Genomic DNA, 113,077 nt, shown 5'->3' on the forward strand with positions numbered 1-113,077 from the left:
GGGGAAAACTTGTTGTTCTTGCTCATGACTCCATTCTCTCAAGAATTGAAGCCTCCTCAAAACCCGGTTCGATTCACGGGGCGGTGCGGCCGCCTCCCTAAGCGTAGCAAGCGTGGTCGCGCCTCTTATGGGATTACCGTTATCACTGGGCAGCACAAGCCGACTGGGTTTGATGTCCTCACACTAAGAAATACCGGGCGCTCATGTGCAATGGCGCTGGCATGTGCCATCCTCGTTGTCGAAGCCTCACCCGCGAATAATCTTGCATACGAACAGATCCAGAAGTAGGCATAGACAGCGGAAGCACCCCGTGATGGTAAAGACCAGGTGGGTGATATCCCAAAACGATAGAGTTCGTTGGACGCCTCTGCTGCCAAGGCCCGAGGTTGAGGGACGCGTTCGTGGCCAACTCGGCAGACTTTGGCGATTCGCTAGCCTGAGGTACTGATCCTGGCAAGCCATGCGGCGCACAATCGGCGAAGGCTCCAAACGGCGCGTCGTCTCATGGATGAGCCTGAGCCGCAGGCTGGTCAGCCCATACTTCAGTTAGCCCAGATCCCTGGCATCTGCGGCTAGCTTGGTCGACACATTGAATACTAACTTCCAAGCGAGGGAAAACTCGACGAATGTTTTGTGCCCATTGCGTTAGGCATTGACCGAACTACTACATAAATAAGGAATAAATACATAAATAAAGGTTATTGATTACCATAAAAATAATTAGTTATTATTTATCAATTAAAGCCGATAGACTGATCTGCCGACCCCAAATAGGCCCCAAAAAAGGCAACACGAGGATAAGCATGGACGTTATCGGAAACAGAACACTTCGGGATCTTTTGCAAGTGCAGGCGGCCTGTTATGGCGACAAAATCTTTCTTGTGCATGAGACAGCGCAGGAAGAAATAACAGAATTCAGTTATCGCGAAATTTGTCGTAAAGCATTCGAAATAGCCACATATCTTGAATCCAAAGGGCTAAAAAAGGGAGACAAAGTATTTGTCTTCTTACGTAATACACCCAATTTCATTGCGACATGGTTCGGAATTGTCTCAGCTGGACTGGTGATGGTCCCAGGTAATATTTATCTGACCGAATCAGAAATTGAATATCAGATTCAGCATAGTGATCCAAGTTTAATTGTTACGGAAGGTAATTTCCTCGAGGTTATTAAAAAATCCATTAATTCCAAGAAAATAGAAATAACTCTTGAGAATGATATTGTCGCAGAGAGCGAAGGGATTACCCAAGATTCTCCTCTTCCGAGCATCACATCCGACGATTTAGCGCAGGTGCTCTACACTTCTGGCACATCAGCCCGCCCAAAAGGGGTAATGCTTACTCACGCTAATTTTATCTGGTCCGCTATTTCAAGTGCGCTTCATTCAAACTTTACCCCAAATGATCGAATATTCAACAATAAGCCTTTATTTCACGCTAATTGTCAGGATTCAGTAGTTTCAGGACTGTTTTCAGGGGCAACCGTTATTATTGGTGAACGCTACAGTGCGAGCCGATATATGACTCAATTAGTAAGGCATAAAGCGACAGTATGCAGTTTGTCCGGCATGCTGTGCCGCACTCTATTAAATCAGCCTGCTTCTGCACTGGATACTTCTCACAGTATCCGATTTGCAGGATATGCGATCAATATCTCCGAAGACGAAATTCAGCGATTTCAAGAGCGGTTCAATATAAAGCTCAGAAATAGCTATGGCCAATCCGAAAGTATGTTGTATGTCACGTTTGAGTCGCTAACCGGCCCTTCCACTTATCCTTCGATCGGGCGCCCTGCTATAGGACGAGATGTCTTTATCGTCGACGAAAATGCCCTACCTCTTTCAGCTAATCAAACGGGCGAAATCGTGGTTAGCGGAATCAGAGGGCGCACTCTCATGCTGGGATATCTTAACGACGAAACTGCAACCAAAGAAACATTAAAAAATGGATGGCTCCATACCGGCGACCTAGGCTATTTTGATGAGGCTGGTAATTTGTTTTTCTTCGGAAGAAAAAAAGAGATTATTAAACGATCTGGCGAAAACATATCAGCAGCCGAAGTTGAAGAAGCGCTGATGATGCATCCTTCCGTTCGTGATGTCGCAGTGATCGGCATACCGGATCCCGTAAGAGATCAGGCGGTAATGGCTTGTATTGTAACGCGGAATGATACGTCTATAACGCAGGCGGATATAACAGAGCACTGCCAAAAATATTTAGCATATTTCAAGGTGCCTACCTATATTAAGTTTTTTGATGAGCTGCCAAGAAACGCAAGCGGAAAGGTATTGAAGCGGGAACTGATCGAGAGGTCAAAAAATGGATGATTCAATAATCAACGAATGGCAAGATCGTTTGGTAGGCCATGTAAAAAGTTTTTATTTAGGTGTGATCGACCCATTGTGGTCCCAGCGTTACGCAATCGCGGTTGATGATCTTGATCCAGTGTATTTTGATGACGATGCAGCGGCACGGGCTGGGCTCAAGGGCGTGATTGCGCCTCCAAACTATATTGCTACTCTTCGAGCCGCACCCGGCGCAGGGCCTAGCGAAGTTGATCTATTAGAAGACGGCACATCTCCTGACGGAAGGCCTGCTATTCCAGGTCTTCAGATAATGGGAGGAGGGCAATCGATTGAATTTCTTGAACCCGTATACTGCGGTGAAAAGATATGGGGGGACAAAAAAATAAAATCAATAACCTCTCGTGAAAGCAAGAGTGGAAAATTGATAATTATTGAGGAAGAGATTATCTACAAGGATGAGTCGTCCGTTACTAAAATAGTTCTTATCAATAAATCGCTGTATCGGATAGTAGAGGGCTTCAATGGAAACGCCGAATGAATGCCTCCCGTGGAGGTTTGAGAATATAGAAGTCGGAATGCAGTTACCGACTTTGATAAAAAAACCTACAACAACCATGTTATTCAGATTTAGTGCTGTTACATGGAATACACATAGAATTCATTACGACCAAGCTTATGCTCGGAAGGAAAAACATCCCGACGTGCTGGTGCAAGCAACCATGCATGGTGCTTTTATGCTCCAAATGCTCAAGCGCTGCGTCGGTCATGCAGGAAAGATTAAGCATTTTGAGTACTCAAATAGGGGTCGGGCCGTTCCCGGAGATTTCTTGTATTGCGGTGGATCAGTAACACATATTCATAAGAATAGTAGGGAAATAATCTGTGCGATCAAGGAAACTAATCAAGATGGGCAAATAGTTACATTGGGTAATGCAGTGCTATTTTTTTCTGATACACCAAATCCATTATCAAAGGAAAATTCATGAACTTTGATGTCCCTAGCGAATACGAACCATTATTAGAGTTAGTTAGAAAGTTTCGTGATCGCGAACTCATGCCTATCGAGAAGGAGTTTCTCCTTCGAGGCGAGCTGGATATAGATGTTAGACAAGCACTCGAACTAAAAGCAAAAAAGTTGGGCTTATGGGCTCTTGAGGTTCCTGAGCAGGATGGTGGCAACGGTCTAGGTCTGCTTGCATGTGCGCTAATGAATGCTGAGATAGCGCAGTGTGCCATTCCTTTTGCTTTTCCTGGGTCCCCTGAGCCTCTTCTAAATTTTGCGACCGATCAGCAGCGGGAAAAATATTATTTTCCGGTAATTAAAGGTGAAAAAAGAGGCGTATATGCCTTCACCGAGCCTGATGCTGGCTCAGACGTTCAAGGAATCAAAACCCGAGCAGTCAAGGATGGTGACGGCTGGGTGTTGAACGGTACAAAAATATACATCACGGATGCTCATCGCGCCGACTATTGTTTTGTATTTGCGGTAACAGACCCGGGTAAAGGAGCAAGAGGAGGAATTAGCTGTTTTATTGTCGATTACGATGCTCCTGGTTTCACATTAGGTAGACGTATTCGGACTATGGGTGACGACCGTGATCCTTACGAGCTTATATTTAACGATTGCAGAGTGCCTGAAGAAAATCTCTTGGGACCATTGGGATGTGCATTCAGTCTTGGGGATGACCAGTTAACACATGGGCGAGTCATTTTGGCTTCAGTATGTTTAGGTTTAGCTGAGAGAAGCATTCGCTATGCAACTGAATGGGCTAAACAGCGTAAAACCTTTGGCAAATCAATAAGCGAATATCAAGCAATTCAATGGTATTTGGCTGACTCAATTGTTGAACTTGAGGCTGCCAAGCTCTTAGTTTACAAGGCTGCAGCAATGTACGACGCAGGTCAAAAAATAAGAACTGAAGCGCATATGGCCAAGCTATATGCAACAGAAATGGCACAACGAGTGACCGACCGCTGTCTACAGGTTTTAGGGGGTTTAGGCTACACGCTTGAAACGCCAATTCAAAGCATGTATCGGCATGTGCGCGTTAAACGTATCGGGCACGGAACCACAGAGATCAATCGACTGATGATTTCTCGTGCTATTTTTAAATAATAAATTTAATGTATAAATTTTTCATTTTAAATTGGAGACATTAATGACTGTAATTATTAAGAAGGTAGTCTTGGTTATTATAGGGGCATTTCTTATAAGCGGTACCGTATCTGCAGAAGGGAATGATAGTTACCCGAATCGCCCAATTCGTGTTGTTGTTCCGTATGCCCCTGGGGGCGGAGCGGATTCATTTGCTCGGCTTGCCGCCCCAGAGCTTGCAAAGGCGCTAAAGACTACCGTTATTGTTGAAAACAGAGCTGGTGGAAATACAGCAATCGGGGCGCAAACCGTCGCCAAAGCAAAACCGGATGGGTACACCGTGCTCTTCACCACCGATACATCTACTGTTGCTAACGCGGTGTTGTATAAAAACCTTGCATACAACCCCGACGAACTAACACCGGTGGGTACGTTGAATGAGGTCGGTCTTGGATTAGTTGTTCGTAGTGATCTTCCCGTCAACTCATTTCGCGAACTAGTTAAGTACGTGCAAAATAATAAAAATTTGAACTTTGGCTACGGATCGTACGGTGTGGGAAGTCAGGCACATATGATGGGCGAGGCTTTTAATAAGTTATTCAATACCGATGTTGTCCATGTTCCTTATCAAGGGGCCGCGCCTGCAGTGGCGGATGTTATCGGCGGTCAGGTGTTATTCACGTTTCCAACATTAATAACCGCGGCTGGTAATGTGAAGGCGGGAAAGTTGAAATTCTTGGCAGTAACGGGCGACAAAAGAATGCCCAGCCAACCTGACGTCCCTACCCTTAAGGAACTTGGTTACGAAAAAATGTCTGTCGGTGCATGGTACGGCTATTATGTGCCAAAAGATACACCTGACGATATTGTGAATGTCTTTAACAAGGCTATTTCAACTATTTTGAATGATCCTGCGTTTGTTCAGGAATTGGTGAATCGTGGCGCGGTGCCAATGGTTTCAACACCTCAAGAAATGCAACGACTGATTGATGAGAGTCGTATTTTCACGAGAGATTTAGTCGAACTCACGAAAATTAAATTGAACTAAAGGCATTTCCGTGAATATTGAAAGCAACAACATAAAGCTTGGCACCGACCTGAAAGAAGGGATGACAGGAGCCCAAGCTGTGGCTCGTGTCATCTCTGACATGGAACACCCGGTCGTCTTTGGCATGCCAGGCGGCTACACGGTTCAGATCTTTGATTCACTGTATCCATATCGCGACAAAGTACAGGTCAATCTGGTCCGCCAAGAATCGATCGCTACGGTGATGGCCGAGGCGAGAGGACGGCTCACCAACCAGCCGGCATTAGTGATTGGGCAAGGAGCTTGGATTTTAGGCAACGCTGGAATTGGTATTATGGAGGCGCACTTGGGTGCGTCTCCGATGGTCATACTGGCTGACACCACTGATGGCGGCACTTTTTCGCATCTTGGTCCCTACCAAGCCGGTGGGGGAGGGTACGGTGCCTACGATCTCACTGCAGCGTTGAGGGCCATTACAAAGCAGGTATTTGTAGCTACCAATCCGACGCAAGCCATGCAAATGACGCAACTGGCAATCAAACACTCGATTACTGGCGAACCGGGGCCGGTTGCTGTCATATTTAACGGGCCAGCCCTGTACAAACGTATAGATGCTACCCGTGAACCACCGGTGTACCCAAATGCTTGGTATGGAACGCCTGAGGAGGCCATTGCACCGCAAAGTGCTATCGATAAAGCAGTAGCCTTGATTCGAAGCGCACGCGCGCCGATTATTATTTCCGGTAACGGAGTGCGGCTGGGCAAAGCGCAGAAAACGCTACAATATTTTGCCGAGAAATTGAATGTACCAGTCGCTACGACACCAGCTGGAAAAGGTACATATCCCGAGAACTCCCAGTTGGCGGTAGGCCTGACCGGAGCGTTCGGGCACGACACGGCTAATAATGCGCTACCGCTTGCGGATGTCATTATTGCTGTAGGTACAAAACTCGGGGCATCAGACACCGCGAACCAGCATCGGGATCTTATCGATCCAACGCGCCAGAAAATCGTTCAGATCGATGTTGAGTCTTTGAATCTATCATGGACATTACCGATAGCGGTCCCTGTGCTTGGTGATGCCACCAATGTATTGAAACGTATCGAGGCTGCGCTTAGCCCTCTTAACTTCGATGGCGTCGCTCGAGTTCAGGCCTTGCGTGAACAGTATCCATATTTCGATGATGTATCGCTCGATCGCCGAGGTGATTTCAGCGGCAGGGATGCTGCTTCTATATTGAGTGCGACACTGCCTGATAACGGGATCGTCACCTGCGATGCAGGTGAAAATCGTTTGTTCGTTTTGAGAGAGTTTCAAACTAAGCAAGATGGGGATATTCTTCAACCCAATGGCGGCGGCGGCATGGGCTACGCAGTACCTGCAGCCATGGCGGCCGCCTACCACTTCAAGACCAGACCTGTTGTAGCTGTTTGCGGAGATGGCGGAATCTCCATGAGTCTGCACAGTCTCTTGAGCGCAATTGAGCTCAGGCTGAAATTAACAGTGCTGGTTCTGGATAACAATGTTCTGGGTTGGATATACAGTTGCCAGCGTGACCGGATCATTGCCTCCGAGATGCAGCCTTTTGATTTTGTGTCGATTGCCAAAGCCATGGGATGTTATGCCGAAAAAGCGTCGTCCCGCGCGGAGCTGAAGGAGGCACTGAGCCGCGCTTTCGACTATCAGGGAGTCAGTTTGGTCGTTGCCAATATTTCAAGGACTGACCGTTACCAGGACGTCATGTCATCGCTGCATAAGTACGATATCTACTCAGTGCCTAAGAGCTCTTGACAGTGTGTCAGGGTACTCTGGCTGAAGCGTTCAATAAAAAGGATTGCCATCTACCTGGCATTCCTTTTTTTATGCTAACGTGGGTATCAGGCCGTCTGGGGTCTAAGCACACTTCGCCCCGACTCCAATACGTTGGTAATTAACCAATCAAGCGCTGGATTATCCCGATCTTTGTGCGAAACAACAAAAAAATTCAATTCAGAGTCTTCCACACAATCTGACAATGCGGTAAAAGAGCCGTCGCGCAACCTTTCAGAGATCATGATTTCGGGTAATTGAGCGATACCGCCGCCGTTTTCAACAATGGCTATTAATGATACCAAATGATTGCATGTATTAAAATGTTCAAGAGTCACGCCATTTTGACGCAACACGTGCTGAGCAGCGGCGGCGTATTCCGAAGGCTTGGAAATTGTCCAAAGAAGTAAAGTATTAAAAAAATCGCTTAGCGACCAAGACGCATAGGCAGGGTCCTTCAGTACGGAAGATGAAATCACCCATTGCATTTTGGTCATACCGACTGGCTGCGTTAAGAAGCGGCCGTGCTCTACAGGCCCTGCAACAATAGCAACATCTAAAGCTCCTTGGCGCAACTTTCGTTTGAGCTGGTACGCAAGATCCAGCTCAATTTCATACGAGATACGAGGCATTTTATTTCTGAAGTCCTTGAACAAATGGGCAAACCAACTCATGGTGATTTCACCCATACCAACTCTCAGTGTTCCAGAAGCTTGTAGGGTATCTTGCTCAGGCGAGTCGATCATGAATGCACTTTCAACGGCCGTGAGCAAAGGCTCTACTCGTTCCACAAAGCGGCGTGCAGCTGGAGTCAACTTCAGATTGCGCCCGCTTTTCTCAAACAGCGGGACACCCAGGGATGTTTCTAGCTCACGCATACGAGCCGATACGGCAGGCTGAGATGTAAAAAGCTTCTCGGCAGCTGCCCTGAACGTCCCTGTTCTTGCAACCCAGACTAGTGTCTCTGCGTTCAGCAAATTTTTTTGCCTAGTCACTCTTCAACCTCTCGTCCGATATAGACTCGTCAAATCCTCGCATTGTTCATGTGGGCCATGTTATCAAGAAAGGATGGATTGTCGACATGCGAAAACAAATTAGCGGATCACGCCGGGCAGGCTAAACACAGTAGGGTGGTTGCAGTGCTGCCAATCTTTGACACGATGAGATCCATTGCCGCCTACAATCGCCGGCATTCCCGCGATTCTCCTAAACCGGCAGCACTGCGCGCTCCCGCACTTCAGGGGGAAATGTGTTGCTTTTATTTATGGCCCCGCCAATCAAGGATTGGAGCATCTTCAAAATCCGGCAGTATTCAATGTGAGCGATTGATTGGGAGGTAAAGATTATATTGGGGGCGAGTATGCGGTTATTTCCAAAAAGTATTGGCAAAGCGCTTACGCAAATTAAAAAAGCACTTACGCCAACCCCGTGGAGTTGGTGTAAGTGCTTGAAAACGTTGGTGCCGGAGAGAAGATTCGAACTTCCGACCTTCGCATTACGAATGCGCTGCTCTACCAGCTGAGCTACACCGGCCCGGTGTCACGTTGCCGGCAGGCCCGGCGTCGGTGAAGTCCGCTATTATACATGGTTTTGCCAAGGCTGCCAGCGGCCGGGCTGTAAGCGCGGCTTGGCCCAGGCCGCTTGCAGAGTCGGCAATTGTCATGTTGCCGTCGGTGGCTATACGAGGATCGCCCCTGGTCGCCGATGCGGGCTTGGGGGGCGCTGCGTGATTTGTGTCTCAGTTAGAGGCCTGGATATTGGCTTTGTCGATGACGGTGCGCCATTTGCCTACCTCGGCGTCTATCGCCGCGCGGGCTTGCGCTGGTGCTTCGTAGCCCACCACCACGCCTTGGTTCAGCAACGCTTCCTGCACCGCCTTGCTCTGCAGGCTTTTCTGCACTGCGTCAGTCAGCAGCTTAATGCGGTCCGCTGGGGTGCCGGCGGGGGCCAGCAGGCCGAACATAGACGTTACTTCAAAGTCATCCAGCCCGGCTTCTTTGGCAGTGGGCACATCGGGGAGTGTGGGTGCGCGGCTGGCGGACGTGACTGCCAAGGCTTTGATGGCACCCGACTTAATGAAGGCCTGTGCGGCTGGCACGGTATCGATCATGGTGTTGACCTGGCCGCCGACCAGATCCGTCATGGCGGGGCCGCTGCCGCGATAGGGCACCGATATCATTTTTACGTTTGCGGTGAGGCCGAACAGGGCGCTGGCCATATGCTGGGGCGACCCGGTGCCCGCCGAGGCGATGGTGTAGCCATCGGGGTTCTTGTGGGAGGCGGTGATCAGTTCGGTCAGCGTGGACACCTTGACGGATGGGTGAGTGACAAACACCAAAGGTACCCGGCCGACAATGGCAACAGGGTCGAAATCCTTGCCCAGGTTATAGGTGACGTTCTTGGCGTACAGGTTCTGGTAGATCGAGTGGCTGGTGAGCGCGCCCAGCAACAGGGTGTAGCCATCCGGCTTTGCGCGTGCGACTTCGGCGGCGCCGATGCTGCCGGATGCGCCGCTGCGGTTATCGATGACAACCGAGGTGCCGAGCGTTTCGCCCAATGCTTTGCCGACGACGCGGCCAATGACGTCTGTTGCGCCGCCTGGTGGATAGGGCACGATCAGCTTGATGGGCTGATCGGGGTAATTGGCATGAGCGGCCATGCCGGTCAGGGCCAGGCCGGCGGCCAGGCAGGTAGTCAAGGCGTGCTTCAGTATCACGGAACGTCTCCTCTTGGGTATTCATGCAGCGGTGCCAATTAACGTCTTGCATAAGCAAGGTGCTTGCAGGCATGGCTGTGTTTGATCAATAATATTATTAATAATCTGATCGGCAATGTAGCAAAATGACTCGAAAAGCACAACCTCCGCAATCCAGCGACCCAACCCAGGGCTTTCGCAAGGGGCTCACCAATTATGGGGACACGGGCTTTTCGCTGTTCCTGCGCAAGGCCTTTATCAAAGGTGCTGGTTATACGGATGACGCGCTGGATCGCCCGGTTATCGGCATCGTCAACACCGGTAGCGCCTATAACCCCTGCCACGGCAATGCGCCGCAACTGATCGAGGCGGTCAAGCGCGGTGTTCTGATGGCGGGCGGCCTGCCCATGGACTTTCCCACTATCTCTGTCCATGAAAGTTTTTCCCATCCGACCAGCATGTACCTGCGCAATCTGATGTCCATCGACACAGAAGAAATGGTGCGCGCGCAACCCATGGACGGTGTAGTGCTGATCGGTGGCTGCGACAAGACTGTGCCGGCCCAGCTCATGGGCGCGGCGTCGGCGGGCGTGCCAGCCATCCAGCTCGTCACGGGCTCAATGCTTACCGGTTCGCATCGCGGTGTACGCGTGGGTGCGTGCACTGATTGCCGGCGCTATTGGGGTAGTTATCGCGCGGCAGAGATCGATGATCAGGAGATCGCCGACGTCAACAACCAGTTGGTGGCCAGTGTGGGCACCTGCTCAGTGATGGGTACGGCCAGCACCATGGCGTGCATGACAGAAGCATTGGGCATGATGGTGAGTGGCGGTGCCGCGCCACCCGCTGTGACAGCCGACCGCGCCCGTATTGCGGAGATGACGGGCGCCACTGCTGTGCGCATCGCACGTTCCGGCCTGACACCCGACCTAGTCATGACGCAGAAAGCATTCGAGAATGCCCTGCGCGTGCTGTTGGCCATAGGCGGATCGACTAACGGCATCATTCACCTGACGGCAATCGCCGGGCGCCTGGGCTTTAGCGTGGACCTCGCACGGGTCGATGCACTGAGCCGCGAGACGCCTGTGCTGATCGACCTGAAGCCTTCGGGTCAGTTCTACATGGAAGACTTCCACAAGGCGGGCGGCGTGCCGGCCCTGTTGCGAGAACTGCGTCCGCTGCTGCACCTGGATGCGATGACGATATCGGGCCAGACGCTGGGCGAAGTGCTGGGCGCGATGCCCGCGCCGTTCCCGCAATCGGTCATCCGCCCGTCCTCGGACCCCATTTATCCGCAAGGCGGCATCGCCGTGCTGTCGGGCAATCTGGCGCCCGATTGCGCCATCATCAAACAGTCTGCCGCGCGCGCGGATTTGATGGAGCATGAGGGGCGGGCGGTGGTGTTTGAAGACGCTGAGGATATGGCGCGCCGCATCGACAGCGATGAACTGGATGTGCGGCCCGAGGATGTGCTGGTGCTCAAGAATATCGGCCCCACTGGCGCGCCTGGCATGCCCGAGGCGGGGTATATTCCCATCCCCAGAAAACTGGCGCGCCAGGGCGTGAAGGATATGCTGCGGATTTCCGATGGCCGGATGAGCGGCACGGCTGCCGGCACCATTGTGCTGCACGTGGCGCCCGAAGCTGCCATTGGCGGCCCGCTGGCGGTGGTGCGCAACGGCGACCGCATACGCCTGAGCGTAAAAGGGCGCACGCTGCAATTACTGGTGCCCGACGAGGAAATTGCAGCACGGCTGGCGACGCAGGCTATCAGCCGGCCCACCGCCGAACGAGGCTATCGCAAGTTGTATCTGGATTCCGTCACCCAGGCGGGGCAAGGGGTGGATTTCGACTTCCTGATGCCGCAAACTAATAAAGGTATTGTTCCCGGGCCTCGCTGACTTTGCCGTATGAATGCTCCAGACCACCATATATCAGGCGCGCCAACCCTGGCCGCTATTGTCGGAGAGCTCGAAGAGGACATTGTCCTGGGTTTTCTGCATCCCAAAGAAAGATTGGTCGAAGACGACCTGATGCAGCGCTTCGGTGTGAAGCGGCACGTCATACGCGCAGCGCTGGCCGAACTGGTGAAGCTAGGCATTGTCGAACATCGCAAGAACGTAGGCGCGGTTGTGCGGTCCTACAACTACAAGGAAGTCGCCGATCTGTACGAGATGCGCGACTTGCTCGAAGGCGAGGCTGCCCGTCGGATGGCCTGCCCCGCGGATCCAGACGACGTTGGGCGTTTGCGCGCGTTGCAGGCCGCGCATGATGCGGCGGTGCAGGCAGGCGATCCGCGCAGGATCTTCAAGACCAACATGGCCTTTCATGCGGCGCTGTTTGCGCTTTGCCCCAACACAGTGCTGGCTGCGGCGATCCGCTACCATTACACGCAAACGCACGCCATACGGTATGCCTCGGCCACGTCGCCGCAGGCGCAGCAGCGCTCACGCCAAGAGCATCACGGCATTATCGACGCCCTTGCACAGGGCGATCGCAAAACGCTGGTGCGCCTGTGCCGCGAGCACATCCGCCCCGCACGCGACGAATATCTATCGATGAACCGGCATTATCTCGGTTAATGGTGCGTCGGGGCAGGTGTGTGCTTGCGTGCGTTCCTCGCGTCGTGGCGTTCGCCGTGCACGCGTGCTGGCAAAGGCAGATGGGCGAACGGTACGCGGGTGAACGGCAGATGTTCATTTCAAGTTTGATTGTTTCTTCAGGGTAGAAAACCATGTCTCAGAAAAAAATCCTCGGCGCGCCCTCCGCGTCGCGCGCGGTGGTGGTCGGTGGCGGCACCATGGGTGCCGATGTGGCGGTGGTACTGCTGCGCGCCAATTGTCCGGTCAGTGTGGTCGAGCCGCGCACCGAGGCGCACGAAGCTATCCGTGCGCGTGTGGGCGCCAACCTCGCCGAGATCGGCTGTACGGGCAATGCCGGTCTGCTCACGTTGGCAGCAAGCGTCGAGGATGTGGACTGGAACCAGATTGATCTGATGATTGAATGCATCCCCGAGCGCTTGGATCTGAAGCAGGCACTGTTTGCGCGGCTGGCTGAACTGGCGCCCGAGTCTGTCCTGCTGGCCAGCAACAGCTCCAGCTTCCCCATCAGTGCCATTGCTCAAGGCCTGCCCACGCGTGCGCGCATGCTGGGCCTTCATTTTTTCATGCCTGCGCACATCGTGCCGCTGGCCGAGGTTGTTCTTGGCCCCGACACCGATGCAGACCAGGCCGAGAGTGTGGCGGCGTTCATGCGCCGCTGCGGCTCGGTGCCCATCATCGTGCGCAAGGATGTTCCCGGGTTCGTAGGCAATCGCCTGCAGCATGCGCTGGCGCGCGAAGCCTTCAGTATGATCGAGGCGGGTATCGTATCGCCCGAAGACATCGACAACGCGGTGCGCTTCGGCTTTGGCTTCCGCTATCTGGCGGCGGGTCCAGTCATGCAGAAAGAGCACGCGGGGCTGGACGTCCACGCCGCCGCAGCAGCAACAATCTATCCCTCGCTGTCTAATGTGGCACAACCGCCCGAGGTGCTGGCCAGCAAGCCCAAGGAAGGCAAGCTGGGCATGAAGACCGGGCAGGGGTTCTATCCCTGGACGCCTGAAACTATCGCAGCGGAACGCAAGCGTTACGATGAGGCGCTGCGAGCGGGCTTGAAGATTCTCGCTGCCGATCTGCCCGAGATTCAGCCCTGATTGGGCATGGGCTTGCGCCAACCCAGGCTTGGGGTGGCGATTAAGCCGGGCCTGGGCGTGGGTTGGCAGAGGGCTCGAATGGGTTCGGGTCTACGCTCGCGCTGGGAGCGGTTTCCCGACTGCGGTTGGGAAGCGGCCGCTGGCGCAACGTGTCCGCGTCATGCCGCCACTGGCGCAACGGCGCCCGGCATGGGTACTATGTGGCCCATGATGCGTATTCTTGCCAATGAGCCGCGCCTGCCGACGGCCGGGAGAGCCTGATGGGAACCATTGCTACCTTGATGCTGCTGGCAGCCCTGCTGCCTTATTGCGCCGCCGTTGCTGCCAAAGCCGGCGGCAAGTCATACGATAATGACGACCCACGCGCGTGGCTGGCCCGTCAGGCTGGCTGGCGTGCGCGTGCCAACGCGGCACAAGCCAACCTGTTCGAAGGCCTGCCGTTCTTTTACGGGGCGGTGTTGTTTGCCCTGTACGGGCAGGCCGTGCGCGGTACTCTGGTCGGCCTGATGGCAGCCTGGGTTGTTGTGCGCATTCTGTATATCGTCATTTATGTGGCGGGCTACGGCAGCCTGCGCACGGCCGTATGGGGCGTGGCGCTGGTGCTCAATATTGCCATCCTGTTCAGCCCGCAACTGTTCGGGCTTGCCTGAACCAGGCCTTTTTGGGCGGCCCGGCGGGGCATTTGCACGCTGCATATCTGTCGAACACTGCCAGCAGCGCTTTCTGTTGCCTGGCGCTGTGATGCAAGGCAAGCGTGTACAGAATCCACGGTGGGATGCGGGCTCAGGATGCCCGCTGTTGACGGTCAGATATCCATTTCCTTGAAGACTTCGCTGGCTACACGGAAGGCATCGATTGCCGCCGGCACGCCGCAGTAGATGCCCGCCTGTAGAAATACCTCTTTGATCTCGTCCTTGGTCAGGCCGTTATTGATGGCGCCGCGCACATGCAGTTTCAGTTCATGAGGTCGGTTCAGGGCAGTGATCATCGCCAAGTTGAGAAAAGAGCGTGTCTTGCGGTCCAGCCCGGGACGATTCCAGATGTCGCCCCAACAGTACTGGGTGACCAATTCCTGCATATCGATGTTGAAGTCGGTTGCGTTCTGGATCGAGGCATCGACGTATTCCGCACCCAGGACAGCGCGGCGTGTGGCCAAGCCTTGGTCGAAGAGGGCGGGGTTCTTGGGGGCGTACTCGCGTGTCATGAGAAGCTTCTCCAGGCGTTGTCGAGATAAGAAACGGATTGGATGTGGAAGACGCCGGCAGCGAGATCGCCGGCGCGATGCCGCGGCGGCTGTTCAACCGCGAGCGACGCAGACAGGGTAGCAGAATCATGCGTGCGGCACGTTCGCAATTTAACCCCGAACGTGCTGCAGGCGATGCGGCTGCTTACCATTCCCCGCCTGAACGGCGAGGTTTGCTACGCGCAGGCTCAGGCCGGTTGTGGCCGGCGCAGGCTTGCAGCCCCCCATGCCAGGCCGATGACGGCGGCGGTAAGTGAGGCGAGCAGTACGCCCAGCTTGGCGGCCCCCAGCAGGTTCTCATCTGCGAAGGCCAGCGTCGCGATGAAAATCGACATGGTGAACCCGATACCCGCCAGCAGGCCCACCAAAGCAAGGCCACGCCACGACATACCGTCGGGCAGCGAAGACCACCCCATGCGAACCGCGAGCCAGCTCGCTGCCAATATGCCGATGGGCTTGCCCGCAACCAGGGCCGCCACGACACCGAGCATAACGTGTAGCGAACCGTCACTCCCAAGGTCGATGCCGTCGAGCGTGACGCCGGCATTGGCCAACGCAAAAAGCGGCATGACGCCATAGGCGACCCAAGGATGCAGGGCGATCTGGACACGCGAAACCGGTGGCAGCAGTTCGCGTTGCGCGCGGCGCAGTTGCTTGATTGGGCCTATCAATTGCTGGGGGGCGAGCCGCTGCGTGCTGGATTGTTCGGCGAGCGTGCCTACGGCGCGAGTGGCGATGTCCAGCGGATGAAACAGACTGCGCGTGGCCACCACGGGCGTCATCAACCCGAGCACCACGCCGGCTAGCGTGGGATGGGCGCCTGTTTGCAGCAGGCCGGCCCACAGCACCATCCCCGGAACTATATACGCATACGCCGAGCCGACGCCCATTTGTTGCAGCGATAGCACCATGACGATGCCGAGTGCGGCGACGATCAGCCCGGAGTAGTCCAGGCCGCCAGAATAGAACAGCGCAATGATGAGCACCGCGGCGATGTCGTCGATAATGGCCAGCGCCAGTAGAAAGATGCGAACAGTGCTGGGTATGCGCCGACCCAGCAGTGCGAGCACCCCCACGGCAAAGGCGATATCGGTGGCGGTGGGCACTGCCCAGCCCTGGCTCTGCATGGGCGCGCCGCCATTGAGCATAAGATAGATGAGCGCCGGCGCGACGACGCCGCCCAGCGCCGCGATAAAGGGTAATGCGGCCAGCTTCAAACTCGAGAGGGCGCCCTCGTGGATCTCGCGCCGGATCTCCATGCCGACTACCAGGAAGAACACCGTCATCAAGGCATCGTTGATCCAGAAATGCAGTGAGCGCGAAAAGACGACATCGCCCAAGCCGATGGATAAGGGCGTGTGCCACAGATGATGATAAGAGTCGGAGAGGGGGGAGTTGGCCCAGAGTAGGGCGACGGCGGCGGCCAGCAACAGTACGATGCCGCTGACTGCCTCGATGTGCAAGAAGCGTTCGAGGGTTGAGAATGCCTGTTCAGCCAGTTGCTGTGCGCGCGGCAGCGATTGCCGTGAGGGGTTGCCTTGCATGGTCGTGCGTGCTCCGCGAGGCGGCCCGACCTTCGCTTGTACCTGCCCTGGGCTGCACCATGCAGCTGACACCCGGCGCCATTCTACATGGGGGCGCGCAGGTGATCAAACTCGCGCGCTGCGCGGAGCGTGCAGCCCCGGCAGGCTATGCGAGTATGCACATTACTCGGTAGGCTGGTGCTCGCGCGGTGGGTCGCCAGCGCTGATCCGGGCCGCGGCGTTGTATTCGCGCTGAGGCGAGTTTGGGACGGAGTTGCCCTGCTGGTGCATCTGAATTGCCGACGGGAACAGATCCCAGCAGGCCATAAACAGCGCCGCAAACAGCGGGCCGATAACGAAACCGTTGAGCCCGAATACTGCCAGGCCTCCCAGCGTGGAAATCAGGACGATGTAATCGGGCAGCTTGGTATCTTTGCCAACCAGTAGCGGGCGCAGGATGTTGTCGACGAGACCGATGACTAATACACCGAACAGGATTAGCGTTACGCCTTCCCAGATGTCTCCGGTGACCAGAGAATAGATAGCTACGGGCAGCCAGATGAGCGCTGCGCCTACGGCCGGCAGCAGCGATAGAAACGTCATGACCACGCCCCACAGCAGCGCGCCTTGGATGCCCAGCGCCCAGAAGATCAGGCCGCCCAGTATGCCCTGCGTGATCGCGACCGCGATGTTGCCTTTGACGGTTGCACGCACGACCGTGGTGAACTTGCGGAACAAATGGTGTTGATGCGATTCGCTAAGCGGGATGAGCCGTTTGCTGTGTCGCGTCAGTTCGACACCGTCACGCAGCAGAAAGAACAGCAGATACAGCATGATGGCGCCGCTGACCAGGAACTGGAATGTGTTCTGGCCGATGTTCACGGCTTGCGAAGCCACGAAACGACTGGCTTGCAATGCGCCTTGTGCGAGTTTTTCGCGCAACCCGAAGGGGTTGTCGATGCCCAGGCGTGCCATCCACTCATGCGCCCAAGGCGGCAGCGCTGCCGTGATCTGCTCAAGATACCTGCCGAAGTTGACTTCGCCGGACTCGATGCGCTTGTAGATACCCACCCCTTCTTGAGCCAGCGAGGTGAAGATCAGAATCGTCGGCAGGATGACCATCAGGATGATGAACAGCAGCGTAACCAGCGCCGCAAGATTAGGCCGGCCGTGAAAAGCGGCCAGAAGCTTCTTGTTGAGCGGGTGGAAGATCACCGCCAGGATGGCGCCCCAGAAAATCGCACCGTAATAGGGCAGCAGCACCCAGATGAAGGCGATAGATACCGCCGTCAGCAGCAGCAGAAAGCTGCGAAAAAAAAGACTGGACTGATTCATCCTGCGTCCATGTTGGATAGGCTAGGCCGGACAGCCAATTCTATGCGAAAACCACGACGGTACGCTGCCCGTTTTAAAGATCTCTGCATGCGTAGCTGCAATAGATTCAGGCAGCAAACAGAACAGCGCGGTACCGCGGCGGCGGCGAAAAATACCTGGCTTGCGCACAAATAAATTTTTATGCTATAGTTTCGCTTCTCTGGTCCCCGATAGCTCAGTCGGTAGAGCGACGGACTGTTAATCCGCAGGTCCCTGGTTCGAGCCCAGGTCGGGGAGCCACAGAACACATTAAAGCAAGCAAGCCAATTCTTCGGGATTGGCTTTTTTGCTTTCCGGGCCTACAGGTGGGATGCTTGAAGTTGGTAGAGGCTGTGTGCCAGCCGGGTATGAGCCGCATGGCGCGTGCATGCTGCTGCACGGCCGTGAAGCGGTTTTTTGTCGGCTTGGCGCCCCGCGCCGAGATAGAAGTATCGGAACAGGCTGACAGGAGAAGAAAATGAAGCGCGTTGTTGCCGTCTCTTTAGTCGCGTTTGTGGCGGGGTGCACTGCATCGCATCCTGATTTGCCCACGCAGTCAGGTGTCGATCTCAATAAGTATGTAGGCAGGTGGTATGAGCAAGCGCGTTTGCCCAACCGCTTTCAAGAAGAATGCGCTGGTGACGTGCGAGCCGATTACGAGTTGCAGCCCGACAACACCATCGGCGTCACCAATCAATGCCGTGCAAAAGATGGCAGCACGAAAGTAGCAGAGGGCGAAGGAAGGCTGTCAACGTCTGTCGATCCGCGTGACCCCGCGAAACTGGAAGTCAGATTCGCGCCCAAGTGGACTTCCTGGCTGCCTATGGTTTGGGGTGATTACTGGATCATGAGGCTGCAGGGTGACTACCAGTACTCACTGGTCGGAACACCTGATCGTAACTATCTTTGGGTGCTTTCCCGTGATCAGGAAGCTGACGAGTCTGCGGTCACCGACCTGCTGGACTATGCGGGCACCCTTGGTTTTCCAGTCACGCAGGTGATCCGATCGGGCAACTGAAGTAAATTTCGATGATGAACACCAAAGCGCTGGTTTTATTTTCCGGTGGTCAAGACTCCACGACCTGCCTTGCGTGGGCGCTGGATCGCTACACGCACGTCGAAACCATTGGCTTCGACTACGGCCAGCGCCATGCCATCGAGCTTGATTGCAGGCAAACCGTGCTGTCGCGCTTGCGCCAGCGGTTCCCGGCCTGGGGCGCGCGGCTCGGCGACGACCACATGCTCGATCTTTCCATACTAGGGCAAATCAGCGAAACCTCGCTCACGCGCGAGAAAGCCATTGCTTTTCGCGAAAACGGCCTGCCGGATACCTTTGTACCGGGCCGCAACCTGCTGTTCTTTACGCTTGCGGCTACGATTGCCTACCGGCGCGGCTTGCAGGTGCTTGTGGGCGGTATGTGCGAAACCGACTATTCAGGCTACCCTGATTGCCGCGACAACACCCTGAAAGCGACACAGGTGGCGCTGAGCTTGGGCCTGGATGCGCCCATGGTGGTCGAGACGCCGCTGATGTGGCTGGACAAGCGCGAGACCTGGCAGTTGGCCAGCGATCTGGGCGGCCAGGCATTGGTAGAGCTGATCCGGCACGATACCCATACCTGCTATCTGGGCGAGCGCAGCCAGCTGCACGACTGGGGTTACGGCTGCGGCGAGTGCCCGGCATGCGCGCTGCGCCGCAAGGGCTACGAACAGTACGTTTCCGCCGGCGGTTTGCCGGGCGGGGCTGGCACCTAGAGGCCGAGCAGGTCTTTCATGTCGTCGGCGTGCTCTTCCTCGACCGCCATGATCTCGACCAGCATCTGTCGGGTTGTGGGGTCGCTATCGCCGATACGCTCGATCATCTGGCGATACGACTCGATCGCAACACGTTCGGCGATCAGGTTGGCCCGGATCATGTCTTTGGTGTCCGTGCAGTCGTCATATTCGGCATGGCTGCGGGCTGTCAAGGTCGATGGGTTGAAATCAGGCATGCCATTTAATTGCACAATTCGCTCCGCGATTCGGCTGGCATGCGCTTCTTCTTGTTGGGCATGTTCCAGGAACTCTGCCTTGACAGACTCATTGTTCAGCCCGCTCGCCGTGTAATAGTGGCGCCGGTAGCGCATCACACAGACCAATTCCGTCGCCAGTGCATCGTTAAGCATGCCGACGATTTCTTTTCGATTTCCTTTGTAGCCGGAGGCAATGGCCCCTTCCTCCAGATTGCGTGCGGCCTCGCGGATGGCCTTGACATCAATGGGGCCGTGCCCGGCCCCGGTACTGGATTTTATGCTCATGGTGTTCCTTGTCTGGTATTGAACAGGCGGGCAGCCGATGCTGCGCGGTTGCCCTTGCCCCTTGCAAGCAAGTGACGTGCCACGCCCTCAGTGTGCGCCCGCGCTTGCGTCCGGGCCGGCCGTTCGCTTGTGCGAAGCCGGGCGGCAGATCCAGATGAGGCCGATCATTACCAAAAACAGAATGCCTGAGGCGTAGAAAATATCCAATGCCGACAGCGTATAGGCCTGCTGGTTGACCAGTCGGTCAAGCAACATGGAAATCTCGTTCAGGCCCATGCCGCGCTGCTGCAGTTGGGCCGACATGGCGTCAAAGGCGGGTTCGCCGGGCCGCGCCAGTTCGGCCAACTGGGCGTGGTGCAGGCTCGCGCGGTTGTCCCACAGCGTCGTGGTGATCGAGGTGCCGAACGCGCCGAATAATAGCCGTACAAAGTTGGACAGCCCCGCGGCTGCCGGGATGCGATGCGGATCCAGGCCCGACAGCGTGACTGTGGTCAGCGGGATGAAAAAGGTTGCCATTGCGGCGCCCTGGATGAAGGTCGGCAGCATGATGGTGTAGATGTCTACATCGGTGCTGAACCGCGCCCGCATAAAGCTGATCAGTGAGAACACCAGGAAAGCGAAAGTGGCGATATATCGCGGATCGTGCTTGGCCAGCAGCTTGCCCACGATGGGGGAAATGATGATGGCCAGTATGCCCACCGGCGCCGATGCGATGCCGGCGTCGGTGGCTGTATAGCCGAGGGTGTTTTGCATCCACAGAGGCAGCAGCACCACGGTGCCGAAGAACACCCCGTATCCCACGGATATCGTGACCACGCCGGCGCTGAAGTTTCGATATTTGAACAGCGTCAGATCCACGATTGGATGGTCGGCCGTCAATTCCCAGATAATGAAGAACACGAAGGCGATCACCGCCACGATGCCCATGATGACGATTTCATTACTGGCGAACCAGTCCAGCTCCTTGCCCTTGTCCAACATCAACTGTAGTGCACCGACCCACAGGACCAGCAGCCCCAGGCCAACGAGGTCAATTGGCAGACGGGCGCGCGTGGACTCGCGGTCCTTGTATACCTGCCAGGTTGCCCAGCCGGCCAGCAACCCGACCGGCACATTGATGTAGAAAATCCACGGCCAGCTGTAGTTGTCGGAAATCCAGCCGCCCAGCAGCGGGCCCGCCACCGGCCCGACCAGGATCGTCATTGACCATAGCGCGAGCGCCATCCCGGCTTTCTCTTTGGGGTAGGAGGCCAACATCAGGGATTGCGAAAGTGGAATCATAGGCCCCGCGACCGCGCCCTGCAGGACGCGGAAGGCCACCAAAGACTCAAGCGACCACGAAAACCCGCACAGCCACGACGACACGACGAACAGCAGGACCGACAACACAAACAGCCGTACTTGGCCGAAGCGCTGCGTGAGCCATCCGGTGAGCGGGACCGTGATGGCGTTAGCCACCGCAAACGAGGTGATGACCCATGTGCCCTGTGTGGCACTGACGCCCAAGTCGCCCGCGATCGTTGGAATGGACACGTTGGCGATCGACGAATCCAGCACATTCATGAAGACGGCCGCCGACAGGGCGACGGTGCCAATGGTGCGGGCGCGCCCCTCCAGCGGGGGGTAGTGTGCTGGCGCGGGGCGTTGGTCGCTGCTGTCGAGCGGATCGGTATCGGCCATGATTAGTACGCGGCGTTTTCCCGGATGATCCGGGCGATTTCGGTGTCGACCTTGGCGTCCGCGTCGCTGAACACGCTGGTGCTCAGGTGCGACTTAGCGCCTTCGGCAACTTTACGCACGTTCTCCGCTGTCGGCTCACTTAGGTCCACCTTTACGTGCATGGAAAGGCCGACGCGAAGCGGATGCTCGGCCAGTTCCTTGGCGTCCAGCAGGATGCGCACCGGCACGCGCTGCACCACTTTGATCCAGTTGCCACTGGCGTTCTGTGCCGGCAGTAGCGCAAACGCTGCACCACTTCCCGCCGCAAGGCCCTGCACATAGCCGTGGTACACAATCTTTCCACCATACAGGTCAGCCGTCAGTGTGGCCGACTGCCCGGGCTTCATCTCGCGTAATTGGCCTTCCTTGAAGTTGGCCTCTACCCATAAATGATTCAGCGGCACGATGGTCATCAGCGGCATTCCCGGCGCTACATGCTGGCCGACCTGTACTGCGCGCTGGGCCACCATGCCATCCACCGGCGCCGGGATGCTGGCGCGACTCGCCGCCAGCCATGCTTGGCGGAGTTTGTCGGCGGCCAGCTGTACATCAGGGTGCGCGGCAACAGTCGTATTGGCGGTTAACGCCAGATTGGTGTCACGCCGTGCGCGGGCCACCGCCAGCGCGGCTTCAGCCTGCGCCAGTCCAGAGCGCGCCGCTTTGACGGCAGTCTGTGCATGGAGGATTTCCTCGCCACTCACACCGCCCGAGCGGGCAAGCGCCTGGCGGCGCTTGAGATCGCTCTGTGCTTTTTCCAGCTCAGCGCGGGCACGTTCGATATCTGCTGTGCGCACGCCGATGTCGGCTTCCAGTGCCTGGTTCTGCACGAAAATCGTACGCGTCTGGCGTACTGCCTGGCCCAGGGCGGCGCGAGCCTGCTCCAAGGCGATGCGGGTGTCGCTGGGATCTAATTTGATAAGCGGTGTGCCCCGGCTCACGGTGTCCGTTTCATCGGCGGTAATAGCCACGACGGTGCCTGGGATCTGCGAAGTGACTTGCACCAGGTTGCCGTGCACATAGGCATTGTCCGTGTCTTCGTAATGAGAGGCGAACAGCATCCACCAGACGCTGTAAATGATGCCGGCGGCGATAAAGAACAGAGTGGCAGCGATCAGCAGCGTTTTGCGGAGATTGGCCGGTTTGGTTGCGGTACTCATGGATATCTCTTCGTGATTCAATGCGTCGCGGGTTCGACGTAACCGCCGCCTAGAGCAGTGGCCAGTTGTGCGTCAAGGATATAAGCGCGGGCGCGCAAGTCGGTATCCAGCAGTGCCTGCTTCTGGACCTCGTTCTGCGCCAGCAGCACTTGGATGAAGTTGCCCAGGCCAGACTTGTAGCGGTCGACAGCCAGCCCATACGCCGACGTGATGGCCTGCAAACTGGCGCTTTGGTCCACAGCCTGCTGGCGCAATGCCTGGATGGATGCTGTCGCGTCGGCGACTTCGCGGACGGCGCCCAGCAGCGTCTGGTTGTAGTCCGTGATGGCCAACTCGCGGTCCGCGCGACGACTGTCCAACTGGGCGTTCAGCGCGCCTCCGTGAAAGAGGGGGAGTGTGATCACGGGGCCGACACCGTAGGTTTTGCTCGCGCCCTCGATCAGATTGGACAACCCCAGAGACATGAAGCCCGCGAACGCAGCCAGGTTGACGTTGGGATAGAAATCAGCCTTGGCGGCGGAAACCTGGCTGTCGGCGGCCGTCGCCCGTTCGCGGGCGGCCACGATATCGGGCCGCCGCGCGAGCAAGGCCAACGGCAGCAACGCCGGTGTACCGGAAGGTGGAGAGGCAAGCTTGACCGCCTGGATGCTTGCGCCGCGCTGTGGCCCGGCGCCTGTCAGCGCGGCGAGTTGATTGCGCAGCAGCGTGGCATTGGTGGCGGCTTGGCTCAACTGCACGCGTGCCGCCGAGACGGCAGCGGCAGCCTGTTTGACTTCGATCTGCGTATCCAGACCGGCGCGGGCGCGCTGGCGGGTGATGTCGAGTACATCCTGCTGCTGCGAGACGATGCGGCCCAGAACATCTTGCTGCGCCAAGGCATTCTGCAGATTGTAATAACTTTGGATCACCCCATAGACCAGGGTGTTGCGGGCGAGTTGTGCATCGGCCTGTGCGGCGGCAGCCGACGACACCGCTGCTGCGTAGTGGGCGCGGTTGCGGCCCCACAAGTCTAAGTCGAAGCTCAGGTCCACGCGCAGATTGGCTTCGGTTTGCATGGATCCGCCAAATGGCGGCGGGTAGATGTAATTGCTGGAGAAGCGTTGGCGGGTAGCGGAGAAACTGGCATTTGCTTGGGGCAACTGCACTGCCCGCGCCCCGCGCACGGTGGCATTGGCGGCGTCGACGCGTGCGCGGGCGGCATCCATGGAGGGATGGCCGGCCAGTGCTTCGTCGATCAACTGCCCCAGTTGGGTGTCGCCGTAGCGGTGCCACCACCGTTCGGCAGGCCATTGTATGGTGCTGTCCTGTAGGCCTAGGCGAGCGGCCTCCAGTTGTGCGGTGCCCGCCGGTCCAGGCGATATGGCCGCGCACCCCGACAAGGTGGCGGCCAGAAGAAGGGGAAGGATGGCTTTCATGTCTATCACTTGGCGATATGGCTGCGTAAGCGTAGCTGACAGTTGGCTGAATAAAGCTGCCTAGTACGTTACTGCCTAGGCAGTGATTATAAAAGCGAGCGTTTTTTCTATGCAAGCAAGTAATCGTTCAGGCCGGGCAATCCGCTGGATCGCCACCCGGTGCGGTGCCGCATGGCTCCAGCGGCATGCCGCCATTGGTCAGCATGCGTTGGATCAGGCCGACAAGGGTGTCGACCTCTTCGTGGCTAAAACCTTGCAGATGCGTGTTCAAGGTATCAGCAACCACGGGCAGGATGTGTTCTGCAACCGCATTGCCGGCGTCGGTGAGTTCCACGCGTACAACACGCCGGTCGTCGGGGCAGCGTTGACGGCGGATGAAATGCTTGGCTTCCAGGCGGTCAAGTGCTCGTGTCATGGCGCCGGTATCGATGTGCGTGCTGCGGGAAAGCTCCGCAGGCGTATTGATGTTGCGGTAGCGGATCAGGACGAGCGGGCGCCATTGCACCGCTGTAAGGCCCAGCGGCGCCATACGCTGGTCCATCATCCGGGTAAGCGAGGAGTGCAGCTGCTTGATGAGATAGCCGAGGTTTGCCGGCGGTGCAAGCGCCGCCGCGGTGCCTACGTAGACCGTGGATACCGGTGGTTGCCGCGTGGGCGGTGCATCGGCCGCCGTACCGCTGCGGGCGGATGCCTGCGTGCCTGTGGCGGGCTTGCGCCGGCGGGGCTTGACTGCGCCAGGGCGTGCGGGTGATGTGCGCGAATCGCTCATGACGCCAATTTTACCGTCAATGTCGGTGAGTTTTCTGCATCCACAGTTACTGATCATGCAAACACTTAGCGCCCGGCCCGGTGTTCGGGCAAAATGCAGACATTGCCGCCTCAGGTGCGCGGCCAGTCAAACCAATGTCCATGAAAGATTCGACGTCCGGCGTGACGCCATCCCCCGAGTCGCCAGCCTCCTCCATATCCGCAGGCAGTTCGCCCGCCGCTCATTCGTCCGCTGCCAACATCTTTTGGATGGGATACGCGCTGGCTGGCCTGGGTGCCGTCCTGTTTTCCGCGAAGGCGATCGTCGTCAAGCTCACGTACCGTTATGGTGTCGATGCGCTCACCATCATTGGCTTTCGCATGATGTTGTCGTTGCCGTTCTATGCCGCGATCGCGTGGTACCAGGCGCGACAGGCCAGGCAGGGCCTTCTGCCTGTGCTCACGCGCCGCGAACGCTTGCAGATCGTGTTCCTGGGTTTTATTGGATATTACCTGTCCAGTTTTCTGGATTTCCTTGGCCTGCAATACATTTCCGCGGGCTTGGAACGCTTAATCCTCTTTCTGTCGCCTACCTTTGTCCTGCTGCTGTCTGCCATTCTGCTTAAACGAGCCATTCTTCCCTCTCAGTGGCTGGCACTGGGGCTGTCGTATCTCGGGGTGGTCTTCGTCTTTTTGCAGGATCTCTCCTTCAGCGGAGGGGGCGTCATGATCGGGTCCGCCTTCGTGCTTGGCTCCGCATTTTCTTACGCCTGTTATCTGATCGGCTCGGGCGAACTCATCAAGCGCGTTGGCGCGACGCGCCTGGCGGCATACGCCATGTCGGTGTCGGCGCTCATCGCGATGGCGCACTTTCTGGTTGTACATGGGCTGCAGGGCCTCGCACAACCTTTACCGGTTTATGAATTGTCCTTGCTTCACGCAGTGGTCAACACCGTGTTGCCGACCTTTATGATCATGTGGGCGGTGGCACGCATCGGCGCGCCGCTCACGGCTCAGCTTGGTTTGCTGGGGCCGGTATCGGTGTTGTTTCTGGCTGCATGGATGCTGGGCGAACCTATCACCAGCCTGCAACTGCTGGGAACGGCGTTTACATTGGTCGGTGCTGTGGCGCTGGGCCGGCTGCGCAACAAGCCGCGGGGGTAGAGGGGCTTAATCGCCCTCCAGGTTGCCAAGCAGGCTTTCAAGAAAGGCTTCGATCAGGGCACCGCGATACCGTGATTTATGCAGCACCAACGACAAGCGCCGGCGCAAGTCCAGGTAAGGAGTGTCCAGAATCTGCAGGCGGCCAGCAGCCACTGAATCCCGGGCGGCCGCGCGCGGTAGGCAGGCAATGCCCAGGCCGGCAATGACGGCCTGTTTGATCGCTTCGACCTGACCAAGTTCCAGCACGATCACGCCCTGAGGCAGCGAGGCCAGCGCCCGTTCCGCCTGGGTGCGCATGGCGGAGCCGCTTTCCCGCAGAATCCACTGCGCACCCTCGAAGTGGCTGGGCTTGAGCGTCGCCCGGCGGGCAAGTGGGTGCGCGGGCGATGCACACACAACAAGCTCATCGTCGCGCCAGGCAAATGTTTCGAGTTGAGGATGGTTGACCGGCCCCTCGATGCAGCCTACATCCAGATTGTGTTCGATCAGCCCCGCAGCGATGCGTGCGGTATTTTCGACGCTGACATGGAGCGAGACCTGCGGATGGCGCGCAATGAAGGGGCCGAGAAGCTCGCCCACCATATAGTTGCCGACCGTATTGCTGGCGCCCACGCGTAGTTCGCCGGTCAAAGCCTGCGGCCCGTGTTGCGAGCGACGCTGCAGTTCGTTGATGCGCTCGATGATTTCCTGCGCCAGCGGCAGCGCTTCTTTGCCGCGCGGGCTCAAGTGCAGGCGGCCGCGTTCGCGGTCGAACAATTGGCCGCCCAATTGCCGCTCGAGCTCGGCCAGTGCCATGCTGACTGCAGGCTGGGTGACAAACAAACGGTCGGCAGCGCCCTTTACGCTCCCGGCGGCGGCGATGGCGACAAAGACCTCGAGTTGGCGGATACTGATTCCAAGCATCAATAAATCTTATACGACAATTAAATATTAGTGAATTTATTTATATTCTATGGCTCCCTAAAATTACTTCCAGTAATTAATTAAATTGAAACAAAAGGGGGTAGGTGATGGCCAATCAGGGTTCAACCGCTCATTCATTGCTTCCCGGCACCAAAACCGGTACTCATGCCAAGCGGGCGCGGCATCATGCGGCGCCGCGTTCTCCTTCGCCGCTATATGGTTTGGCACTGGCCGTCGCCGTGGGTATCGTAGCAATGGGGTTGGGCAAATGGATGCCCTTGATCGGCGGGCCTGTATTCGGCATCCTGATCGGCATGGCCTTGCGCAATACCGTCGGGGTGGGGCCGGTTTTCGCCCCGGGGCTGAAATTTGCCTCCAAGCAAGTGCTGCAATGGTCCATTATTGCGCTGGGCTTCGGCCTGAGCATCCAGCAGGTGGCGCGCACTGGCCTGGAGTCTCTCTGGGTCACACTGATCACCATGATGGCCGCATTTGTATCGGCTTGGCTGCTTGGCCGCTGGTTGGGTGTGGCCTCACGCCTGAAAACGCTGATCGGTGTTGGCACGGCGATCTGTGGCGGCTCCGCCATTGCGGCGGTCACCCCCATTATCAAGCCCGATGATCACGAAACCGCTTTCGCGATTTCTACTATTTTTATCTTCAATATTGTTGCGGTGCTGACCTTCCCGGCGCTGGGCCACATACTTGGCATGTCGGATGCGGGCTTTGGCTTATGGGCGGGTACTGCGATCAACGACACGTCGTCTGTCGTGGCGGCAGGCTATAGCTACAGCGTGGCGGCAGGCGATGCAGCAACCATCGTCAAACTGACACGCGCCACCCTGATCATCCCGGTGTGTCTGGTGCTGGCTGTGGTTGTGGCGTGGCGCGAGAAAAAGCAGGGCGCGCAAGGCTTCAGCCTTGCTCGCATCTTCCCCTGGTTCATCTTGTGGTTTCTGGTGGCTTCGGCGCTGCGCTCCACGGGGCTGATCCCGGAAGCCCTCAACAGCAGCCTGCACCTGCTGGCCCAGTTCCTGATAGTGGTGGCCCTTACCGCCATCGGCCTGTCGTCCGACCTGCGCCGCATGGCCACGGCTGGCGCTCGCCCGGTATTGCTGGGTCTGGGCGTGTGGCTGTCGGTGGCTGGAAGCAGCCTGGTCGTGCAGATGCTAATGGGCAATTGGTAGGGCACAATGCCGCGCGCCGACGGCGTTCGGCAAGAGGGCGCACCGAAGGCGGCCATTGACGGCCGCCTGGCGCCGCCTCCTGCGGGCATCATGCGAACCAGGACGCGGGGCTGTGGCTCAGGGCGATGCCTACGATATATACAAAGATGGCAATAGCGAACAGCGCCGCGATGGCGCGCGTCATGGGTGTGCGGCCGCGCTTGATGGCGACTGTACCCACGCCGATGTAGACCAGCACGCCGATGATCTTAGCCAGGATCCAGGGCTGCTCCGGCCCCAATATGGCGGCTAGCGTTACACCCGCCACCAGTAGCACCGTGTCGACGATATGTGGCAGGATCTTCACCAGGCGGGCCTGTAGAAGGCCCGATGATGTGATGGACCAATACGCGCGGATCACAAATAGAAGAATGCTCAGCCCTGCGGCTGTCATGTGGATATGCTTGATCAGTAGATAGTTCATGGGATGTGTTGCGGTTTGCGGAAAAGATCAAAAACAGGCGGTGACAGTGTACGCCGTCTTGTGTGCCACAGCACATCACGGTGATAATCGTTCGTGGTTATCCTTGCCAATTGCACACAACCGTATCCACAACACCTGAAGCGAGACATACATGCCGTACGTTACTATTTCCGCCAGCCAGCACCTCCCTGTCGACGTCAAAAAACAGTTGTTGCAGCGAGCCAGCGATGCTGTGGTCGAAAGCATTGGCGCGCCGTTATCTTCCGTGCGCGTCATGTTCCATAACCTGCCCGAAGAGGCATACCTCAACGCGGGCAAATTCGGCACCGATGCCTGCATGTTCGAGGTCGACCTGATCGAAGGGCGCACCGAAGCCCAGAAAGACGCCCTGATTGCCGCACTCAGCAGGGCTGGCAGCGATGTTACCGGTTTGCCCGAAACCGAGGTGCGGGTCCGCCTGACCGATTTCCCCAAATCCAATATGGGCATCGCCGGCGGCATCAGCGCACGCGCGGCGGGTCGCTGATCGTACGCGCGGCGGCGACCGTCGCGCTGATTTCACACTGCCAGGGAGCATCACATGGAGGCAATTGACAACATCGACAACGTGCAGGCGCTGGGCCTGGATCAGGCTCAGGCCGTCGTCGATTTTTGGTCGGAGGCTGGCCCCAAGGCATGGTTTAGCAAAGACCAAGGCTTTGACGCCGAATTCCGCAGCCGCTTTTTAACGCAGCACTGGCTGGCTGCACGCCGGGCGCTCGATGGCTGGGCCGGCAGCCCCAGTGGCGCACTGGCGCTGGTGCTGTTGCTCGATCAATTCCCCCGCAATGCCTTTCGCGATACGCCGCACATGTTCGCCACCGACGGGCTGGCCCGCCATTATGCGCGGGCGGCAATCGCCGCCGGCTATCCTGAACGCGTTGATCCCGCTCTCGCCCTGTTTTTCTGTGTGCCCTTCATTCATGCGGAGTCGTTGTCAGACCAGCGCTATGGCGTCGAACTCTATCGCCGCTACAGCCCCGAAAACCTGCGTTTTGCCACTGAACACTGCCAGATCATCGAGCGCTTCGGGCGTTTCCCGCATCGCAACCTCTTGATGGGGCGGATCACCACCGCAGACGAACGCGCCTTTCTGGATGGCGGCGGCTTTTCCGGCTAAAGCTCAAGCGCTGCTGGCCGCGTTTTACCTGCTTCATTTCCCGCTGTAATAAAAAAACGCCGCACGTGCGGCGTTTTGTCCTGCCCGGCGCGCCACCTGTTGGGGCGCGTCGGTCTTGGGGATTGCTTTATTCGGCGGCGGCGGTGGCACCGTAGCCGACGGCGGCGCTGCGGCCTTTGCGCAGGATGACACCCTGCACAACCTGCCAGAACACCGAGAAGCAGCCGACGATGAACACGATATCACCAAAGGTGCGCACCCAGCGCAGGGTATGCAGTAGGGGCTGCTGCATGAACTCTTCGCTGCGGGCGTACCAGGTGCCCTCTGTCACGCTGGCCATGAACTGCAGGATACCGATAGGCAGCAGGCTGGTGGCGATCATCAGAACCAGGCCGATGTTCATTGCCCAGAAGCCGGTACGCATGAGTTTTTCGTTGAACTGGAAGCCCGGAACGATGTAGCGCAGAACCAGCAGGGTGAAGCCGATGGCCAGGAAGCCATAGACCCCGAACAGTGCGGCGTGTGCGTGCACAGGTGTAGTGTTCAGGCCCTGGATGTAGTACAGCGAGATCGGCGGGTTGACCATGAAGCCGAATACACCGGCGCCCAGCATGTTCCAGAACGCCACCGCGACAAAGCACATGAGCGGCCACTTGACGGCTTCCATCCATGGGGCGCGATGCTTCAGGCGCCAGTTTTCCCAGGCTTCGTGGCCCAGCACGATCAGGGGCACGACTTCAAGCGCGCTGAAGCTTGCGCCAATGGCCATGACGGGGGTGGTGGTGCCTGCAAAATACAGGTGGTGCAGCGTACCGGGAACACCGCCCAGCATGAAGAGCGAGGCCGAAGCCAGGCTGGCGATGGTTGCGCCGCGCTTGGAGACCAGACCCATCGACGAGAAGATGAAGGCCAAGGCCGTAGTGGCGAATACTTCGAAGAAGCCTTCGACCCACAGGTGAACCACCCACCAACGCCAGTATTCCATGATGGTGATGTGAGTGCGCTCGCCGTAGAACAAACCAGTACCGTAGAACAGGCCAATGGCGATGGTCGATGCAGCCAGCAGAGCGAGCAGGTTCTTGTCGCCTTCCTTCTTGAAGGCGGGCAGCATACCGCGCAGCATCAGCACCAGCCAGAAAGCCAGGCCCAGGAACTTCACGATCTGCCAGATGCGGCCCAGTTCCAGGTATTCATACCCTTGGTGGCCAAGCCAGAAGTTCAGCGATGCGGGCATGATGTGTTTGATGGCCAGGAAGTTGCCGACATAGGAGCCGACGACCAGCACCACCAGCGCCCAGAAGAGCACGTCCACACCGAGTTTTTGGTATTTAGGATCCTTGCCGCCATTGATAATGGGAGCGAGATACAGGCCTGCGGCCAGGAAGCCCGTGGCGATCCAGAACAGTGCCGTCTGCAGGTGCCACGTACGCGTCAGCGAGTAGGGGAACCATTGCGACACGTCGATGCCGTAGAACGTTTGACCTTCGACGGTATAGTGCGCAGTAAACCCGCCCAGCAGCACCTGGAACATCAACAGTGCCACGACCAGGAACAGGTACTTGCCCAACGAGCGCTGTGACGGCGTGAGGCCGACCAGCGTCAGCGGATCGCGGGCAGGCACCTCGGGTTCGGGGTGGTCCTTGTGCAGGAAGGCCCATCCCCATACCAGGAAGGCGATGCCGGCCAGCAGCACGACCACACTCACGATGGACCATACAACGTTGGCGGTGGACGGGTGGTTGTCCACCAGCGGCTCATGCGGCCAGTTATTGGTATACGTGACCGAAGAATTGGGGCGCTCAGTGGTCGCGGCCCAGGCAGTCCAGAAGTAAAAATTGGCCAAGTCCTGACGACGCTCCAGGCTAGGCAGCGTGCCTTCCTTCATGGCGAAGTTGGCGCGCGTTTTGCGGAAGTCAGGATTGTCGCCGTACAACTCGATGTAATACGAGCCTGTATCGGCGATCGCTTGTGCCCGCCGATCGCTTACAGTGACGACGCCGGTGGCCGGGTCGAGTGTGTTGAGGCGGTATTCATCGCGCAGTGCGGACTTGAGCGTGGCTTGCGCGCTGGCGTCCAGATCGGCGAACGACGCAGCGCCTTTTTCTTTGGCGCCCAGCTCGAGCCAAGCCAGCGCTTCGCGGTGCAGCCAGTCTGCGGTCCAGTCGGGCGCCTGGTAGGCGCCGTGGCCGAAAAGCGAGCCAACCTGCATGCCGCCTGTGCTTTGCCAAGCGGTCTGGCCGTCCAGAATGTCAGTCTGCGTCATCAGGACCTTGCCTGACTGAGTGACGACTTTTTGAGGGATGGGTGGCACTTGGCGGTAGATCTCGACCCCGCTCCATCCCAATATGCCAAATGTAATTGCCAGTACAACCAGCAATAGCCACCATAACTTCTTATATTCACGCATTATGCGCTCCTTCTGATGCAACTGAATCAAGCGAAAACAGCACGTCGTTCTCGAGTTGGATATGCCGGGTCAGCGCTTCGCTGAACTGGCGTAGTTTTTCGTAAAGCGTTTCCCAGGTGGAGCAGGCGCCTTCAGGCACGACCATGCCCTGCGTCAGGCGCGACAACAGGGCCAGCACTTCCTCGTGCTGGGTGTGCTCGTAGCGCATAACGGATACCGGGGCGCGCGCCTGAAGCGTCAAGCCCTGCGCCAGCATCGGGAACAGAACCCGTTCCTCTTTGGTCATATGGCTTTCCAGCTCCTGGTGAAAGGATTCCAGCTCGTCTGCGAGCCCAGAAGGACAGCCGGGCTTGCCCGCATGCACGAGCTCAACCCGCCGGGCAAGCTGCACCAGCTCGGGCAATTGCGCCCGGTGCGGCATGTGGTAAGTTGCGACGATAAAATCAATCAGGTCCGTTGCCGGTACCCGCCGCCAGTCCACATCGCCGGGCTGGCTGGTTAATACGGTGTCCATGGGCTTCTCCATCTGGAACGCGAGGTGACATCCGCGTTAAAGCAATGTTCGTGCCAATTCAAAAGCCCTTGTTTTTACATGGGGTAATCCAGTACGGGTATTTTTTACCATTCATGAATATGGTTATTTGTACCGTACTAAGGGTAAAATAAACCCATGGAACAAATCCTTCTTGCCGATCTTGTCAATGACCTTCCCAACGCTGTCAGGCTGCAACGCGCCGTACACGTGATGCGCGAGCAGTTTCAGTGCGATGCTGTGGGTTTGCTTGCGCTCGAAGGCGACAGCCTGCGGGTGGTGGCCGCATCGGGGTTGGCGCACGAGGCCATGGGACGTCGTTTCGTGGTTGCCCAGCATCCGCGCTTTGCCACCATTCTTTCGCGCCGCGAGCCTACCTGGTTCGATCCGGCCAGTATGTTGCCTGATCCCTACGATGGCCTGCTGGATGACAAAAAGGGCGAGCCCCTGCCGGTGCACGATTGCGTTGGCATGAGCCTCTATACAGAAGGGCGCTTGTGGGGTGCCATTACCATGGATGCCCTGCGCATGGGTACTTTCGACGCAGCCGCCCGGGCGCGCTTGCATCGTCAGGCGCTGGTGCTGGAGGCCGCCATCCGTATTACCGCGCTCGAGCGTGAAAATCGCAATCTTCGCCAGTTGGGCAGTACGCCCAGTGGCGAGCAGCTCATCGTCGACCAGAGTGAAATCCTGGGCTCCAGCTCCGCGATCGAACGCCTGCTGCACGAGCTGGACGTGGTGGCAGATTCTGATCTGCCGGTGCTGCTGCTGGGCGAAACAGGCGTGGGTAAAGAATTATTCGCCCGTCGGTTGCACCGGCGTTCCCGGCGCAGCGGCAAGCCCATGGTGCACGTCAATTGCGCGGCGCTGCCCGAGTCCTTGGCTGAAAGCGAGTTATTCGGGCATGTCAAAGGTGCATTCTCGGGTGCTACCAATGATCGCGCCGGCCGCTTCGAAGCCGCCAAAGGCGGCACGCTGTTTCTGGATGAGGTCGGCGAGCTCCCGCTCAGCATTCAGGCCAAGTTGCTGCGCGCGCTGCAAAATGGCGAAATCCAGCGCCTGGGTGCCGACAACATCATAAAGACTGACGTGCGCATCATCGCCGCCACCAACCGCGATCTCAAGCAGAACACGCTCGACGGTCACTTCCGCGCCGATCTTTACCACCGTCTGTCGGTCTATCCAGTGCCTATTCCGCCGCTGCGCGAGCGCGGCCGCGACATCCTGCTGCTAGCCGGCCACTTTCTCGAATTCAACCGCGCGCGCTTGGGGCTGCGCGGGCTGCGCCTGTCTTATTCAGCCGAAAAGGCGCTTATGGGTTATGCGTGGCCGGGCAATGTGCGCGAACTTGAACACGTTATCAGCCGGGCGGCGCTCAAGATCCTTAGTCGTGGCGGGTCGCGCGACCAAATCCTCACCCTGGGCCCCGAACTGCTAGACCTCGATGTTGCGTTGCGGCCGGGCGATCCAGGTGGCGTTTTGCTTTCGGCTCCGCACGATGCCGCTCTACAGGGTGAGTGGTCCGGCTCCCCGGGGCTGCCGGTATCCGAGCCTCCGTCCGCAACTCCCGTGCTGCCCGGCGACGACGATCTCTATGCCGTTGAGCCTTTCTATGGCAATGCATTTGAGGGTACTGAAGCCGCTTTTGCGCCCGCCTTTGGCGGTGTGGTTTCGGAGCCCCCGGCACCCGTGTCACTGCGCGCCGCCACCGACGAGTTCCAGAGGGCCGCGGTGCGACGGGCGCTGGCCAAGGAAAATGGCAACTGGGCTGCCGCCGCGCGGCAGCTCGATCTGGACGCCAGCAATCTACATAAATTGGCACGCAAACTAGGCTTGAAGTAGGTGTTTTCCAGCAGCACTTTTTTCTTGACATGAATCAGTGCCAGCCTTTACATTACCCCAGATCAAGGGGAGTAGCTTTCTCACCGCCGCATCGTCATTACGGTACGCCTGTTTCATCATCGGGCGCCCGGTGCGCGGGCAGCATGCCACTATGCTGCAAGCAAGACCTTGCCAATCAAAGGGCAAGGTGCGTTCTCCGCCAGCAGAACAGGCCTTGTCCTTCCGGACCAGGCCTTTTCCTTTTCTGGTCCTCATTCCATACATTACGAATTGCCATGAGGATTACACATGATTGAATTTTTGCAGACCATGAGCTGGGCGGCGGTGTTTCAGATCATCCTGATCGACATCCTGCTTGGTGGCGACAACGCGGTCGTGATCGCGCTGGCCTGCCGCAACCTCGAACCACGTAAGCGCATGCAGGGCATTCTGTGGGGTACCGCCGGCGCGATCGGCCTGCGGGTAGCGCTGATCGCTTTTGCCCTGACCTTGCTCGGCATCCCATTCCTGAAAGTGGTGGGTGGCCTGCTACTGGTGTGGATCGGCGTCAAGCTCCTGGTGCCTGAGGATGATGCACATGGCAAGATCCAGAGCAGTGCGTCGATATTTGCCGCGGTCAAGACCATTATCGTGGCCGACTTTGTCATGAGTCTGGACAACGTGATCGCGATTGCAGGCGCTGCTCAGAATGCGGATCCTGCGCATCAACTGGGCCTGGTTATCTTCGGCCTGGTCGTGAGTGTACCCATCATCATCTGGGGCAGCACGCTGGTACTCAAGCTGATCGACCGCTTCCCCATGGCCGTTACCTTCGGCGCAGGCCTGTTGGGCTGGATTGCCGGTGGCATGCTGGTGACTGATGTGTTTGTGGTCGAGAAGTTCGGTGAGCCCACCACAACGGTGAAAATTGGTGCTGAAATCATCGGTGCTTTGGTAGTCATCGGCCTGGGTCGCTTGATTGCAAGCCGCAAGGCTAGCAACGCCCGCGCCGAGGTGGAGTCGCAGTCGGCCTGAAAAGCAGGCTGACGGCCGAGGCGGTGCCTGCGGGCACGCGCCGGCCCTCGCCCCAAGGCAGTGCAGCCCGTGTGCGCTTTGGCGGCCTAGTCCACAGAAAACGCCTGACGGCGCGACCGCGCTCATGTTACTGAGCACGGGCGCGCCGTTTTTTCTATGTGCCTGTTAGCGGCGTGAGCTGCAGGCGATGGCTGCCGCAATGATGGCTGCCAGCCCCAATGCCAAGCCGGCCGCTTGCCATGGATGGCCGCGCACATATTCTTCGGTGCAGTCATAGCCACGATGCATGGCCTGGCTGGCGCTTGCCCGCCAGTCGTCGATGCCGTCGCGGGCGGCATCCAGTTGCTGCTTGAGACGGTGGCGGGCCTGCTGAACCTCCGCGCCGCTGTATGACGCAGTAGTGTGCAGCAGGTCTTCCGATGTGGCGATCAGCTTCTGAATGTCGCGGCCCATGCGCCGGCGATGCCGCTCGGCGAGGTACCTGTCGCTGAAAAGAGTAGCCATGCGAACTCCCGGTTTGTTGCGATAAACGTGCCCGCCGTTCACAGCAAGTGGCGTGCCCGCCACACCAACGCCGGGCCGATCGCTGGCGGTGTGTGCATGAGATTATAATCAAATCTGCATGACATTACCCTTTGGTGCTGGGATGATCGCGTTTCTGGAAGCAAAGCGGGCCGGTTTGCTGGCTCGCAAGCATTGGCCGGCCAATATCGTTGCCGGCATTATTGTGGGTGTGGTGGCGCTGCCGCTGGCCATGGCCTTTGCCATTGCCTCGGGCGTCAAGCCCGAACAGGGCTTGTACACCGCCATTGTCGCCGGTATTGCAGTGTCGCTGTTCGGCGGTAGTCGTGTGCAAATTGCGGGCCCAACCGGCGCGTTTATCGTAATTCTCGCCGACATCGTCGCCCGCCATGGCGTCGACGGCTTGCAGGTCGCCACACTGATGGCAGGTGTCATTCTGCTGCTGTTCGGCTTGGCGCGGCTCGGCGCGGTTATCCGCTTCATCCCCCTGCCGGTCATCGCAGGGTTTACAGCCGGCATTGGCATCATCATCTGGGTGGGGCAGTGGCAGTCTTTTTTTGGTCTGCCGGCCGTGCAGGGCGAGCACTTCCATCAGAAGCTCTGGGGGCTGCTGCAGGCACTGCCGCAACTGGATCCGGTCACTACGCTGATCGGTGTGGTGTCGCTGCTGCTGGTCATCTTTACGTCCAAGGTGCCGCGTTTCGCGCGTGTGCCTGGGCCACTCGTGGCGCTGGTTGTCATGACGGCAATCCAGGCCGCATTCGGCTTCGAAAGCGTAGCTACCATCGGCTCAATGTTTGGCGAGATTCCTCGCGGCCTACCCAGCCTTGAACTCCCTGCCATCACGCTCACGCGCTTGGTCGAACTTATCGGGCCGGCTTTCGCGATCGCCATGCTTGGGGCCATCGAGTCGCTGCTGTCGGCCATCGTGGCAGATGGCATGGCGGATACTCGCCACCACTCCAACCAAGAGCTCATCGGCCAGGGCATCGCCAATATTCTGTCACCCCTGTTCGGCGGCATCGCTGCCACGGGTGCCATTGCCCGCACGGCCACCAATATCCGCAATGGCGGCAGCAGCCCGCTGGCCGGCATTGTCCACGGCGTTACGCTTATCCTTGTGTTGCTGTTGCTGGCGCCGCTGGCTGCCAGTGTGCCGCTCGCCACGCTGGCAGCCATTCTCTTCGTGGTGGCTTGGAACATGAGCCAGGTGCGCCAGGTCGCGCGTCTGGCCAGGCGCGCACCCCGCGCCGACGCGCTGATCATGTTGATCACGCTCACGCTTACCGTATTCACCGACCTGGTCGTTGCAGTGAATATCGGCGTGGTGCTTGCCATGCTGCATTTTCTGCGCCGCATGGCCGAAAGCGTGGTGGTGCACCGTGAAGACGGCAACAGCGACGACGAGCCAGGCAGCCTGCCCAAGGGCGTGCTGGTCTATACCGTAGAGGGGCCGTTTTTCTTTGCGGCGGCCGACGCCTTCCAGCGCGCGCTGGGCGACACGCACACCGATCCCGAAAAGGTCGTTATCAGGCTGTCCCGCGTGCCCTTCATCGACGCTACCGGCCTGCAGGCGCTGGAATCCGTGGTGGCCGACCTACAGGGCCGCGGGGTGCGGGTCATGCTGGTCGAGGCCAACCCCCGCGTGCTTGGCAAACTGCGGCGTATGGGTTTGCTCGACAAACTCGGGCCGGGCGCGGTACTGGAGCGCCTTGAGGATGCGCTGGCGTCAGGCTGAGCCCGTGGCTTGTCGCAGTACATCGTCAGCGATCGTCCTTGGGCGATCTTTCGATCAAAGAGAGCTTACCCGTGATCATCCGTCTGGTGTCGTCCCTCAGCGATCGTCGGAGACGTCCCTCAGTTATTGTTTGACTTGAGCTTTGGGTTTTGCACTGGCGCTGTGGGTGCATAGCTGACGTCGTGTTCGTTCAGGTAGTCGCGTATCAACTGCCGAACCACTTGCGAAGGCGTGATGTCTTGGCTGGCGCACAGGCGCTCGAACGCTTTTTTCTTGCGCGGATCAATGAGCACGGTGAGCCGTGCGGTCTTGCTTTCCATGTTGAAGTAGGGCGTGAAAGGGCGCTGTATATGACAATTTGATTATAATCGAATTGGTATTTGTTGCCATACATCGCCCCTATGCCTGCGTGCGACGCAAAGTTAGGCGCTAGGTACAGCGCAGGTTTGGCGCTAGGCACGAGCCAGGCGTGCCGACAGGTATGGCGATCGATGCGGCGTCGGTGCTTCAGGCCGTGTGGCCGGGTGTGGCCGCGCGTAGTTCGCGTCTGAGAGCAGCTTTCAGTTCAGCCAGAAACTCTGCGCCGTTGGGGTCGCCGACAGCCAGGCTCAGCAATGATGCGGCCCGTACGGGCTCGTAACGCCGCTCGCTGCCCAGCTCGGCTTCGAAATCATTGGCCAGGCTGGTCACCCCGGCGATATCCACATCCGCCAGCACGAGCGCATGCACCAGTACGACCTGTCGTGGCGGAGGGCCAGGCAAGCGCCGCCACAGTTGTGCCGTCCCCGCCACCTTGCGCAGTGCGTCGTCGTTGTTGCCAACAGCCAGGTTGAAGCGGCCGTCGCAAAACGACCCCGTCACCGCCGCTGGATGGCTGTCGATGCCAAAGGGCAGCAGTGCCTTGCGGATAATTTCGCACAACAGTAGATAGGCATAATCGGAATGATCCAGCGGCTTGCCCGGCACAGCATAGGCCAGGCTCACGTTAATGACCCCGGGGCCCTGCGGCACGATCCCGCCGCCTGATAGCCGGACAGTGACCGGCCAGCCGCGTGCTGCCGCATGCGCGCAGGCGGTGTTAAAGGCCTCGAAACGGCGATAGGTGCGAGGCACCACCAGGCCCTGGGGCGCTTCCCACACTGCGGCGCAAGGGCCATGCGCCGCAGTTAGCTCAATGAGATGCTCATCCGCACGCGGGCCCGGCGCTGTGTCCGTGCGAGTGGAAATCAGTGTGAAAGACATGAGAGGCGAAGTGTTTGATCTTGGCGTGTTCCGGCCCGGCCCCTGGCACCGCTCATGACGCGGCCCGGCGGCGCCGGCCCGCGGTGTTGACTTGCGCGTGCCAGCCGAGCGACGTGTTCGCTTAAAGTTGCCGCGGCACGAACTCTTCGTCCGACATAAGAAAGTACCGTACTGCATCGATCAGACCCAGCACCACTGCCAGCGGCACGAAAAAGTAGAAGATGACGAGGTAGATGATGCCGGCGCCGATCTGGCCCAGGTAGAAACGATGCGCACCCAGCCAACCCAGAAACACCGCCAGCACGATAGCGATCTTGCGCTGGCTATGCGGGCGCTTGATTTCACTACCCTTGTTTTTGATGATCCACCAGGTAATGGGGAGGGTGAGGAGCAGCGCAAGGATTACCTTGCCGGTATGACTGGAAACATACCGTTCGATCGCGTAATAGATATCGGCAAAGTTGTGGATGACCACGCCGAAAAGCCGCTCGATCCAGTAAAACGCCTCGGAGGCAATGGCCTCGCCAAAGGTGAGCGCAACAAGGATGACGATGAAAATAGCAATTGCCAGGATGATACGTTGCAGCATGGCGGACCGAACCTTTCCAGAGCTAAAAGCGTAGTGTAATGAGGAATGCGTCCGGCTGCCTGTACAGGAGGACGAGGTATGGGGCCTTGGCGATTTCAGGCTGTTTCAATGGCGGCCAGGTGGCGTTTATCAGTAACCGACTCAGGCCTGCCCCAGCCGCCACAGTGAGGTGACCTCGGCGCGGCGCGCTGCATACAAGGGATCCTTTTCATCCATTGCTTTGGCATGACGTGGCCGGGTGTCCAGCCTATCGAGTACACGCAGGCCGGCGGCGGCGATTGCCTCCAAAAGGAAGCTGGCTTCGCGCAGGCCCAGGTGTTCGGCCAGATCCGACATGATCAGCCAGCCTTCGCCGTCGTCGTCGAGGTGGCCCGGCAGGCCTCGCAGGTAACCCAGCAGCATCCGGCTGCCCGGGTCGTACAGCGCCTGTTCGATGGAGGTTGTGGGACGGGCCGGCAACCAGGGTGGATTGCAGACGATCAGGGGGCTTCGGCCGAGCGGGAACAGGTCGGCTTTGAGCAGAGTGATGCGTGTCTGCAAGCCCAGGTGCGCGATGTTATCGGCGGCGCACGCCAGGGCACGCTGGTCTTGGTCGGTTGCGATCACGCGCTCTATGCCGCGTGAGGCCAAAATGGCAGCCAGTACGCCGCTGCCGGTGCCTACGTCAAATGCCAAGCTGCGATTGGCGGGCAGGGGCGCCTGCGCGACAAGATCGAGGTATTCGCCCCGGTTGGGTGAGAACACCCCGTAATGGACATGGATGCGGCCCGCAAGGCCGGGTACCTGTACGCCTTGCCGACGCCACTCCCAGGCGCCGATATAACCAAGCAGGGCGCGCAGCGGCAGCAACACCGGGCCGCCCGCAGAGCCCAGCGCGGCCTGAACTGCCGCATCAATGTCAGGCGCACGCCGCAGATGAAGCACCCAAGCCGTTGCGCTCCGCGCATTGCTCGCCTTTGTGCGGCTGACTTGCGCACCGCTTGCGTGCGGATCATTTTCTTGCGCGCCACTTGCTTCTGTTTGATTTATGTATGGCTCAGCTGCCTGCGGCGTCAGCTCGACCAGCAGGCGATTGAGCAATTGCGCACGCTGCGATTGCAATAGGCGATGGCGGTTGAATGCGTCCACCCCTGCCGTTTCAACGTCGACGGCTTGGCGCTGACGTGTTCGCCGCTGGCGTTCATCGATGCGGCGACCCAAGGCCTGCAGCAGCTGCCGGGCGTTGTGATAATCGCCGCGCCATAGCAGTGCCGTGCCTTGTGTTGCCTCGCGGAATGCGGCGTCGGCGGGAGTGTTGTCGTCCATCACGAGGATACGGCGCGGCGCCGCGCCGTATTCATTTAGCCAGCCTGCAGTCCGGGCCGCTCCGCCTTCCGTCCAGTTTGCCTGAGTCATTCCGCCTATACCCGCTGAATTGCCTTCCGCCCGGCTTGCCCGGCTCATTCCGCGCACGCCTGGCGCACCGCATGCGCCCATTCATCCATCAGAGCCTGGGCTCGGGCGGGCGACAATTGGGGCTCGAAACGGTGTTCGACTTTCCAGTGGGCCGACAGTTCCTCTTTGTTTTGATAGACGCCGCTGGACAGCCCCGCCAGATAGGCAGCGCCAAGCGCCGTGGTTTCAACCATGGTAGGCCGTAGCACGGGTATGCCGAGAAGATCGGCCTGGAACTGCATCAGAAGATCGTTGACGCAGGCGCCGCCGTCCACCCGTAGTTCGGCCAGTGGCGCACCACCGGCGGCCACCGCATCGCGGCTCATGGCCTGCAGCAGCGCGGCGCTCTGGTAGGCGATGCTGTCGAGTGCGGCGCGTGCGATGTGCGCCATGGATGAGCCGCGCGTGAGGCCAGTGATGGTGCCGCGCGCATCGGGTCGCCAATAGGGTGCGCCCAGGCCGGTGAAGGCCGGCACCACCATAACGCCGCCCGCATCCGGCACGGTACGCGCCAGTGCTTCGACATCGCTGCTCTTGTCGAATGCGCGCAGCCCGTCACGTAGCCATTGCACGACTGCGCCGGCCACAAAAACGCTGCCTTCCATGGCGTACTCTGGTGTTGGTCCGATCTGCGCCGCACTGGTGGTGACCAGGCCGTTTTCAGATATCTGGAAGCGATTGCCGGTGTGCATCAGCATGAAGCAGCCAGTGCCGTAAGTATTCTTGGCCATGCCTTCGCTGAAGCAGGCTTGCCCGAACAGTGCCGCCTGCTGATCGCCGGCCACGCCGCAGACAGGGACCTCGCCGCCCAGCAGGCTGGCGTCGATCACGCCGAACTCAGCCGCCGAAGGCAACACTTCGGGCATCAAGGCGGACGGGATGCCCAGCAGATGCATGAGCTCGTCGTCCCATTGGTTGGTGTGGATGTTGAACAGCATCGTGCGCGAGGCGTTGCTGACGTCGGTAACATGCCGCCGGCCTCGTGTAAGCTGCCAGATCAACCAAGTGTCGATCGTGCCAAAAGCCAAGTCGCCGCGTTCCGCCTGCTCGCGAGCCCCGGGCACATGATCGAGTATCCATTTGAGCTTGGTGGCCGAAAAATAAGCATCAATGCGCAAGCCGGTTTTTTCGAGGATCAGACGTTCGTGGCCCTGAGCGCGCAAGGCGGCGCAGGTGTCTTCGGCACGCCTGTCTTGCCACACAATGGCATTGCACACGGGTTGGCCGGAGGCGCGATGCCACACCACCGTGGTTTCACGCTGGTTGGTGATGCCTGCGGCGCGGATGTCGGCCGCGCGCAGGCCGGCCTTGGCCAATGCCTGCTGGGCCGTGTCGCATTGGGTTTGCCAGATTTCGGCGGGGCTGTGTTCCACCCATCCAGGTTGCGGAAAGTGCTGGGTAAATTCCTTCTGTGCCAGCGTGACGATATTGCCTTGCCGGTCAAAGATGATGGCGCGGCTGCTGGAAGTACCCTGGTCGAGCGCAAGTAGATAAGTCATAGTGGCATGGGGGGAAGGAACACGAGAGGAAGTTTACGGGGCGGGGCGGGGCGCCACAAGCCCGAGTCACCGCAGCCGGAGGATACGGCTGCCGAGGGCCCGCTAAAGCGATGGACGCCGCCGAACGGGTCTGTACTGCTTTACACTTAGTGTGCCGCGAACACTATCGGCCTACATGCGCTATGACGACACCTCTATCTCCCAAGGCTGGCGACCGTGCCAGCCTGTTTACCGCACTGGCTGGTCTGGGCCAGGTCGACTTGGTTGTGATTGGTGGCGGCGCCACCGGCTTGGGGGTAGCGCTCGATGCTACATTGCGCGGCCTCTCCGTGGTGTTGCTGGAATCCTGCGATTTCGCCAAGGGTACCTCCTCGCGGGCCACCAAGCTTGTGCACGGCGGTGTCCGCTACCTGGCCCAGGGCAATATCGGCCTGGTTCGCGAGGCGCTGCACGAACGTGCCACCTTGCTGCGCAATGCACCCCATCTGGCGCGTCCGCTGCCGTTCGTCATGCCCAGTTATCACTGTTGGGAAACGCCATTCTATGGGGTGGGCCTTAAGGTATACGATGCGCTCGCCGGCAGCGCAGGGCTCGGCACCACTCGGTTTCTGAGCGCTGCGCAGGCCCGCCAACAGATTCCTGGTATTTGCAGTCAGGGCCTGAAGGGCGGTGTCTTGTACTGGGACGGCCAGTTCGATGACGCCCGCCTGGCGCTGGCGCTGGCCCGCACTGCCGCCGCCCAGGGCGCGCTGCTGATCAACTATTGCCCTGTCATAGGGTTGTTCCATGAGCAGGGCAGGCTTGTCGGCGTGCAATGCCGTGATGTGGAAACAGGCCGTGAATATCGTGTCGATGCACACTGCGTCGTCAATGCTACAGGTGTCTGGGTTGACGAAGTGCGCCAGATGGACGGTGCCGCCACTGATGTCCAGGTTCAGCCCATGGTTGCTCCCAGCCAGGGCGTGCATCTAGTTGTGGATCGCGAATTCTTCCCCGGCGACCATGCTTTGCTCGTGCCGCGCACGCGCGATGGCCGTGTCCTGTTTGCCGTGCCGTGGCTGGGCAAGGTAATACTCGGCACAACCGATACCCCACGCCACGACCTCGCCCGAGAGCCTCTGCCGTATGCCCATGAGATCAACTTTATCCTGGGCGAGGCTGCCAGATATCTTAGCCGGCCCCCGTCTCGGCGCGACGTTCGCAGCGTGTGGGTGGGGTTGCGGCCTCTGGTGCGTCCCACGGGCGACGAAGCTGGCGCAACCCGCAAAATCAGTCGCGAGCATACTGTATTGATCGGCACCAGCGGGTTGGTCACGGTGACGGGCGGTAAATGGACGACCTATCGGGCCATGGCGGAAGACGTACTGGAGCGCTGCGCGGAAGCGGGCCTGCTCGGTCCGCTGGCGCCATCGCGCACGGCGGTCTACCCGCTTGTGGGCGCACCGCAAGATGGCGGAGCGCGCAAATCAATGGCCGAGCCGCCGGGGCTGTCTTCTTACGGTACCGAGGCTGAGTTGCTGCGCGGCATACAGGGGGCGGATACCGAGTTGGCGCTAGGCCTCACCGAAGCCATGGTGCGTTTCGCGGCGCGCTACGAATACGCGCGCTGCGTCGAAGACGTACTCGCCCGTCGCGCCCGTATTCTGTTTCTGGACGCCCAATTGGCCACGGCGGTTGCACCGCGCGTGGCGGAAATATTGCGCGAAGAGCTCGCGATTGATCCGGGGCTCGATGCGTTTTTGCACCTGTCTCGGCAATATAGCCAGTTACCCGAATGAGCGCGGAAGCGCGTTTGTCGCCGTCTGTACGCTACAACGCGGGGGGCTGCGCCTGGCGCGAAAATAATGCACTATAGGGCGCTGCGCATCGCCTGCGCATCGCCTGCGCATTCGCTGCCCGCGGTTCCCCGCCTGAAAACACCTTTCATTGGGTGAACACCGTGCGCGCAGAATCAAATCTGCGGGAGAAATACGGGCTGTCGAGCGAATCCAGCCGTACTCGGCCGCCCGAAGATGGCGCGTTGACGAACTTGCCGTTCCCAACATAAATACCTACATGCGAATTCGGGCGCCCCAGGGTATTGAAAAACACAAAGTCACCCGCCTTGAGGGCGCTGCGCGAAACCGGCCGGCTGATACCGGCGATGTCTGACGATTGGCGCGGTAGTTGCGTGCTCGCGGCAGTATTGAATACATAATTGACCAAGCCGCTGCAATCAAAACCGCTTTCGGGGTTGTTGCCGCCATATCGGTAGGGCGTATCCACCAGGCTCATCGCCGTCAGCGCAACGTTATCTCGCTCGGCCGGGTTGACGGCAATATGGCGAGCAGGATGACGGGTATGCTTTGTCGGCCCCGCACATGCGGCCAAGAGAGCCAGTAGGGCAATGCCTAGATACAACCTCGGGCGTGTTAGCGTCATATTTGTTCCCACCTCATGCGTCCACTCTGTGGATTCTTGATTGCGCCGTCGCTCTTGTGCGAGTGTGGTGCGGAGCTGCCCAATACGTGCATCCTGCGGATCCCTGGCGCCAGTTCATGTGTAACTGTAGATTCTTGACTTGTAAATATCAAGTTACATGTTGTTGTTTATTCTCTGCATTTTGGGCATTCATTTTACAAATACACGCAAAAAAAAATTCAAGTGACAATTGTCATATAACTTTTTAACAAAGTTTGATACTATTTTTCCGCGAAACTGGCCAAACATCCTAGGCCAAATGGCGTAGTCCAACTTAGGCAATCGTAACAAAATTTTGTAATTAGACCCGGCTGCGATACAAAAGCCTCGAACAAGGCCTGATGTTTCGATAGTGTTACGAATTATTTTCTTTGCCGCCGTTTGTTGCACAGCGCTATTTGCTGCCCACAGCATCTTTTTAGGAGAAATTGAAATGCCTGAAGCGGGTAACTCGCTTTTGAATGATATTCGCGAAGTCAATCTTTCATACATGATGCTGGCTCAACGCCTGCTGCGCGAAAACTTCGCCGCCGGCATATTCCGGCTGGGCCTCGATGCGGACGTCGGCACCGTCCTTATGAATCTCTCGCCGGCCCAGTTGGTCAAGCTGTGCAGCTCCAACTCGTTGGTCTGCAAGTTCCGCTTGAACGACTATGAGCTTCTTTCATCGCTCACGCAAGACGTGTTGGGCGGGATACTGCAGCAGGCGCACTCGACCATCCTGCTCGCGCAGCGCGGTACGGTGGAAGCGGGCTGACGGGCATATCGACATGGCTACCAAAAGCGTATCCCGCGAGGCCGAGGAAATCGGCCTGGCCTCGCAAATGATCAGGCTTGGCGCCCGCCTGCAGGTGCTTCAGGCCGAAACCAGCTTGAGCTATGATCGGCTGGCGCGCTTGTATCGCGAGTTGCGCGGCTGCTCCCCACCTAAGGGCATGCTGCCTTTTTCTGTAGATTGGTTCATGACGTGGCTGCCCAACATTCACGCCAGCATGTTCTACAGCATCTACCGCTATCTCGAATCCCATATGCCTATCAGCAAAGCGGTGGCGTTGGTCGAGGCCTATCGTTTGTATCTAGAGCAATCGTCGGTAGGGCGCCCCGAAGGCGCCGACGACGAACCTGTCCTCAGCTTTACCCGCGCCTGGATGCTGGTGCGGTTCTTCGACAGCGGCATGCTGCAGCTTTCGCGCTGCTCGCGTTGCACGGGGGGGTTTGTCGCGCACGCCCATGATCCTGAAAACGGTTTCGTGTGCGCCATCTGCAAACCACCACCGCGCGCCGGTAAAACGCGTGCGCGTCTTGCCGCAGGATCTCCCAAAGAAACCCTCCGCAATGCGCGCAAGCGCGCGGGTGGTGCGCCGGCCCTGGCTTCCTGAAGCGTTACTGTTTTGTTTTCGACACGGCTCCCGCCGCAAGCGGGGGCCGTGCTTTTCTCTGTGCTTCGCGCGCTGCGCGCGCCCCGTGGCAGCGCAGGGATTTAGCCATGAAATACCCCGTTGTCGCGAGGATATCGCTGGCGCGAAAACGGCGATCATATAGACCATCTTCGCTCTAGAGGCTCGGCCGTGTTTATTTTTCTGGGTTTTTTTATTGTCGTCATCTCGGTGTTCGGCAGTTTTGTCGCGCTGGGAGGCCACCTAGGTGCGCTTTATCAGCCTTTTGAGTTCGTGCTCATTGGCGGCGCCGCGCTGGGTGCGTATCTGGCTGCCAGCAGCGGCAAGTCGGTGGCCCTGCTGTTCAAAGCGCTGCCGGGCGCGGTGCGCCGCAGCCCATACGACAAAGACCTATACATGGAGCTCATGGCTTTGCTGTACATGCTGTTGGGCAAAGCGCGCCGTGACGGCCTGATGTCGATCGAAAAAGATATTGAACAGCCCGATGAAAGCCCGATCTTCGAGGCCTATCCACGTATCCGTGATGACCGTGCCCTAATGGACTTCATCACTGATTATCTGCGCTTGATCGTCAGCGGCAACATGAGTTCGCTCGAGATCGAGACGCTGATGGATCAGGATATCGAAACGCAGCACAATGAACGTCAAGTCCCTGTCCATGCGCTGCGCGCGGTGGCTGATGCGCTTCCTGCGTTCGGCATTGTGGCAGCCGTGCTGGGTGTCATCAAGGCGCTCGCATCGGTGGATGCGCCGCCCGTGGTGTTGGCCGACCTCATTTCCAAGGCCATGGTCGGCACTTTCCTGGGCATCCTCATCGCATATGGTTTTGTCGCACCGCTGGCGTCCGCGCTCGAGCGGCGCGCCAATGCGTCGGACAAGGTGCTGGAATGCATCAAGGTCACGCTGTTGGCAAGCATGAACGGCTATCCGCCACAGCTTGCCGTGGAGTTCGGGCGCAAGGTGCTCTACTCGCACGCGCGGCCCACGTTTGTCGAACTCGAAGAGCACGTGCGCCAGACGCGCATCTCGGCCAGCAAGGTCTAGCGCGCCACCATGAAGAACCCGCAGCATCGCATCGTGATCCGGCGCAAGCGCGTCGCGCCGGTCCAGCAACACGGAGGCGCCTGGAAAATCGCCTATGCCGACTTCATGACGGCCATGATGGCGTTTTTTCTGGTCATGTGGCTATTGGCGCTCATCCCTCAGAAAGACTTGCAAGAGATCGCCGAATACTTTCGCATGCCGCTAATGACGGCCATTAAGGGCGGCCCCCACGTCGACAATGCGCGCAACGTCATTCCGGGGGGCGAGCCCAGCGTCGTGCCGAATATCCAGCCCATGCCTCCCAAGCCATCCCGCAATGTCGAAGATGCGGCCGACCGCGCCGATACCCTGCGCCTTGAGGATCTGAAATCCCAGCTGGAGAGCCTGATCAGGGTCGACCCCGTGCTCAAGGAGTTCCGCCCGCAGTTGCTGCTCGACATGACGCCCGATGGGCTGCGCGTGCAGATCATCGACAGACAGAACCGCCCCATGTTCAGCACGGGCAGCGCACACGTGCAGCCGTACATGCGCGACATCCTGCGGCGCCTGGGCCCATTGTTCAATGAAATGCCCAACAGCATCAGTGTTTCGGGCCATACCGATTCGACGCAATATGCCAAGGGTGAGCGCGCCTACTCTAATTGGGAGCTTTCGGCTGATCGGGCCAATGCCGCGCGGCAGGAGCTCGTGGCTGGTGGCATGTCCGAGCCCCGCATCAAACAGGTGCTTGGGCTTTCGTCCACAGTAAGCCTGATTAAAGACGATCCGCAAGCTGCCGTTAACCGACGCATAAGTATTGTTGTATTGAATCGGCGCGCCGAAAGGCGGATCGACGCACAGAATAACGCAGGAACCTCCGACATCGATCTGGAGACGCTCATGCAGTCGTCCGATTCGTCGGATGTTTCCGGCGCGACCGGCAATCCACAGCCATAAGGATGCAAGCATGAGCACTGGTGTTGATCTAAGCCAGTTCTTCGAAACTTTTTTCGATGAAGCCGACGAGCTATTGGTCGATATGGAGCAGCAATTGCTCGGGCTGGATCTGAGCGATCCGGACATCGATCAATTGAACGCGATCTTTCGCGCCGCGCATTCCATCAAGGGTGGTGCGGGAACTTTCGGCTGCTTTGGCGTGCTTGCCGATACGACACACATACTGGAGAACCTACTAGACATGGTGCGGCGCGGCGAAATGCCACTCAGCACTGAAATGATCGACCTGTTTTTGGAAACCAAGGACGTGCTCACCGAACAAGTTCTCGCCTATCGCAACGAGCAGGATCCCGACGTCGATGCGTACCAGCGCATCTGCGCGCAACTCAAGGCATTGGCGCTCGAATATCAGGGCGGGGCGGTGCCTGCGGCACAAGCCGCAGCCCCGGCCAAGCCCGTCGCCGAGCCGGCGCCGACACGGGCCGAGCCAGCCGAGTCCGCTGCACCGGACGATCCTGCACCCGCGCTGCACACGACGACTACCGGGTTGCCCTTGTGCGTGCGCCTGTCTCAACTGAGCGACAAGGATGCGGACGCACTGGCCGACGAGATGGCGCTGTTGGGCACGATCCTGCATCGCTTGCGCGAGCGCGACAAGTTGACGCTGTGGCTGGACAGCACAGCCAGCGCCGACGACGTGGCGGCTGTATGCTGCTTTATCATCAATGCCGAGCAGATTGCTGTCACGCACGAGGCCTTGCCGTCTGGTTTGGAACAAGTAGCGTCCGCTGCGGGCGCCCCGGCCCAGCCTGCAGCTGCGCACGGCGCGGCGTCCATGACGGAGCCGGCCAGCGAAGCGCGGGGGGCACCTTCCGCGGCCTCCGCGGATACGGAGCTGTCAGCCACACAGGCAGCTGTGCCCGCCGCCGAGATGCAGGCGCCTGCGGCCAAGGTCGCATCCCGCGCCGCCGCGCAGCACTCATCGGGCGGCACCACACTGCGTGTTGGGGTTGAAAAGGTCGATCAGATTATCAATCTCGTCGGCGAACTCGTTATCACGCAAGCCATGCTCAATCAAACGGCGTCCACCTTGGATCCGGTGCTGCATGACCGCCTGCTCAATGGCATCGAGCAACTCGAACGCAATGCCCGCGATCTTCAGGAAGCCGTCATGTCCATCCGCATGGTGCCGATGGATTACGTATTCAGCCGTTTTCCGCGTGTGGTGCGTGAAGCCGCGTCGCGGATGGGCAAGGAGATCCGGCTCACGACGCGCGGCGCGGCAACCGAGCTGGACAAGAGCTTGATCGAGCGCATTATCGATCCGCTTACTCACCTGGTGCGCAACAGCATCGACCATGGCATCGAGCCGCCCGAGAAACGGTTGGCAGCGGGTAAAAGCATCGAAGGGCATTTGACGCTGTCGGCACAGCATAGCGGCGGGCAAATCATCATAGAGGTGTCTGACGACGGCGGCGGCCTGAGCCGCGAGCGCATACTCAAGAAAGCAATTGCCCAGGGCATGTCGGTGTCAGACAGCACGCCCGACGATGAACTGTGGCAGCTTATTTTCGCACCGGGATTCTCCACGGCCGAGAAGGTAACCGACATATCAGGCCGCGGCGTGGGCATGGATGTGGTTCGCCGCAACATCCAAGGCATGGGTGGGCATATCCAGCTCACGTCGCGCGCGGGGCAGGGTACGACGACGCGTATCATCCTGCCCCTGACGCTTGCGATCCTGGACGGTATGTCTGTGAGTGTGGGCAACGAAACCTTCATTCTGCCATTGGGCCATGTCACAGAGTCCATCCAGCCTTCGCCTGACCAGATTCGCAAGATTTCCGAGACGGAAAAAGTGCTGTTCGTTCGCGGCGAGTACTTGCCCCTGGTGCCCCTGCACGAAGTGTTCTCGGTCGATGGCGCTGAGCCCGACGTCACACGATCGATCGCCGTCATTCTGCAAGCCGAGGAATCGCGCTTCGCTCTGCAGGTGGACCACCTCATTGGCCAGCACCAGGTGGTGGTCAAGAATCTCGAAGCCAACTACCGCAAGATACCGGGCGTCTCGGCGGCCACCATCCTGGGGGATGGCAGCGTTGCGCTGATTGTCGACGTCTTTGCGTTGATGCGGTTCTCGCGCGACAAAGCCGCCCTTTAATTTACGACATTCGGAGAAAAACATGCTCAACACTCTGGAAACCGGAGTCGGCCAGGTCGATACCGCCGGCCAGGAGTTTCTGGTCTTTACGTTGGCCACGCAGGAATACGGCATCGATATCCTCAAGGTTCAGGAAATCCGCGGCTACGACAGCCAGACGGTGACCCGGATTGCCAATGTGCCGTCCTTCATCAAGGGTGTCACGAACTTGCGCGGCGTGATCGTTCCGATCGTGGATATGCGCATCAAGTTCGATCTGGAATCGGTCGAATACAACCACCAGACGGTTGTTGTCATCCTTAACCTCGAGTCGCGTGTGGTTGGCATTGTGGTTGACGGCGTATCGGATGTCCTGATGCTCCAGCCTGGCCAGATCAGCGCTGCCCCCCAGTTTGGCACGGCATTTTCCACCGAGTATCTGACGGGTATCGGCACACTGGATGAGCGCATGCTGATTCTGGTCGATATCGAGAAGCTGATGACCAGCGACGAAATGGCGTTGGTCGATACCGCAATCGTGTAAGACGTGGCGGCGCGCGGCGCACCCGCGTGCGGTCATCAATGAGGTCGGGCGCCGCACTCCGCGGGCGCCTCCAGCAACAAGGCGTTTGTCGCACATGATCAAGCAATCGCTGTTCGCGAACCTGAAAGTACGCACCAGTCTGATTCTGGTGCTTGTTTTTTTCCTTCTCATGCTCATTGCGGGCGCGGCACTCGGCATATTGTCGCTGCGCGAGAACCAGAAGTCGTTCGACCGCGTGGTCAGCGCACAGCAGGCCGACGCCCAATTGCAAGGCGCGGTAGACATGTACAAGAACGCACATGTGATGCTGGGCCGGGCCGTCGCCAGCTATATCGTTAATAGCGATCAGCAAAACTACCTGGTGGCGCAACAGTTCGGCGGTGCCACCGATGCAGTGTTGAGCCAGGACACACTCGACAGCATTGCTGCAGCGGGCAGGTTCTTCGATGAGTCGCGCGGGCGCTTCAAGGCATACCAGGCCGCTGTGGGTGCGCTGGCTGATCCGGATGGCCGCTATCGGAGCGTGACGCAGCGCTACGAAACTCTGATGGACAAGGGTGTTGCGCCGCTGATCGAAAGCGCCAGGAACGGCAAGATCGCTGAGTTGCATGCTCGTCTGACCAGTACGGTAAGCCAGCTTGAAAGCGATTTCTATGTGGCACTGGAGAATCTGCAAGCCTATCAGTTGGCGAGGATCGATACGCTAGGCAAGGAGCAGGATGCTGCCTTCACGCTCGTGGTGCGTATGGTGGCCGCCGCCATGGTGGTGTGCATACTCATTGCCATGGCCAGCTATGGGTTTCTCAATCGCGTGGTGCTGCGGCCGCTGCGCCGCGCGGGCGAGCACTTCGACCGTATTGCCGGTGGCGACCTGACCGGCCGTATCACGCTGCGTGGCCGCAACGAAATCGGTGCGTTGTTCGAGAGCCTGCGCCATATGCAAGAAGGCCTGACGCACACGGTAAGCACGGTTCGCGCTGGTGTGGAAGAGATCACGCTGGGCTCGCGCGAGATCTTCATGGGCAACACGGATCTGAGCAGCCGCACCGAGCAGCAGGCGGCTTCGTTGCAGGAAACCGCGGCGAGCATGGAGCAGTTGTCCAGCACGGTGCGCCAGAACACCGATAACGCGAATCAGGCCGATGTGCTGGCCAAGAGCGCGTCTGAGGTTGCCGGACGGGGCGGTCGCGCGGTGTCGGAGGTGGTGCAGACCATGAACGAGATCTCGACCAGCTCAGGCAAGATGGCCGAGATTGTTGGGGTGATCGATGGCATTGCCTTCCAGACCAATATTTTGGCGCTGAACGCGGCGGTGGAAGCGGCGCGGGCCGGCGAGCAGGGCAAGGGTTTTGCGGTGGTGGCGGGCGAGGTTCGCTCGCTTGCCCAGCGCAGCGCGCAGGCGGCCAAGGAGATCAAGGTGCTGATCGAGGAGTCGCAGTTGAAGGTGCAGGCGGGCGCGCGCCAGGCGGGCGAAGCGGGCGAGATCATGCGCGAGGTGGTGGGTTCGGTCCAAGGGGTGACCACGATCATGGCCGAGATATCCTCGGCATCGCGCGAGCAGTCCGAAGGGATCGAGCAAGTGAATCAGGCGGTGGCCGAGATGGATGGCGTGGTGCAGCAGAACGCATCGCTGGTGGAAGAGGCGGCTGCGGCGGCCGGGTCGCTGCAGGAGCAGGCGACGCGCCTGAGCGATGCGGTGGCGGTGTTCAAGATTGGCCCCGGAGAGGTGATCGACATGCATGAGAAACTACAACAGTCAGATGCGGCCGTAATCGCACAGGGCAATCGCACGTCCGGCGTTCCCCTCGCCGTAGAACCGTTGCTGGGTGCATGAACGTGCGGATGGCCGATTCCTTTCTGTTTGCCGTTCAGTCGGGCCCCGAGGCGCAGCCGGGTGATTTCGGCCGCGCAGCGCGATTGCTGCGCCAGCGCGTGGGCATCATACTGGCCGATCACAAGCGCGAGATGGTCGAGCGCAAGCTGGGCATGCGCGCCAAGGCGCTGGGGATGAGCAGCATCTCCGCCTATCTGGATTGCCTGGAGTCCAACGCCGATGACGCAGAGTGGGAAGGCTTCATCAATGGCTTCACGATCAACCATACGGCGTTTTTCCGCGAACAGCATCACTTCGAACTCTTGGCCGAGCATGCCCGTAGCCGCCCGCGACCGCTGTCGGTATGGTGCTGTGCAAGCTCCACGGGCGAAGAGGCCTATTCGATTGCCATGACCTTGCAAGACATCTGTGGCGGCCGACAGGGCAGCTTCAACTTGCTGGCCACTGATATTGACACACAGGCGCTGGTGACGGCGCGGCGCGGCGTATACAGCCTGGATCGAGTTTCCAGTGTGCCACAGGCCTTTCTGCGCACGTATTTTCAGCGCGGCATACGCCGCGAAGCAGGGCGCGTACGCGTTTCGTCAACCTTGCGCGAGGCAGTGCAGTTCGAACACCTGAACCTGTTGTCGCGTGACTGGCCCGCAGGGCCGTTTGACGCGGTTTTTTGCCGCAATACCATGATCTATTTTGACAAGCCCACGCAAACACGCCTGCTCGAGCGTTTTGCCGGCGTGCTCAAGCCGGGTGGTCTGCTGTTTGTGGGCCATTCCGAGAATTTCACTTATCTGACCAAAGCGCTGCGGTTACGCGGGCAAACGGTGTATGAGGTGGCCCGATGAGCCAGCTTCACTCTCCGCCTGAGAATGGGGCGGGCCCGCGCAAGATCAAGGTATTGTGTGTAGACGACTCCGCGCTTGTACGGGGCATCATGGCACAGATCATCAACGACCAGCCCGACATGGAGGTCGTGGCGGTGGCGCCCGATCCTCTGGTGGCGCGTGAGCTGATCAAGCAGCACAATCCGGACGTGCTGACGCTAGATGTTGAGATGCCACGCATGGACGGCCTCGATTTTCTGGAGCGCCTCATGCGATTGCGCCCGATGCCGGTGCTGATGATCTCTTCGCTGACCGAACGCGGTTCGGAGGTCACGCTGCGCGCGCTCGAGCTGGGCGCTGTCGACTTCATCACCAAGCCCCGGCTGGGTCTGCGTGATGGTTTGCTCGAATACAGTGAGCTGATTGCCGAGAAAATCCGAGGCGCTGCGCTGGCGCGTCCGCGCGCCAGAGAGGCGGTGGCCAGCCCCGGCAAGCGGCTGGTGCGCCCGTTCTCCACAACCGAAAAGCTCGTGCTGATCGGCTCGTCCACAGGCGGCACCGAGGCGATCAGGCAGGTACTGGAACCCTTGCCAGCGAACAGCCCGGCGATTCTTATCACTCAGCATATGCCTGCCGGGTTCACCCGCTCATTTGTGCAGCGGCTGGACAATCTGTGCGCGGTACAGGTGCACGAGGCGGAGGATGGCCAGCGCGTGCTGCCGGGCCACGTCTACCTGGCGCCTGGAGGCGCGGCGCACATGAAGCTTGCACGGTCGGGCGCAAACTATGTGGTGCGGCTCGACTATAGCGAGCCCGTTAATCGCCATCGTCCGTCTGTTGATGTGCTGTTTCATTCGGCCGCACAAGTGGCCGGCGCCAATGCCGTCGGCGTGATTCTCACGGGCATGGGCAAGGATGGTGCCCAAGGGCTGTTGGCGATGAAGCAGGCAGGCGCTGTCACGATGGCGCAGGATGAGGCAAGCTGTGTGGTGTTTGGCATGCCGCGTGAGGCGCTGCATATCGGTGCGGCGGATACTGCGGTGCCATTGGCCGACATCAGTCGCCGCATACTGGCCGCTTGTGGCGCATACGGGCACAGGGTTTGAATATCGCCAGCGGGTCTCGGAACGGTAGAGTCCGCACCGCGCTGTCAAAGCTATCTTGATTTGGAGAGTAAACAATTGGTACAGAAGACGATAAAGATTCTGGTGGTCGATGACTTCCCGACCATGCGCAGAATTGTCAAGAACCTGTTGAAGGATCTGGGTTTCGAGAATGTCGACGAAGCGGAAGACGGTGCGCAGGGTCTCGAGAAGCTGCGCAATGGCAATTTCGACTTTGTGGTATCAGACTGGAATATGCCCAACATGGATGGGCTTGAGATGCTCAAGCACATCCGTGCCGATCCAGCACTCAAGGCGCTGCCAGTGCTGATGGTCACCGCCGAGGCCAAGAAGGAGAACATCATCGCGGCAGCCCAGGCCGGTGCCAACGGTTATGTGGTCAAGCCCTTCACAGCAGCGACGCTGGAAGAGAAGCTGAACAAGATCTTCGAGAAGCTTGGTGGTTGAGGAGAGCACGATGGAAGCCACCGGAAACCAAACGATGAAGGTAGATGATGCGGTGCCAACCGATCTGATACACCGTATTGCGTCGCTGACGCACATGCTGCGTCAAAGCATGCGTGACCTCGGGCTGGATCATGCCATCAAGGAAGCAGCGCATGCCATTCCAGATGCGCGCGAGCGCCTGCGCTATGTCGCCACCATGACTGAGCAGGCCGCTAACCGGGTGTTGAACGCCGCCGAAGCCGCCCAGCCGTTACAAGAGCAGCTTCGCGGCGACGCCAAGGCGCTGGACGCCCGCTGGCAGGCCTGGTTCGACCATCCAGTGGAACTGAATCAAGCGCGCGAGCTGGTGGATGACACGCGCGGCCTGCTCAAGCAGGTGCCCGCCACAGCCCAGGAAACCCAGGGCCTGCTCATGGACATCATCATGGCGCAGGACTTCCAGGATCTCACCGGCCAGGTCATCACACGTATGCTGGGTGTCATCACCGCGATCGAAGAAGAGTTGGTCCAAGTGCTGATCGACAATGTGCCTCACGAGCGCCGCGAAGAAGCGCAATCGCTGCTGAACGGCCCGGTGGTCAATGCAGACGGCAAGCCCGATGTGGTGACCAGCCAGGATCAGGTGGACGACCTGCTGGCCAGCCTGGGCTTCTGATTTGCAGCCTACCCGCACACCGGGAGCAGTGCAGCCCGGCGCTGCACTATGCAGTATCCGAAATGACGGGTCTTATCGGCCTTGATCCGTCATTATCCTGCCTGCATGTTTGACTAGAATTCTGGCATATCGATGGAAATTCTCTCCATTCCGTCCATCCCCAGACTTCCGGCATTGCATGGCAGAGGACAGCGACCTCGAAAAAACCGAACCCGCATCACCCCGGCGCTTGGAAAAAGCGCGTGAAGAAGGGCAGGTTGCGCGTTCGCGCGAACTCAATACATTCCTGCTGCTTGCCGCTGGTACGGCGATGCTTTGGCTGGGCGGTGGGCAGTTGTATCAAGGGCTGACCAGTGTTTTGCGCGGCAGCATGTGGTTCGATCCGAGTGTGGGCCGCGATGCGAATGTAATGCTTGTGCTGGCCGCAGGTGCTGCTTTCAATGGCTTCAAGCTGCTCGCGCCATTGTTCGGCGTGCTGGTGGTGGTCGCCATACTTGCTTCCGTCGCTTTAGGGGGCTTTCTATTCTCGCCCAAGGCTCTGGAGCCCAAGTTTGAGCGTCTGAACCCGATCAAAGGTGTGGCACGCCTGTTTTCGGGGCAGACCATGATGGAGTTGGCCAAGACGCTTGTCAAGGCCGCGGTTATCGGCACCATCGCGGCGCTGGTCGTTGCCTATTACCGCGACAGCATGATCGCGCTGATGCACGCGGCGCCCGCGCAGGCGCTCACAGCGGGCATCCGCATCGTCGCCCTCTGCTGTGCCCTTATTGTGGCGGCGCTTTTCCTTATCGTGGCCATCGACGCGCCATGGCAGCTCTTCAGCCTGCACAAGAAGCTGCGCATGTCGCGCGAAGACGTGCGGCAGGAACACAAGGAAAGCGAAGGCGATCCACAGCTCAAGGGGCGCATACGCCAGCAGCAGCGTGCCATGGCGCGCCGGCGCATGATGTCCGATGTGCCCAAGGCCGACATCATAGTCACCAACCCCACGCATTATGCGGTGGCGCTGTCCTATAAGGATGGCGAGGGTAGTGCACCGCGTGTCGTGGCCAAAGGCACCGGCTTGGTTGCCGCGCGTGTGCGCGAAGTCGGCCAAGCTCATCACGTACCTATCCTCAGTGCGCCGCCGTTGGCGCGCGCGCTTTATCACAATGTTGAGCTTGGGCACGAGATCCCGGCAGCGCTCTACGCCGCGGTGGCAGAGGTGCTGGCATGGGTGTTTCAGCTTCGCGCATGGCGCGCGGGTGCGGGCGCCGAACCTCGCCAGCCCGGGCGCCTTGCCGTGCCGCCCGACATGGACCCGGCCAACAAGGCGAACAAGGCAATCAAGGCAACTGAACTTTCATGAACAATCTTCTCGTCCTGCTGCGCAACAATGGCGGGGCTCAGGCGCGCCTGCTCGCCGGCCCGGTGCTGATCATGATGGTCATGGCCATGATGATTCTGCCGCTGCCGCCGTTCATCCTCGACTTGTTGTTCACCTTCAATATCTCCTTGTCGGTGATGATTCTGCTGGTGGCCATGTTCACAAAAAAGCCGCTGGATTTCGCCGCCTTCCCGGCCGTGCTGTTGTTCGCTACGTTGCTGCGCCTGGCTCTTAACGTGGCGTCCACCCGCGTCGTGCTGCTGCATGGCCATAAGGGGCCGGACGCCGCGGGCAAGGTGATCGAGGCTTTCGGCCATTTTCTGGTAGGCGGTAATTTTGCTGTCGGTATCGTGGTCTTTGTCATCCTCATCATCATCAACTTCATGGTGATCACTAAGGGTGCAGGCCGTATTGCCGAGGTGGGCGCGCGTTTCACGCTGGATGCTATGCCAGGCAAGCAGATGGCTATCGATGCCGACCTTAACGCCGGGCTTATCGGCGAAGATGAGGCGCGCCGTCGCCGCACCGAAGTGGGCCAGGAGGCGGAGTTCTACGGCTCGATGGACGGTGCCAGCAAGTTTGTGCGTGGCGATGCCGTGGCCGGCCTGCTGATCATGGTGGTCAACGTTGCGGGTGGGCTGATTATCGGTGTGGCACAGCATGATCTGGGATTTGCCGAGGCGGGGCGGGTTTACACGCTGTTGACGATTGGTGACGGCCTGGTGGCGCAGATCCCTGCACTGGTGATTTCCACCGCTGCTGGCGTGGTCGTGTCGCGCGTGGCCACGGAGCAGGACGTCGGCCAACAGATGGTTACCCAACTGTTCAGCAATCCCGCTGTGCTCTACATCACTGCGGGCATCATGGCGCTGATGGGGTTGATCCCCAATATGCCTCATGTCGCCTTCTTGTTGCTGGCCGCTGTCATGGCTGGCTGTGGCTGGAGTGTAAGCAAGCGCCAGCAGGCCGCCGCGCAGCAGAAGGCCGATGAGCCCGTACGCGCACAGGCGGTGGCAGATGCCGCGGCGGCCGAAGCAAGTTGGGACGATGTGGCGCTGGTCGATCCCCTCGGGCTCGAAGTAGGCTATCGCCTCATCTCGCTGGTGGATCACGCGCAGAATGGCGAGTTGCTGCATCGCATCCGAAGCCTTCGCAAGAAGTTCGCACAGGATGTCGGCTTCCTGCCGCCGGTGGTACACATCCGCGACAATCTCGAACTCAAGCCCAACGACTACCGCATCATGTTATCTGGTGTAGAGATCGGTCATGGCACGGCAACGCCGGGCCAATGGCTGGCGATCGATCCGGGCGGTGTATCCATGCAGCTGCCGGGCACGCCCACCACAGATCCGGCCTTCGGTCTGCCGGCGGTATGGATAGACGTCAGCCTGCGCGAACAGGCGCAGATTGCCGGCTACACCGTAGTGGACGCGAGTACGGTGATCGCCACCCATCTCAACCATCTCATGCATCTGCACGGCGCGCGTCTGCTGGGGCGCCAGGAGGTGCAGCAATTGGTCGAGCACATTGGTCGTGAAGCGCCCAAGCTGGTCGAAGATCTGGTGCCCAAGACGATCACGCTTACGCAACTGCAAAAACTGCTGCGCGGCCTGCTGGCCGAGGATGTACCCATCCGAGACGTGCGCACAATCATTGAAACTGTGTCCGAACATGCGCCACGCCTTGCCGCGCAAGATCCGTCCGGTGCGGGGCCCGACAGCGGCGAACTGCTTGCGCAGGTGCGTGTGGCACTTGGCCGCGCCATTTCGCAGCATTGGTTCCCCGGCGATGGGGAAATGCGCGTGATCGGTCTGGATGCACGCCTCGAGCGCGTACTGACTCAGGCTCTTACCGCGACCGGTGCACTGGAGCCTGGTTTGGCCGAAAGTGTGCTGCAGGAAGTCCAACGCGCCATAGCGGTGCAAGACGCCAATGGAGATCCAACCGTGCTGGTGACGCCCGCCATTCTGCGTCCGTCGCTGGCGCGCTTCCTGCGGCACAGCTTTCCGCAGTTGGGTGTGCTTTCCAGTGCCGAGATTCCTGAAGACCGGATATTTAAAGTAACCGCTGTGATTGGTGGAGGCCAGGCATGAACATGAGTCGGTTCTTTGGCGCGACCAATCGCGAGGCGATGCGCCAGGTCAGGCTGGCGTTGGGGCCCGACGCCATGATTGTGTCTAACCGCCGCGTGAACGGCGGTGTCGAGATCATTGCTGCTGACCACGAGTACGCAGCCGCTGATGCGGAACAGGCCGTCGAGGTCCAACCCGGCAATGAAGTGCTGGGTGCTATCGACGCTATGCGCGACGCACTTGAAAACCGCATGGAAGATATGCTTTGGGGCGGTCAACTGCGCGAGAGCCCGACCGCGGCCGCCCTTTTTCAGCGCCTGCTTGAGTCGGGCTTCAGCACGGCATTGTTGCGCGCCATGCTGACGCGCCTGCCACGCCAATTATCCGATCGCGACGGCCTGCAGTGGGCCCGCGCCGAGCTGGTCGCGCATCTGCCGGTTGCCGATGAACAGGCATTCTGGCTCCCTGGCCAGGTGATTGCCTTGGTTGGCCCTACCGGCGTGGGCAAGACAACCACGCTGGCCAAGTTGGCGGCCCGGCACGTCCGCCGCCCCGGTGGCGGCAGCCTGGTGCTGATCACTACGGATACCTACCGTATCGGCGCGCACGAGCAGTTGCTGATCTACGGCCGTAAGCTGGGCCTGCCCGTGCACGTGGCGCGCAATGCTGATGACCTGGCGCGCGTACTGGGCAGCCTCGGTCCGCAGCACACCGTTCTGATCGACAATATGGGCGTGAGCCAGCGCGATGGCAGGGTGGCGGATCAGGCGGGCATGCTGGCCGGCGCAGGCCGTCCGGTGGACAGGCTGCTGGTACTCAATGCCGCCAGCCAGGGCGATACCTTGGATGACGTGGCGCGTGCTTATTCGCATGCTGGCGGCTCGCCGCTGAAGGGTTGCATCATCTCCAAGTCGGACGAGGCCATGCGGCTGGGCAGCGTGCTCGACACAGCCATCCGTTACCGCCTGCCTATCCATTACGTATCCAACGGCCAGCGGGTGCCTGAAGACTTGGTGCTGCCGGGCGCCGCATCGCTGATAGACCAGGCGCTTGCTGCGCGGCGTCAGTCGCGCCCGCTGTATGCACCGACTCAGGCCGATCTTGCCGCATTGCTGACGCTGAATGCAGCGCCGCAGATTCGTGAACAAGCGCGCCAGACAGCCCAGCAGCGCGAACGCCGGCTGGCCCCGATATTGGCGCTTGCCGCCGGTGGCGCAGCCGCGCCAAGCATTGACGCCGCACAGGCGGCCTGCCGTTGGGTCGACGAGGATACTGCCACTGCCGCCGCATGGCAGGCATGGTCCGGCAGGGCTCATACGTCAGGCGCCGGCGGAGTGCGCGAAGGGTTGCTCGAGGCATTGGGTGCCGCACAGGACGCGGGCCGTATCGATCATGACACGGCCGCAGGCCTTTACGCTGCATGGGGCAATGGTGGCGGCGCCAGCGCGCCGGATACTGCGGATGCCGGCGCGTTCATCATTGCGCACGGTCACGCCAAATGGATGGAGCAGGCCGATCACGGCGGACGCCTGGCCACCGCAATGGTATTTGATTGGCAGGCCGCGCCCCTGGCCAGCGCCGGGCAATGTCTGGCCCGCTCCGACGGCTGGGTGGCGTCCTGGGGGGATGCCGCCAGCGGCGCACTCGATCCGGCGGCGCTATTGGCGGTTCAGGTTGGCGGGTTGGGGGCTGTTCCGCAATTGCGTAATGCACTGCATGTGCTCGACGCTGGCAGCCAATCGCTGCTTCGTTCGATTGATGCGCTGGGCGTGCGGTGGCTGGGGCTGGTCACACCCACGACACCTGTGTATCACGAAGGTTGTGCGACAACTGTGCGTGCTGTGGCCCGGACGCTGGCCTACCGGCCTGCCGATGCCGCTCCCGCGCTTTCCATGGATGCGGGCGAGCCCCAACGCAGGGCTTGGATTGGCGTGGCCGATGTTGCGTTGTGCGCGCGCGGGCGGCCAGCGCTGCCCTTGCGGCTTGTCTGTGTGCGGATGACGCGCGCGGATGACGGGCAGGAAACGGGTATCGTGTATGGCCTGGCTCCTGAAGCGGCCTTGATGGGTGTGCTACCTGGGCAATGTGCGGCGGCATTGCTCTCGGGCGTGCGGGGCCGGCAGATTGCCCGCGTTGCAGGCCAGTTCGGCGAGCATTGCCGTGGTTGGTCGCAGGTTGGCGAGCGGGGTATGGATATGTTGGCGCGCACGCTGCTGGCCGCGCAAATGAGCGCTGCGGCCTGGCGCTTGCACAACTGCGCACAGGCGCAGCCCGCCAGGGAAATGCTGGCGGCGCTGCCGGGCCCAAAAAATAGCGTTGCACACCGCATTGCGCGGCTTTTTGCCTTGAAGGAAACATTGGAGGCTTAGGCGGCCGCGGCACGCGCGCGGCGACGCGGAAAGCCCCTAAGCACGATGCGCAAGAAACGGATGGGGAGCGTCAGCCTGCGCGCACATTGGCCAGCGTGCTGGCGGCGCCCCGTTTGCTGCGGCCTTGGGCGTCGTAGAGGTTGCCGGCACCAACCAGGTGTTGGAGTTCATTCAGTGCCAGCCTGTTGTGAGCAAGGTAGGCGGAGATGGTAATGCCGTTGGCGGTGTTCAGCGCGCTGGCGCGCTGCGCCAGCGACAGCAGGTGCTCTACCGGTGCGGCAAGCTCGGCGTGTTTGCGAGCGGCATGCTGCAGGGCGTTGTCGCTGTTCGTAAAGCCCGCCTGGTAAAGCAGTTTGCCGCGCAGGGTGTCGGCTGCTGCAAGCTGGTCCGCATAGCCGTTCTTGCGTGCGGTGACGCTCTCCAGTGCATCGATCGCACCATGCGCTTCAAGCAACCCCTGCTCTTCTTCGAGTACGGCGATAAAACCCTCTATCAGGCGGGTTTCGTGTTCGATGCAGGTATGAAGACGGGCGAGGATGTCGGACATGAGCGTGTGCGTGATTCGAAGCGGGCTGGACGAGGCACCGGCGCCAGAGCCAGCCGCTTGCCTTATTTGAGCAGATCGCGGACGCTGGCGAGCAGGCCGTCGGCAATGCGGGAGGCGTCGATCTTGAGTTGGCCTGACGCGATAGCGTCGCGCAACTGGGCCACACGGGCTTGATCGATATCGTGGGCACCGTCTTGCAGAGCCGCCAACTGACGGGCGGCCGGGCTGAGGGCAACGTCTTTTCTGGCGCCCGAGGCCGTACCCTGCGACAGTGCTGCCGTGGCATCAAGCCGCTGGCTGGAGACGCCGTGTGCCGGGCTGTTCAGGGGCGAAGAGGTGATTTTCACGGTGTTCTCCGGGGGCATGAATGCCACGTTGCGGCATCTTGCGGGGTGTCTGGGAATGCGTTCTGGATTCTATAACGGCAGTGGCTGGGAAATGTTTAACCCGCTTGGGGCTACATCATGATGCGCACAGTATGTGCGTCGACCACCATGCCACTAATCACCTCGCCCGATCTAGCCTTCACCTGTATATAAGACCCCGGCGGCCCGCTTTCGAGAGCCTGGCCTTCGCCAGTGGCAATAAACCCACTGCCTCGCACCTCGGTGCGCACAATTTGACCGCGGGAGACGGTGTCGGGATTGCGCAGCGTGCGTGTTTTGATGGGGGTGCCCGCGGTGATGCGTTGCGCGGCCACATAGCCGACCGCTTGGGCGGGGTCTAGCACCGTGTCGCGGGGAAGGCGCAGAATATCGCCTTCGCGCACACCCAGGTCGTTTGCCGACAGGGGTTCGCCGGGCTGCAGCGTGCGCTGTGCGACAAAGTACTTGCCCTGGACGCTGACATTGGCCTGGACGTAGCTTGTCCAGGGCTGTGGTCCCGCGCAGCGTATCTTGACTGTCATGCGCGGACGCAGGGAGTGGCCGTTGGGTATGCTGGGTTGCAGCGCATTGCAGCGCGGCAGGCGCTCTACGCGGGGCTTTTGTACGGTGACATCGACCTTGCCAGGGTCGCCGCCGACCTGCGCGCGCAGGAACTGTTCAACCTGGGCGGCGACTTCGCTGGCATCCTGGGTAGCAGGCTCGGCGGCAGGGCTCGCCATTCCCACATGCAGGGGCGCGGCGGCGAGAAGCAATGTGAATAGGCGAGGTCTGATCATGAGGCCATTCTATAGAAGCGGCGGTGCGGGCAATCCAAGAACTGGGCGCGTATTGACGCCTTGTTTCCAGGTTTATTGAAGCACTCGCGCCTTTACCATGCTTGCTATTCGTGGCGCGCCTCGTGTGCGCTGAACCTACAGCTTTGCACACGCCACCGCGTGGCGGGAAATCCGGGCGGACAGCATGATAGATCGTATCGGCGAAGACCTCAATTTCTACAAACAGGCCATCAGCCTGCGGCAAAAGCGCCAAGAAGTGCTGGCCGCCAACATAGCCAATGCAGACACCCCCAACTACAAGGCGCGTGATTTCGACTTTACCGCCGCGCTGCGCGAGGCCATGGGCGAAGGCGGACTGAGGCTCGGCGACACCAGTCTGTCGCTGACATCAGCCAGGCATCTTCCCGGCCGGGCCGTATCGCCCGAGCCCGCAACGCTGCTGTACCGCCAGCCTTACCAACCCAGTCTGGACGGCAACACGGTCGATATGGACGCCGAACGCGTCCAGTTCGCCGATAACACGCTGCGCTACCAGAGCGACCTGACAGTGATGTCGGCCCGCATCAAAACGTTGATGGCGGCGCTGCAGCAATAAGCGGGCGCGCCAGCTTACACGATTCAAGGATTTCGTATGTCAGAGATGAGCATCTTCCAGATTGCCGGTTCGGCGCTTACTGCGCAGTCGCAGCGCATGAACGTGACCGCCAGCAACTTGGCCAACGCCGACAGTGCCGTGGGCCCGGATGGCCAGCCCTACCGGGCGCGGCAGGTCGTGTTCCAGATGACGCCACCTGCGGGCCGCCCGCAGCCTGGATCGGTGGGCGGTGTGCGCGTGGCCGCGGTAACAGAAAGCACTGCGCCTCCCCGCATGCAGTACGACCCCGACAGCCCCTTGGCCAACGCGGATGGCTACGTCACCTTGCCGAACGTGGATGTGGTCGCCGAAACCGTCAACATGATTTCGGCGTCGCGCTCTTACCAGGCAAATGTCGAGGTCATCAATACGGCTAAGACCCTGATGATGCGTACGCTCTCGATCGGCCAGTAGTCCTGTGCGGCACCAACGCTCATCACCTGACCACTCAGCAACGAACAACGCAATCCGCTTACCAGGGAACAACGCATGTCCACGATCACTCAGGCCAACACTGCAACCGGCGCCGCGCTGGCGGCTGCCGATGCCAATACCAAGAGCCTGATGGGCGATACTCAGGACAGGTTTCTAACGCTGCTGGTTACTCAGTTGCAGAATCAGGATCCTCTCAACCCGATGGACAACGCCCAGGTGACGTCGCAAATCGCCCAACTGTCCACGGTGAATGGCATCAACCAGCTCAACAACACCCTGTTGGCATTGTCGGGCCAGATGGATGTTTCGCAGTCCATGCAGGCGGCCAATCTGATCGGCAAGGGTGTGCTGGTGCCAGGCGCCAAGGTATCGCTGGGCGGCGAAACAGGGGCCAAGGAAGCCACGCCCTTTGGCGTCGACGTCATGTCGCCAGCGAAGCAGGTGATCGTTACCGTGCTGAACTCGGCGGGCGAGGCAGTGCGCCGCATGGAGTTGGGCCCAAAATCGGCGGGCGTCTTGTCGCTGCAGTGGGACGGCAAGAGCGACGCGGGTGTGGAGCTGCCTAATGGCGCTTACACCCTCAAGGTGGAAGCCACCAACAACGACGGTCAGCCGGTGTTGGCCGAAGCGCTGACCTATGGTCAGGTCGCCAGCGTGGCGTATTCATCCAGTGGTCTGCAGCTCGATCTTGGCCTCACTGGCATGCGCTCGCTGCTTGACATCAGGAAGATCATGTAAGGCTGGGTTTTATCCGCTTACACACTATTCAACAGGAAACGAGGTAAATCATGGGTTTCGGACAAGGGCTAAGTGGTTTGAACGCGGCGGCGCAGTCGCTGGATGTTATTGGCAACAACATCGCCAACTCGGGCACCGTGGGTTTCAAGTCGGCTACGGCCAGTTTCGCCGACGTGTATGCCAGCTCGCGCGTAGGCCTGGGCACCCAGGTTGCGGGCATCAACCAGCGTTTCACCATCGGTACCATCACAGGCACCGGCAACCAATTCGATATGGCTATTGACGGCGGCCGCGGGATGTTCCGTGTGCAGGATCCGAGCGGCAGTATTTTCTACACCCGCAACGGCCAATTCCATGCCAACAAAGACAACTACATCGTCAACGCCCAAGGCCAGCGGCTCACCGGCTATCCCGTAGGCTCCACCGACCCGGCGCCTGTCATGGTGCCGGCCGGAAACATCGCCCCCAAGGCCACCACCAGCATTACATCGGTGCTCAACCTTGACGCCAATGCGGCGCCGATACCGGCCACCCCCGCATTCGACCCAAACAACGCTGAAACCTACAACAACACCTTCCCGATCAACGTCTACGACAGCTTGGGCAACGCACACCAGTTGACGCAGTACTTCGTCAAGCGTCAGGGGGCGGCAGGTGATACCGACAGCAAGTGGGACGTTTACTATCGCCTTGACGGAAATGCCTTGAACGCCCCCGCCGCCGCCACGCAGATGATATTCGATGCTGGCGGCCGGCTCACGGCGCCCGCAGGCGGCGTGGCACTGCAGGCCACCGGGGTGGGCGGTGTAAATTCGCCCGCCGCCGACTTGAACATCAACGTCAACTACGGCGGCTCCACCCAGTTTGGGGGCGACTTCACCTATACCTTCAACCAGGACGGGTACAAGACGGGCGAGTATGCCAGCATGTCGATCGCGGCGGACGGTGCGATCGTAGCCAGCTACACCAATGGCCAAACCCAGACGTTGGGGTCGCTGGTGCTGGCACACTTTGCCAACCTGCAGGGCCTGCAGCCCGTGGGCGGCAATGCCTGGGCTGAAACATCAGAATCGGGCCAACCCATCCTGGGCCGTCCGGGTTCTAACGGCATGGCCGCCATCAAAGGCCAGGCGGTGGAAGAGTCCAACGTTGACATGAGCCAGGAGCTGGTCAACATGATCATCGCGCAACGCACCTACCAAGCCAACGCGCAGACGATCAAGACGCAGGATCAGGTGCTGCAGACCCTGATCAACATGCGTTAGGCCTGACTCATGGATCGTCTCGTCTACACCGCCGCCAATGGCGCGGCGCGTATCCTGGAACAACAGGCTGTCATCAGCAACAACCTGGCCAACGTCAATACCACGGGTTTTCGCGAGCAACTCGCGATCTACCGTTCTGTGCCAGTCAATGGTGAGGTTGGTTTGCCCACCCGGGTCAGCACAGTGGCATCCTCGCCCGGCAGCAAGATGGGGCAGGGCACGATGGTGGAAACCGGCGCGGCGCTTGATGCCGCCATTACCGGTGAAGGTTGGTTTGCCGTCCAGACCTTCAATGGTGAAGCCTATACCCGCGCCGGTGATTTTTCCGTCAACAACCAGGGGCTGCTGGTCAACATGCTGGGCATGCCTGTGTTGTCGGAGGATGGGGCGCCCGTTGAGATTCCCGATCGCGGCGCCGTGACGTTTTCCGGTGACGGCCAGATTACTGTGCTGGGCGCAGGCGACAACCCCAACGATGTGCAAGTGATTGGCCGGCTCAAGCTGGTCAACCCGCCGGTGGCAGAGATGACACGCGGCGACGACGGGTTGTATCGCGTGGCTGGCGGCCAAGCGGCACAGTCGGATCCGCAGGTGCGCATGGTGGCGGGCTTTGTCGAAAAAAGCAACGTCAACGCCGCTGAGGCCATGGTGGGCATGATTGCCAATGCCCGACGGTTTGAAATGCAGATGAAGATGATCCAGGACGCCAGCGCCAATGCCGAGCGCGCCAACTCGATTCTGTCTACCTCGTGATGAACATCAGACGCGCCGGCGCGCCGGCTGTGTCAAGGACATAAAAAATGATACGTTCCCTGTGGATTGCAAAAACCGGTCTGGAGTCGCAGCAGACCAATATGGATGTCATTTCCAACAACCTGGCCAACGTCAATACGACGGGTTTCAAGCGCGGCCGCGCCGTATTCGAAGACCTGATGTACCAAACCATCCGCCAGCCCGGCGCGCAAGTGGGTGCGGCCAATCAGCTGCCTTCGGGCTTACAGATCGGTACCGGCGTGCGGACGGTTGCAACCGAGCGCATCCACTCGCAGGGCAACCTGAAAGACACCGGTAACTCGATGGATATCGCCATACAGGGCCGAGGCTTTCTGCAGGTCGAAATGCCCGACGGTACATTCGCCTATACGCGCGACGGCAGCCTGCAGGTCGACCAGAATGGCCAGCTTGTCACTGCTGGCGGCTATCCGGTTCAACCGCCGATCAACATCCCCGAGAACGCACTGAGCATTACCATAGCGCGCGACGGCACCGTGTCGGTTACTCAGCCGGGCGCTACCGGTACAAATGTCGAGGTGGGCCAGCTGCAGTTGTCCACATTCATCAATCCGGCCGGCTTGCAGAGCGCTGGCGAAAATCTCTATGTCGAGACCGATGCGTCTGGCCCCGCGGCGTTTGCGCAGCCAGGTCTGGACGGTGCCGGCCTGGTCCTGCAACAGTACACGGAAACCTCCAACGTCAATGTGGCCGAAGAACTGGTCAACATGATCACCACACAGCGGGCCTACGAGATGAACAGCAAGGCCGTGCAGACTTCGGACCAGATGCTGGCCCGACTGACGCAGCTTTGATGAGCGCGCTCGCGTCCTGCCTGCCCTGACTGCCATCACCATGTTTCTGCGTATTTTCCGAATTCTTGTCCTGACGCTGGCCGGCGTACTCTGCGGCTGTGCCCTGATTCCGCCCGATCCCGTGGTCACGGGCCCTCTGACGGCGCAACCGCCGCTGCCGGGCCTGCCACCCGCCGAGCCCAACGGTGCCATCTATCAACCTACGGCATACGGCAGCTACCCGTTGTTCGAAGACCGTCGTCCGCGCAATGTTGGCGATATCGTCACTGTCATCATTCAAGAAAAGACCAACGCCGCCAAAAACGTGCAGACCTCGACCGATCGCAACGGCAAGGCCGGCTTCGGCGTTGAGGTGTCGCCGAACGTGGTGCCTGATGAACTCGCGCTCAGACAGCAGTTCGATATGGAAGGCAAGAACCAGGCTTCGGGGAAGGGATCCAGCAGGGCGGATAATAAGTTTGAAGGAACCATCACGACAACGGTTGTGGGCGTGCTGCCCAACGGCAACCTGCAGATCGCGGGCGACAAACAAATCGCCATCAATCGCGGCAGCGAACATATCCGCTTTTCGGGCGTGGTGGATCCGCGTTCCGTGACAGGCAGCAATACTGTTCTGTCCACCCAGGTGGCGGATGCCCGCATCGAGTTCCGCAGCAAAGGCACGATGGATGAAGTCCAGAACATGGGCTGGCTGCAGCGCTTCTTCCTGAATATTTCCCCCTTCTGACATGAACCTCGTTCTTCTTCGCTCCATACACTGCCGCCCGTCATTGCCTTGGGTGCGTATTGCGGTGGCCACCTTGTTCGGGCTGGTGCTTGCGTGTGGCACTGCGCAGGCAGAGCGCATCAAGGATCTGGCTAGCATTCAGGGCGTGCGCGACAACCAGCTTATTGGCTACGGCCTGGTGGTCGGCCTCGATGGCAGCGGCGACCAAGTACGCCAGACGCCATTCACGCAGCAGAGCCTGACCAATATGCTGTCGCAACTGGGGATCACCGTGCCCCAGGGCAGCAATATGCAGCTCAAGAACGTTGCTGCTGTGATGGTTACCACCACACTGCCGGCGTTCGCGCAGCCCGGCCAGTCGCTGGATGTCGTGGTGTCGTCAATGGGCAATGCCAAGAGTCTGCGCGGTGGTACGTTGCTCATGACACCGCTCAAGGGCGCCAACGGCCAAGTCTATGCGCTCGCCCAGGGCAATCTGCTGGTGGGCGGCGCGGGCGCACAAGCCGGCGGTTCCAGCGTGCAGGTAAATCAGCTCAATGGCGGCATCATTCCGGGCGGCGCCATTGTTGAACGGGGCGTGCCCACGATGTATGCGCGCGATGGCGTCATCCGGCTGGAGCTCAACAACACCGATTTTGGCACTGCGCAGAATGTCGTCGCGGCGCTGAACCGCCAGTTCGGCGGTGGGGTCGCGCAGGCGCAGGATGGCCGCGTGATTCGGCTGCAGGGTCCACGGGACCCATCCGCGCAAACAGCGTTCCTGTCGCAGGTGGAGAATTTGCAGGTCAAGCTGCCCCCGGCGCGCGCCAAAGTGATCGTCAATGCCCGCACTGGATCGGTGGTCATGAATCGTACCGTCACCATCGAAGAGGCCGCTATTGCGTATGGAAATCTGTCGGTTGTCATCAGTCGGGATGCGCAGGTCAGCCAGCCTGACACGCCTTTTGCAGGCGGCCAGACCGTGGTCACGGAGAGTACGCAAATCGAGATGCGCAGCGAGCGCGGTGGCCTGCAGCGGGTGCGCACCAGCGCCAACCTGGCGGACGTCGTGCGTGCGCTCAACTCACTGGGCGCGACGCCTCAGGACCTGCTGTCCATCCTGCAAAACCTGAAGGCTGCCGGCGCGCTGCGCGCGGATCTCGAGGTTATCTAGGAGGGGCCATGGGCTTTGTTCGTTATATTCCGCGCCCTGGCGAAGGCGCCGGCTCTACGCTTGATTTCAGCGGCCTGAATGCGCTCAGGCGCGGCCTGAAGGCGGGCGGCAACACGCCGGCCGCCGAGCGCGAGATTGCACAGCAGTTCGAGGCATTGTTCATCCAGCAGATGCTTAAGCAGGCGCGCAGCGCTGACGGCATGGGAACGCTGCTGGACAGCCAGCAGACCCGGCTGGCGCAGAGTATGAGCGACGAGCAAATGGCGCTTCAGCTATCGGAGAAAGGTATAGGCTTGGCCGAGGCACTGCTGGCGCAGATCCGCAGTGCGGGTTCGTCGGTTGATGATGCACAGTTGGGTGCGCAAGCCCCGGAGCTGGCGGCATCGCGGCTGCCCGGCCTGCGCTCGCGCATGCCCGACGAACGTAGCTATGAGGCGTCGTCCATCACCACTCTGCTCGAGAAGCTGACGGGCGGCTTGGTTCGGCGCGACTCGATCGCCGGCCGAGCCATATCGGCCATAGAGGGCGCGCCTAAGCATATCCGTGATTTCGTAGCCAGCCTTGGCGATGCCGCGCGCACGGCGGCACGCGAAAGCGGCCTGCCCGAGAAGCTCGTGCTCAGCCAAGCGGCATTGGAATCCGGCTGGGGCAAGCGCGAGATCCGCGGCGAAGATGGTGCCAGCAGCTACAACCTCTTCGGCATCAAGGCCGGTGCGAGCTGGAAGGGCAAGGTGGTGCACGTGATGACGACGGAGTACGAGAATGGCGTGCCGCGCAAGCTGATGCAGCCTTTCCGTGCCTACGATTCGTATGCCGAGTCTTTCGCCGATTATGCGCGGCTGATTACGCAGAGCACACGCTACAGCGCCGTAACTGATGCAGGTTCCGCTGAAGAAGCTGCGCGCCGGATCCAGGAAGCCGGCTATGCCACTGATCCGGCGTATGCCGAAAAGCTGATTTCCATCATGAGCTACTTCGACCATGGGACCCGCACACATCGTACATAAGGTACATAAGGGTCGTCGCACTGCCATAGACGCTGCGGCACCCTAAATTCCAGGCCCGATGTGCCGTAAAGCCTCATGTAATGATTTAACGCGCGGTGGGCCCAGGTCTGTCGCGGTTTGGAGCTGAAGCCCCCATGAATTTAGCCAATCTTGGCCTGTCCGGCCTAAATGTCGCGCAAAACCGCCTGCAGACCGTGGGCCACAATATCAATAACGCGGCAACCGAGGGGTATAACCGTCAATCGGTACTCGTCTCCACAGCGGGGGCTACCGCCACGGCTGCCGGCTATATCGGCCGGGGCGTGCAGGCGGTTACGGTGCAACGCGCCTACGACGGCTTCCTGTTCCGGCAACTGACGCGCGCGCAGACTGAGGGCGCTCGCATCGCGGCCTACGGCAACGAGATCACGCAGATCAACAACCTGTTGGCCGATCGTACCGTCGGCATCACGCCCGCGCTGCAGAAGTTTTTCGACGGTATCCAGGCTGTGGCGTCGGCTCCCGCCGACAGCGCCGCGCGACAGGAGCTGTTGGGCCGGGCCGCCAGCTTGGCCAGCCAGATCAACGACACTAACGCTTTTCTCGACGAACAGCGCAACAACGTCAATACACAGATCACCACGGTGGTCACACAGATCAATAGCTACGCCGAGCGCATTCGCGACCTGAACCAGCAAATCGTCAATGCCAAGGCTTCGGCGTCGAATCACGCGCCGAACGACTTGCTCGACCAGCGTGACCAGCTTGTTTCCGAGCTGGGGCAGCTTGTGGGCGTCAATGCCGTCGAGCAGGACGGTGTGATCAGTCTCACGATCGGCAATGGCCAACTGCTGCTGGGGGGCGATACGGTATTCCCGCTCAGCGCCCAGCCGTCCCAGGCGGATCCCGCCCGCGTAATCGTGGCCTATAGCGTGCCCGCAACAGGTGGCGGCACGCTACAGGTAGAAATGCCCGAGCACCGTGTGCAGGGCGGCAAGCTGGGAGGGCTGGTGGCTTACCGGCGCGAAGCGCTTGATGCGGTGCAGAACGACTTGGGTCGGTTGGCGGTGGGTGTCGCCACCGCGGTTAACGCGCAGCATGCACAGGGTGTCGATCTATCCGGCACGGCCGGCCAGGTATTTTTCTCGCTGAGGCCCATTACGCCCATTCCGGCGCAGGGCAACAGCGGAACGGGCGGCTTGACAGCCGTATTCAGCAGCGCCAATCAACTGACCGCCCAGGATTACTCCATTGAGCGCACCGCAACCGGCTTTACCGTCACCAGCGTCCCGGGCGGTACGGTGACCGCCATTACCGGCGACACAGGTGTCGTGGATGGCGTGGAGTTTACCTTTGACAGCACGACCCCCGTGGGCGAGAGCTGGCTGGTGCAACCCACGCGCTCGGCTGCTGCGGGCTTCTCGCTGGCATTGACCGACCCGGCGACTATCGCGGCAGCGGCAGTCGGTGCCGGCACAGCCAACGGCGACAACGCCCTGGCCATGGCCAGGCTGCAAACCGGCAAGCTGCTGGGCAATAACTCCATGAGCCTGAACGAAGCCTTCTCGCAGATCGTCAACAAGGTCGGCGTGCTGACTCAGCAGAACACCACGGAAGCCAAAGCGCAGAAGACCCTGATCGAGCAGAATTATGCCGCGCAGCAGGCAGTGTCGGGGGTGAATCTGAACGAAGAATACGTGAGCCTGCAGCGTTACCAGGAGCAGTACCAGGCAGCGGCGCGGCTGATCGACGTCAGCAGCACGCTGTTCGACACGTTGCTGGGTATGCGCAACTAAGCCGTATTCAGTCCGCGCCATAAGCGCGTGCGCCTTACGTCAATGATTGTTTAACGGGTTTTCCATCATGCGCATCAGCTCTACTCAGTTTTATCAAACCGGCCTGTTCGCTATAAATTCGCAACAGTCCGAAGTCGTGCATCTGTATAAGCAGCTGGGCAGCGGCAAGCGTATGGTCACGCCAGCGGATGATCCCTTGGCCGCCGCGCAGGCCATCAATCTCAGCCAGTCCAAGTCGCTCAGTCAACGCTATGCGGACAACCGGTCCGTGGCCAAGCAGAACCTGGGGGTGGAAGAAAATACGCTCTCATCGGTTACCACGCTGCTGCAGGACATCAAGACGCGCCTGGTCGAGGCCGGTAATGGCACCATGTCCAACGAAGACCGCGCCACGCTAGCCAATGTGCTGCGCAATGCCCGCACCAGCTTGCTTGGCCTGGCCAATGCCACGGACGGCAACGGGCAATACCTGTTTTCGGGTTCGCGCGGCGAAGTAGAGCCTTTTCAAGAAACCGGCGCAGGCGTCGTTTACAACGGTGATGCCCTGCAGCGCAATATTCAGGCCGATCAAACGCGTCTGATTCCGGGCAGCGATACGGGAACCGACGTATTCAACCGCGCAGCGCCCGGCACCAGCAGCTATCTCACGCGCGCGGGCGCTGCCAACGGGGGTACGGGTGTAGTCGGCAAGCCGCTCATTGAGAACCCGGCTGGCACGGGTATCGGCAGTACGTTCAGCCTTACCTTCACTGCTGCGCAGACCTTTGACGTAATTGTGACTGCGCCTGACGGCACCACCCAAACATATAACGGCATTGCTTACGACGCGGCCAGCGGCAGAGTTTCGCTGCCGGGCGGCATCCAGATTTCGGTGACAGGCGCGCCACAGGCTGGCGACACATTCGTGGCCGAGCCGGCGGCAGGTGCGGGCGCCGATCTCAATATATTTGACACCTTGGAAGGCATGATCGCCGCGCTTCAGCTCAACGTTCAGGATAACGCCGTCGAGACGGCGCAGTTCCAGAATGCCCTGGGGGCTACCATCCAGCGTGTCGATGTCTCTTACAACAACGTGCTCACCGTGCGTGCTTCCGTGGGCGCCCGCCTGAATGAGCTGGACGCGCTCGACGCCAACGGCAGCCAGCGTACGCTGGGTTACACCGCCCAGTTGTCCGGGTTGGAAGACCTGGATTATTACGCGGCCTCCACTAATCTCCAGCTGCGTCTGTCCGCACTCGAAGCGGCGTCGTTGGCTTTCCAGAAGATCCAGGCAACCAGCCTGTTCAATATCAAATCGAGCTGAAAATGAGCGTTTCGAACCTGCAACTCAGAAGTAGTCTGCCAGCGTTGTTGCTGGTGGTGTTTGCAGCCGCGGCGGCGGCAGTCGCCGCAGGCTGGTATGCACACGCGCAGGCGGGTGCCGTACTGGTGCAGGCGCTGGGCGAGACGGCGGCCCCTGTTGCCGCGTTTACCGAGCGCTATGCATGGCTGGACATTGCGTTCCCCCTGCTGCTGCTGCTGGCCATACTGGCGGCAGGCTTTGGCGCTGCACTGGTTGTGCGCGGCGTGCTGCGTCCGCTGGATATGGTAACGATGCAGTTCGAACGCTTGGCGGGTGGCGATCTTTCCGCACCTGAGGAGGTCGAGGTCGGCAACGAGATAGGCGCCTTGTCCCAGGCCGTCCGACAACTGCAGGAGAACCTGGCCCGCTCTGTGGTAAGTGTGCGGCGCGGCTTGCATAAGCTGCAGGATGGCGCACAGCAGATCGTCGACGGCAATACCGAGTTGAGCAGCCGCACCGAAGAGCAGGCGGCAGCGTTGCAGCAAACAGCAGCCAGCATGGAACAGCTTTCCAGCACGGTACGCCAGAACGCGGACAACGCGCGCCAGGCCAATCAACTGGCGTCGGCCGCTTCGGACGTGGCGCAGCGTGGCGGTGAATCGGTCGGCGAAGTCGTGGTGACCATGGATGGCATCTCCGCCAGTTCGCGCAAGATCTCCGATATTGTCGGTGTAATCGACAGTATTGCCTTCCAGACTAATATTCTGGCGCTTAATGCAGCGGTCGAAGCCGCTCGCGCGGGCGAGCAGGGCAAGGGCTTCGCTGTAGTCGCTTCCGAGGTACGAGCACTGGCACAGCGCAGCGCGCAGGCAGCCAAAGAAATCAAAGTGCTGATCGAGGATTCCGTCCGCAAGGTGTCCGAAGGGTCGGCGCAGGTCGAACGTGCTGGCGCCACAATGCATGAGATCGTGAATTCGGTTGCCCGTGTCACCGATATCATGGGCGAAATCTCCGCTGCCACGGCTGAACAGTCCACGGGTATCGACCAGATCAATCGCGCTGTGTCGCAGATGGATCTGGTGATTCAACAGAATGCGGCGCTGGTGCAGCGCGTTGTTGGCGCCGCCTCGGGCATGCGCGAGCAGGTCACTGGCGTAAACGGTTCTCTGCTCGAGTTCCGCACGCAGGAGCAACCAGTCATCGATATGCCCGCGCGGGACGTGCCTACCCGCGACGTGCCCATGCGTGATATGCCTGTACGCAAGGCCGCCGCACAGCCTGGGGTTGAAGAGGCGCGCGCGTCCAAGAGTCCGGCCGCCCTGGGTATAGGGGCTTCCCGTGCTAGCGCTGCTGCCGCGTCTGCCAGGAAGGTCGCAACAGCAAGCGACACACGCACGGCGCCGACCGCCCAACAGTCGTATGTTATGAAACCGGCCGGACGGGCTGGCAAATCAACGGCAGCGGAGGAGGACTGGGTCGAGTTCTGACCAGGGAGCTGCATTTCACTTATGCGGCAAGGAGGGCCGGGCCTTTTTGGGCCCGGTTGCCGCACTTGTTATAGCTAAACATCGAACAGGTACAACTATGTCGAATACGCCAGCCCAGCCCACCGCGCAGGGCAAAATCAAGAAGCGCGGGAAACGCAAACCTTTCCGGTTCAGCGACGCGAAGGTCAGCACAATGCTCATGGCGGTACTAGGAACATTCCTGGTATTGTTGATCGGCGTGGGCAGCATGGGCGCGTGGTTTCTGTCCCAAAGCCTGGACCAGATGAATGCCATGGAGCGTCAGAGCACCCGTGCGGCGCGCATTCACGCGCTTGGCCAAGCCATGATGGATGTTCGCGTGGCCCTGCTGGTGGCAGCCAATTATCAGGAACAGGCGCACAGCAAGAACGACCGCGAAATGGGGGCAAAGGCTACGGCGATGATTGCCGGTGCCGAAGCGAAGCTGGATGAAATCGGCAAGGTGTATAACGCGTTTCGCAAGGACGCACCAGAAGGCGGCGAGGCTCGCCGCCTGACAACTCGCATTGTCAGTGCCTACCAGCCGTATCTCGACGACGGCGTGACGCCTATGGTGCAGGCATTGCAGAGCAATGACTACAGCTCGTTCTATTTCATCAACAACGAGTTTGGGATGGTGCGTAGTGAGGCCTTCGAGAAAGCGGTCGAGCAATATGCGGCATACATCAACAAGGTGTATCAGGATCTCTATGTACAGGCGGAGCAAAGCTTCCAGACCGCACTAATCGCTATTGGCGCGGCGCTTGCAGTCGGTCTGATTCTGATGATTGCCATGCGTATGGTCTTCGGGCGTGTGGTGGTGCGTCGTCTGGTGCAGGCGGGCCACCACTTTGATCGCATTGCCGACGGCGACCTGACCGAACGCATCGAGGTGGGCGCTCGCAACGAGATCGGACTGCTGTATGAAGCGCTGCGGCGCATGCAAGAAGGCCTGACGCGCACGGTAAGCACGGTTCGCGCTGGTGTGGAAGAGATCACGCTGGGCTCGCGCGAGATCTTCATGGGCAACACGGATCTGAGCAGCCGCACCGAGCAGCAGGCGGCTTCGTTGCAGGAAACCGCGGCGAGCATGGAGCAGTTGTCCAGCACGGTGCGCCAGAACACCGATAACGCGAATCAGGCCGATGTGCTGGCCAAGAGCGCGTCTGAGGTTGCCGGACGGGGCGGTCGCGCGGTGTCGGAGGTGGTGCAGACCATGAACGAGATCTCGACCAGCTCAGGCAAGATGGCCGAGATTGTTGGGGTGATCGATGGCATTGCCTTCCAGACCAATATTTTGGCGCTGAACGCGGCGGTGGAAGCGGCGCGGGCCGGCGAGCAGGGCAAGGGTTTTGCGGTGGTGGCGGGCGAGGTTCGCTCGCTTGCCCAGCGCAGCGCGCAGGCGGCCAAGGAGATCAAGGTGCTGATCGAGGAGTCGCAGTTGAAGGTGCAGGCGGGCGCGCGCCAGGCGGGCGAAGCGGGCGAGATCATGCGCGAGGTGGTGGGTTCGGTCCAAGGGGTGACCACGATCATGGCCGAGATATCCTCGGCATCGCGCGAGCAGTCCGAAGGGATCGAGCAAGTGAATCAGGCGGTGGCCGAGATGGATGGCGTGGTGCAGCAGAACGCATCGCTGGTGGAAGAGGCGGCTGCGGCGGCCGGGTCGCTGCAGGAGCAGGCGACGCGCCTGAGCGATGCGGTGGCGGTGTTCAAGATTGGCCCCGGAGAAGTGATCGACATGCAGGACAAGGAACTTGCGCTGCGCGAACCCGATGCTCGTATGGCGCTGGCAACCTAAGCCAGAAAGAGGTGGGTGGCTGCGCACCTCTCATCGTGCCTGATAGCCGCGTACGCGGCTATCAGGTGGCTTCAACGTGTAGCCAGCGCGTTGGCCAATTTTGCCATGGTGCTGTAGCCCTGCTCGAAGAGATGGGCCAGAAATGGGGAGGACTGCGGCAGGACGATGGTCAGCAATACCAGGCCTGTCAGCAGGCTGATCGGAAAGCCAACTGCAAATACAGAAAGCTGCTGAGCGGTGCGGTTCAGGATGCCAAGTGCAAGATTGATTGTCAGCAAGATGATGATGAGCGGCAGCGCCAGCAGCATGCCGGACACCAGCACTTGGCTGCTCCATTCCAGCAGCACGCCCCAGCCATTGACATCCAGCGCGCCGGGCGCGATAGGCAGCACATCAAAGGTGCGCAGCACCGTACCAAGCATCAGTAAATGGCCATTGAGCGCCAGGAACAAAAGCGTGGCCATTACATTCATGATGCGCGACAGGACTGCTGTGTTGGCGCCTGTGCCTGGGTCGAAAAACGACGCAAATGAAAGGCCCATCTGCAAACCGACGAATTCGCCTGCTGTCTGCACCGCTGCAAACGTAATGCGCATGACCAGGCCTAGCGCCAGGCCGATCAATACTTGCTGAATGGCCAGCCATAAGGCCGAGATGGATGCCGTCGGAACTTGTGGAAGCGGATCGAGGGCAGGTGCAATGGCCAGTGCCAGCAGTGCCGACAAGCCCACTTTGACGCGCGTGGGGATCGAGGACTCGCCCAGCACGGGTGCGGCGCCCGCCAGCGCCATGATGCGGAAGAACGGCCACAGAAAAGCGTTGATCCAGGCGTAAAGCTGGTCGATGTTGACGTCGAGCATGGGTGCGGCCTTATCAGGAGACCAGCCCCGGGATCTGCGTCAGCAATGCCTGCATGTAGTCCACCATATTGCTGATCAGCCAGGGCCCCAGCAGCACGAGGGCGGCGCCTACGGCCAGCAGCTTAGGAATGAATGACAGCGTCATCTCGTTGATCTGCGTAGCGGCCTGGAAGATGCTGATGACCAGCCCCACGAGCAAGGTGACCAGCAGTAGGGGGCCCGCCATGATCAGTGCGAGCTTCATGGCCTGATAGGTCATGGACATGACGGTTTCGGCGGTCATGGTTCAGCACTCACTATTGGTAGAAGCTACGGGCCAGCGAGCCCAGCAACAGGTGCCAGCCATCCGCTAGCACGAACAGCATCAGCTTGAATGGCAGGGAGATAGTGACCGGCGGCACCATCATCATCCCCAGCGCCATCAGCACACTGGCGACGACCAGGTCGATGATCAAAAAGGGGATAAAAATGGTGAAACCGATCTGGAACGCGGTCTTGAGCTCGCTGGTGACAAAGGCCGGCACCAGTACGCGCAGCGGCGTGTCTTCGGGGGCCCGCAATTCGGTAATGCCCGCCATATTGGCGAACAGCGAAAGATCGGCCTCGCGCGTCTGGCGCAACATGAAGGCATGCAGCGGTTTTGCGCCCCGATCCAGGGCTTCCTGGAAGGAGATGCTGTTGGCGGCGAGTGGCTGGTAGGCGTCGGCGTAGATGCGGTCGAACACCGGCGACATCGCGAAGAAGGTGAGGAACAACGCAATGCCGATCAGCACGGAGTTTGGCGGCGCGGTGCCGGTGCCCATGGCGTTGCGCAGCAGCCCCAGCACGATGATGATGCGTGTAAAACCCGTCATCATCATCAACATTGCCGGCAGAAAGGACATCATCGTCAGCATGACCAGGGTCTGGATGCTGAGCGACCAGGTTGCCCCGCCGCCGGCATTGGGGGTGGATGTGATGGAGGGCAGCGCCAACTGGGCCGCGCTCTGCAGCGGCCAGAACGCTGCGGCAAACAGTATGATGGCGATAGCACAGGCAAGGCTGCGGCCCGCGCGGGCGGTGCGGCTCGGCTTGAAGGCGTAGCTGCGGCAGGTGGCTGCTGCGGGCATTATTGCTTCCCGAGCGCCCGCGCAAGCGCGGCCGAGAAGCGCGCGGTGGCAAATGGCTGCCTTGCGGCAGTTGTGTAAGAGCGGGCGGCGTCTTCGCCGGCATCCGATTGCCACGCCGCATCCGGTGCGGATCGCGGGGGCAGTACATGCAGCAGCGAGAGCTGCTGCGGGCCGACTCCGATCACGAGACGTGTCTGCTCGACCTCAATGATGGCGAGCGACTGGCGCGCGCCCAGGCTGCGACTGGCGATCAGGCGTATCTGCTCGCCGCCGGCGCCCCGCAGGAGCCCCGTCTTGCGGCATGCCCAGGCAACTGCCAGGATCAGCGCGACAATCAGTGTCAGGCTGCCGATCAGCCGCAGAATGGAGATATCGGTCATGTTGTAGGTCGCCGCTCAGCGGCGGCTGTTCAGGCGGCTAATGCGGTCGGACGGCGTGACAATATCTGTCACGCGGATGCCATACTTGTCGTCTACGACGACCACCTCGCCCTGGGCGATAAGGTAGCCGTTGACGAAGATATCCATGGGCTCGCCGGCCAAACCATCGAGTTCGACCACTGAGCCTTGCCCCAATTGCAGGATGTTCTTGATGGTAAGGCGCGTGCGGCCAAGCTCCACCGACAGTTGCACGGGGATATCCATGATCATGTCGATGTCGCTGTTGCCTTCCACATCGGCGTTGGCGAGCGGTTTGAATACGGGCTCCACCGCTGGCGTCGGCGTGGCAGGTGCAGCTGTGGCCGCGGTTTGTTCGGCCAGTGCGCTGGCCCAGTCGTCGGTGCCCAGTCCATCGGCCTGAGTGGTGCTGGTGCCGGCCTGCTGTTCAGCGAATGCGGCGGCCCAGTCGTCGGCGCTATTGTCGGCCGGCTGGCTGCCCTGCGGGGTGTCCTTGGATTGGTCGGTCATTGTTGAGGCTCGTTGAGTTCGGTTTCAGAGTTGGCCAGAATGCGTTTGACGCGCAGGGCGTAGCGTCCGTTGAAAGTACCGTAGCCGCATTCGAGGACTGGCACGCCGCCCACGTGCGCCTGCACGGTTGGCGATGGCTCGATAGGAAGGATGTCGCCGACCTGAAGCTGGAGCAGTTCGCGCACGCTGGTATGGATCTGGGCAAACTCCGCCACCAACTCGACGTCGGCGCTGCGCACCTGGCGCGACAATTGTTGCGTCCAGCGCTGGTCAATGTCGCCCGCGTTCGCGTCCTGAAGCGGGCGCGTGAGCAGGTCGCGCAAGGGTTCGATCATCGAGTAGGGCATGCAGATGTTCAGGTTGCCCCCCGTGGCCCCCAGCTCAATATTGAACGAGGTGGTGACGACGATTTCATTGCTGCTCGTGATGCTCGCAAACTTGGTGTGCATCTCCGAGCGTATGTATTCGAACTGTATCGGATGCACCTGCTCCCAGGCTTCGGCGTAGCTTTCCAGCGTGAGGTTGAGCAGGCGCCGGATGATGCGTTGTTCGGTAGTGGTGAAATCCCGGCCTTCCACGCGCATGCTGTAGCGGCCATTTCCACCGAACATACTGTCGATGACGAGAAAGACCAGGTTGGGATCGAACGTGAACAGGGACACACCGCGAAGCGGCTTCATGGCTACCATATTCAGATTGCTGGGCACCGGAAGGTTGCGTTCGAAATCGGAATACTTCTGGATGCGGATGGCGCCGACTGTGATATCGGCATTACGGCGCATGAAAGAAAGCAGAGTGCTGCGCAGCCTGCGTGCAAATCGCTCGTTGATGAGCTCGAGCGTTTGCATGCGGTGCCGCACGACGCGATCAGGAGACGTCAGGTCGTAAGGGCGTACACCGCCCACATTGGCACTGTCAGCCGGCGTTTTAGGCTGGCTTTCGCCGGTTACCCCGGCAAGCAGGGCATCGACTTCGTCTTGCGACAGCATGCTGCTTTGGTAGGACATTTACTGGACCACGAAAGCAGTAAACAGCACATCGCGGATGCGGGGGCCGTTGGGCTGCGGGGAGTAGGGTGCGCTGAGCACCTGCTTTAACTGGCTGACCAGGCTGGCACGTCCTTCGGGCGTCTGGATTTTTTCGGGATCTTGCAGTGCCAGCAGCCTGAGCGTGCGATCGCGGGTTTCAGGCATGTACGTTCGGACAATGCCCGCCGACGCCTGATCTTCCAACCGCAGCGTGATGGCGACATAAAGCACGCGACTGCGATGGCTATTGTCCAGCGTGACGGTAAACGGATCGAGCGGCGCGAATATAGGCGTTGCGAGGGGAGCGGTTGTTGCAGCGGATTCGGCAGTCGCGGCCTCTACTGAGCCGCCTTTGCCTAGGCCGAAATAATCAAGAACCAGAACCGTGACGCCGACACTGATTGCAACGATGAAAAGCATGGCCAGAAGCGACCTGGCGAATTTCGCGGATTTACTGGGTTCTTTCTTGGGCATGTCGCGATCGACAGGAGTTACGGGTTGGATGATTGGGCATCATGCTCGCGGCAAGGTGGGCCCGAAGGCGGATGTACACGTCGCTACGTTATTACACAAGTATCATTGTGCAGCATGGCTGCGCCACCAATGCAGGCGAATAAGGTCAGTAATCGGTGATAGCTTTCGAGATTCAGACTGTGGCTCGCATATTGCATCAGGCGAAGGTATCCACCAACTTATCGGTGGCAGGCTGGCGCGTTGGCCGCACGTGGGTGTCCGCGGACGTGGTGGTGTCAGCCTTGACCTCGGACGCCTGGCGGTTGGCCTTCGCTTGTTGCGCGGCCTGCTCAAACCCTTGACCAGCTTGGCCGTGGTCGCTGACGTTGGCCTGTCCGAGCGACAGACCAGCCTGCGAGAGCAACTGCTGCAGTTGAGGCAGTGCTTGTTCGACAGCGTTGCGTACGCTGGCATGCGCAGAAACAAAGCTGGCGTGCGCAACGCTATCGCTTACGTTCAGGATGATGCGCAGAGGGCCGAGTTCGGGCGGATCAAGCCGCAGCTCGGCAGTGTGCGGCTGCGTGTCGGCACCTTGGGCGAGAGCGACAAACTGGCGGCCAAACTCCATGGGCCATTGCGCGCTCTGCAGCGGTGCGGCAACCTGACCGCTTGCGCCATACAGGAGCGCGGATGCTGGCTGAGGCAAGCCTGCGGCGGTGAGGTTCAGGCCGGGCGGCAACAGCCCTTGCAGTTGGCTGGCATGCCCGGCGGCGGCATCGGCAGCCTCTATGGTCGCGGCGCTAAGCAGGGCATCTCCTGTTTGGCTGGCGGTAAACGCAGCCAGTGCCTGCTGCGGGTTGGCGAACGTAGGGCGGCTGGTATCGGGCGCGGTATCGTTCAGGCGCGCCTGCATGGCGCGCACGGCTCGAAAGGCGCCATCGGTCTGGATCAGACGACCCTGGACGGATGTGAGGCGTGTACCGGGATGATTGCCGGGCAGTTGCGCGGCGGTGCCGATAGCGTGTGCCGGCAGCGCGGCGGCGCGCAAGCCGCTTTCGTTGGTTGCGAGCGTTGCTGCGCTACTGAAGCTTGTCGCCGCTGGCGCGGCGAGAAGGGCTTCTTCAGGGCGCGCGCCTGACGGCGTTGCCGCCGCATGCAGGCTGCTTTGCACCGGAACGGTGTGTGTGCCCGCAGTGGCTGTGGCATCGACGCCAGCCGTATTGGTGGGCGCAGCCTCACGGCCGGCTCGCATGCCTTGCTGAAGCATTGCTGCCTGCAGCGCGATATCCAGAGCCAGGGCGGGCAAGCCTTCTGTGCCGTCGTCTTGGTCGTCGTGAGCCGCGCCGAGGTCTGGCTCGGTGGCCTGGCCGGCCGCGTCGGCGGTGCCTTCAACCGTGTCGATGGCGGCGGCGTCCTGGGGTTTTTCCGATTGCGTGTCGCGGGGTCGAGAGGCAGGAGACTGGGCGTTTACCTGCCGTGGCGCCGCCTGCTGGTGCCCAGCCAGGATCTGCGTGAATCCGCGGTCGCCGTCGGGCATCGATGCGGGCGGAGGGCTTGTTTCGGTGCGGCTGGCGGCTGACAGGGGCGGTATATTCATGGCGGCGTCGATCAATGGTTTTGTTGTTGGCGGCGACGGTACAGGATGGCCGAGTGCTCGTCGTAGCGACGCTGTTCGGCCCGGTTCTCCCGGTGCTGCAACTGTTGCTGGTGCCGCGACTCCAACGCTTCAAATGAATTCAGGCGCTTCTTCTGGTCGCGCCAATGCTCGCGGCCGGTATTCACCTGGATATCCAGCTGCGCGAGCACCTTATTCTGCTGCATGATTGCTTGATCCAAAGTGGCAATAAAGCGGTTGAAATTCTGATAGTTCGATGCTGAAATGCCCAACTCGCCGGCCCGCTGCAGGCGTTCAACGTAATCCATGCGGTAGCCCTGCAGCATCGAAAGCTGCTGTTCGGCGCTGCGCCGTTCGTCCATCAGGCCGCGTAGATGGCGCCCAGCCCCTTCCAGCCCTTCCTGGGCAAGATCGATCAGCGTTTTCAGTGATGCGCGTTCAGCCATGTTGGTTCATTACAAAGGAAAGCCGCGTCCGCGGTCGGGCCCCAGCAGTTGCGCCAGTTCACGAGCTGCAGACTCGTAGCTGCTGCGCGTTGAAATATCCTGCTGAAGGTAAGCTTCCAGATGTGGATACATCCGGATAGCCTCGTCGATCTGCGCGTCGTTGCCGGCCGTGTAGGCACCTACGGCAATCAGGTCGCGGTTGCGCTGGTAGCGCGACAGCATCTTCTTGAAGGTGTGCACCATCGAGAATTGCTGCGTGGGCACAACGGCCGACATCACGCGCGAGATGGACGCTTCGATATCAATGGCGGGGTAGTGGCCGGCTTCCGCCAGGCTGCGTGACAGCACGACGTGGCCGTCCAGGATCGCACGGGCCGAATCCGCAATGGGATCCTGCTGATCGTCGCCTTCGGTCAGCACGGTATAAAAGGCGGTAATGGAGCCAGCTTCGTGCCCGTTGACCGGCGCGCCATTGCCTGCGCGCTCGACCAGCGCCGGCAGCTTGGCAAACACCGATGGCGGATAGCCCTTGGTGGCGGGCGGCTCGCCAATAGCCAGTGCAATTTCCCGCTGCGCCATGGCATATCGGGTAAGCGAGTCCATAATGAGCAGCACGTGTCGGCCTTGATCGCGAAAATGCTCGGCCAGTCGTGTGGCATAGACCGCGCCTTGCAGGCGCAGCAGGGGCGACACATCGGCGGGGGCCGCCACGACCACGGCGCGCCGCATCCCTTCAGGCCCCAGGTTGTGCTCGATGAACTCCTTCACTTCGCGGCCGCGCTCACCGATCAAACCGACGACGATGACATCAGCCTGTGTATATCGGGCCATCATGCCCAGCAGCACACTCTTGCCCACGCCGGAGCCGGCAAACAGGCCCATGCGCTGGCCCCGGCCGACCGTCAGCAGACCGTTGATGGCGCGCACGCCCACATCCAGTACAGTGTCCACCGGCGCGCGTTGCAGCGGATTGATGGTCTGTGCAGAAAGCGGCGCTGTGTCGACGTGGCCCAGGGCACCCAGATCATCCAGCGGCCGGCCCGCGCCGTCGAGTACGCGGCCCAGCAGTGCGTCGCCTACCGGAAGGCGGTGCGACTGTACGCTGGCGGCGCTAGGGGTGCCGGCTTGTGGCAAACGGCTGTGTGCGGCGGGTTCGATGGGGATGACGCGGGCCCCGGGCGGCAGGCCCGAGATATCGCTTTGCGGCATGAGGTAGAGCGTCCGGTCGTGGAAGCCGACGACCTCGGCATCGGCCCAGCGGCCTGCGCCAGCGGAGATTTCGATGCGACAGGCCGCGCCCACAGCCAGCCTCAGGCCCGTGGCTTCCAGCACCAGGCCCGTGGCGCGGGTGACGCGCCCCGACTGATGCCAGGATTCGGTGGCGGCCACCTGTCGGCTATGTTTTTCCAGCAGCGTGCGCCAAGCGCCCGCCGAATGAGGCGCGGCAGGGTCACCCACGGCTGTCATGCTCCGTTGCTCTGCCCAACGCTGCAAGTACGCGTTGCCAGCGCGTGGCAAGGGTAGCGTCTACGCTGCCAAGCACGGTGTTTGCGATGCAGCCGCCGCGCGCGATCGTTTCGTCAGGCATCAGGCGCCACGGCCCCGCCGATGGGTCGCTTTCAAGGTGCTCCCGCACCAGCGCGGCGTCGTCTGGATGCAGGCGCACCGTCACCAGCGCGTCGGGGTCGGCCTGTGTGCGCAGTACATCGCGCACCAGATCGAGTATTTTCTCTGGTTGCATATCCAGTGTGCTGTGCAGCACCTGCTCTGCAATGCGGATGGCCAGCGACACTAGCGCTTCGCCGGTTTCCGCTTCAAATGCATGTACCGATTGGGCCAGGCCATCCGCGAGGCTAGCCAGTTGCCGTGCCTTCGCGTGCGCGTCCGCCGCGCCGTCTTCACGGCCTTGAGCCAGGCCGGCTTGGTAGCCGGCATCATAGCCTTGCTGGTGGCCGGCGGCTGTCCCTTCCCGCAAGCCCAAAGCGTGGCCTTGCGCATAGCCTTCTTCGTGGCCGCGGGCCTTTGCATCGTCGTGCAACTGCAGCGCCTGAGCGTGCATTTTCCTGGCTTGGGCTAGCGCGGTGGCCAGCGCGTTGTGTTCGGCAGCGTCGCCTTCGGCACGGGCTTGCGCGTTGGCGACGGCACGGCCAGGCCGGCGCGGGGCTAGAGCTTCGGGCCGCCAACGCTGCCAGGCGCTCGCGATGGTGTCGGCGTGTTCGGGGTGATCAGACATATTCGTCGTTTCCGAGGCCGCTCAGGCTGAACTGGCCCGATTCGGCGAGCTTGCGGGCGATCTGGACAATGCGCTTCTGCTCTTCTTCCACCTTGGACATGCGCACCGGCCCCTGGGCTTCCAGGTCGTCGCGCAGCATCTCGGCCGCGCGGTTGGACATGTTGCGAAAGAACTTGTCGCGTAGCTCGTCGGGCGCGCCCTTGAGCGCGATTGTGAGCTGCGTAGTGTCGACTTCCTTGAGGATGAGCTGGATGGCATTGTCTTCGATGTCCGCGAGGTTCTCGAACACAAACATTTCGTCTACGATGCGCTGCGCCAGGTCAGCGTCAAGCTCGCGCAAGCTGTTGACAACGGCCTCTTCTTCATTGCTGCTCATGAAGTTCAGGAGCTCGGCCGCGGTGCGCACACCGCCCATCTTGCTGCGCTTCGCGCCTTGGCCGGATAGCATGTCGTTGAGCACTTCAGTCAGTTCGTTCAGTGCGGCAGGCTGTACACCGCCAAACGTGGCGATTCGCAGCATTACGTCATTGCGCAGGCGTTCATTCAGCATTGCCAGAACAGCCGACGCCCGGTCGCGTTCCAGGTGTACCAGTATGGTGGCAATGATCTGCGGGTGTTCATCGGCGATGAGTTCCGCGACGCTGTTGGCGTCCAGCCAGTTCAGGGCGTCGATGCCATTCGCCCCGTCGCCGGCTTCGAGAATATCTTCAATCAGGCCGGCGGCACGGTCATTGCCCAGCGCTTTGTTCAGCACGGTGCGGATATAGTCGTCAGAGCCCAGTGTGACAGCCAGGAACTGGTCGGCCTCCTGGCGGAATTCTTCCAGCACACCGTCTACGTCAGCGCGCGTCACATGCTTGAGATTGGCCATAGCGCTGCCGATCTGTTGCACCTCGCGGGCGGACAGATACTTGAACACTTCGGCGGCGGCATCCTCGCCCAACGACATCATCAGGATGGCACAGCGGTCCGGGCCTGCATTAGCGGTTTGCATCTTTCTTCTCCATCCACGAGCGCAGCACCATGGCGACGGCGCGCGGGTCCTTAATCGCCATTTCGCGGGCGGTCTTTAGGTTGTCTTCGTAGCGGTTCAGCTCGTTGGCCAGGCGCTCGGCGGCTTCCGCTTGCTCGCGGGCCTTGTCCTGCTGAACCTGGTCGGCCTCCACCTCGGCCTGCGCGCGTGCACGCTCGGCCACCATCGGCCTGCCGATGACGCGCCACAAGATGTAGACAAGCAGGGCGATGACGAGATACTGCAGAAGCTTCATGCCGTATTCGAGATAAACGGGGTTCTCCCAGAAATGCGGCGTAATGGAGATGGGGTCGTTGAACTGGCTGTTGACCACACTCAGTGTGTCTCCGCGTTCCTCGGAATAGCCCATGGCTTGGCGCACCAGCTGATCCAGCTTCTGCATGTCCTGGGCGGTGAGTGGCTTCAGGCCCTCATCGGTGAAGCGATAGTTGACAACCACCGCGGCGGACAGACGGCGAAGCGTGCCAGCGGGGCCTTTGACGTGGTTGATGGTGCGATCAACCTCATAGTTCACCGTGGCATCGTCGCGCTGTGAACCGCTGCCCTGTTGTGCGGTGTTCTGCGTTGTGCCCAGCGTCTGGGCGCCTGCGGTACTGTTGGCGGGGTTGTTGTCCTGATTGGCGGCCGGCGGCGTCTGGATAGGAGCGGTCGCATTGGCGGGCGGCTGGTTGGTGAGCGCGCCGGGTACGCCTTCGGGCGGAAGCATATTGCGCTGTAAGGATGAACTGGTCTGCTTGCTGCGCACCGCGGCCTGGCCGGGCTCCTGGTTGGGTCGGTAGACTTCGGAGGTCTGTTCCCGCTGCGAAAAATCCACGTCCGCAGTCACTTGAGCGCGCACGTTACCAGGGCCTACCAATGGATTGAGCAGAGTAAGAATGCGCTGAACGGTGCGTTGTTCGATGTCGTTGACTAGGCCACGGCGTGCATTTTCGGCGCCTGCCTCACCGGCTGGCGCCGAGAGCAAGCGGCCATCCTGATCTACAACGGATACATCGGCCGCGTTCAAGTGCGGCACACTGGACGATACCAGCCATGCAATAGCATTTACCTGGGCGTCGCTCAGCGTACGCCCTGGATAGAGCGTGAGCAGTACAGAGGCAGTGGGCGGTTGACGGTCACGCACAAACAGCGATTCGCGCGGAATCGCCAGGTGAACCCGCGCGGCCTGCACGGCGTGCAACGACTTGATTGAATTGGCCAGCTCACCTTCGAGCGCGCGCTGGTAGGTAACTTGCTCGGTAAACTGGCTGGCGCCAAAGCGTGACTGATCGAGTAATTCGAAACCTGCCGTGCCACTACGCGGCAGGCCCTGTTGAGCCAGGGCTAAGCGTACTTCATGCACCTTGTCTTCGGGGACCATGATGGCCTGCCCACCGCCTGATAACTGGTAGGGCACGTTCATCTGCCCCAGCGCTGCCACAATTGCGCCGCCGTCGCGGTCTTCGAGGTTGGTGAACAGAACGCTGTATGCAGGGCCGCGCGACCACAGTACCGCCGCCGCCACGATTGCGATTACTGCGGAAGCCACGGCCATTTGGATATGGCGTGGCCACGCCGCAGGCTTTGAGACTGTCTGCAGCCTTTCCTTCCACTGTGCTGCGATGCTCATTGGATGCCTCGGAGGCCCTTGGACGACAGATGGGTGCGGCAGAACGGCAGGCAAATGGAGAGCAGGGAGTACATGCGGCGTGGACATAGGTAAGAGAGCCTGAATTATCGCGGCGGTGCGGAGCAGAGCAAGCACCGAAAAGCGCTGGTTTTCGCCGTCATTTAGCTTCTTATGCGTGGCCGCGCCGGCACATGCGCGGCGTGCTTGCGTTTGCCCCACTAAAGCCTGAACTGGTGGCCTTTATGGCATCAGACGTAGGGTTCGGGGAGGGCGGGGGAACGGTACAGTAGAGCCCAAATTTATCATTCGGCTTTAGGCCGTACTGTTCTCATGGCCATTCAGCACCTGTCCGCGATTGAAAACATGCTTGCGCAAATGCGCGCCGTTGCCCAGGCCGCGTCGTCCACTGCCCCTGCCCGCGTCGATGCGCTTGGCGAGAATGGGGGGTTTGCCGATGCGCTGGCTCGCTCACTGGCGCGCGTGTCCACCATGCAGAATGCTGCCGCTGCGCAAGGTCGCGCCTTCGAGCTTGGCGCGCCAGACATAGCCTTGAATGATGTCATGATCGATATGCAGAAGGCGGGTATAGCCTTCCAGGCTACCGTCCAGGTGCGCAACAGGTTGGTGGCCGCCTACCAGGAAATCGCCAGCATGCCCGTGTAGTGCAGGCATTTCAATGCCCGCCATTGGGTGGCGTCTGGTCGTGAACGTTTTACAATAATCGCGCCCGCATCTCAGATTTTACTCAACGGCCCTCTCGACATACAAGCCGTTTTCCCTTTCCGTCGCCTGGCTCAGTCCATAAGCGACGGTTTTTTTTGCGAAGTGCTTTCCAGGCTATACAGCCAGGCCAGAAGGCTGGCCACGGCCTCATACAGAGCCGGAGGGATTTGCGCATCTAATTCCAGTCGCATCAGCACGCTCACCAGTTCAGGTGATTCATGCACGTGCAGGCCATGGTCGCGTGCAGCGCGGATGATGCTCTCGGCGACTGTGCCGTAGCCTTTGGCCACCACGCGCGGCGCAGCCTGCTTGCCATCGTACGCTAGCGCAACCGCGACCGGGCGGTGGGTTGGGGCGGAGCGTTGATCCATTGCGTTGCGTTGATCGCTTATATTTCGCTGATCGGGTGAGGTTTCGTGCAAACCGTCCTGCGCACCGCTGTGCCCGCGTCCATGTGAATGGTTCATTCCTCATGCCCCGGTGGTGCTGGTGATGCCGATGATGCTGGTGTCGCTGGCAGGACTTCGCCGCCGGCTATCGAAAGTTGATCCAGCGTCAAGCCCTGCCGAACCCAGCCGCTGCGCAGCTCGCCCAGCCCGGCCCGCATCATGTCCGCCGTCGCATCGCCCGCAAGCAGCTCGGCGCTCAGGCGCTCTGCCGTCAGTGCTAGCCGGGCCTCCACGCGACCCAGTAATGGCAGGTCGATGACCAGTCGCGTATGCCAGTGCGGCACTGCGGCGCCGTGATCGTCTTCGCGTTCTTCGCGCCGTACTTCCCAATTGAGCGGCGTGTCGGGCCAGGCTGTTCCTTGCCATGCAATTGCCTGGTTGGCCAGTGCCTCCAATTGCTGACGCACCAGCAGTTGTTCTTCTGGCGCAAGATCGGCCAGCTCTTGAGGCGACCCGCTAGACGAGACTGGCCGCGCGAGGGCTTTGGGTTCGCGCTGCAGGCGCTCAAGCGGGTAGCGGCCTGCGGACATTCTTGCGATATGGGATTCATAGAACAGGCCGCTTTCCTGCAGGGCCTGCGCCAAGGCGGAGGTGAGTTGGGCGGTCAGCGGAGAAGCGCCTGCGCTGGCATGCACGACGGCCTGTGCAGCCGACGCCGAACCAACGCCAGCTCCGCTCATTCCCGCCTCGCCGGCCTGTACCGCCGTGCTGCTCGTTACCGCCTGAATGCTGGCGGACGGTAGTCCGGTGCCGGGCAGGCTGCCGGGCGGCGTCATGTTCTGGCCTGCCCTGGTAAGCCCTTGTCCGGCAGACAGCGTACCCTGCGCAGTGGATGAGCCTGCCGCTTGCGGGCCGCCGGGTGCTTGCATGGCATCTGTGTCGCCGATGCCTGCGCCAGCCTGTCCTGGTGCGCTTGCGCGCCCGGCACTAGCATGAGCAGTGGTTCGCGTGGTGGTTTGTGCGGTGTGTGCGCCTGTTGTGGGCTGCGCCGCAGCGGCCGCGCCTTCGGACGCTAAGGCGCCAGAAACGGGTACGCCAGATCCTGCTGTGTTGCCCCCTTGTTGCGGTTGACCCCGCTGCCCGAGCACCAGCAACGGCGTGTGCCCTTGCACAGGCGGCGCGTTGCCGGGGTAGCGCGCCAGCAAGGCGAGAATCACCCGAGCGGCATGACCCAGCGTGGTAGGCGCGGAGGGTGTGGATGTGTTGTCGGTAGTCGTATGGCCCGTCGAGCCGCTCGCAACACGTGCCTGCAGCTCCGCATTGCTGACCCGAGAGCGGCTGCCGGTGGTGTTCTCGCGTCGGGCATGATCGACCGCTTCGCGTGGATCGCGGCGCGGATCGTTTTCGATGGCAGGTATGCGTTCGGACGTTGGCGGTTGGCTGACGGCATCGGGCCGCGCACCCGAAGCAACATTGGCCTGGACGGACAGGGTCGTGCCCAGCGCGGCATCCAAGCGTTGTACCAGCAATGTGCCAAGTGAAGAAGGGCCGCCTGGGCTCATGGATTACGGTAACAAAACCCGGTGTCAGGAACCGGATTGCTGATAATAGGCGTGCAGTACGGCGCGCTGCTGCTTGAGGCCACCCAGCAGCATTGCCAGGCGGTCCATTTCAGGCGAGATCAGCGAGCGAACGCTGGCATCGTCTTCGAGAATGCGCGCCAGTAGGCGTTTGCGCAGCATGCGCTCTTGCTCATCACAGGGTTCAGGGCAGTCTCGGAGCTTTTCAACTGCCGCGTGATAATCCACGCCCAAGCTGGCCACTTCGCGCCAATGCTGGGCCTTGGCCTCGAGCAGCATCTGTCGGACGATCCGAGCGATGGTTTCGTAGCGGGGGAGTACAGGGCGTTCGGTCATACTTTCGATCATCATCGTTGCCAGCTGCTCAGGCGGGAGCACCAACCGCAGTGCGCCATGCGTCGCCGATATCCGTCAGCATGCGCTCGGCAAGGTCGAGTTTCTCGGCGTCTGCATTCAGGTTCGCCAACAACAGGTTGCGGATGATGAGTTCATAGACCGCAATCAAGTTGATCGCCAGTTCCCCGCCCGCATCCTTGTCGACGCTGGCCTTCAAGCCGCTGTCGACAATGTCAATGGCTTTGGAGATTGCCATGCCGCGGCCCTGCGAGTCGCCCTGCTGCATATGCAGTCGCGCCTTCAGGATCGCTGCACGCGCGCCGTCGAACAACAGCGTGATGAGATGTTCTGGGCTGGCGCTCAAAACCTGCGTTTCGAGGCCGACGCTCGCGTAGGCGCGAGTTGCGTGGCGGCCGCCGGTCGGGCGGGGGTGGGCGTATGTCATTTTTTATTACTGCTACTGCTGCTTAGGTTGGCGAGTTGTTGGGTGAGATAAGAGCTGATGGAATTCATTTGCGCCAGCGTGGAATCGAGTTGGATGAACTGCTTGCGCATGCTTTCCATCTTGACGTCGATGCGATCCGACGTGGCCTGGTATTGCTTTTCAAGGTCTTTCAGCGTGGCAGTCATACTGTCGGACGCCAGGCTGATTGTGCCGCCGCTTTTGGTGTAGCGATCAGACACTGCACTGGCTTTGGTGGCAATGCCGCCAGTGTCGGAGAACAGCTTGCGCACATCGACCATGTTGGCCTTCAGGGCCGCGTCCAGCTTGGTGTTGTCGATGACGAGCTTGCCTTCCTTTGGATCGGTGGTAATGCCTATCTGTGCAAGGGTGGCGAACGCGCCCGAGTTCTGGGCCGTGTTCAGCGCGCCACGAAGCTCCGACTGTACGCTGCGCGCCAGGCTGTCGCCCGTGAGCGCGCTGGCTGTCTGGTTGTCGACGTTGTAGGTGGTCAACGATTTGATGATGCCCTGCAGGCTGTTGTACGTATCGACAAATGTCTTGATGGCCCCGCTGGTGACGCTGTCGTTTGCTGTAATCGACAGCGATTCGGGCTTGCCGGCCGTTGTGGTCTGGGCCAGTGTAAGCGTCACACCTTCGATCGCACCATCAATCGTATTACTTTGGTTGGTGACGGAAATACCGTTGACCACCACGCTTGCGTTAGTGGCGGCGGTTTCAGCCAGGTTAGGGTTGGGCGCGCCGCCTTTATCGAAACCGAACAGGGCATTGACACCCGATACATCCGAGGCGCCGTCCGCCGCCGCAACGGTGATGGACTGGACTGCAGCATCGGTGCCCGTTGCCTGCGATGTGAGCAGCAGGCGATGGGGATTGGCGCTGCCGTCATTGACCAGTGTGGCGTTCACACCCAGGCCGCTCTGTTCGTTGATCGCCTTGACGATGCCTTCGAGCGAGGAGTTGGCCTGAGAGACAGTAACAGCCTTGCTGGAGCCATTTGCAAGTGTGACGGTAAGCGTGACGTCGCCCGCAGCCAGCGTGCTTGTACGGCTTGCCTGGCCTGTGCCGGTAAGTGTCTGGCGGGTGGCTAGTGCTTGCACGTCTATCATGTATTCGCCGGCAATGGCTGCCGAGGTGGCGGTGGCGGTAAAGGCGCTGCCACCCGCCTTGGCCGTCATCGCACCGAAGGTTTCCGCCTTGCCCAGTGCGTCGGCTGCCGCTTTGAAAGCTTCAATGGCGCTTTTGATGGTGCCATAGCCGGACAGGCGGCTTTGTACCGCCTTGGCGCGCGTGTCGATCAGCGTGAGCGCACCGTTTTCGCTCTTGCGCAGATTCTCCAGCAGAGTGTCCAGGGGGAGCCCCGAACCGACCCCGATCGATGAAATAGCCATTAAATTACTCCGTTGCGATATTGTCAGCGAGTTTGCGTCGCGCCAGTGGGTGTGAATGGCGGGCGAACGCCGCCTTGTTCAGCTTTTTGCGTGGGCCGGTATATATCTGGGCCCCGATCAGGCCGTGGTGTTGACGCTGCGGCCCTGTAGTTGAGCAATCATCTTTGCTACCCGGATGACCGCCTCGGTGGGCACAGTGCGCAAGACATCGCCGGACTCACTGTCGATGATCGACACCACCACGCGATCAGTGTCAGGGTCGATATCGAAGCGCATGCCGGTCGACCACGCCTGCATATGGTTATTGACCGCCTCCAACGCCTTGTCGAGCGGGTCTTGCGGATACTGCTGCGCCTGGGCCTGCGTAGCATCGTTGCTAGTGCGGGTTTCGGCGGCCGCGGATATCTTTACCGCGGCGTCCGGCAACGGCATAGGGCGCTGCTCCGCCAGCAGGTCGGCGGCCATGGGCACGGCGGCATAAGCGATCGGGTTGACCATTCTGAAGCTCCAGTGGTGGTTCTTGCTCGACGTTCGGACGGCGTTCTACCGGGGTAGACGCATCCAAACAGGGTGCGCAACCCATCATGCGCGGTAACGGCGCGAGGCGGATTTTCTTTAATTGATGGAACAGCCGAGGAAATCGCGCTCTGATCCTGTCAACACCCCGCAAGGCCCCGCCGGACAATATCCACTCCCCATCTCAACCTGTACGTACAGCTCCCTGCATGCTTGGTACTGAAGACCAACTCGTCGCACAGTACGCGCCGCTGGTTCGCCGGCTTGCGCTGCAGATGGTTGCGCGCCTGCCGTCCAGCGTAGAGTTGGACGACCTCATGCAGGCCGGCATGATGGGCCTGTTGGATGCGCTGCGCCGCTACCAGCGTACCGCGCAGGCGCAGTTCGAAACCTATGCCATCACACGCATACGCGGTGCCATGGTGGACGAATTGCGCAGCCAGGACTGGCTGCCGCGCTCTATGCGCAGCAAAGCCAAAGAGATCGAATTGGCCGTGGGCCGTTTGATGCCCCTTCTTGGCCGCCCCCCCACCGAGGCGGAAATCGCCGAGGAACTGGGCATCGGGCTGGCAGACTACCAGAAGATGCTGGAAGACGCCTGTGGCGTGCAGGTGATTCATTACGAAGACTTGGCGCGCCATCGGGAAGAGGGTGCTTCTATTCCCGAGCCCACCGGCGGTGGCGATGTCCCGCTCTGGGCATCCAACCCCTTGCGGCAACTGATGTCCAACGGCTTGCGCCATGCCTTGATTGAAGCCATCGAAGGCTTGCCTGAGCGTGAGCGTCTGTTGCTGGCCCTGCAGTTTGAGCACGACCTGAACCAGAAAGAAATCAGCGCCGTGATGGGCGTAACCGAAGGCCGCGTCTCGCAGTTGCGCTCACAAGCCGTCGCCCGCATCCGCGCCGCGCTGGCGCGTGATGACTGGCAGGAAGGCGTCGGTGAAGCAGCGTTGCAAGCGCTGATATAAAGGGGGCTTCCTCGGCTGCGACGTCGGCGGCCAGCCGCTTTGCGTTACGCCTTTGCTTGGCTTGTCCGCTGGCTTGGCTTGTGTTGTCGCGCTGTGTAGTAGCACCCCATGCCCATAGCGCTGTGCTCCGTCTCCACCGCCGCCTCCACACTGCGGTCCCGCCTCGTGCCGCTGTTCTAGTTTTATGAGCGGCGACACGCTGGACGCGCCCAGCTTTTATGCCCAGGTTGCCGTATTGCGACAAGCATTTTGAAGCGCCTTGCCTGCCTAATAAGATATATTTAATATGTATCTTAATGCGTGGGCTGCACGCGCATTGTTCCTTTTTGCAGCCTCCCCACGGCGGTCGCACATGGCTGTCGCGGCGGCATTACAACAATCAGCACGGAATCGCCATGGAAATCGATCGCTTCAAACATCACCACGTCCAAATACTGCAAGGCATAAAAAAAATGCGCGAGTACGTGCACGCAGGCATTGCCGAACATGCCAGCGTCATTGCGCAGCAACTGAAAGAACTGAGCTCCCTGGTCACCCTGCATTTGGCCATCGAAGACCGCATCCTTTACCCCGCCCTGCGGCAGGGCGCAGATGCAGAGCTTGCCCGCATGGGCAAAGCCTACCAAGACGACATGAAAGGTATCGCCAGCGCCTACATTGCGTTTTCCCGACAATGGCGCACCGGCGCCGCCATCGCTGCCGCCGCCGAAGAGTTTCGCGCCCAAGCCAACGTCGTGCTGCGCGACCTGCATGCCCGCATGCAGCGCGAGAACCGGGAGTTCTATCCAGCGATCGAGGCGGCTTGAGTGAATGGTTAGGCTTGGAACGAACTCCACGTTTGCAAAAGCAGCTAATGGCCGCAAGCGTCGAAAGTTATGCCAGCGCGTTGAGAGTGCGAGCAGCAAAAGTTTTTCACGCTGTCCCTAAATTTCTCGATGCGATCTCCGTAAACCCAGATGTACAGGAAATACAGGGCCTGCCCGACACTCAGGTGAAGGGCCAGGATTCCACCCGAAAATCGGGGTTTCCTGGTCAACTGGGCCCTACCAGGCCAAAGCCTTTTCCCTACAGGAGTGATCCATGGCTGTCATTAACACCAATTACTTGGCTCTGGTTGCACAAGGCAATCTGAACAAGTCTCAATCTTCGCTGAGTTCCGCCATCGAGCGTCTGTCCTCGGGCATGCGTATCAACAGCGCCAAAGACGATGCCGCAGGCCAGGCCATTGCCAACCGCTTTACCTCCAACATCAAAGGCCTCACCCAAGCGGGCCGCAATGCCAACGATGGTATTTCGATTGCGCAGACAACTGAAAGTTCGCTGAACGAGATCAACAACAACTTGCAGCGTATCCGCGAACTGGCGGTTCAGGCTTCCAACGGTACGAACTCGTCTTCGGATCTGACCTCCATCCAGGCTGAAATTGACCAGCGCCTGTCGGAAATCGACCGTATTTCAGAGCAAACCCAGTTTAACGGCACCAAGGTTCTGGCCAGCGACAAGACGCTGAGCATCCAGGTCGGCGCCAACGACGGCCAGACCATCGACATCCAGCTCAAGCAGATCGACAGCGGCAAGCTGAGTCTGCAAGGCTTCAATGTGAATGGCACAACGGGCACGCTTGGTGCTGCGACGGCCGCCCAGATCAAGAAGAACTACGGCGACAGCACTGCTGTGACGGCAGTCAAAGTTGACTCGACCAACTTTGCGACCAATCTGTCCGCTCGTCTGGGCATTGCCAATACCAGCATCACCCCCGCCGCGGCCGTGGTTCAGGATGGCAAGGGCAACTGGTACGCCCAGGTGGATATCAAGGCGGCCAGCGCAGGCGAGTCCGCCGCGCTGAAGGCAAACGGTTTCGATATCGACAACGGTGCTACCAAGTCCTACTACATTGCCCTGGATCCTCAGAAAGCAACTTTTGCCGGCACCGATGCAACGATCGCGATCGATGGCAACGCGGTCAGCTTCAAGGCGCTGGTTGGCAATTCGACATCCAATCCGCTGGACGCGCTGGATAAGGCCTTGGCAAGCGTTGACAGCCTGCGCAGCGACCTGGGTGCGATCCAGAATCGCTTCCAGTCCACGATTACCAACCTGAACAACACGGTCACCAACCTGTCCGCTGCTCGTTCGCGCATCGAAGACGCTGACTACGCTGTCGAAGTGTCGAACATGACGCGTGCTCAGATCCTGCAACAGGCTGGCACCTCGGTTCTGGCCCAGGCCAACCAGGTTCCGCAGACAGTGTTGTCGCTGCTGCGTTAATCCGCGCTTACTGCACTCTGATTTCCGGCGCTTTCCGGAAATCGGCAGTTGGACGAGGCCGCCACTTCCGGAGACGGGCGTGGCGGCCTTTCTATTGCGCTTCAGCCACAAAACGCTAGCCTATTCGTCGGGTGCCCTGGTGTTTTCCTTCGGGCGCGCTGGGGTGGCACATTGCTAGGCTATGGTTTACGTGTCCAAAACGCGTTTGTTCCGCGTAATCCCTTCTGGAAGAAGCCAGTATTCTGCATGTCTAGCGCCCGAGCGGGTGTTTGCGTGCATGCAGGCCGCAGCATCTCGCCGCATCACCACCAGGAGCCACCGTTGACTACAGAGCACGCATCCACCATTGATCTCGACGACGCCACGCAGCAAGCCAATCGGGATATTACCGAGACTTACGACAAGCAGGTATATACCTCAAATGCCTTTCCCTTTTCGTCGCCAGGTCATTTGCGTGCCGCAGCGCATCTGTGGGGCCTGGAGGCTGTGCCGCTGGAACGCGCTCGCGTCCTGGAGTTGGGCTGTGCAGGGGGCGGCAATATATTGCCGTTTGCCGTAGCCTACCCACACGCGCACGTGGTGGGGGTGGATTTGTCATCAGTGCAGGTGGAGCAGGGCCAGCACGTTGTCCAGGCTTTGGGCCTGAACAACCTCTCCCTGCATGCGATGAGCCTGACCGATATCACGCCGGAATTCGGGCAGTTCGACTACATCATTGCACATGGGGTATTCAGCTGGGTCCCGCCCGAGGTGCGCGAAGCGATGCTGCGCATTCTGCGTGAGAATCTGTCACCGAATGGTATTGGCTATATCAGTTACAACACCTATCCAGGTTGGAAAGCGGGCGACATCGTGCGCGATGCCATGCTGCTGCACAGCCATACTGCCCAAGACGAAGGTGAGAAGCTGGCTGCAGCCAAGGCGATGCTGAATCTGCTATCAGAAGGTATCGCGGACAGCAACCCGTTGGCGCCGTCTTTGCGCGGAGCGGTTGCTCAGTTGAACACGCATTCGGACTACTACATTGCCCATGAGTATCTGGAACTCTACAACAGCCCGTGCTACCTGCTGGAGTTCGTGAATCTGGCCGACCAACACGACTTAACACATGTGGGCGATGCTGATCCTCATGTGGAAATGTCGGCCAGTTATGGACAGAACGTCCAGTTGAATCATAGCTTGGTGGCCTTGGGGCAGCCACGAGAGGTACGTCAGCAGTATCTGGATTTTTCCGTGGGGCGCAACTTTCGCAAAAGCTTGGTGGTGCATAAGAAGCGCGCCAACCAGATACTGACAAGTCCCGATGTTGAACGTTTGGCAGACCTGCGTTGGGCGGGTTGGTTTACAGAGGTGGCGCCGGAGCAGAATGCCCCCAAGGGGCAGTTGTCGTTTCGCAGCTACAAGGATAAGCCCTTGTACAGTCGCGACCCGGTGGTTATTGCCATTGTCCGTGTACTCACGAATGCGTGGCCGGCGAGTATCGATTTTGAAACGCTGTGCGAGCGTGTGCAAACGGCGTTGGCGTGCTCGGCGTTGGCGCAATCGGCGGCAAGCGATCGCCAGGCAGTGCTCACAGCGTTGCAAACACTGTTCCGGCTCAACAGCCTGCGTTATACGTTTGAGCGCGTGCCTTACGATAGGCCCGCACAGCGTCTTGAAGGCCCATGTCTGCTTGCTGGCTCGGCCGATCTTTTCCGTATGCGCCAGGATCCCACCTTTGGAGTGGGAAATTTCAATCTTTGGCATGACACCGTCAATCTGCGGCTGGCAGAGGCTGAAGCCTTCCTGTTGCCGCACATCGACGGTAGCCATAGCCGTAGGCAACTGGCTACGTTGCTGCGTGATGCATTGGGCCGGGGTGCAGTGCCGACCACCGATGGAAAGTCTTTGAAAGGTCAGCGCAACCTGGATGCCATCGCTGACAAGATTGTGGGAAATCTGCTGGACTTGCTGGGGCGGCATGCATTGCTGCAATAGGGGCGCGAAACAACGGGCTGCAGGATAAAGCGCCGGCGGCCCGTTAATGCCTAACGCGGGTTGCTTAGCTGCTCTCGCCGCAAGAATATCCCCGTTGCCAGATTCAAATGCTCAGCGCTATGCCGCAAGGCGTCGATGGTGGCGCTGAGTACTCCGGCCAAGGTCGTGTTCTGTTGTGTATCCGTTTCCAATGCCCGAAGCGCGCTGCGCAGTTTTTCCATGTTTTCGGCCTGTTCCAGCGATGCGGCGCTGATGCCGGAGATCAGGCCGCTTACGTGCTGCACGGATTGCACAACATCGTCCATGGCGGCGCCGGCGCGGCTGGCTTGGTCGGCGCCTTGCTGGACGCGGGCGATAGATGACTGGATCAGCGGCTTGATGTCGTTGGCGGCGGCGGCTGTTTTCTGGGCGAGATTGCGAACTTCGCCGGCCACGATGGCAAAGCCGCGCCCGGCTTCGCCTGCACGGGCGGCTTCTACGGCGGCGTTCAGGGCCAGGATATTGGTCTGGAAGGCGATGCTTTCGATCAGGGTGACGATGTCGCCGATCTGGGCGGTGCCCGCCTGTATGCCTTGTACTGCTTCAATGACGCCCTTGACGACATCGCCGCCGTGGCGGGCGATATTCATGCTTTGTGCGGCTTCCTGGTTGGCTTTGCGCGCATCGTAGGCGTTGCGGCTGACGGCGTCGGACAACTGATCAATGTGGGTGCTTGTATCCTGGATGGCGTTGGCCTGGCGGCCTGTGCGCAGGGAGAGCTGGCTGTTATTGGCATGCAGGGTTTCGGTGGTGCCCGATGCGGACTCGGTGCCGGCGCGTACCTCGCTGGTGATGCTGAGCAGGCTTTTGCGCATGACATCCAGGTAGAAGTAAAGCTCGGCCACATCGCGGTCACCCACGCCGGCGGCGTCTACGGGGATGTCGAGGTTGCCGGCGGACACCTGGCGGGCGATTTCTGCCGCGTTGGCCAGTGGCGCCAGCACGTGGTTGGCGGCGCGCCAGCCCTGGTAGAGTGCGCCGGCGGCGGCAATGCCGATGGCGCCAAACACCCATGCCTGCTGACTGGCGGGCACGCCGCCGAGCGCGGCATAGCCAACGGCCGTGCCTAGCGCGCCCATGGCCAGAACCGCGCTGCGGAACAGGCCGGCCCTCAGCGTGGGGCGAAACGGCTTTGCGAAGATACTGATCATCCGGCGCCAGCCTGTGGGTACGAGGCGGCCTTCGCGCAGCGTATGGCCGCGCAGCTGCCCCTGGTTGATGCTGCTGTACAGTGCCTGGGCCTGTCGCACTTGTTCCTGTGTGGGCCGCACGCGCAGTGATGCGTAGCCTTCGACCACACCTTTGCGACGTACCGGCACCACGTTGGACAGCACCCAATAGTGGCCGCCATCTTTGCGGCGGTTCTTGATCATGCCCCGCCATGGCTTGCCAGCCTTGAGGGTTTGCCACAGATCCTGGAACGCGAGCGGTGGGATGTCTGGATGGCGGATGATATTGTGCGGGCTGCCCATGAGCTCGTCCCGTGCAAAGCCGCTGAGCTTGATGAAGGCTTCATTGGCGTAGATGATCACGCCGCGCGTATCGGTTTTGGAAATCAGGAAGTCGTCGGGATCAAGCCGGGTTTCGATGCCAGTGACCGGCAGGTTCTTGCGCATGGATTAGTTCCTTATGCCTCTTGCGGCTGGGGCGTGCGTCGTATGAAAATTCGCCCACCGCCGGTAGTGAGGGCGGGAGGAGGAGGCCAACAGACGGACGGTTCAATCAAAGACCATATTGCGAGTATGGTTTTTATAAAGCCGCAATATTAGCCAAAAAGCGCACGGTTTTTATGGTTCGATCTTTGAAGTTTTTGATTCCTGTCACATTGGCTGTTGGTCCGTGGCTGGCTGCGCGCTGGCGTGTAGCGCGTAGTGCTCAGTGGGCCCACGGTGATACTGTCTCAACTTGATCAGTTGCGGACGTTAGATGACCGTCTTGACGTGTTATCGCGTTGAGAAGCGCGTACCCCACGGCGGTCGAATATGGGCGTGAAACAAAAAAACCGCTGCCATTGCGGGCAGCGGTTGGTTGGGCAGCGTACTACGTCAGCGCGTCAGTACAGCACTTCAGGCAGCCACAGCCCAATGCCGGGGAACAGATACAGCAGCACGATGGCGATGACCTGTATACCCATGAAGGGCAGCATGCCAGCGAAGATCTGGTTCAGGGTGACATGCGGGGGCGCGACGCCCTTCAGGTAGAAGGCCGACATGGCCACCGGTGGCGAAAGGAAGGCTGTCTGCAGGTTGAGTGCCACCAGCAGCCCGAAAAACAGCGGGTCGATCTGGTAGTGGGCCAGCAGCGGCAGAAAGATCGGCATGAAGATCACGATGATCTCTGTCCATTCCAGCGGCCAGCCAAGCAGGAAGATGACGATTTGCGCCAGAATCATGAACTGAACGGGTGTGAGATCCATGCCCATCACCCAGTTGTTGATGATCTCCTGCCCGCCCAGCAGCGCGAACGCAGCCGAGAAAATGCTGGACCCGACGAATAGCCAACACACCATGGCACTGGTCTTGGCCGCCAGATACACGGACTCTTTCATCATGTCCATGTTTAGCCGGCGGTAGGCTAGCGCCAGGAGTATGCCGCCGAAGGCACCCATGGCCGCCGCCTCGGAGGGCGTGGCAAAGCCGAACACAATGCTGCCTAGTACCGCCAGAATCAGGATGGCCAGCGGGAAAAATGAGCCGAGCAGCATCTTGAAGATTTCGAGCCGCGCGAAGCTCAGGTAAGCATAGTAGATGAGCAATGCAAGCGTGCCGATCGCAAGCGCGATCCAGAATGCAGTAGGTGCGCCGGGACGGGCTGTGACTTCGCCAGTATCGGCGCTGGGGTTGTCGCTGGCACTGCTATCGGCCGGTGCGGTTGCCGCGCCGGGTGGTTCGGCCAGACCGCCAGAAGACTCTGCGCCTGGGGGCTCCGCCAGACCGCCTAGCGAATTGGCGCCGGGTGGTTCGGCCAAGCCGCCGGAGACCGCGCTGCTGTAGTTGCCGCCCAGGCCCATGGGCATGAGTTCGGTCTCGACCTGTATGGTGCGGGAGGTGAGTGAACTGTAGGTAAAGCCCATGATGAGCACAAACAGCAGCGCTGGCAGCAGCGTGATGCCCAAGTTGCGGGCCAATACGAAGCCGGGCACATCGATGTTGCGTTTGCCCTTTATGGCACCCAGCAGCCCGGGTAGGGCGCGATGGCTGATGGTGTCGCGGATGGTGGCGGCAAACTCGGGCAGGGCAACGCGCCGCTGTTCTGCCGTGAGCGGTGGTGCGGACTTGGGGCTGATCTTGGCCACAATCATCACGTACAGCACATACAGCAATGCCAGCATGATGCCTGGAAAGAACGCGCCCGCATATAGCTTGACGACGGACACGCCCGCCACCGCGCCATAAACGATAAGCAGCACTGAGGGTGGGATCATGATACCCAGGCAGCCACCCGCGGTGATGGAACCGGCCGTCAGCCGGATACTGTACCCGGCTTTGAGCATGGCAGGCATGGCCAGCAGGCCCATCAGTGTGACCACCGCGCCCACAATGCCGGTTGCCGTGGCAAAGACCGCGCAGGTAATGATGGTGGCCACCGCCAGCGAGCCCGGCACGCGCGCCATGGCCAAGTGGAGGCTGTGGAACAGCCGCTCGATCAGGTTGGCGCGTTCGACCAGGTAGCCCATGAAGATAAACAGCGGCACGGCAATCAGCACGTCATTGGTCATGACAGCATAGGTGCGCAGTACCATCAAGTCCAGCGTTTGCTCGATGGCGATCTCGGGGCCCATTTGGCGGTAGGCCAGATAGGTGAACATCACCCCCATGCCCATCAGCGTGAACGCAGTGGGGAAGCCCAGCATAATGGTGACGACAATCAGGGCCAGCATCAGCAGGCCCAGGTGGCCATTGGTCATCTCGGCCGGCGACGGCATCAGCCAGACCAGGCCGATAACAATGGCGATCAGGATGGATAGCCCAAACCAGACTTCTTTTCTCATCAAAGGCTCCCTTCCTGTTTCTGCTTGCGCACGATGGCCTGGTCAGCCTCGCGGATTTCCTGATCGTCAACGTGGACCATGTCTTTGAGTTTATCCAGGTCAACTTCCTCAACGTCTTTTTCACGGCTAGGCCAGGAACCGCGCTTTATGCAGCGCACGCAATAGACCACTTCGACAAAGCCCTGCAGCAGCAGCGCCAGCCCCGCAAGCGGGATGATGAATTTGAATGGATAGATGGGCGGGCCGTCGGCGGTAATGGTTGAGTGCTCGTTGATTGCGTACGATTCGAGCGCATAGCCGTAGCCTGCCCACACCAGCGCGATGACGCCCGGAAAGAAGAACAGGATGTACAGGATCAGATCGAGGCTGGCCTGGAGACGATCGGGGAAAAAGCCGTACAGCACGTCGCCGCGCACGTGGCCGTTCTTGGAAAGTGTATAGGCGCCCGCCATCATGAACAGTGTGCCGTACATCATGTTCATGGCATCAAAGGACCATGAGTGAGGGGCGCTGAGCGCGTAGCGCGAGAAGACTTCGTAGCTGACAAACAGCGTCAAGGCCAGAACCAGCCAACCAAACATCTGACCGATCCACGTGTTGACGCGGTCTATGGTGAGTAGCAATGCTTGCATCAATATCTACCCTGAATAAAAGGGGAAAGCCGTCTTGCCGGCCGGCCGCGCGCGTGGCGCTCACCGGCCCAGAATCGGCCCGAATGGCCGGGGTGTGGCCGTTGCAGTGCTGGGAACAGTGCAAAATCAAAAAAACCGGCCCCAGTACCAAAGGGGCCGGTTGGATCAGGCATTAACTCTTTTTGGGGGCTGCTTTCTTGGCAAAGTAGTGGTTGTAGGCCATGCGCCGATTGTTGTTGGTGTCCATGTCCCAAGGCACGGCACGCGAGGCGAAGGCGCGCTGGGATTCCTCGATCTCTTTGAAGAGGGCGTTGGTTTCCTTCTTTTTGGCGATGATGCCGTCCCAGGTAGTGAGCTGCTCTTGGAGGATGCTGTCGGGCGTTTTGTAGAACTTGACGCCGTCCTGCTGCAGCTTGATGTAATCTTGGGAGTAGCGGTCGACTGCTTTCCAGGACATGTCGGCCGACGAGGCTTCGACCGCGTTGGCGATGATCGCCTTCATCTTCTCGGGCAGGGCGTTGTATTTGTCTTTGTTGAAGGTGATTTCAAAGGTTTCCGCCGCCTGGTGGAAGCTTTGCAGCATGCATACCTTGGACACGTCTGGGAAGCCGAGCAGACGGTCGGACGTGGCGTTGTTGAACTCGGCACCGTCGAGCAGGCCGCGATCGAGCGCAGGCACGATTTCGCCGCCGGGCAACGCGTTCACTGCGGCGCCCATCGCCGTGAATAGGTCGATGGCCAAGCCGTTGGTGCGGAACTTCAGGCCTTTGAGGTCTTCAGTCTTTGTAATCGGTTTCTTGAACCAGCCAAAAGCCTGCGTGGGCATGGGGCCGGTGAGGAAGGTAACGACGTTGCCGCCAATTTCCTTGTAGAGTTTGTCGAGCAATTCTTTGCCGCCGCCGTACTTGTGCCATGCCAGCACCATGTTGGCGTCCATACCCATGGCCGGGCCCGAGGAATACAGTGCCAGCGCGTTCTGCTTGCCATAGTTGTAGCCCAGTACGCCATGGCCGCCATCAAGCGTGCCCTTGGATACGGCATCGAGTAGTGCGAACGCGGGCACGACGGCGCCGGCCGGCAGCACTTCGATCTTGAGGTCGCCACCTGTCATGTCGTTGACTTTCTTCGCGAAATCAAGCGCGTACTCGTGGAAGATGTCGACCGTGGGCCATGTGCTCTGGAACCGGAGGTTGGTGACCCCCTGCGCTTTGGCAATGGCGGGGAAGCCCATGGACATCGCCGCAGCGGTGCCGGCGGCTGCACCACCCAGAAAGCGGCGGCGGGAAGCCTGGGTAGTGGTGGACGATGCGTCCGGGGTAATGCGGCTTTTCATTGCTGGTCTCCTGACTTATGGCTTGGTTATTTGCTGCAACGACTGAGAATCTTTGTGTGATCACTCTACTGCCGGTGTTTTTATAGGCGATAGACTGAGCCATAGTCAACAATTTGTAAGCAGGTTAAAACCCTTATAGCCCTAACCATTGAAGCTGTGTTTTGGGACGAAACTCTAGTGTTTTCAGGGTGTTGACGATTGGCCGAGTTGGCGATTACCTGTCTGGAGAAGCAGTAGGGAGATGCTGGCTATGATCTGGTGTAACGCATAACGTTGCTTGGTGGCGTTATTGGCGCGGCCGGATTACATGGCACGGAGGGTGCGGCTTGGAGGGTGCGGCTTGGAGGGTGCGGCACGGGGGGTCTCGCACGGAGGGTCGGGTGCAGAGGGCGGCGGGCGAGCCGTCTTGGGTGCGGCGGTATGTGCCGCAGAACGTGGCGTGGTGACGCGCCGAGGCGGATCATCCCAGGATGTTGCGGCTCACTGCGTGCAGATGTTTGGATAGTGCATGGCGCGCGCGCTCGGCGTCCCGCGTCTGCAGCGCTTCAAATATGGCTTTGTGTTCGGCCTCGCGTTCGGCACGGCGTTTCGCCGTAGCGTTGCGCCGTTTCAGTTCGCCCCATTCGGCCAGGTCACGCGCAGCGGTGATCATGCGGTAGATATCGACCAGCAGCACGTTGTGCGTGGCTTCCGCGATGGCTTGGTGGAATAAGCCATCCCATGCTTCGAATTCTTCCTGGGTAGTGGCGCGTTCGGCACCTTCGATCGCGGCACGTATGCGGTCCAGGTCCGCCGCGTTGGCGCGGCTGGCGACCAGGGCGGGCAGCAAGGGCTCGATGAGGGCTCGGGCTTCCATGATTTCCTGCGGACTTGCGTCGCGGGCCGGCGGAGCAGAGGGAATGGATGCAGCGGCATGCACTTCGTCGAACGCAGCGTTCTCAGCAATGTACGTCCCACTGCCTATCACGCGCACAATGCGGCCGCGGCCCTCTATACGGCCCAGCGCTGCGCGGATGGCCCCGCGCGTTACGCCGTAGCGTTCGGCCAGCGCCCGCTCCGTGGGCAGACGATCGCCCGGTTTGCTGTCGGGGCTGTCGATAAGCGCCGTAAGGACGACGTCGAGGTGTGTGCCGCCGACGTGCGACTCGTCCCGGCTTGGGGACTGTGCCCGGCGTGTACCTTTGGCGACTGGGGAGTTAGCTGTGGTCATGTTGAAAATGCTTCATGCATATATGGCGTGGAAGCTGGTGGTGCGGATCGCCTGTCGCACGTGCCTTGCATAGATAAGCGCCCCAATAACGCAAATTGGTTAACCAATATACAGCAAAAACCACAAAATTACCGTGTTTTTAATACCATGGTTGACCAATTTGGTGAACCGATGGCATGATGCATACGCATCTATACATGCAAAGTAGCGGTTGCCTGCTTCCTGGCTCGCGCTCGCTGCTCGCTTGTTTTCACAGGGTGGGGCGCCGGGTGCGCTGCGCCATTGGTACCAACTCTCCGCGTTTTACCCTCACATGACACTCACGCTAGCTATTGAGTTACTGATCATCGGCCTGGGCTCGGGCTTTATCGCGGGCCTGCTGGGCATAGGCGGCGGCATGGTCATGGTACCTATTCTTACTTTTTTGCTTTCCCGCACTGGGGTGGCGGACGGGCTGGCGGTGAAAATGGCTATTGCCACGTCGATGGCGGTGATTGTGTTCACTTCCATTTCCAGCGTGCGTGCGCATCACAAACGCGGCGCCGTGCGATGGGACATTGTCGCCAAGCTCGCTCCAGGCATCGTCGTCGGAAGCCTGATCGGCAGCATCGGGGTGTTCTCGCTGCTGAAGGGGAGCTATCTGGCGATCTTCTTCGCGGTATTTGTTGCCTTCTCAGCCACGCAGATGTTCCTGAACAAAAAGCCATCCCCCAGCCGCGAAATGCCGGGCACGGGTGGCCAATTGCTGGCCGGCGGCGTTATCGGGCTGATCTCGGGCTTGGTGGGTGCTGGTGGGGGATTCATCAGTGTGCCGTTCATGGCATGGTGCAACGTGGCCATCCATACCGCCGTCGCCACCAGCGCGGGGCTGGGCTTTCCCATCGCGCTCAGCAACGTGGCAGGTTACGTGGTATCTGGTTTGTCGGTTCAGGGACTGCCGCCGGGCTCATTCGGCTATATCTGGCTGCCGGCGTTGGCACTCATTGCCACGGGCAGCGTGCTTACCGCACCCTTGGGCGCCAAGGCAGCACACAGCCTGCCGGTGGCTACGCTCAAACGCGTGTTCGCCAGCATGTTGTATCTACTGGCGGCGTATATGCTGTGGAAGGGGCTTGCCGCTTAGGGCGCACTCTTGGTCGGCACCTCTTGGTCAGCATTTAGCCAGGAGGTAGAAATGCCTCCAGGCTTAGCCGGGCGGGCACCTGCGGCAGTGTACGTTTAGCCCCTGAGGCATAGATCCTGCTGCCTGCGGGATACGAAAATGCACTGATGGCCGTGTCGGCCACCAGTGCATTCTGCTACCCGCAGCGTGTGGGGTGCGGTTTAGAACGCAAAGCCCCCAATACGGATCACCGGTTCGATCACAATAGAAGGCGCATCTTCGTAGTAAACGTGCTCTTCATAATAGTGGCGGTGACGCGGCGGCTTGCACTTGCGCTTTTCCTTGTACTCGCCATCGCGCTTGTATTCGCGTTTTATCTTGCAGTTGCCGACCCAGTATTCCTCTTTGAATTCCCGGTGGCGGCCGTAATCCTCGTAGTAATCGTGATCATCGTCATAATCGTCCCAGTCTGCGAGCGCGACTTGGGGCAACGCGGCAAGCGCCGATGCGAGCAACAGAGTATGCAGCAATACCTTCACGGAAGACGCCTTTCGAGATAAGAACGCCTGCAGTGTAAGCCGCTCAAGGCCCGCGAGTCGGATACGCATATCTCGGAATGTAACCCCGCCTTGTATAGGCGCCGTGCGTGTAGCACCTGGATACGTTGTGGGCTCGCTGGCGGCCAGGCCGTTCACCAGGCATGCTGGCCCTTGCGGCTGTTATCCGGTTTCTGTCCGGGCCTATCATCAAGCAGGGCGCCGTCCGTCAGTTCGCGATTGTTGACAGTCAGCTTGCCGTGCCTAGAGTGCGTATAGGTCAGGCGGTGACCACGACAAGCATTACACGCCGCAAAAACAAAACTGCCCCACATCTTTCGATGCGAGGCAGCCTAGTGAATTCTTTGGTGGCGCATCCCTGATGCTGGGATTTTGCCCAGTGTTACGTAGAATATATATAATTCTCAACGTCTTACAAGCTGCTTGGCGCTAGTGTATCAGCGGGGTGTACCAGCTTCCAAGCGAAATCGATTACGAAATTCTTGGGCAAAAACACCTGCTTGTTCAGTTTGTATGCGCATATAATTTGTTGAGGAAGGTGCGCATAGTCGCACTACTGAATAAGGAGATTGTCATGCTGACCGGCAACCGTCCCCGCAGCGCGGCAAGGCGTGCCACGAATGTGTCACTGCCAGAGGACCTTCTTTCCGAGGCGAAGGCCTTGCAAATCAATATCTCGCAGGCCGCTGAAGCTGGTGTTGCCCAGGCCATCGCACGCACGCGCAGCGAGCGCTGGCTTGCCGAGAACAAGGAAGCCATTGAGAGCTCCAACGCTTTTGTTGAAAAACACGGCCTTCCACTGGCAAAGTATCGGATGTTCTGATGAGCCGCTACGACGTTTACGCGAACCCGTCAGGCCATGGGTATCTTCTTGATGTCCAGGCAGACATCCTGCAGTCGCTAAATACGAGAGCTGTTGTGCCACTGCTACCACTTGGCGAGGCGCCCAAACCAGCAAAGACACTTAACCCTGTTTTTGACATAGGTGGTGAACCCTACGCGATGGTGACGCAATACATCGCTGCAGTTCCGGACAGGGAGCTACAGAACCCCGTATGCAGTCTCCGACAGTTGCACGACGATATTGTGGGTGCCATTGACTTTTTGTTTCATGGATTCTGACTTGTCAGAGCGGGAGGCCATGCGTGTTAGATATCGCTCACGCAGTGTCTTTGCTCGAAGTGCCGGTCAGTGGGTTTCAGCGCATTTACCTCATGTAGTGATGCACCATCATGCACCCATATGGCTAGTCCGGATGGAAACGGAGCCGTGCCGATAATTGTGAATATGATGCCGCTTAACTGCTTTTTGGCCGCAATGGCATAGTCTGCGGCGAGTTCTACATCCTCCTGCGATGGGGATGGCACCGGCTCCGGGTGTGAATGCCATAGCCCGATGCAGTGCAATCCCTTGGAGAACATCCTCTTGCGCTCAGCCATTGCTGTACTGGGAACAAACTGAACTCGTGCCCGTCGGGACCATGCTGGCTTCAACAGCGTGGCTTCGTCGATGACGATGGTGTCGGTGGTAAGGTCTCGCGAGTACAGCTGACGTACAGATTCCTTTGCGTTCCAGGCACATTGGGTGTGCTGAGAGAGAAACAGGGCAACGTGCCCAGGAATTTCCAGCTTCCAGCGTGCCCGGGCAACTTGGTATTGGAGGGCCTCGCTCATGGTGCGCCCATGACTGAACGGTAGTCTCTGGTTCGCATGACAGAATCGTAGCGGGAGCCGTCCAGGGGCACGATGGCGCGCAGAGGGACCTGGCCTGAGACAGGAAGGGCGTCGTAGAAAGCTTTTGTCCTTACCCAGCTCCACACAGTTGCCTCGGTGCATTGGCCATCAAGCACGGCGAGGACCCGTTCTGTAGCGAATGCCGCGCCTTGCCAGGCATCCGCAGCGCCGTAGGGGTGACATTGGGGCTATCAAAGCGTTCGCTGTCGACAATGTCCAGGTTACCGACACCAGCGCGGGCAAGCAATTCCACAATGGGGCTTCCCAGGGATCCACAGCCGATGATGAGCACCTTTTTCTGCTGCCTTTTCTCGAATGGTTTCGGCGCGTGGTCTCGCGTGAGGCCCCAAGAGGCGTCTAAGCCTTCGGCTCTGAGTGGTTAGAAACATACAGATGGCTCAAATCCACGCCTTCGAACCTAATCATGTCTACAGCTTCAATCAGGGCCTGGTTGCTGAACGTGCGACGACCACCGCTTTTCTTTCCGTAACGGTCGGTCATCCCCTCAAGGGAATGCCCCATAAGAGCATCGAGAATCGATTCTGAAACACCGCTTTCAATGCCGAAATCCTTCATGTTGTGCCGGAATGAATGGAAGGTGTAGCGAGAGTCGTCGATGACGTGCTCGTCCAAGTATTCATTGAACCACGTTGAAAAGATGGCGGTGTATTGCTGGTATTTGTTCAGGCGCAGTTGCGGGAACAGCCGTTCATGCCCTTGTTCGCGTCGGCTTTCGACGAAAGCCTTAAAGCCGATTTTGAGCAGTTCCGGGTGCACGGGCACTGAGCGCCACGATGTATCATTTTTCACGAATTGCGTTTCGTCCAGTTCTGTGATGCGTATCCAGAGCTGGTCACTGCGTAGGGAAATGTCGTTCACGAAGAGCTGACCAATTTCTTCCAGTCGTGCGCCTGTGGTGAACGCTATACGTTCAATGTCGCGGGTTGTTGGGCGGTGTATGTACCAGCCTTCTGTACCAGCTACTTCGTCTAGCAACTTGTCGTTAAACCTAAAATGGAAACCACTTTAGATGAAAAAACACCATTGAAAATCAAATACTTACGTATTCAAGAAACAAAAAAAAACCGCCCCGAACCTTGCGGTTTCGGGGCAGCTTGTATTCTTGGTGGCGCATCCCTGATTCGAACAGGGGACCTGCGGATTATGATTCCGTCGCTCTAACCGGCTGAGCTAATGCGCCATAACGGAAGACCGCAACTATAGCATAGCGTTTTAATGCTGTGCAAGTGGGTGTTTGTCACTCGTAACCAGCGTCTGGTTGCGCTATGTTGCATCGAGGGCTGCACGCAGTGAGTACAATTGCGCTGATTTCAATGCAGGGACGACCTTGCCACCGGCCATTACGCTTTCGTGCGAGTAGCCGGCGCCCGTAATTGGGGACGGCCCCTGTGGAGAAACTGATGTCTGCATCATGGTCCTGGGCTGTTCTTGTGCTGGCCGGTCTGTTCGAAGTCGGCTGGGCCGTTGGCCTGAAATACTCGGAGGGGTTTACGCGGCTTTGGCCGTCGTTGGCAACGGCTGCGTCCATGCTCGTCAGCCTCGGGCTGCTCGGGTTGGGTATGAAGCAGCTACCCTTGGGCACCGCATACGCGGTCTGGGTAGGTATCGGCGCGGTTGGTACGGTGGCTGTGGGCATTGCTGCCCTGGGCGAGCCGGCCGGCCCAATGCGCCTGGCGAGTGTCGCCTTGATCGTGGCCGGCATTGTGGGTCTGAAGCTTAGCGCTTGAGTTTGAAGGAGATTCTTTGTGGACATGAACATCAACATTGTTGTGGGCGATTGGGCAAAATGCCAGCGTGATGCCACCGATATCCGGTACAAAGTGTTTGTGCAAGAGCAGCATGTGCCACCCGAACTCGAAATGGATGATCAAGACGCCGCGTGCGCGCATGCGGTGGCCTATAACGCGCAGGGAGAGGCGGTGGGCACCGGCCGTCTGCTGCCTGACGGGCACATCGGCCGCGTGGCGGTGCTAGCCGAATACCGGGGGGCGGGCGTGGGCTCGCGCCTGCTGGATGCGCTGATGGATGAGGCGCGGCGCCGCCGTCATATGGAAGTGGTGCTGTCCGCGCAAACGCATGCGCGCGCCTTCTATGCCCGCAAGGGGTTCGTCGCGGAAGGCACCACTTATATGGATGCTGGTATCGAACACGTGACAATGCGCCATGCGCTGACCGCGTAAGGGGGCGGTAGCCTGGACGCGGTGCTCTCTGGCTTGGCGCCAGGCTGCGGCCTTCTTCGGGCCCTCTTTGGTGGCTGCCTGGCGTTACGCGGGCGGCGCTTCCACCTCAGGCCCGTGCCCCCTTGATTTTCACAGCCTGGGCGGCTCGGCGGGCTCGGTCGCGGGCGATATCGGTATCGCTGCCGTAGGCCAGTGCGACACCCATGCGCCGCTTCGGTGTGCTTTCGGGCTTGCCGAACAGCCGCAGATCTGTGCCCGGCACGCTGAGCGCCTGTTGCACGCCTTCGATGACCACTGACTGCGCGTTGACTTCACCATAGATGACTGCGCTGGCCGCGGGGCTGCGCATGTCGGTGCTTACCGGCAGCCCAAGGATCGCCCGCGCGTGCAGCTCGAATTCGCTCTGCCACTGGCTGGCCATGGTGACCAGGCCGGTATCGTGCGGGCGCGGGCTCACTTCGCTGAACCATACTTGATCGCCCTTGACGAATAGCTCGACGCCGAAGACACCCAAGCCACCTAGGTTGGCGGTGAGGGTGCGGGCGATATCACGAGCTTTGCGCAGCGCCTCGGGGTGCATGGGGTGCGGCTGCCAGCTTTCGACGTAATCGCCCGCCACTTGCAAGTGCCCGATAGGCTCGCAGAAGCGGGTTTCCACCTCGCCGGTTGCGCCCTGTGCGCGGACGGTAAGCAGGGTGATCTCGTAATCGAAATCGACAAAACCTTCGACGATGATGCGGCCATGGCTAACGCGGCCGCCCGCCATGGCGTAGTT

109 protein-coding genes, 3 tRNA genes and 1 pseudogene (1 of these 113 cut by a window edge) are annotated in these 113,077 nt (G+C 59.9%); 58 read left to right on the plus strand and 55 right to left on the minus strand.

Going from position 1 to position 113,077, the window contains the following annotated elements:
• Positions 1-803 precede the first annotated feature (803 nt).
• Genes LOL23_RS14210 through LOL23_RS14235 form a run of 6 tightly spaced genes read left to right on the plus strand, consistent with a single transcriptional unit; the run spans position 804 to position 7,220 of the window.
• Positions 804-2,327: an AMP-binding protein gene (locus tag LOL23_RS14210; RefSeq protein ID WP_237173781.1), complete on the plus strand. Its 1,524-nt coding sequence runs from the start codon at positions 804-806 to the stop codon at positions 2,325-2,327.
• The gene (locus LOL23_RS14215; protein ID WP_160975549.1) at positions 2,320-2,844 is read left to right on the plus strand and encodes an FAS1-like dehydratase domain-containing protein; all 525 of its coding nucleotides are present in this window, start codon (positions 2,320-2,322) and stop codon (positions 2,842-2,844) included. Before LOL23_RS14210 ends, LOL23_RS14215 begins: the two co-directional genes overlap by 8 nt.
• A gap of 37 nt (positions 2,845-2,881) precedes the next feature.
• Positions 2,882-3,292 (plus strand): hotdog family protein, encoded by a 411-nt coding sequence (locus tag LOL23_RS14220; protein WP_237173782.1) that lies wholly within the window; start codon positions 2,882-2,884, stop codon positions 3,290-3,292.
• Positions 3,289-4,422, plus strand: a complete 1,134-nt coding sequence (locus tag LOL23_RS14225; RefSeq protein ID WP_160975551.1) for an acyl-CoA dehydrogenase family protein — start codon at positions 3,289-3,291, stop codon at positions 4,420-4,422. Before LOL23_RS14220 ends, LOL23_RS14225 begins: the two co-directional genes overlap by 4 nt.
• Before the next feature lie 43 nt (positions 4,423-4,465).
• Complete coding sequence (locus LOL23_RS14230) at positions 4,466-5,449, plus strand: Bug family tripartite tricarboxylate transporter substrate binding protein (RefSeq protein WP_237173783.1); 984 nt, start codon at positions 4,466-4,468, stop codon at positions 5,447-5,449.
• 10 nt (positions 5,450-5,459) lie between these two features.
• Positions 5,460-7,220 (plus strand): thiamine pyrophosphate-binding protein, encoded by a 1,761-nt coding sequence (locus tag LOL23_RS14235; protein WP_160975553.1) that lies wholly within the window; start codon positions 5,460-5,462, stop codon positions 7,218-7,220.
• 86 nt (positions 7,221-7,306) lie between these two features.
• On the opposite strand, the gene LOL23_RS14240 is transcribed toward LOL23_RS14235, so the two are convergent.
• The 3 genes from LOL23_RS14240 to LOL23_RS14250 all read right to left on the minus strand — a co-directional run bounded on the left by LOL23_RS14240 (position 7,307) and on the right by LOL23_RS14250 (position 9,954).
• Positions 7,307-8,233, minus strand: a complete 927-nt coding sequence (locus LOL23_RS14240; protein ID WP_237173784.1) for a LysR family transcriptional regulator — start codon at positions 8,231-8,233, stop codon at positions 7,307-7,309.
• A gap of 462 nt (positions 8,234-8,695) precedes the next feature.
• Positions 8,696-8,771 (minus strand) — tRNA-Thr (locus LOL23_RS14245).
• Positions 8,772-8,976: 205 nt separating this feature from the next.
• Positions 8,977-9,954 carry a Bug family tripartite tricarboxylate transporter substrate binding protein gene (locus LOL23_RS14250; protein ID WP_237173785.1) on the minus strand — a complete coding sequence of 326 codons (978 nt, stop codon included), beginning with the start codon at positions 9,952-9,954 and terminating at the stop codon, positions 8,977-8,979.
• A 125-nt stretch (positions 9,955-10,079) separates the two neighbouring features.
• Between LOL23_RS14250 and LOL23_RS14255 the strand changes: the two genes are divergently transcribed.
• From LOL23_RS14255 to LOL23_RS14270, 4 genes are all read left to right on the plus strand, one after another.
• Positions 10,080-11,834, plus strand: a complete 1,755-nt coding sequence (locus LOL23_RS14255; protein ID WP_160975555.1) for an IlvD/Edd family dehydratase — start codon at positions 10,080-10,082, stop codon at positions 11,832-11,834.
• 9 nt (positions 11,835-11,843) lie between these two features.
• Positions 11,844-12,515: a GntR family transcriptional regulator gene (locus tag LOL23_RS14260; RefSeq protein WP_160975556.1), complete on the plus strand. Its 672-nt coding sequence runs from the start codon at positions 11,844-11,846 to the stop codon at positions 12,513-12,515.
• A gap of 152 nt (positions 12,516-12,667) precedes the next feature.
• Entirely contained in the window at positions 12,668-13,627 is a 960-nt protein-coding gene (locus tag LOL23_RS14265) for a 3-hydroxyacyl-CoA dehydrogenase family protein (protein ID WP_160975557.1), read from the plus strand.
• Between the two features lie 260 nt (positions 13,628-13,887).
• Entirely contained in the window at positions 13,888-14,277 is a 390-nt protein-coding gene (locus LOL23_RS14270) for an MAPEG family protein (RefSeq protein ID WP_160975558.1), read from the plus strand.
• A gap of 155 nt (positions 14,278-14,432) precedes the next feature.
• Here LOL23_RS14270 and LOL23_RS14275 read toward each other — a convergent pair whose 3' ends face one another.
• From LOL23_RS14275 to LOL23_RS14285, 3 genes are all read right to left on the minus strand, one after another.
• Positions 14,433-14,831, minus strand: coding sequence for a carboxymuconolactone decarboxylase family protein (locus LOL23_RS14275; RefSeq protein WP_160975559.1), 399 nt, complete (start codon positions 14,829-14,831; stop codon positions 14,433-14,435).
• Positions 14,832-15,058: 227 nt separating this feature from the next.
• Positions 15,059-16,414 carry a Na+/H+ antiporter NhaA gene (nhaA, locus tag LOL23_RS14280; RefSeq protein WP_160975560.1) on the minus strand — a complete coding sequence of 452 codons (1,356 nt, stop codon included), beginning with the start codon at positions 16,412-16,414 and terminating at the stop codon, positions 15,059-15,061.
• Positions 16,415-16,576: 162 nt separating this feature from the next.
• Complete coding sequence (locus tag LOL23_RS14285) at positions 16,577-17,728, minus strand: AI-2E family transporter (RefSeq protein WP_160975561.1); 1,152 nt, start codon at positions 17,726-17,728, stop codon at positions 16,577-16,579.
• A 203-nt stretch (positions 17,729-17,931) separates the two neighbouring features.
• On the opposite strand from LOL23_RS14285, the gene LOL23_RS14290 reads away from it, so the two are divergent.
• From LOL23_RS14290 to queC, 3 genes are all read left to right on the plus strand, one after another.
• Positions 17,932-18,007 (plus strand) — tRNA-Asn (locus tag LOL23_RS14290).
• A 217-nt stretch (positions 18,008-18,224) separates the two neighbouring features.
• Complete coding sequence (locus LOL23_RS14295; protein WP_237173786.1) at positions 18,225-18,764, plus strand: lipocalin family protein; 540 nt, start codon at positions 18,225-18,227, stop codon at positions 18,762-18,764.
• Between the two features lie 14 nt (positions 18,765-18,778).
• Positions 18,779-19,501 (plus strand): 7-cyano-7-deazaguanine synthase QueC, encoded by a 723-nt coding sequence (gene queC, locus LOL23_RS14300; protein ID WP_160976835.1) that lies wholly within the window; start codon positions 18,779-18,781, stop codon positions 19,499-19,501.
• On the opposite strand, the gene LOL23_RS14305 is transcribed toward queC, so the two are convergent.
• From LOL23_RS14305 to LOL23_RS14325, 5 genes are all read right to left on the minus strand, one after another.
• Complete coding sequence (locus tag LOL23_RS14305) at positions 19,498-20,043, minus strand: ferritin-like domain-containing protein (RefSeq protein WP_160975563.1); 546 nt, start codon at positions 20,041-20,043, stop codon at positions 19,498-19,500. The two genes, queC and LOL23_RS14305, sit on opposite strands and share 4 nt — an antisense overlap.
• 87 nt (positions 20,044-20,130) lie before the next feature.
• Entirely contained in the window at positions 20,131-21,723 is a 1,593-nt protein-coding gene (locus tag LOL23_RS14310; RefSeq protein WP_160975564.1) for a DHA2 family efflux MFS transporter permease subunit, read from the minus strand.
• A gap of 2 nt (positions 21,724-21,725) precedes the next feature.
• The gene (locus LOL23_RS14315) at positions 21,726-22,919 is read right to left on the minus strand and encodes an HlyD family secretion protein (RefSeq protein ID WP_160975565.1); all 1,194 of its coding nucleotides are present in this window, start codon (positions 22,917-22,919) and stop codon (positions 21,726-21,728) included.
• A gap of 17 nt (positions 22,920-22,936) precedes the next feature.
• The gene (locus tag LOL23_RS14320) at positions 22,937-24,334 is read right to left on the minus strand and encodes an efflux transporter outer membrane subunit (protein WP_237173787.1); all 1,398 of its coding nucleotides are present in this window, start codon (positions 24,332-24,334) and stop codon (positions 22,937-22,939) included.
• A gap of 127 nt (positions 24,335-24,461) precedes the next feature.
• Positions 24,462-25,103, minus strand: coding sequence for a MarR family winged helix-turn-helix transcriptional regulator (locus LOL23_RS14325; protein WP_160975567.1), 642 nt, complete (start codon positions 25,101-25,103; stop codon positions 24,462-24,464).
• A 248-nt stretch (positions 25,104-25,351) separates the two neighbouring features.
• Between LOL23_RS14325 and LOL23_RS14330 the strand changes: the two genes are divergently transcribed.
• Positions 25,352-26,245 carry a DMT family transporter gene (locus LOL23_RS14330; protein WP_160976837.1) on the plus strand — a complete coding sequence of 298 codons (894 nt, stop codon included), beginning with the start codon at positions 25,352-25,354 and terminating at the stop codon, positions 26,243-26,245.
• A 6-nt stretch (positions 26,246-26,251) separates the two neighbouring features.
• Here LOL23_RS14330 and LOL23_RS14335 read toward each other — a convergent pair whose 3' ends face one another.
• A complete protein-coding gene (locus tag LOL23_RS14335; RefSeq protein WP_160975568.1) occupies positions 26,252-27,148 on the minus strand; it encodes a LysR family transcriptional regulator in 897 nt (298 codons plus the stop codon).
• Between the two features lie 107 nt (positions 27,149-27,255).
• On the opposite strand from LOL23_RS14335, the gene LOL23_RS14340 reads away from it, so the two are divergent.
• Entirely contained in the window at positions 27,256-28,335 is a 1,080-nt protein-coding gene (locus LOL23_RS14340) for a YeiH family protein (protein ID WP_237173788.1), read from the plus strand.
• Between the two features lie 88 nt (positions 28,336-28,423).
• Here LOL23_RS14340 and LOL23_RS14345 read toward each other — a convergent pair whose 3' ends face one another.
• Positions 28,424-28,798: a SirB2 family protein gene (locus tag LOL23_RS14345; protein ID WP_160975570.1), complete on the minus strand. Its 375-nt coding sequence runs from the start codon at positions 28,796-28,798 to the stop codon at positions 28,424-28,426.
• Positions 28,799-28,949: 151 nt separating this feature from the next.
• Between LOL23_RS14345 and LOL23_RS14350 the strand changes: the two genes are divergently transcribed.
• Complete coding sequence (locus LOL23_RS14350) at positions 28,950-29,324, plus strand: tautomerase family protein (protein ID WP_160975571.1); 375 nt, start codon at positions 28,950-28,952, stop codon at positions 29,322-29,324.
• Positions 29,325-29,378: 54 nt separating this feature from the next.
• Complete coding sequence (locus LOL23_RS14355) at positions 29,379-29,957, plus strand: DUF924 family protein (RefSeq protein ID WP_202411554.1); 579 nt, start codon at positions 29,379-29,381, stop codon at positions 29,955-29,957.
• 127 nt (positions 29,958-30,084) lie between these two features.
• On the opposite strand, the gene LOL23_RS14360 is transcribed toward LOL23_RS14355, so the two are convergent.
• Positions 30,085-32,364, minus strand: a complete 2,280-nt coding sequence (locus tag LOL23_RS14360) for a nitric-oxide reductase large subunit (protein WP_160975572.1) — start codon at positions 32,362-32,364, stop codon at positions 30,085-30,087.
• Complete coding sequence (locus LOL23_RS14365; protein ID WP_160975574.1) at positions 32,357-32,878, minus strand: hemerythrin domain-containing protein; 522 nt, start codon at positions 32,876-32,878, stop codon at positions 32,357-32,359. The genes LOL23_RS14360 and LOL23_RS14365 overlap by 8 nt, the downstream gene beginning before the upstream one ends.
• A gap of 156 nt (positions 32,879-33,034) precedes the next feature.
• On the opposite strand from LOL23_RS14365, the gene norR reads away from it, so the two are divergent.
• Entirely contained in the window at positions 33,035-34,738 is a 1,704-nt protein-coding gene (gene norR / locus LOL23_RS14370) for a nitric oxide reductase transcriptional regulator NorR (protein WP_160975576.1), read from the plus strand.
• A 288-nt stretch (positions 34,739-35,026) separates the two neighbouring features.
• Positions 35,027-35,752: a TerC family protein gene (locus LOL23_RS14375; protein WP_160975578.1), complete on the plus strand. Its 726-nt coding sequence runs from the start codon at positions 35,027-35,029 to the stop codon at positions 35,750-35,752.
• Positions 35,753-35,917: 165 nt separating this feature from the next.
• Here LOL23_RS14375 and LOL23_RS14380 read toward each other — a convergent pair whose 3' ends face one another.
• Positions 35,918-36,256: an ElaB/YgaM/YqjD family protein gene (locus tag LOL23_RS14380; RefSeq protein ID WP_160975580.1), complete on the minus strand. Its 339-nt coding sequence runs from the start codon at positions 36,254-36,256 to the stop codon at positions 35,918-35,920.
• Between the two features lie 142 nt (positions 36,257-36,398).
• Here LOL23_RS14380 and LOL23_RS14385 point away from each other — a divergent pair, with 142 nt between their 5' ends.
• The gene (locus LOL23_RS14385) at positions 36,399-38,012 is read left to right on the plus strand and encodes a SulP family inorganic anion transporter (protein WP_160976841.1); all 1,614 of its coding nucleotides are present in this window, start codon (positions 36,399-36,401) and stop codon (positions 38,010-38,012) included.
• Between the two features lie 119 nt (positions 38,013-38,131).
• Here LOL23_RS14385 and LOL23_RS14390 read toward each other — a convergent pair whose 3' ends face one another.
• The 5 genes from LOL23_RS14390 to glpK form a co-directional block, all read right to left on the minus strand.
• Positions 38,132-38,332 carry a ribbon-helix-helix protein gene (locus LOL23_RS14390; protein ID WP_160975582.1) on the minus strand — a complete coding sequence of 67 codons (201 nt, stop codon included), beginning with the start codon at positions 38,330-38,332 and terminating at the stop codon, positions 38,132-38,134.
• Positions 38,333-38,519: 187 nt separating this feature from the next.
• The gene (locus tag LOL23_RS14395; RefSeq protein ID WP_160975584.1) at positions 38,520-39,254 is read right to left on the minus strand and encodes a lipoyl protein ligase domain-containing protein; all 735 of its coding nucleotides are present in this window, start codon (positions 39,252-39,254) and stop codon (positions 38,520-38,522) included.
• Positions 39,255-39,375: 121 nt separating this feature from the next.
• A complete protein-coding gene (locus tag LOL23_RS14400; RefSeq protein WP_160975586.1) occupies positions 39,376-39,843 on the minus strand; it encodes a TM2 domain-containing protein in 468 nt (155 codons plus the stop codon).
• A 141-nt stretch (positions 39,844-39,984) separates the two neighbouring features.
• Complete coding sequence (locus LOL23_RS14405) at positions 39,985-41,238, minus strand: methyltransferase (protein ID WP_202411555.1); 1,254 nt, start codon at positions 41,236-41,238, stop codon at positions 39,985-39,987.
• 44 nt (positions 41,239-41,282) lie between these two features.
• Positions 41,283-42,776 (minus strand): glycerol kinase GlpK, encoded by a 1,494-nt coding sequence (glpK, locus tag LOL23_RS14410; protein ID WP_160975588.1) that lies wholly within the window; start codon positions 42,774-42,776, stop codon positions 41,283-41,285.
• Between the two features lie 182 nt (positions 42,777-42,958).
• Here glpK and LOL23_RS14415 point away from each other — a divergent pair, with 182 nt between their 5' ends.
• Positions 42,959-44,554 (plus strand): glycerol-3-phosphate dehydrogenase/oxidase, encoded by a 1,596-nt coding sequence (locus tag LOL23_RS14415; protein WP_160975590.1) that lies wholly within the window; start codon positions 42,959-42,961, stop codon positions 44,552-44,554.
• A 145-nt stretch (positions 44,555-44,699) separates the two neighbouring features.
• On the opposite strand, the gene LOL23_RS14420 is transcribed toward LOL23_RS14415, so the two are convergent.
• Entirely contained in the window at positions 44,700-45,197 is a 498-nt protein-coding gene (locus tag LOL23_RS14420) for a C40 family peptidase (protein ID WP_160975592.1), read from the minus strand.
• 472 nt (positions 45,198-45,669) lie between these two features.
• On the opposite strand from LOL23_RS14420, the gene flhD reads away from it, so the two are divergent.
• The 14 genes from flhD (at position 45,670) to flhF (ending at position 61,985) form a co-directional block, all read left to right on the plus strand.
• On the plus strand, positions 45,670-45,993 hold the full coding sequence (gene flhD / locus LOL23_RS14425) for a flagellar transcriptional regulator FlhD (RefSeq protein WP_160975594.1): 324 nt from the start codon (positions 45,670-45,672) through the stop codon (positions 45,991-45,993).
• Between the two features lie 13 nt (positions 45,994-46,006).
• The gene (flhC, locus tag LOL23_RS14430; RefSeq protein ID WP_160975596.1) at positions 46,007-46,615 is read left to right on the plus strand and encodes a flagellar transcriptional regulator FlhC; all 609 of its coding nucleotides are present in this window, start codon (positions 46,007-46,009) and stop codon (positions 46,613-46,615) included.
• 189 nt (positions 46,616-46,804) lie between these two features.
• Complete coding sequence (gene motA, locus LOL23_RS14435) at positions 46,805-47,677, plus strand: flagellar motor stator protein MotA (RefSeq protein ID WP_160975598.1); 873 nt, start codon at positions 46,805-46,807, stop codon at positions 47,675-47,677.
• A gap of 9 nt (positions 47,678-47,686) precedes the next feature.
• Positions 47,687-48,613 carry a flagellar motor protein MotB gene (gene motB, locus LOL23_RS14440; protein WP_160975600.1) on the plus strand — a complete coding sequence of 309 codons (927 nt, stop codon included), beginning with the start codon at positions 47,687-47,689 and terminating at the stop codon, positions 48,611-48,613.
• A gap of 10 nt (positions 48,614-48,623) precedes the next feature.
• Positions 48,624-50,774, plus strand: a complete 2,151-nt coding sequence (gene cheA / locus LOL23_RS14445; protein WP_160975602.1) for a chemotaxis protein CheA — start codon at positions 48,624-48,626, stop codon at positions 50,772-50,774.
• A 22-nt stretch (positions 50,775-50,796) separates the two neighbouring features.
• Positions 50,797-51,297, plus strand: a complete 501-nt coding sequence (locus tag LOL23_RS14450; RefSeq protein WP_237173789.1) for a chemotaxis protein CheW — start codon at positions 50,797-50,799, stop codon at positions 51,295-51,297.
• Positions 51,298-51,391: 94 nt separating this feature from the next.
• Complete coding sequence (locus LOL23_RS14455; RefSeq protein WP_160975606.1) at positions 51,392-53,131, plus strand: methyl-accepting chemotaxis protein; 1,740 nt, start codon at positions 51,392-51,394, stop codon at positions 53,129-53,131.
• A gap of 8 nt (positions 53,132-53,139) precedes the next feature.
• Positions 53,140-53,973 carry a CheR family methyltransferase gene (locus tag LOL23_RS14460; protein ID WP_160975608.1) on the plus strand — a complete coding sequence of 278 codons (834 nt, stop codon included), beginning with the start codon at positions 53,140-53,142 and terminating at the stop codon, positions 53,971-53,973.
• Positions 53,970-55,058 carry a protein-glutamate methylesterase/protein-glutamine glutaminase gene (locus LOL23_RS14465; RefSeq protein ID WP_160975610.1) on the plus strand — a complete coding sequence of 363 codons (1,089 nt, stop codon included), beginning with the start codon at positions 53,970-53,972 and terminating at the stop codon, positions 55,056-55,058. The genes LOL23_RS14460 and LOL23_RS14465 overlap by 4 nt, the downstream gene beginning before the upstream one ends.
• A gap of 75 nt (positions 55,059-55,133) precedes the next feature.
• On the plus strand, positions 55,134-55,523 hold the full coding sequence (gene cheY / locus LOL23_RS14470; RefSeq protein ID WP_160975612.1) for a chemotaxis response regulator CheY: 390 nt from the start codon (positions 55,134-55,136) through the stop codon (positions 55,521-55,523).
• Positions 55,524-55,533: 10 nt separating this feature from the next.
• The gene (gene cheZ, locus LOL23_RS14475) at positions 55,534-56,178 is read left to right on the plus strand and encodes a protein phosphatase CheZ (RefSeq protein ID WP_160975614.1); all 645 of its coding nucleotides are present in this window, start codon (positions 55,534-55,536) and stop codon (positions 56,176-56,178) included.
• Between the two features lie 178 nt (positions 56,179-56,356).
• Positions 56,357-57,526, plus strand: a complete 1,170-nt coding sequence (gene flhB, locus LOL23_RS14480; protein WP_237173790.1) for a flagellar biosynthesis protein FlhB — start codon at positions 56,357-56,359, stop codon at positions 57,524-57,526.
• On the plus strand, positions 57,523-59,637 hold the full coding sequence (gene flhA / locus LOL23_RS14485; protein ID WP_237173791.1) for a flagellar biosynthesis protein FlhA: 2,115 nt from the start codon (positions 57,523-57,525) through the stop codon (positions 59,635-59,637). The genes flhB and flhA overlap by 4 nt, the downstream gene beginning before the upstream one ends.
• A gap of 2 nt (positions 59,638-59,639) precedes the next feature.
• Positions 59,640-61,985 carry a flagellar biosynthesis GTPase FlhF gene (gene flhF / locus LOL23_RS14490; protein WP_237173792.1) on the plus strand — a complete coding sequence of 782 codons (2,346 nt, stop codon included), beginning with the start codon at positions 59,640-59,642 and terminating at the stop codon, positions 61,983-61,985.
• A gap of 70 nt (positions 61,986-62,055) precedes the next feature.
• Here flhF and LOL23_RS14495 read toward each other — a convergent pair whose 3' ends face one another.
• From LOL23_RS14495 to flgA, 3 genes are all read right to left on the minus strand, one after another.
• Positions 62,056-62,532, minus strand: a complete 477-nt coding sequence (locus tag LOL23_RS14495) for a flagella synthesis protein FlgN (RefSeq protein ID WP_160975622.1) — start codon at positions 62,530-62,532, stop codon at positions 62,056-62,058.
• Positions 62,533-62,594: 62 nt separating this feature from the next.
• The gene (gene flgM / locus LOL23_RS14500) at positions 62,595-62,879 is read right to left on the minus strand and encodes a flagellar biosynthesis anti-sigma factor FlgM (protein ID WP_237173793.1); all 285 of its coding nucleotides are present in this window, start codon (positions 62,877-62,879) and stop codon (positions 62,595-62,597) included.
• Positions 62,880-62,989: 110 nt separating this feature from the next.
• The gene (gene flgA / locus LOL23_RS14505) at positions 62,990-63,694 is read right to left on the minus strand and encodes a flagellar basal body P-ring formation chaperone FlgA (protein WP_160975624.1); all 705 of its coding nucleotides are present in this window, start codon (positions 63,692-63,694) and stop codon (positions 62,990-62,992) included.
• 184 nt (positions 63,695-63,878) lie between these two features.
• Here flgA and flgB point away from each other — a divergent pair, with 184 nt between their 5' ends.
• From flgB to LOL23_RS19025, 13 genes are all read left to right on the plus strand, one after another.
• The gene (flgB, locus tag LOL23_RS14510; RefSeq protein ID WP_237173794.1) at positions 63,879-64,289 is read left to right on the plus strand and encodes a flagellar basal body rod protein FlgB; all 411 of its coding nucleotides are present in this window, start codon (positions 63,879-63,881) and stop codon (positions 64,287-64,289) included.
• A 36-nt stretch (positions 64,290-64,325) separates the two neighbouring features.
• Positions 64,326-64,742, plus strand: coding sequence for a flagellar basal body rod protein FlgC (gene flgC / locus LOL23_RS14515; protein ID WP_160975628.1), 417 nt, complete (start codon positions 64,326-64,328; stop codon positions 64,740-64,742).
• Between the two features lie 75 nt (positions 64,743-64,817).
• The gene (locus LOL23_RS14520; protein ID WP_160975630.1) at positions 64,818-65,501 is read left to right on the plus strand and encodes a flagellar hook capping FlgD N-terminal domain-containing protein; all 684 of its coding nucleotides are present in this window, start codon (positions 64,818-64,820) and stop codon (positions 65,499-65,501) included.
• Positions 65,502-65,551: 50 nt separating this feature from the next.
• Complete coding sequence (gene flgE, locus LOL23_RS14525; protein ID WP_160975632.1) at positions 65,552-66,766, plus strand: flagellar hook protein FlgE; 1,215 nt, start codon at positions 65,552-65,554, stop codon at positions 66,764-66,766.
• Between the two features lie 9 nt (positions 66,767-66,775).
• Positions 66,776-67,519: a flagellar basal-body rod protein FlgF gene (gene flgF, locus LOL23_RS14530; RefSeq protein WP_160975634.1), complete on the plus strand. Its 744-nt coding sequence runs from the start codon at positions 66,776-66,778 to the stop codon at positions 67,517-67,519.
• Positions 67,520-67,566: 47 nt separating this feature from the next.
• Complete coding sequence (flgG, locus tag LOL23_RS14535) at positions 67,567-68,352, plus strand: flagellar basal-body rod protein FlgG (protein ID WP_160975636.1); 786 nt, start codon at positions 67,567-67,569, stop codon at positions 68,350-68,352.
• Between the two features lie 40 nt (positions 68,353-68,392).
• Positions 68,393-69,079, plus strand: a complete 687-nt coding sequence (locus LOL23_RS14540; RefSeq protein ID WP_160975638.1) for a flagellar basal body L-ring protein FlgH — start codon at positions 68,393-68,395, stop codon at positions 69,077-69,079.
• Between the two features lies 1 nt (position 69,080).
• Positions 69,081-70,232 carry a flagellar basal body P-ring protein FlgI gene (locus tag LOL23_RS14545; protein WP_160975640.1) on the plus strand — a complete coding sequence of 384 codons (1,152 nt, stop codon included), beginning with the start codon at positions 69,081-69,083 and terminating at the stop codon, positions 70,230-70,232.
• A gap of 8 nt (positions 70,233-70,240) precedes the next feature.
• Complete coding sequence (gene flgJ, locus LOL23_RS14550) at positions 70,241-71,239, plus strand: flagellar assembly peptidoglycan hydrolase FlgJ (RefSeq protein WP_160975642.1); 999 nt, start codon at positions 70,241-70,243, stop codon at positions 71,237-71,239.
• A gap of 134 nt (positions 71,240-71,373) precedes the next feature.
• On the plus strand, positions 71,374-73,014 hold the full coding sequence (gene flgK, locus LOL23_RS14555) for a flagellar hook-associated protein FlgK (protein WP_160975644.1): 1,641 nt from the start codon (positions 71,374-71,376) through the stop codon (positions 73,012-73,014).
• Between the two features lie 67 nt (positions 73,015-73,081).
• The gene (gene flgL / locus LOL23_RS14560) at positions 73,082-74,317 is read left to right on the plus strand and encodes a flagellar hook-associated protein FlgL (RefSeq protein WP_160975646.1); all 1,236 of its coding nucleotides are present in this window, start codon (positions 73,082-73,084) and stop codon (positions 74,315-74,317) included.
• Positions 74,318-74,319: 2 nt separating this feature from the next.
• Positions 74,320-75,783, plus strand: coding sequence for a methyl-accepting chemotaxis protein (locus LOL23_RS14565; protein ID WP_160975648.1), 1,464 nt, complete (start codon positions 74,320-74,322; stop codon positions 75,781-75,783).
• Between the two features lie 97 nt (positions 75,784-75,880).
• Positions 75,881-77,599, plus strand: coding sequence for a methyl-accepting chemotaxis protein (locus tag LOL23_RS19025; RefSeq protein ID WP_160975650.1), 1,719 nt, complete (start codon positions 75,881-75,883; stop codon positions 77,597-77,599).
• 71 nt (positions 77,600-77,670) lie between these two features.
• On the opposite strand, the gene fliR is transcribed toward LOL23_RS19025, so the two are convergent.
• From fliR to fliF, 13 genes are all read right to left on the minus strand, one after another.
• Positions 77,671-78,459 carry a flagellar biosynthetic protein FliR gene (gene fliR / locus LOL23_RS14580; protein ID WP_237173795.1) on the minus strand — a complete coding sequence of 263 codons (789 nt, stop codon included), beginning with the start codon at positions 78,457-78,459 and terminating at the stop codon, positions 77,671-77,673.
• A gap of 13 nt (positions 78,460-78,472) precedes the next feature.
• Entirely contained in the window at positions 78,473-78,742 is a 270-nt protein-coding gene (gene fliQ / locus LOL23_RS14585) for a flagellar biosynthesis protein FliQ (protein WP_237173796.1), read from the minus strand.
• Positions 78,743-78,755: 13 nt separating this feature from the next.
• The gene (gene fliP, locus LOL23_RS14590) at positions 78,756-79,568 is read right to left on the minus strand and encodes a flagellar type III secretion system pore protein FliP (protein WP_160975656.1); all 813 of its coding nucleotides are present in this window, start codon (positions 79,566-79,568) and stop codon (positions 78,756-78,758) included.
• Entirely contained in the window at positions 79,568-79,948 is a 381-nt protein-coding gene (gene fliO, locus LOL23_RS14595; protein WP_160975658.1) for a flagellar biosynthetic protein FliO, read from the minus strand. Before fliO ends, fliP begins: the two co-directional genes overlap by 1 nt.
• Before the next feature lie 15 nt (positions 79,949-79,963).
• A complete protein-coding gene (fliN, locus tag LOL23_RS14600) occupies positions 79,964-80,476 on the minus strand; it encodes a flagellar motor switch protein FliN (RefSeq protein WP_160975660.1) in 513 nt (170 codons plus the stop codon).
• On the minus strand, positions 80,473-81,483 hold the full coding sequence (fliM, locus tag LOL23_RS14605) for a flagellar motor switch protein FliM (RefSeq protein WP_160975662.1): 1,011 nt from the start codon (positions 81,481-81,483) through the stop codon (positions 80,473-80,475). The genes fliN and fliM overlap by 4 nt, the downstream gene beginning before the upstream one ends.
• Positions 81,484-81,978 carry a flagellar basal body-associated FliL family protein gene (locus LOL23_RS14610; protein WP_160975664.1) on the minus strand — a complete coding sequence of 165 codons (495 nt, stop codon included), beginning with the start codon at positions 81,976-81,978 and terminating at the stop codon, positions 81,484-81,486.
• A 196-nt stretch (positions 81,979-82,174) separates the two neighbouring features.
• Positions 82,175-83,554 (minus strand): flagellar hook-length control protein FliK, encoded by a 1,380-nt coding sequence (locus LOL23_RS14615; RefSeq protein ID WP_237173797.1) that lies wholly within the window; start codon positions 83,552-83,554, stop codon positions 82,175-82,177.
• 11 nt (positions 83,555-83,565) lie between these two features.
• A complete protein-coding gene (gene fliJ / locus LOL23_RS14620; protein ID WP_160975668.1) occupies positions 83,566-84,018 on the minus strand; it encodes a flagellar export protein FliJ in 453 nt (150 codons plus the stop codon).
• 9 nt (positions 84,019-84,027) lie between these two features.
• Positions 84,028-85,485 carry a flagellar protein export ATPase FliI gene (fliI, locus tag LOL23_RS14625; RefSeq protein WP_160975670.1) on the minus strand — a complete coding sequence of 486 codons (1,458 nt, stop codon included), beginning with the start codon at positions 85,483-85,485 and terminating at the stop codon, positions 84,028-84,030.
• Positions 85,469-86,251: a flagellar assembly protein FliH gene (gene fliH, locus LOL23_RS14630; protein ID WP_160975672.1), complete on the minus strand. Its 783-nt coding sequence runs from the start codon at positions 86,249-86,251 to the stop codon at positions 85,469-85,471. The genes fliI and fliH overlap by 17 nt, the downstream gene beginning before the upstream one ends.
• Positions 86,244-87,245 (minus strand): flagellar motor switch protein FliG, encoded by a 1,002-nt coding sequence (gene fliG, locus LOL23_RS14635; protein WP_160975674.1) that lies wholly within the window; start codon positions 87,243-87,245, stop codon positions 86,244-86,246. Before fliG ends, fliH begins: the two co-directional genes overlap by 8 nt.
• A complete protein-coding gene (fliF, locus tag LOL23_RS14640; protein ID WP_160975676.1) occupies positions 87,232-88,893 on the minus strand; it encodes a flagellar basal-body MS-ring/collar protein FliF in 1,662 nt (553 codons plus the stop codon). The genes fliG and fliF overlap by 14 nt, the downstream gene beginning before the upstream one ends.
• Before the next feature lie 330 nt (positions 88,894-89,223).
• Here fliF and fliE point away from each other — a divergent pair, with 330 nt between their 5' ends.
• Complete coding sequence (gene fliE, locus LOL23_RS14645; protein WP_160975678.1) at positions 89,224-89,556, plus strand: flagellar hook-basal body complex protein FliE; 333 nt, start codon at positions 89,224-89,226, stop codon at positions 89,554-89,556.
• A 131-nt stretch (positions 89,557-89,687) separates the two neighbouring features.
• Here fliE and LOL23_RS14650 read toward each other — a convergent pair whose 3' ends face one another.
• From LOL23_RS14650 to LOL23_RS14675, 6 genes are all read right to left on the minus strand, one after another.
• A complete protein-coding gene (locus LOL23_RS14650) occupies positions 89,688-89,987 on the minus strand; it encodes an EscU/YscU/HrcU family type III secretion system export apparatus switch protein (protein WP_160975680.1) in 300 nt (99 codons plus the stop codon).
• 92 nt (positions 89,988-90,079) lie between these two features.
• The gene (gene fliK, locus LOL23_RS14655) at positions 90,080-91,567 is read right to left on the minus strand and encodes a flagellar hook-length control protein FliK (protein ID WP_160975682.1); all 1,488 of its coding nucleotides are present in this window, start codon (positions 91,565-91,567) and stop codon (positions 90,080-90,082) included.
• A 24-nt stretch (positions 91,568-91,591) separates the two neighbouring features.
• Positions 91,592-91,921, minus strand: coding sequence for a flagellar protein FliT (locus tag LOL23_RS14660; protein ID WP_160975684.1), 330 nt, complete (start codon positions 91,919-91,921; stop codon positions 91,592-91,594).
• 28 nt (positions 91,922-91,949) lie between these two features.
• Positions 91,950-92,366, minus strand: a complete 417-nt coding sequence (fliS, locus tag LOL23_RS14665) for a flagellar export chaperone FliS (RefSeq protein ID WP_160975686.1) — start codon at positions 92,364-92,366, stop codon at positions 91,950-91,952.
• The gene (gene fliD / locus LOL23_RS14670) at positions 92,363-93,775 is read right to left on the minus strand and encodes a flagellar filament capping protein FliD (protein ID WP_160975688.1); all 1,413 of its coding nucleotides are present in this window, start codon (positions 93,773-93,775) and stop codon (positions 92,363-92,365) included. Before fliD ends, fliS begins: the two co-directional genes overlap by 4 nt.
• Positions 93,776-93,892: 117 nt before the next feature.
• Entirely contained in the window at positions 93,893-94,273 is a 381-nt protein-coding gene (locus LOL23_RS14675) for a flagellar protein FlaG (protein WP_160975690.1), read from the minus strand.
• A gap of 227 nt (positions 94,274-94,500) precedes the next feature.
• Between LOL23_RS14675 and LOL23_RS14680 the strand changes: the two genes are divergently transcribed.
• The 4 genes from LOL23_RS14680 to LOL23_RS14695 all read left to right on the plus strand — a co-directional run bounded on the left by LOL23_RS14680 (position 94,501) and on the right by LOL23_RS14695 (position 99,504).
• Entirely contained in the window at positions 94,501-95,259 is a 759-nt protein-coding gene (locus LOL23_RS14680; RefSeq protein WP_160975692.1) for an RNA polymerase sigma factor FliA, read from the plus strand.
• A 395-nt stretch (positions 95,260-95,654) separates the two neighbouring features.
• The gene (locus tag LOL23_RS14685; protein WP_237173798.1) at positions 95,655-96,065 is read left to right on the plus strand and encodes a hemerythrin domain-containing protein; all 411 of its coding nucleotides are present in this window, start codon (positions 95,655-95,657) and stop codon (positions 96,063-96,065) included.
• 274 nt (positions 96,066-96,339) lie between these two features.
• Positions 96,340-97,527, plus strand: coding sequence for a FliC/FljB family flagellin (locus LOL23_RS14690; RefSeq protein WP_237173799.1), 1,188 nt, complete (start codon positions 96,340-96,342; stop codon positions 97,525-97,527).
• Positions 97,528-97,848: 321 nt separating this feature from the next.
• Positions 97,849-99,504, plus strand: a complete 1,656-nt coding sequence (locus LOL23_RS14695) for a methyltransferase regulatory domain-containing protein (RefSeq protein ID WP_202411557.1) — start codon at positions 97,849-97,851, stop codon at positions 99,502-99,504.
• A gap of 50 nt (positions 99,505-99,554) precedes the next feature.
• On the opposite strand, the gene LOL23_RS14700 is transcribed toward LOL23_RS14695, so the two are convergent.
• The 5 genes from LOL23_RS14700 to LOL23_RS14720 form a co-directional block, all read right to left on the minus strand.
• Positions 99,555-101,159, minus strand: coding sequence for a methyl-accepting chemotaxis protein (locus LOL23_RS14700; RefSeq protein ID WP_160975700.1), 1,605 nt, complete (start codon positions 101,157-101,159; stop codon positions 99,555-99,557).
• 437 nt (positions 101,160-101,596) lie between these two features.
• Positions 101,597-103,534 (minus strand): TRAP transporter large permease, encoded by a 1,938-nt coding sequence (locus tag LOL23_RS14705; protein WP_237173800.1) that lies wholly within the window; start codon positions 103,532-103,534, stop codon positions 101,597-101,599.
• A complete protein-coding gene (locus LOL23_RS14710) occupies positions 103,534-104,166 on the minus strand; it encodes a TRAP transporter small permease subunit (protein WP_160975704.1) in 633 nt (210 codons plus the stop codon). The genes LOL23_RS14705 and LOL23_RS14710 overlap by 1 nt, the downstream gene beginning before the upstream one ends.
• Before the next feature lie 172 nt (positions 104,167-104,338).
• On the minus strand, positions 104,339-105,499 hold the full coding sequence (locus LOL23_RS14715) for a TRAP transporter substrate-binding protein (protein ID WP_160975706.1): 1,161 nt from the start codon (positions 105,497-105,499) through the stop codon (positions 104,339-104,341).
• A 460-nt stretch (positions 105,500-105,959) separates the two neighbouring features.
• Positions 105,960-106,709 carry a FadR/GntR family transcriptional regulator gene (locus LOL23_RS14720; RefSeq protein WP_160975708.1) on the minus strand — a complete coding sequence of 250 codons (750 nt, stop codon included), beginning with the start codon at positions 106,707-106,709 and terminating at the stop codon, positions 105,960-105,962.
• 313 nt (positions 106,710-107,022) lie between these two features.
• On the opposite strand from LOL23_RS14720, the gene LOL23_RS14725 reads away from it, so the two are divergent.
• Positions 107,023-107,832 carry a sulfite exporter TauE/SafE family protein gene (locus LOL23_RS14725; RefSeq protein WP_160975710.1) on the plus strand — a complete coding sequence of 270 codons (810 nt, stop codon included), beginning with the start codon at positions 107,023-107,025 and terminating at the stop codon, positions 107,830-107,832.
• 200 nt (positions 107,833-108,032) lie between these two features.
• Here LOL23_RS14725 and LOL23_RS14730 read toward each other — a convergent pair whose 3' ends face one another.
• The gene (locus tag LOL23_RS14730; protein WP_237173801.1) at positions 108,033-108,350 is read right to left on the minus strand and encodes a hypothetical protein; all 318 of its coding nucleotides are present in this window, start codon (positions 108,348-108,350) and stop codon (positions 108,033-108,035) included.
• A gap of 592 nt (positions 108,351-108,942) precedes the next feature.
• On the opposite strand from LOL23_RS14730, the gene LOL23_RS14735 reads away from it, so the two are divergent.
• The gene (locus LOL23_RS14735; RefSeq protein WP_160975712.1) at positions 108,943-109,191 is read left to right on the plus strand and encodes a type II toxin-antitoxin system CcdA family antitoxin; all 249 of its coding nucleotides are present in this window, start codon (positions 108,943-108,945) and stop codon (positions 109,189-109,191) included.
• Positions 109,191-109,490: a CcdB family protein gene (locus tag LOL23_RS14740; RefSeq protein ID WP_160975714.1), complete on the plus strand. Its 300-nt coding sequence runs from the start codon at positions 109,191-109,193 to the stop codon at positions 109,488-109,490. Before LOL23_RS14735 ends, LOL23_RS14740 begins: the two co-directional genes overlap by 1 nt.
• Positions 109,491-109,516: 26 nt before the next feature.
• On the opposite strand, the gene LOL23_RS14745 is transcribed toward LOL23_RS14740, so the two are convergent.
• The 4 genes and pseudogenes from LOL23_RS14745 to LOL23_RS14755 all read right to left on the minus strand — a co-directional run bounded on the left by LOL23_RS14745 (position 109,517) and on the right by LOL23_RS14755 (position 111,302).
• Entirely contained in the window at positions 109,517-110,041 is a 525-nt protein-coding gene (locus LOL23_RS14745; RefSeq protein ID WP_160975716.1) for a Mov34/MPN/PAD-1 family protein, read from the minus strand.
• A 130-nt stretch (positions 110,042-110,171) separates the two neighbouring features.
• Positions 110,172-110,402 (minus strand): annotated as a pseudogene (locus tag LOL23_RS19095) (ThiF family adenylyltransferase); the annotation flags it as partial.
• 56 nt (positions 110,403-110,458) lie between these two features.
• Entirely contained in the window at positions 110,459-111,097 is a 639-nt protein-coding gene (locus LOL23_RS14750) for a site-specific integrase (RefSeq protein ID WP_160975720.1), read from the minus strand.
• Between the two features lie 128 nt (positions 111,098-111,225).
• Positions 111,226-111,302 (minus strand) — tRNA-Met (locus LOL23_RS14755).
• Positions 111,303-111,522: 220 nt separating this feature from the next.
• Between LOL23_RS14755 and sugE the strand changes: the two genes are divergently transcribed.
• Positions 111,523-111,849, plus strand: a complete 327-nt coding sequence (sugE, locus tag LOL23_RS14760; RefSeq protein ID WP_160975722.1) for a quaternary ammonium compound efflux SMR transporter SugE — start codon at positions 111,523-111,525, stop codon at positions 111,847-111,849.
• 24 nt (positions 111,850-111,873) lie between these two features.
• Complete coding sequence (locus tag LOL23_RS14765; protein ID WP_160975724.1) at positions 111,874-112,302, plus strand: GNAT family N-acetyltransferase; 429 nt, start codon at positions 111,874-111,876, stop codon at positions 112,300-112,302.
• Between the two features lie 106 nt (positions 112,303-112,408).
• Here the strand turns inward: LOL23_RS14765 and purT are convergent, their stop codons facing one another.
• On the minus strand, positions 112,409-113,077 hold the 3' portion of the coding sequence (gene purT, locus LOL23_RS14770) for a formate-dependent phosphoribosylglycinamide formyltransferase (protein ID WP_160975726.1). 540 nt of this gene lie beyond the right edge of the window; only the last 669 of its 1,209 coding nucleotides appear in the window; the start codon falls outside the window, past its right edge; it ends in the stop codon at positions 112,409-112,411.

Source organism: Paracandidimonas lactea (genome assembly GCF_021653995.1).
GTDB lineage: Bacteria > Pseudomonadota > Gammaproteobacteria > Burkholderiales > Burkholderiaceae_B > Allopusillimonas > Allopusillimonas lactea.

Bases quoted from the DNA above. Each gene is read 5' to 3' on its own strand.
- LOL23_RS14210 (WP_237173781.1), top strand. From the start codon at position 804: ATGGACGTTATCGGAAACAGAACACTTCGGGATCTTTTGCAAGTGCAG.
- LOL23_RS14215 (WP_160975549.1), top strand. From the start codon at position 2,320: ATGGATGATTCAATAATCAACGAATGGCAAGATCGTTTGGTAGGCCAT.
- LOL23_RS14220 (WP_237173782.1), top strand. From the start codon at position 2,882: ATGCAGTTACCGACTTTGATAAAAAAACCTACAACAACCATGTTATTC.
- LOL23_RS14225 (WP_160975551.1), top strand. From the start codon at position 3,289: ATGAACTTTGATGTCCCTAGCGAATACGAACCATTATTAGAGTTAGTT.
- LOL23_RS14230 (WP_237173783.1), top strand. From the start codon at position 4,466: ATGACTGTAATTATTAAGAAGGTAGTCTTGGTTATTATAGGGGCATTT.
- LOL23_RS14255 (WP_160975555.1), top strand. From the start codon at position 10,080: ATGACTCGAAAAGCACAACCTCCGCAATCCAGCGACCCAACCCAGGGC.
- LOL23_RS14260 (WP_160975556.1), top strand. From the start codon at position 11,844: ATGAATGCTCCAGACCACCATATATCAGGCGCGCCAACCCTGGCCGCT.
- LOL23_RS14265 (WP_160975557.1), top strand. From the start codon at position 12,668: ATGTCTCAGAAAAAAATCCTCGGCGCGCCCTCCGCGTCGCGCGCGGTG.
- LOL23_RS14270 (WP_160975558.1), top strand. From the start codon at position 13,888: ATGGGAACCATTGCTACCTTGATGCTGCTGGCAGCCCTGCTGCCTTAT.
- LOL23_RS14275 (WP_160975559.1), bottom strand. From the start codon at position 14,831: ATGACACGCGAGTACGCCCCCAAGAACCCCGCCCTCTTCGACCAAGGC.
- nhaA (WP_160975560.1), bottom strand. From the start codon at position 16,414: ATGCAAGGCAACCCCTCACGGCAATCGCTGCCGCGCGCACAGCAACTG.
- LOL23_RS14285 (WP_160975561.1), bottom strand. From the start codon at position 17,728: ATGAATCAGTCCAGTCTTTTTTTTCGCAGCTTTCTGCTGCTGCTGACG.
- LOL23_RS14295 (WP_237173786.1), top strand. From the start codon at position 18,225: ATGAAGCGCGTTGTTGCCGTCTCTTTAGTCGCGTTTGTGGCGGGGTGC.
- queC (WP_160976835.1), top strand. From the start codon at position 18,779: ATGAACACCAAAGCGCTGGTTTTATTTTCCGGTGGTCAAGACTCCACG.
- LOL23_RS14305 (WP_160975563.1), bottom strand. From the start codon at position 20,043: ATGAGCATAAAATCCAGTACCGGGGCCGGGCACGGCCCCATTGATGTC.
- LOL23_RS14310 (WP_160975564.1), bottom strand. From the start codon at position 21,723: ATGGCCGATACCGATCCGCTCGACAGCAGCGACCAACGCCCCGCGCCA.
- LOL23_RS14315 (WP_160975565.1), bottom strand. From the start codon at position 22,919: ATGAGTACCGCAACCAAACCGGCCAATCTCCGCAAAACGCTGCTGATC.
- LOL23_RS14320 (WP_237173787.1), bottom strand. From the start codon at position 24,334: ATGAAAGCCATCCTTCCCCTTCTTCTGGCCGCCACCTTGTCGGGGTGC.
- LOL23_RS14325 (WP_160975567.1), bottom strand. From the start codon at position 25,103: ATGAGCGATTCGCGCACATCACCCGCACGCCCTGGCGCAGTCAAGCCC.
- LOL23_RS14330 (WP_160976837.1), top strand. From the start codon at position 25,352: ATGGGATACGCGCTGGCTGGCCTGGGTGCCGTCCTGTTTTCCGCGAAG.
- LOL23_RS14335 (WP_160975568.1), bottom strand. From the start codon at position 27,148: ATGCTTGGAATCAGTATCCGCCAACTCGAGGTCTTTGTCGCCATCGCC.
- LOL23_RS14340 (WP_237173788.1), top strand. From the start codon at position 27,256: ATGGCCAATCAGGGTTCAACCGCTCATTCATTGCTTCCCGGCACCAAA.
- LOL23_RS14345 (WP_160975570.1), bottom strand. From the start codon at position 28,798: ATGAACTATCTACTGATCAAGCATATCCACATGACAGCCGCAGGGCTG.
- LOL23_RS14350 (WP_160975571.1), top strand. From the start codon at position 28,950: ATGCCGTACGTTACTATTTCCGCCAGCCAGCACCTCCCTGTCGACGTC.
- LOL23_RS14355 (WP_202411554.1), top strand. From the start codon at position 29,379: ATGGAGGCAATTGACAACATCGACAACGTGCAGGCGCTGGGCCTGGAT.
- LOL23_RS14360 (WP_160975572.1), bottom strand. From the start codon at position 32,364: ATGCGTGAATATAAGAAGTTATGGTGGCTATTGCTGGTTGTACTGGCA.
- LOL23_RS14365 (WP_160975574.1), bottom strand. From the start codon at position 32,878: ATGGACACCGTATTAACCAGCCAGCCCGGCGATGTGGACTGGCGGCGG.
- norR (WP_160975576.1), top strand. From the start codon at position 33,035: ATGGAACAAATCCTTCTTGCCGATCTTGTCAATGACCTTCCCAACGCT.
- LOL23_RS14375 (WP_160975578.1), top strand. From the start codon at position 35,027: ATGATTGAATTTTTGCAGACCATGAGCTGGGCGGCGGTGTTTCAGATC.
- LOL23_RS14380 (WP_160975580.1), bottom strand. From the start codon at position 36,256: ATGGCTACTCTTTTCAGCGACAGGTACCTCGCCGAGCGGCATCGCCGG.
- LOL23_RS14385 (WP_160976841.1), top strand. From the start codon at position 36,399: ATGATCGCGTTTCTGGAAGCAAAGCGGGCCGGTTTGCTGGCTCGCAAG.
- LOL23_RS14390 (WP_160975582.1), bottom strand. From the start codon at position 38,332: ATGGAAAGCAAGACCGCACGGCTCACCGTGCTCATTGATCCGCGCAAG.
- LOL23_RS14395 (WP_160975584.1), bottom strand. From the start codon at position 39,254: ATGTCTTTCACACTGATTTCCACTCGCACGGACACAGCGCCGGGCCCG.
- LOL23_RS14400 (WP_160975586.1), bottom strand. From the start codon at position 39,843: ATGCTGCAACGTATCATCCTGGCAATTGCTATTTTCATCGTCATCCTT.
- LOL23_RS14405 (WP_202411555.1), bottom strand. From the start codon at position 41,238: ATGACTCAGGCAAACTGGACGGAAGGCGGAGCGGCCCGGACTGCAGGC.
- glpK (WP_160975588.1), bottom strand. From the start codon at position 42,776: ATGACTTATCTACTTGCGCTCGACCAGGGTACTTCCAGCAGCCGCGCC.
- LOL23_RS14415 (WP_160975590.1), top strand. From the start codon at position 42,959: ATGACGACACCTCTATCTCCCAAGGCTGGCGACCGTGCCAGCCTGTTT.
- LOL23_RS14420 (WP_160975592.1), bottom strand. From the start codon at position 45,197: ATGACGCTAACACGCCCGAGGTTGTATCTAGGCATTGCCCTACTGGCT.
- flhD (WP_160975594.1), top strand. From the start codon at position 45,670: ATGCCTGAAGCGGGTAACTCGCTTTTGAATGATATTCGCGAAGTCAAT.
- flhC (WP_160975596.1), top strand. From the start codon at position 46,007: ATGGCTACCAAAAGCGTATCCCGCGAGGCCGAGGAAATCGGCCTGGCC.
- motB (WP_160975600.1), top strand. From the start codon at position 47,687: ATGAAGAACCCGCAGCATCGCATCGTGATCCGGCGCAAGCGCGTCGCG.
- cheA (WP_160975602.1), top strand. From the start codon at position 48,624: ATGAGCACTGGTGTTGATCTAAGCCAGTTCTTCGAAACTTTTTTCGAT.
- LOL23_RS14450 (WP_237173789.1), top strand. From the start codon at position 50,797: ATGCTCAACACTCTGGAAACCGGAGTCGGCCAGGTCGATACCGCCGGC.
- LOL23_RS14455 (WP_160975606.1), top strand. From the start codon at position 51,392: ATGATCAAGCAATCGCTGTTCGCGAACCTGAAAGTACGCACCAGTCTG.
- LOL23_RS14460 (WP_160975608.1), top strand. From the start codon at position 53,140: ATGGCCGATTCCTTTCTGTTTGCCGTTCAGTCGGGCCCCGAGGCGCAG.
- LOL23_RS14465 (WP_160975610.1), top strand. From the start codon at position 53,970: ATGAGCCAGCTTCACTCTCCGCCTGAGAATGGGGCGGGCCCGCGCAAG.
- cheZ (WP_160975614.1), top strand. From the start codon at position 55,534: ATGGAAGCCACCGGAAACCAAACGATGAAGGTAGATGATGCGGTGCCA.
- flhB (WP_237173790.1), top strand. From the start codon at position 56,357: ATGGCAGAGGACAGCGACCTCGAAAAAACCGAACCCGCATCACCCCGG.
- flhA (WP_237173791.1), top strand. From the start codon at position 57,523: ATGAACAATCTTCTCGTCCTGCTGCGCAACAATGGCGGGGCTCAGGCG.
- flhF (WP_237173792.1), top strand. From the start codon at position 59,640: ATGAGTCGGTTCTTTGGCGCGACCAATCGCGAGGCGATGCGCCAGGTC.
- LOL23_RS14495 (WP_160975622.1), bottom strand. From the start codon at position 62,532: ATGTCCGACATCCTCGCCCGTCTTCATACCTGCATCGAACACGAAACC.
- flgA (WP_160975624.1), bottom strand. From the start codon at position 63,694: ATGATCAGACCTCGCCTATTCACATTGCTTCTCGCCGCCGCGCCCCTG.
- flgB (WP_237173794.1), top strand. From the start codon at position 63,879: ATGATAGATCGTATCGGCGAAGACCTCAATTTCTACAAACAGGCCATC.
- flgC (WP_160975628.1), top strand. From the start codon at position 64,326: ATGTCAGAGATGAGCATCTTCCAGATTGCCGGTTCGGCGCTTACTGCG.
- LOL23_RS14520 (WP_160975630.1), top strand. From the start codon at position 64,818: ATGTCCACGATCACTCAGGCCAACACTGCAACCGGCGCCGCGCTGGCG.
- flgE (WP_160975632.1), top strand. From the start codon at position 65,552: ATGGGTTTCGGACAAGGGCTAAGTGGTTTGAACGCGGCGGCGCAGTCG.
- flgF (WP_160975634.1), top strand. From the start codon at position 66,776: ATGGATCGTCTCGTCTACACCGCCGCCAATGGCGCGGCGCGTATCCTG.
- flgG (WP_160975636.1), top strand. From the start codon at position 67,567: ATGATACGTTCCCTGTGGATTGCAAAAACCGGTCTGGAGTCGCAGCAG.
- LOL23_RS14540 (WP_160975638.1), top strand. From the start codon at position 68,393: ATGTTTCTGCGTATTTTCCGAATTCTTGTCCTGACGCTGGCCGGCGTA.
- LOL23_RS14545 (WP_160975640.1), top strand. From the start codon at position 69,081: ATGAACCTCGTTCTTCTTCGCTCCATACACTGCCGCCCGTCATTGCCT.
- flgJ (WP_160975642.1), top strand. From the start codon at position 70,241: ATGGGCTTTGTTCGTTATATTCCGCGCCCTGGCGAAGGCGCCGGCTCT.
- flgK (WP_160975644.1), top strand. From the start codon at position 71,374: ATGAATTTAGCCAATCTTGGCCTGTCCGGCCTAAATGTCGCGCAAAAC.
- flgL (WP_160975646.1), top strand. From the start codon at position 73,082: ATGCGCATCAGCTCTACTCAGTTTTATCAAACCGGCCTGTTCGCTATA.
- LOL23_RS14565 (WP_160975648.1), top strand. From the start codon at position 74,320: ATGAGCGTTTCGAACCTGCAACTCAGAAGTAGTCTGCCAGCGTTGTTG.
- LOL23_RS19025 (WP_160975650.1), top strand. From the start codon at position 75,881: ATGTCGAATACGCCAGCCCAGCCCACCGCGCAGGGCAAAATCAAGAAG.
- fliR (WP_237173795.1), bottom strand. From the start codon at position 78,459: ATGCTCGACGTCAACATCGACCAGCTTTACGCCTGGATCAACGCTTTT.
- fliQ (WP_237173796.1), bottom strand. From the start codon at position 78,742: ATGACCGCCGAAACCGTCATGTCCATGACCTATCAGGCCATGAAGCTC.
- fliP (WP_160975656.1), bottom strand. From the start codon at position 79,568: ATGCCCGCAGCAGCCACCTGCCGCAGCTACGCCTTCAAGCCGAGCCGC.
- fliO (WP_160975658.1), bottom strand. From the start codon at position 79,948: ATGACCGATATCTCCATTCTGCGGCTGATCGGCAGCCTGACACTGATT.
- fliN (WP_160975660.1), bottom strand. From the start codon at position 80,476: ATGACCGACCAATCCAAGGACACCCCGCAGGGCAGCCAGCCGGCCGAC.
- fliM (WP_160975662.1), bottom strand. From the start codon at position 81,483: ATGTCCTACCAAAGCAGCATGCTGTCGCAAGACGAAGTCGATGCCCTG.
- LOL23_RS14610 (WP_160975664.1), bottom strand. From the start codon at position 81,978: ATGCCCAAGAAAGAACCCAGTAAATCCGCGAAATTCGCCAGGTCGCTT.
- LOL23_RS14615 (WP_237173797.1), bottom strand. From the start codon at position 83,554: ATGAATATACCGCCCCTGTCAGCCGCCAGCCGCACCGAAACAAGCCCT.
- fliJ (WP_160975668.1), bottom strand. From the start codon at position 84,018: ATGGCTGAACGCGCATCACTGAAAACGCTGATCGATCTTGCCCAGGAA.
- fliI (WP_160975670.1), bottom strand. From the start codon at position 85,485: ATGACAGCCGTGGGTGACCCTGCCGCGCCTCATTCGGCGGGCGCTTGG.
- fliH (WP_160975672.1), bottom strand. From the start codon at position 86,251: ATGTCTGATCACCCCGAACACGCCGACACCATCGCGAGCGCCTGGCAG.
- fliG (WP_160975674.1), bottom strand. From the start codon at position 87,245: ATGCAAACCGCTAATGCAGGCCCGGACCGCTGTGCCATCCTGATGATG.
- fliF (WP_160975676.1), bottom strand. From the start codon at position 88,893: ATGAGCATCGCAGCACAGTGGAAGGAAAGGCTGCAGACAGTCTCAAAG.
- fliE (WP_160975678.1), top strand. From the start codon at position 89,224: ATGGCCATTCAGCACCTGTCCGCGATTGAAAACATGCTTGCGCAAATG.
- LOL23_RS14650 (WP_160975680.1), bottom strand. From the start codon at position 89,987: ATGGATCAACGCTCCGCCCCAACCCACCGCCCGGTCGCGGTTGCGCTA.
- fliK (WP_160975682.1), bottom strand. From the start codon at position 91,567: ATGAGCCCAGGCGGCCCTTCTTCACTTGGCACATTGCTGGTACAACGC.
- LOL23_RS14660 (WP_160975684.1), bottom strand. From the start codon at position 91,921: ATGACCGAACGCCCTGTACTCCCCCGCTACGAAACCATCGCTCGGATC.
- fliS (WP_160975686.1), bottom strand. From the start codon at position 92,366: ATGACATACGCCCACCCCCGCCCGACCGGCGGCCGCCACGCAACTCGC.
- fliD (WP_160975688.1), bottom strand. From the start codon at position 93,775: ATGGCTATTTCATCGATCGGGGTCGGTTCGGGGCTCCCCCTGGACACT.
- LOL23_RS14675 (WP_160975690.1), bottom strand. From the start codon at position 94,273: ATGGTCAACCCGATCGCTTATGCCGCCGTGCCCATGGCCGCCGACCTG.
- LOL23_RS14680 (WP_160975692.1), top strand. From the start codon at position 94,501: ATGCTTGGTACTGAAGACCAACTCGTCGCACAGTACGCGCCGCTGGTT.
- LOL23_RS14685 (WP_237173798.1), top strand. From the start codon at position 95,655: ATGGAAATCGATCGCTTCAAACATCACCACGTCCAAATACTGCAAGGC.
- LOL23_RS14690 (WP_237173799.1), top strand. From the start codon at position 96,340: ATGGCTGTCATTAACACCAATTACTTGGCTCTGGTTGCACAAGGCAAT.
- LOL23_RS14700 (WP_160975700.1), bottom strand. From the start codon at position 101,159: ATGCGCAAGAACCTGCCGGTCACTGGCATCGAAACCCGGCTTGATCCC.
- LOL23_RS14705 (WP_237173800.1), bottom strand. From the start codon at position 103,534: ATGAGAAAAGAAGTCTGGTTTGGGCTATCCATCCTGATCGCCATTGTT.
- LOL23_RS14710 (WP_160975704.1), bottom strand. From the start codon at position 104,166: ATGCAAGCATTGCTACTCACCATAGACCGCGTCAACACGTGGATCGGT.
- LOL23_RS14715 (WP_160975706.1), bottom strand. From the start codon at position 105,499: ATGAAAAGCCGCATTACCCCGGACGCATCGTCCACCACTACCCAGGCT.
- LOL23_RS14720 (WP_160975708.1), bottom strand. From the start codon at position 106,709: ATGACCACAGCTAACTCCCCAGTCGCCAAAGGTACACGCCGGGCACAG.
- LOL23_RS14725 (WP_160975710.1), top strand. From the start codon at position 107,023: ATGACACTCACGCTAGCTATTGAGTTACTGATCATCGGCCTGGGCTCG.
- LOL23_RS14735 (WP_160975712.1), top strand. From the start codon at position 108,943: ATGCTGACCGGCAACCGTCCCCGCAGCGCGGCAAGGCGTGCCACGAAT.
- LOL23_RS14740 (WP_160975714.1), top strand. From the start codon at position 109,191: ATGAGCCGCTACGACGTTTACGCGAACCCGTCAGGCCATGGGTATCTT.
- LOL23_RS14745 (WP_160975716.1), bottom strand. From the start codon at position 110,041: ATGAGCGAGGCCCTCCAATACCAAGTTGCCCGGGCACGCTGGAAGCTG.
- sugE (WP_160975722.1), top strand. From the start codon at position 111,523: ATGTCTGCATCATGGTCCTGGGCTGTTCTTGTGCTGGCCGGTCTGTTC.
- LOL23_RS14765 (WP_160975724.1), top strand. From the start codon at position 111,874: ATGAACATCAACATTGTTGTGGGCGATTGGGCAAAATGCCAGCGTGAT.